The 115,343-nt window shown below is 49.3% G+C and carries 93 protein-coding genes and 1 tRNA gene (2 of these 94 only partly in view); 45 read left to right on the plus strand and 49 right to left on the minus strand.

Features of this window, described 5'->3' with window-relative positions; translation table 11 throughout:
* From M0L20_RS10100 to M0L20_RS10115, 4 genes are all read right to left on the minus strand, one after another.
* A protein-coding gene (locus M0L20_RS10100; RefSeq protein ID WP_248476815.1) for a GNAT family N-acetyltransferase crosses the window boundary here: on the minus strand, window positions 1–52 show its beginning. The gene continues 377 nt to the left of window position 1, outside the view; 52 of the gene's 429 nt are visible here — the first part of the coding sequence; the start codon lies at window positions 50–52; the stop codon falls past the left edge of the window.
* A gap of 39 nt (window positions 53–91) precedes the next feature.
* Window positions 92–592 (minus strand): DUF6265 family protein, encoded by a 501-nt coding sequence (locus M0L20_RS10105; protein ID WP_248476816.1) that lies wholly within the window; start codon window positions 590–592, stop codon window positions 92–94.
* 1,306 nt (window positions 593–1,898) lie between these two features.
* Window positions 1,899–2,477, minus strand: a complete 579-nt coding sequence (gene lpcA / locus M0L20_RS10110; RefSeq protein WP_232560781.1) for a D-sedoheptulose 7-phosphate isomerase — start codon at window positions 2,475–2,477, stop codon at window positions 1,899–1,901.
* Between the two features lie 115 nt (window positions 2,478–2,592).
* Complete coding sequence (locus tag M0L20_RS10115) at window positions 2,593–4,341, minus strand: hypothetical protein (RefSeq protein WP_354004170.1); 1,749 nt, start codon at window positions 4,339–4,341, stop codon at window positions 2,593–2,595.
* Between the two features lie 200 nt (window positions 4,342–4,541).
* On the opposite strand from M0L20_RS10115, the gene upp reads away from it, so the two are divergent.
* The gene (gene upp, locus M0L20_RS10120; RefSeq protein WP_232560783.1) at window positions 4,542–5,189 is read left to right on the plus strand and encodes a uracil phosphoribosyltransferase; all 648 of its coding nucleotides are present in this window, start codon (window positions 4,542–4,544) and stop codon (window positions 5,187–5,189) included.
* A gap of 74 nt (window positions 5,190–5,263) precedes the next feature.
* Here the strand turns inward: upp and lolA1 are convergent, their stop codons facing one another.
* The 4 genes from lolA1 to cysM all read right to left on the minus strand — a co-directional run bounded on the left by lolA1 (window position 5,264) and on the right by cysM (window position 10,783).
* On the minus strand, window positions 5,264–5,905 hold the full coding sequence (lolA1, locus tag M0L20_RS10125; protein ID WP_248476818.1) for an outer membrane lipoprotein periplasmic chaperone LolA1: 642 nt from the start codon (window positions 5,903–5,905) through the stop codon (window positions 5,264–5,266).
* Between the two features lie 127 nt (window positions 5,906–6,032).
* Entirely contained in the window at window positions 6,033–8,666 is a 2,634-nt protein-coding gene (locus M0L20_RS10130) for an FtsK/SpoIIIE family DNA translocase (RefSeq protein WP_248476819.1), read from the minus strand.
* Between the two features lie 119 nt (window positions 8,667–8,785).
* On the minus strand, window positions 8,786–9,859 hold the full coding sequence (locus M0L20_RS10135) for a quinone-dependent dihydroorotate dehydrogenase (protein ID WP_248476820.1): 1,074 nt from the start codon (window positions 9,857–9,859) through the stop codon (window positions 8,786–8,788).
* 51 nt (window positions 9,860–9,910) lie between these two features.
* Window positions 9,911–10,783, minus strand: a complete 873-nt coding sequence (gene cysM / locus M0L20_RS10140) for a cysteine synthase CysM (protein ID WP_248476821.1) — start codon at window positions 10,781–10,783, stop codon at window positions 9,911–9,913.
* Window positions 10,784–11,047: 264 nt separating this feature from the next.
* Here cysM and M0L20_RS10145 point away from each other — a divergent pair, with 264 nt between their 5' ends.
* A complete protein-coding gene (locus tag M0L20_RS10145) occupies window positions 11,048–11,488 on the plus strand; it encodes a LytR/AlgR family response regulator transcription factor (protein ID WP_232560788.1) in 441 nt (146 codons plus the stop codon).
* 94 nt (window positions 11,489–11,582) lie between these two features.
* Here M0L20_RS10145 and M0L20_RS10150 read toward each other — a convergent pair whose 3' ends face one another.
* Both M0L20_RS10150 and M0L20_RS10155 read right to left on the minus strand, forming a co-directional pair.
* Window positions 11,583–13,289: an AMP-binding protein gene (locus tag M0L20_RS10150; protein WP_248476823.1), complete on the minus strand. Its 1,707-nt coding sequence runs from the start codon at window positions 13,287–13,289 to the stop codon at window positions 11,583–11,585.
* 261 nt (window positions 13,290–13,550) lie between these two features.
* A complete protein-coding gene (locus M0L20_RS10155; protein WP_248476824.1) occupies window positions 13,551–14,336 on the minus strand; it encodes a hypothetical protein in 786 nt (261 codons plus the stop codon).
* A 622-nt stretch (window positions 14,337–14,958) separates the two neighbouring features.
* On the opposite strand from M0L20_RS10155, the gene M0L20_RS10160 reads away from it, so the two are divergent.
* Complete coding sequence (locus M0L20_RS10160) at window positions 14,959–15,957, plus strand: acyltransferase (RefSeq protein ID WP_248476825.1); 999 nt, start codon at window positions 14,959–14,961, stop codon at window positions 15,955–15,957.
* A gap of 137 nt (window positions 15,958–16,094) precedes the next feature.
* On the opposite strand, the gene M0L20_RS10165 is transcribed toward M0L20_RS10160, so the two are convergent.
* Together M0L20_RS10165 and M0L20_RS10170 are read right to left on the minus strand one after the other, a co-directional pair.
* A tRNA-Arg gene (locus M0L20_RS10165) sits at window positions 16,095–16,166 on the minus strand.
* A gap of 160 nt (window positions 16,167–16,326) precedes the next feature.
* Window positions 16,327–17,478, minus strand: coding sequence for an AI-2E family transporter (locus M0L20_RS10170; RefSeq protein ID WP_232560792.1), 1,152 nt, complete (start codon window positions 17,476–17,478; stop codon window positions 16,327–16,329).
* Between the two features lie 286 nt (window positions 17,479–17,764).
* Between M0L20_RS10170 and M0L20_RS10175 the strand changes: the two genes are divergently transcribed.
* On the plus strand, window positions 17,765–18,472 hold the full coding sequence (locus tag M0L20_RS10175) for a response regulator (protein ID WP_232560793.1): 708 nt from the start codon (window positions 17,765–17,767) through the stop codon (window positions 18,470–18,472).
* Between the two features lie 95 nt (window positions 18,473–18,567).
* Window positions 18,568–19,602 (plus strand): sensor histidine kinase, encoded by a 1,035-nt coding sequence (locus tag M0L20_RS10180; protein ID WP_232560794.1) that lies wholly within the window; start codon window positions 18,568–18,570, stop codon window positions 19,600–19,602.
* Window positions 19,603–19,634: 32 nt separating this feature from the next.
* On the opposite strand, the gene M0L20_RS10185 is transcribed toward M0L20_RS10180, so the two are convergent.
* Window positions 19,635–20,900: an aspartyl protease family protein gene (locus M0L20_RS10185; protein ID WP_232560795.1), complete on the minus strand. Its 1,266-nt coding sequence runs from the start codon at window positions 20,898–20,900 to the stop codon at window positions 19,635–19,637.
* Window positions 20,901–21,139: 239 nt separating this feature from the next.
* Here M0L20_RS10185 and tpiA point away from each other — a divergent pair, with 239 nt between their 5' ends.
* Together tpiA and M0L20_RS10195 are read left to right on the plus strand one after the other, a co-directional pair.
* Window positions 21,140–21,904, plus strand: a complete 765-nt coding sequence (tpiA, locus tag M0L20_RS10190; RefSeq protein WP_232560796.1) for a triose-phosphate isomerase — start codon at window positions 21,140–21,142, stop codon at window positions 21,902–21,904.
* A gap of 65 nt (window positions 21,905–21,969) precedes the next feature.
* Window positions 21,970–22,485 (plus strand): cupin domain-containing protein, encoded by a 516-nt coding sequence (locus tag M0L20_RS10195; RefSeq protein WP_248476826.1) that lies wholly within the window; start codon window positions 21,970–21,972, stop codon window positions 22,483–22,485.
* Here M0L20_RS10195 and M0L20_RS10200 read toward each other — a convergent pair.
* The 5 genes from M0L20_RS10200 to M0L20_RS10220 form a co-directional block, all read right to left on the minus strand.
* Window positions 22,456–23,514: a hypothetical protein gene (locus M0L20_RS10200; protein ID WP_232560798.1), complete on the minus strand. Its 1,059-nt coding sequence runs from the start codon at window positions 23,512–23,514 to the stop codon at window positions 22,456–22,458. The two genes, M0L20_RS10195 and M0L20_RS10200, sit on opposite strands and share 30 nt — an antisense overlap.
* Window positions 23,492–24,172 (minus strand): hypothetical protein, encoded by a 681-nt coding sequence (locus tag M0L20_RS10205; protein ID WP_232562782.1) that lies wholly within the window; start codon window positions 24,170–24,172, stop codon window positions 23,492–23,494. The genes M0L20_RS10200 and M0L20_RS10205 overlap by 23 nt, the downstream gene beginning before the upstream one ends.
* Window positions 24,173–24,187: 15 nt before the next feature.
* Complete coding sequence (locus tag M0L20_RS10210; protein WP_232560799.1) at window positions 24,188–24,748, minus strand: RNA polymerase sigma factor; 561 nt, start codon at window positions 24,746–24,748, stop codon at window positions 24,188–24,190.
* A 219-nt stretch (window positions 24,749–24,967) separates the two neighbouring features.
* The gene (locus M0L20_RS10215) at window positions 24,968–27,142 is read right to left on the minus strand and encodes a S46 family peptidase (RefSeq protein ID WP_248476827.1); all 2,175 of its coding nucleotides are present in this window, start codon (window positions 27,140–27,142) and stop codon (window positions 24,968–24,970) included.
* A gap of 277 nt (window positions 27,143–27,419) precedes the next feature.
* Complete coding sequence (locus M0L20_RS10220; RefSeq protein WP_232560801.1) at window positions 27,420–28,760, minus strand: NAD(P)/FAD-dependent oxidoreductase; 1,341 nt, start codon at window positions 28,758–28,760, stop codon at window positions 27,420–27,422.
* A 224-nt stretch (window positions 28,761–28,984) separates the two neighbouring features.
* Here M0L20_RS10220 and M0L20_RS10225 point away from each other — a divergent pair, with 224 nt between their 5' ends.
* On the plus strand, window positions 28,985–31,405 hold the full coding sequence (locus M0L20_RS10225; protein WP_248476828.1) for a TonB-dependent receptor: 2,421 nt from the start codon (window positions 28,985–28,987) through the stop codon (window positions 31,403–31,405).
* Window position 31,406: 1 nt separating this feature from the next.
* On the plus strand, window positions 31,407–32,363 hold the full coding sequence (locus tag M0L20_RS10230; protein WP_248476829.1) for a DUF4249 domain-containing protein: 957 nt from the start codon (window positions 31,407–31,409) through the stop codon (window positions 32,361–32,363).
* A gap of 68 nt (window positions 32,364–32,431) precedes the next feature.
* On the opposite strand, the gene M0L20_RS10235 is transcribed toward M0L20_RS10230, so the two are convergent.
* A complete protein-coding gene (locus M0L20_RS10235; protein WP_232560804.1) occupies window positions 32,432–33,535 on the minus strand; it encodes a chorismate mutase in 1,104 nt (367 codons plus the stop codon).
* A gap of 256 nt (window positions 33,536–33,791) precedes the next feature.
* Here M0L20_RS10235 and M0L20_RS10240 point away from each other — a divergent pair, with 256 nt between their 5' ends.
* Window positions 33,792–35,048: a proline dehydrogenase family protein gene (locus M0L20_RS10240; RefSeq protein WP_425276920.1), complete on the plus strand. Its 1,257-nt coding sequence runs from the start codon at window positions 33,792–33,794 to the stop codon at window positions 35,046–35,048.
* Window positions 35,049–35,127: 79 nt separating this feature from the next.
* Window positions 35,128–35,943 carry a lipoprotein signal peptidase gene (locus tag M0L20_RS10245; RefSeq protein ID WP_248476830.1) on the plus strand — a complete coding sequence of 272 codons (816 nt, stop codon included), beginning with the start codon at window positions 35,128–35,130 and terminating at the stop codon, window positions 35,941–35,943.
* Window positions 35,944–36,023: 80 nt separating this feature from the next.
* Here the strand turns inward: M0L20_RS10245 and M0L20_RS10250 are convergent, their stop codons facing one another.
* The 5 genes from M0L20_RS10250 to uppS all read right to left on the minus strand — a co-directional run bounded on the left by M0L20_RS10250 (window position 36,024) and on the right by uppS (window position 42,744).
* Window positions 36,024–37,595 carry a hypothetical protein gene (locus M0L20_RS10250; protein ID WP_232560806.1) on the minus strand — a complete coding sequence of 524 codons (1,572 nt, stop codon included), beginning with the start codon at window positions 37,593–37,595 and terminating at the stop codon, window positions 36,024–36,026.
* Between the two features lie 261 nt (window positions 37,596–37,856).
* A complete protein-coding gene (locus M0L20_RS10255) occupies window positions 37,857–38,513 on the minus strand; it encodes an OmpH/Skp family outer membrane protein (protein ID WP_232560807.1) in 657 nt (218 codons plus the stop codon).
* Window positions 38,514–38,532: 19 nt separating this feature from the next.
* Window positions 38,533–39,141, minus strand: coding sequence for an OmpH/Skp family outer membrane protein (locus M0L20_RS10260; protein WP_232560808.1), 609 nt, complete (start codon window positions 39,139–39,141; stop codon window positions 38,533–38,535).
* 171 nt (window positions 39,142–39,312) lie between these two features.
* Entirely contained in the window at window positions 39,313–41,904 is a 2,592-nt protein-coding gene (bamA, locus tag M0L20_RS10265; RefSeq protein ID WP_232560809.1) for an outer membrane protein assembly factor BamA, read from the minus strand.
* A gap of 102 nt (window positions 41,905–42,006) precedes the next feature.
* A complete protein-coding gene (gene uppS, locus M0L20_RS10270; protein WP_232560810.1) occupies window positions 42,007–42,744 on the minus strand; it encodes an undecaprenyl pyrophosphate synthase in 738 nt (245 codons plus the stop codon).
* A gap of 280 nt (window positions 42,745–43,024) precedes the next feature.
* Here uppS and M0L20_RS10275 point away from each other — a divergent pair, with 280 nt between their 5' ends.
* The 3 genes from M0L20_RS10275 (at window position 43,025) to M0L20_RS10285 (ending at window position 46,039) form a co-directional block, all read left to right on the plus strand.
* Window positions 43,025–43,987 carry a fasciclin domain-containing protein gene (locus M0L20_RS10275; protein WP_248476831.1) on the plus strand — a complete coding sequence of 321 codons (963 nt, stop codon included), beginning with the start codon at window positions 43,025–43,027 and terminating at the stop codon, window positions 43,985–43,987.
* Between the two features lie 27 nt (window positions 43,988–44,014).
* Window positions 44,015–45,076, plus strand: coding sequence for an MBL fold metallo-hydrolase (locus M0L20_RS10280; protein WP_248476832.1), 1,062 nt, complete (start codon window positions 44,015–44,017; stop codon window positions 45,074–45,076).
* A gap of 84 nt (window positions 45,077–45,160) precedes the next feature.
* Window positions 45,161–46,039 carry an FKBP-type peptidyl-prolyl cis-trans isomerase gene (locus tag M0L20_RS10285; RefSeq protein ID WP_232560813.1) on the plus strand — a complete coding sequence of 293 codons (879 nt, stop codon included), beginning with the start codon at window positions 45,161–45,163 and terminating at the stop codon, window positions 46,037–46,039.
* Window positions 46,040–46,132: 93 nt separating this feature from the next.
* Here the strand turns inward: M0L20_RS10285 and M0L20_RS10290 are convergent, their stop codons facing one another.
* From M0L20_RS10290 to M0L20_RS10310, 5 genes are all read right to left on the minus strand, one after another.
* The gene (locus M0L20_RS10290) at window positions 46,133–46,915 is read right to left on the minus strand and encodes a 3-hydroxyacyl-CoA dehydrogenase (protein ID WP_248476833.1); all 783 of its coding nucleotides are present in this window, start codon (window positions 46,913–46,915) and stop codon (window positions 46,133–46,135) included.
* Between the two features lie 15 nt (window positions 46,916–46,930).
* A complete protein-coding gene (locus M0L20_RS10295; RefSeq protein ID WP_248476834.1) occupies window positions 46,931–47,623 on the minus strand; it encodes a YjjG family noncanonical pyrimidine nucleotidase in 693 nt (230 codons plus the stop codon).
* Between the two features lie 78 nt (window positions 47,624–47,701).
* Entirely contained in the window at window positions 47,702–48,007 is a 306-nt protein-coding gene (locus M0L20_RS10300; RefSeq protein WP_248476835.1) for a (2Fe-2S) ferredoxin domain-containing protein, read from the minus strand.
* Window positions 48,008–48,064: 57 nt separating this feature from the next.
* Window positions 48,065–49,108, minus strand: a complete 1,044-nt coding sequence (locus M0L20_RS10305) for a class I SAM-dependent methyltransferase (RefSeq protein ID WP_248476836.1) — start codon at window positions 49,106–49,108, stop codon at window positions 48,065–48,067.
* A gap of 163 nt (window positions 49,109–49,271) precedes the next feature.
* The gene (locus M0L20_RS10310) at window positions 49,272–50,729 is read right to left on the minus strand and encodes a Gfo/Idh/MocA family protein (RefSeq protein WP_248476837.1); all 1,458 of its coding nucleotides are present in this window, start codon (window positions 50,727–50,729) and stop codon (window positions 49,272–49,274) included.
* Window positions 50,730–51,081: 352 nt separating this feature from the next.
* Here M0L20_RS10310 and M0L20_RS10315 point away from each other — a divergent pair, with 352 nt between their 5' ends.
* Entirely contained in the window at window positions 51,082–52,014 is a 933-nt protein-coding gene (locus M0L20_RS10315; protein WP_248476839.1) for a sugar phosphate isomerase/epimerase family protein, read from the plus strand.
* 7 nt (window positions 52,015–52,021) lie between these two features.
* Here the strand turns inward: M0L20_RS10315 and M0L20_RS10320 are convergent, their stop codons facing one another.
* Together M0L20_RS10320 and M0L20_RS10325 are read right to left on the minus strand one after the other, a co-directional pair.
* Window positions 52,022–52,549: an ABC transporter permease gene (locus M0L20_RS10320; protein WP_248476840.1), complete on the minus strand. Its 528-nt coding sequence runs from the start codon at window positions 52,547–52,549 to the stop codon at window positions 52,022–52,024.
* A gap of 188 nt (window positions 52,550–52,737) precedes the next feature.
* Entirely contained in the window at window positions 52,738–54,171 is a 1,434-nt protein-coding gene (locus tag M0L20_RS10325) for a glycoside hydrolase family 125 protein (RefSeq protein ID WP_248476842.1), read from the minus strand.
* A 253-nt stretch (window positions 54,172–54,424) separates the two neighbouring features.
* On the opposite strand from M0L20_RS10325, the gene M0L20_RS10330 reads away from it, so the two are divergent.
* The 6 genes from M0L20_RS10330 to M0L20_RS10355 all read left to right on the plus strand — a co-directional run bounded on the left by M0L20_RS10330 (window position 54,425) and on the right by M0L20_RS10355 (window position 62,207).
* On the plus strand, window positions 54,425–55,126 hold the full coding sequence (locus M0L20_RS10330) for an NUDIX hydrolase (protein ID WP_232560822.1): 702 nt from the start codon (window positions 54,425–54,427) through the stop codon (window positions 55,124–55,126).
* 196 nt (window positions 55,127–55,322) lie between these two features.
* The gene (locus M0L20_RS10335) at window positions 55,323–57,008 is read left to right on the plus strand and encodes a ribulokinase (protein WP_248476843.1); all 1,686 of its coding nucleotides are present in this window, start codon (window positions 55,323–55,325) and stop codon (window positions 57,006–57,008) included.
* Window positions 56,986–58,476 (plus strand): L-arabinose isomerase, encoded by a 1,491-nt coding sequence (gene araA, locus M0L20_RS10340; protein ID WP_248476844.1) that lies wholly within the window; start codon window positions 56,986–56,988, stop codon window positions 58,474–58,476. Before M0L20_RS10335 ends, araA begins: the two co-directional genes overlap by 23 nt.
* Window positions 58,477–58,540: 64 nt before the next feature.
* On the plus strand, window positions 58,541–60,082 hold the full coding sequence (locus M0L20_RS10345) for an alpha-N-arabinofuranosidase (protein WP_248476845.1): 1,542 nt from the start codon (window positions 58,541–58,543) through the stop codon (window positions 60,080–60,082).
* Between the two features lie 123 nt (window positions 60,083–60,205).
* A complete protein-coding gene (locus M0L20_RS10350) occupies window positions 60,206–60,904 on the plus strand; it encodes an L-ribulose-5-phosphate 4-epimerase (protein ID WP_232560826.1) in 699 nt (232 codons plus the stop codon).
* A 145-nt stretch (window positions 60,905–61,049) separates the two neighbouring features.
* Entirely contained in the window at window positions 61,050–62,207 is a 1,158-nt protein-coding gene (locus M0L20_RS10355) for an aldose epimerase family protein (RefSeq protein WP_248476846.1), read from the plus strand.
* 88 nt (window positions 62,208–62,295) lie between these two features.
* Here M0L20_RS10355 and M0L20_RS10360 read toward each other — a convergent pair whose 3' ends face one another.
* Entirely contained in the window at window positions 62,296–63,300 is a 1,005-nt protein-coding gene (locus M0L20_RS10360) for a ScyD/ScyE family protein (RefSeq protein ID WP_232560828.1), read from the minus strand.
* Between the two features lie 275 nt (window positions 63,301–63,575).
* Here M0L20_RS10360 and M0L20_RS10365 point away from each other — a divergent pair, with 275 nt between their 5' ends.
* A complete protein-coding gene (locus tag M0L20_RS10365; protein WP_248476847.1) occupies window positions 63,576–67,127 on the plus strand; it encodes a ThuA domain-containing protein in 3,552 nt (1,183 codons plus the stop codon).
* Between the two features lie 129 nt (window positions 67,128–67,256).
* Here M0L20_RS10365 and M0L20_RS10370 read toward each other — a convergent pair whose 3' ends face one another.
* The 3 genes from M0L20_RS10370 to M0L20_RS10380 form a co-directional block, all read right to left on the minus strand.
* The gene (locus M0L20_RS10370; RefSeq protein WP_248476848.1) at window positions 67,257–68,798 is read right to left on the minus strand and encodes a YifB family Mg chelatase-like AAA ATPase; all 1,542 of its coding nucleotides are present in this window, start codon (window positions 68,796–68,798) and stop codon (window positions 67,257–67,259) included.
* 282 nt (window positions 68,799–69,080) lie between these two features.
* Window positions 69,081–69,998: a 16S rRNA (cytosine(1402)-N(4))-methyltransferase RsmH gene (gene rsmH / locus M0L20_RS10375; RefSeq protein WP_232560831.1), complete on the minus strand. Its 918-nt coding sequence runs from the start codon at window positions 69,996–69,998 to the stop codon at window positions 69,081–69,083.
* A gap of 32 nt (window positions 69,999–70,030) precedes the next feature.
* Complete coding sequence (locus tag M0L20_RS10380) at window positions 70,031–71,131, minus strand: hypothetical protein (protein WP_248476849.1); 1,101 nt, start codon at window positions 71,129–71,131, stop codon at window positions 70,031–70,033.
* A gap of 113 nt (window positions 71,132–71,244) precedes the next feature.
* Here M0L20_RS10380 and M0L20_RS10385 point away from each other — a divergent pair, with 113 nt between their 5' ends.
* The 3 genes from M0L20_RS10385 (at window position 71,245) to M0L20_RS10395 (ending at window position 75,681) form a co-directional block, all read left to right on the plus strand.
* Window positions 71,245–72,498 carry a TlpA family protein disulfide reductase gene (locus M0L20_RS10385; RefSeq protein ID WP_248476851.1) on the plus strand — a complete coding sequence of 418 codons (1,254 nt, stop codon included), beginning with the start codon at window positions 71,245–71,247 and terminating at the stop codon, window positions 72,496–72,498.
* A 200-nt stretch (window positions 72,499–72,698) separates the two neighbouring features.
* Window positions 72,699–73,169 (plus strand): MarR family winged helix-turn-helix transcriptional regulator, encoded by a 471-nt coding sequence (locus tag M0L20_RS10390; RefSeq protein ID WP_232560834.1) that lies wholly within the window; start codon window positions 72,699–72,701, stop codon window positions 73,167–73,169.
* A 76-nt stretch (window positions 73,170–73,245) separates the two neighbouring features.
* Window positions 73,246–75,681 (plus strand): 3-hydroxyacyl-CoA dehydrogenase/enoyl-CoA hydratase family protein, encoded by a 2,436-nt coding sequence (locus tag M0L20_RS10395; RefSeq protein WP_248476853.1) that lies wholly within the window; start codon window positions 73,246–73,248, stop codon window positions 75,679–75,681.
* A 94-nt stretch (window positions 75,682–75,775) separates the two neighbouring features.
* On the opposite strand, the gene M0L20_RS10400 is transcribed toward M0L20_RS10395, so the two are convergent.
* Together M0L20_RS10400 and M0L20_RS10405 are read right to left on the minus strand one after the other, a co-directional pair.
* A complete protein-coding gene (locus tag M0L20_RS10400) occupies window positions 75,776–76,417 on the minus strand; it encodes a DedA family protein (protein WP_232560836.1) in 642 nt (213 codons plus the stop codon).
* A gap of 80 nt (window positions 76,418–76,497) precedes the next feature.
* Complete coding sequence (locus M0L20_RS10405) at window positions 76,498–78,393, minus strand: ABC-F family ATP-binding cassette domain-containing protein (RefSeq protein ID WP_248476855.1); 1,896 nt, start codon at window positions 78,391–78,393, stop codon at window positions 76,498–76,500.
* A 166-nt stretch (window positions 78,394–78,559) separates the two neighbouring features.
* Between M0L20_RS10405 and M0L20_RS10410 the strand changes: the two genes are divergently transcribed.
* Complete coding sequence (locus M0L20_RS10410) at window positions 78,560–79,573, plus strand: formylglycine-generating enzyme family protein (protein WP_248476857.1); 1,014 nt, start codon at window positions 78,560–78,562, stop codon at window positions 79,571–79,573.
* A gap of 15 nt (window positions 79,574–79,588) precedes the next feature.
* Here the strand turns inward: M0L20_RS10410 and M0L20_RS10415 are convergent, their stop codons facing one another.
* Window positions 79,589–79,753 (minus strand): hypothetical protein, encoded by a 165-nt coding sequence (locus M0L20_RS10415; RefSeq protein WP_248476859.1) that lies wholly within the window; start codon window positions 79,751–79,753, stop codon window positions 79,589–79,591.
* Between the two features lie 55 nt (window positions 79,754–79,808).
* On the opposite strand from M0L20_RS10415, the gene folK reads away from it, so the two are divergent.
* The 4 genes from folK to M0L20_RS10435 all read left to right on the plus strand — a co-directional run bounded on the left by folK (window position 79,809) and on the right by M0L20_RS10435 (window position 83,464).
* Window positions 79,809–80,291, plus strand: a complete 483-nt coding sequence (gene folK, locus M0L20_RS10420) for a 2-amino-4-hydroxy-6-hydroxymethyldihydropteridine diphosphokinase (RefSeq protein ID WP_248476860.1) — start codon at window positions 79,809–79,811, stop codon at window positions 80,289–80,291.
* A gap of 78 nt (window positions 80,292–80,369) precedes the next feature.
* Window positions 80,370–81,587 carry a pyridoxal phosphate-dependent aminotransferase gene (locus M0L20_RS10425; RefSeq protein WP_248476861.1) on the plus strand — a complete coding sequence of 406 codons (1,218 nt, stop codon included), beginning with the start codon at window positions 80,370–80,372 and terminating at the stop codon, window positions 81,585–81,587.
* Between the two features lie 405 nt (window positions 81,588–81,992).
* Window positions 81,993–82,169: a hypothetical protein gene (locus M0L20_RS10430; protein ID WP_232560841.1), complete on the plus strand. Its 177-nt coding sequence runs from the start codon at window positions 81,993–81,995 to the stop codon at window positions 82,167–82,169.
* 263 nt (window positions 82,170–82,432) lie between these two features.
* A complete protein-coding gene (locus tag M0L20_RS10435; protein ID WP_232560842.1) occupies window positions 82,433–83,464 on the plus strand; it encodes a fatty acid desaturase in 1,032 nt (343 codons plus the stop codon).
* A gap of 77 nt (window positions 83,465–83,541) precedes the next feature.
* On the opposite strand, the gene M0L20_RS10440 is transcribed toward M0L20_RS10435, so the two are convergent.
* Together M0L20_RS10440 and M0L20_RS10445 are read right to left on the minus strand one after the other, a co-directional pair.
* Entirely contained in the window at window positions 83,542–85,647 is a 2,106-nt protein-coding gene (locus M0L20_RS10440) for a protein-disulfide reductase DsbD family protein (RefSeq protein WP_248476862.1), read from the minus strand.
* A gap of 129 nt (window positions 85,648–85,776) precedes the next feature.
* Complete coding sequence (locus M0L20_RS10445; protein WP_248476863.1) at window positions 85,777–86,610, minus strand: phytanoyl-CoA dioxygenase family protein; 834 nt, start codon at window positions 86,608–86,610, stop codon at window positions 85,777–85,779.
* Between the two features lie 155 nt (window positions 86,611–86,765).
* Here M0L20_RS10445 and M0L20_RS10450 point away from each other — a divergent pair, with 155 nt between their 5' ends.
* The 4 genes from M0L20_RS10450 to M0L20_RS10465 all read left to right on the plus strand — a co-directional run bounded on the left by M0L20_RS10450 (window position 86,766) and on the right by M0L20_RS10465 (window position 90,387).
* On the plus strand, window positions 86,766–87,635 hold the full coding sequence (locus M0L20_RS10450) for a helix-turn-helix domain-containing protein (protein WP_232560845.1): 870 nt from the start codon (window positions 86,766–86,768) through the stop codon (window positions 87,633–87,635).
* A gap of 223 nt (window positions 87,636–87,858) precedes the next feature.
* Window positions 87,859–89,148: a serine hydroxymethyltransferase gene (glyA, locus tag M0L20_RS10455; protein WP_232560846.1), complete on the plus strand. Its 1,290-nt coding sequence runs from the start codon at window positions 87,859–87,861 to the stop codon at window positions 89,146–89,148.
* A gap of 90 nt (window positions 89,149–89,238) precedes the next feature.
* A complete protein-coding gene (gene tatC / locus M0L20_RS10460) occupies window positions 89,239–90,093 on the plus strand; it encodes a twin-arginine translocase subunit TatC (RefSeq protein WP_232560847.1) in 855 nt (284 codons plus the stop codon).
* Window positions 90,094–90,168: 75 nt separating this feature from the next.
* Complete coding sequence (locus M0L20_RS10465) at window positions 90,169–90,387, plus strand: hypothetical protein (protein WP_232560848.1); 219 nt, start codon at window positions 90,169–90,171, stop codon at window positions 90,385–90,387.
* Window positions 90,388–90,526: 139 nt separating this feature from the next.
* Here the strand turns inward: M0L20_RS10465 and M0L20_RS10470 are convergent, their stop codons facing one another.
* From M0L20_RS10470 to M0L20_RS10505, 8 genes are all read right to left on the minus strand, one after another.
* Window positions 90,527–91,888 (minus strand): DUF58 domain-containing protein, encoded by a 1,362-nt coding sequence (locus M0L20_RS10470; RefSeq protein ID WP_248476864.1) that lies wholly within the window; start codon window positions 91,886–91,888, stop codon window positions 90,527–90,529.
* 3 nt (window positions 91,889–91,891) lie between these two features.
* Complete coding sequence (locus tag M0L20_RS10475) at window positions 91,892–92,599, minus strand: tetratricopeptide repeat protein (protein WP_248476865.1); 708 nt, start codon at window positions 92,597–92,599, stop codon at window positions 91,892–91,894.
* 83 nt (window positions 92,600–92,682) lie between these two features.
* Complete coding sequence (locus M0L20_RS10480; RefSeq protein WP_248476866.1) at window positions 92,683–93,717, minus strand: hypothetical protein; 1,035 nt, start codon at window positions 93,715–93,717, stop codon at window positions 92,683–92,685.
* 101 nt (window positions 93,718–93,818) lie between these two features.
* Window positions 93,819–94,793: an AAA family ATPase gene (locus tag M0L20_RS10485; protein ID WP_248476868.1), complete on the minus strand. Its 975-nt coding sequence runs from the start codon at window positions 94,791–94,793 to the stop codon at window positions 93,819–93,821.
* A gap of 105 nt (window positions 94,794–94,898) precedes the next feature.
* The gene (locus M0L20_RS10490; protein ID WP_248476870.1) at window positions 94,899–96,083 is read right to left on the minus strand and encodes a DUF4350 domain-containing protein; all 1,185 of its coding nucleotides are present in this window, start codon (window positions 96,081–96,083) and stop codon (window positions 94,899–94,901) included.
* 26 nt (window positions 96,084–96,109) lie between these two features.
* Complete coding sequence (locus M0L20_RS10495) at window positions 96,110–96,889, minus strand: DUF4129 domain-containing protein (protein WP_248476872.1); 780 nt, start codon at window positions 96,887–96,889, stop codon at window positions 96,110–96,112.
* A gap of 25 nt (window positions 96,890–96,914) precedes the next feature.
* On the minus strand, window positions 96,915–97,805 hold the full coding sequence (locus M0L20_RS10500; protein WP_248476874.1) for a DUF7847 domain-containing protein: 891 nt from the start codon (window positions 97,803–97,805) through the stop codon (window positions 96,915–96,917).
* A complete protein-coding gene (locus M0L20_RS10505) occupies window positions 97,802–98,746 on the minus strand; it encodes a stage II sporulation protein M (RefSeq protein ID WP_248476876.1) in 945 nt (314 codons plus the stop codon). The genes M0L20_RS10500 and M0L20_RS10505 overlap by 4 nt, the downstream gene beginning before the upstream one ends.
* A gap of 148 nt (window positions 98,747–98,894) precedes the next feature.
* Between M0L20_RS10505 and M0L20_RS10510 the strand changes: the two genes are divergently transcribed.
* The 11 genes from M0L20_RS10510 to M0L20_RS10560 all read left to right on the plus strand — a co-directional run bounded on the left by M0L20_RS10510 (window position 98,895) and on the right by M0L20_RS10560 (window position 114,343).
* Window positions 98,895–99,590 carry an RDD family protein gene (locus M0L20_RS10510; RefSeq protein WP_248476878.1) on the plus strand — a complete coding sequence of 232 codons (696 nt, stop codon included), beginning with the start codon at window positions 98,895–98,897 and terminating at the stop codon, window positions 99,588–99,590.
* A gap of 67 nt (window positions 99,591–99,657) precedes the next feature.
* Window positions 99,658–100,860, plus strand: coding sequence for a M20 metallopeptidase family protein (locus M0L20_RS10515; protein ID WP_232560858.1), 1,203 nt, complete (start codon window positions 99,658–99,660; stop codon window positions 100,858–100,860).
* 153 nt (window positions 100,861–101,013) lie between these two features.
* On the plus strand, window positions 101,014–101,652 hold the full coding sequence (locus M0L20_RS10520; RefSeq protein WP_232560859.1) for a gluconate 2-dehydrogenase subunit 3 family protein: 639 nt from the start codon (window positions 101,014–101,016) through the stop codon (window positions 101,650–101,652).
* A 106-nt stretch (window positions 101,653–101,758) separates the two neighbouring features.
* On the plus strand, window positions 101,759–103,477 hold the full coding sequence (locus M0L20_RS10525; RefSeq protein WP_248476880.1) for a GMC oxidoreductase: 1,719 nt from the start codon (window positions 101,759–101,761) through the stop codon (window positions 103,475–103,477).
* A 278-nt stretch (window positions 103,478–103,755) separates the two neighbouring features.
* Window positions 103,756–104,322, plus strand: a complete 567-nt coding sequence (locus tag M0L20_RS10530) for a hypothetical protein (RefSeq protein ID WP_232560861.1) — start codon at window positions 103,756–103,758, stop codon at window positions 104,320–104,322.
* Between the two features lie 134 nt (window positions 104,323–104,456).
* Window positions 104,457–105,788, plus strand: coding sequence for an ATP-binding cassette domain-containing protein (locus M0L20_RS10535; RefSeq protein ID WP_248476881.1), 1,332 nt, complete (start codon window positions 104,457–104,459; stop codon window positions 105,786–105,788).
* Window positions 105,789–106,369: 581 nt separating this feature from the next.
* Window positions 106,370–108,196, plus strand: coding sequence for a gliding motility-associated C-terminal domain-containing protein (locus tag M0L20_RS30325; protein ID WP_248476882.1), 1,827 nt, complete (start codon window positions 106,370–106,372; stop codon window positions 108,194–108,196).
* 79 nt (window positions 108,197–108,275) lie between these two features.
* The gene (locus tag M0L20_RS10545; protein ID WP_248476883.1) at window positions 108,276–110,720 is read left to right on the plus strand and encodes an OmpA family protein; all 2,445 of its coding nucleotides are present in this window, start codon (window positions 108,276–108,278) and stop codon (window positions 110,718–110,720) included.
* Window positions 110,721–110,798: 78 nt separating this feature from the next.
* Window positions 110,799–111,605 (plus strand): 4-(cytidine 5'-diphospho)-2-C-methyl-D-erythritol kinase, encoded by an 807-nt coding sequence (ispE, locus tag M0L20_RS10550; protein ID WP_248476884.1) that lies wholly within the window; start codon window positions 110,799–110,801, stop codon window positions 111,603–111,605.
* A gap of 81 nt (window positions 111,606–111,686) precedes the next feature.
* Window positions 111,687–112,295: a cytochrome c oxidase subunit 3 gene (locus tag M0L20_RS10555; RefSeq protein WP_248476885.1), complete on the plus strand. Its 609-nt coding sequence runs from the start codon at window positions 111,687–111,689 to the stop codon at window positions 112,293–112,295.
* 77 nt (window positions 112,296–112,372) lie between these two features.
* On the plus strand, window positions 112,373–114,343 hold the full coding sequence (locus M0L20_RS10560; RefSeq protein ID WP_248476886.1) for a M1 family metallopeptidase: 1,971 nt from the start codon (window positions 112,373–112,375) through the stop codon (window positions 114,341–114,343).
* A 69-nt stretch (window positions 114,344–114,412) separates the two neighbouring features.
* Here M0L20_RS10560 and M0L20_RS10565 read toward each other — a convergent pair whose 3' ends face one another.
* Window positions 114,413–115,343: the 3' portion of a 3-oxoacyl-ACP synthase III family protein gene (locus M0L20_RS10565; protein WP_232560868.1), read on the minus strand. Its footprint extends 8 nt past the window's final position; only the last 931 of its 939 coding nucleotides appear in the window; the start codon falls outside the window, past its right edge; its stop codon occupies window positions 114,413–114,415.

Here is a 115,343-nt window from a genome sequence, read left to right on the forward strand (position 1 = left end):
GCCGTAAGCCGGGTAGGTAAGCCGGTTGCATCGTGACAATCTTCCAATCCATCGGAACGCCGTTTGCTGGCTATAAGCTGTTTCTCTGAATTTACTTCACCCGGCTAAATTCAAACAGGTTACTGAATACCCATTTGCCGTCTTTTTGCTGACCGCGCTGAATCACCAACTGATCGTTTGAGGGCTTTTCGTAGATAATACGAATAGAACCATCTTCTTTCTCGAATAGCGCGTTGTCTTTTTTTGCTTCGATAAAGGAGTAACGATCCTGCTTATCTTTTTCCTCCTGTCCGATCAGGCCCGGCTTGAAATGTTTGACCAGCGCTATGGGACCTTGTTCGGTCTGTTCGAAGATCAGCATTTCGTACATCGTCACTTTATCGTCCTTCATCATTCGAATAAAGCCGGTAAGGTTATCACCAGCCGGAGCTATCCATACCGCGTCAATCGGCCCGCCATTGAACGTTCCGCGCCAGTGGCCTTCCAGAAAACGCATATCGGACAAAGAGCCTTTGGCAGCTTTGCTAATTTGGGCGTACGAGGTAAAAGAGGTTGTAAAACAAAGAAGGAAAAGCCAGAAAAGCTTGTTCATACGAGTTAAGGAAGTTAGTGTAAAAATTGGGGTTGATAAAAAGGATTATTGTGGTTAAGCTACCGTATCATCAGTAAAACGATGGTTCAGCAATAGTTTCTAACATTTCGTGTTTAGAAGAAAGCTATCCGGCATGATTCGTGATAGAAAATCTGAATTTATCCTACACTGATCGATAATTGATTCGCCATGATCATGACATCAACTGACAGGCAAGAAATTGCTGACGAGATAAGAGCAAAAGTCGTTGAACTAGAAAATCTAATTGTTTTGGCAGAGTCGCTGGGGCTAACTATAAAGCTGACGGGGCGAACCGTTGCCAGCAGTATATTCCGTCCAGACACTACCCTATGCGTAGAAATTAACCATCACCATGTCCAGAAATACTAAAGTTTAATATTGAGGGTTTCCGACAGCGTAACGGCCATGTGCATACTGTCATCAACTACGCCCACAACTGTACCGCAAGCCGTACATTGAACAAAATACAGTTGATAGACGCTGTTCTTAACCGAAGCGGGCTGAAGCTCGAACGATGTATGCTGACAACGGGGACACCTTGATTTAGCCATGATTTGAGCACCAATTGAGAAGGGCAGAGGTTTGCATAAAGGATAAAAATCTTTGTGACTAAATAGGGAATTTAGTATGAAAACTATCTAGTTAGGATTAACCCTGTTCAAGTATAATCAAGGAAATGTTAAATGAAAATTTTAGCTATAACTATTATCTATAGTGTAATAGGATACTCCTTAACAAATAAGCACACTTGTATAAAAATACATTAGTTAGTTAAAAGTATATATATCAATAATAGTTTTTTATTACTACCAGTAATGCTGTAATTTATTGTCCGTCAACAGGTAAAGTTAACTTAACCAGCCAATAGCTATCCTCTTTACAAACGTATAAAAGTTACATAATATGTACCTTGAAACGTATCTTATAACTGTCTTATGCTTGGTTAAACGATAAATCGAATAGCTGAAATTCAGGTAATTAATTCTTCATGGTCCATATTCTATCAAAGGGCTATTTGTTCTAGAAGAAAATAATAGAGAATTATCTACGTAATAGAATGCAGCCAAATGTATGGTCTAACCAAAACGTATAAAAACAGGCTTGGTAAGATAAGTTACTTAGTATAAATAGAAATGTAAATTGAAAAAGTTGACTGTACCACTCAATAAAAAAGCAGGATAAAGACACGTTTTTGTGTCTTTTATCCAGATATAAAAAAGATTGCTTTATTCTAAAACAGAGGCTACTTATTGGTATATTTCATACCCTATGTGCATCGAGCTCGTTACTCACCAATTACTTGTTTCTCGATTAGAAGAATAAACAAGTGAATAATTTTGATGTGAATCTCCTGTATACGGTCGGCATAGCCAAAGTGAGGAACTCGTATCTCTACGTCTGCTTTTCCGGCAAGTTTACCGCCATCTTTTCCCGTCAGTAAGATAACGGACATTCCTTTTGAACGCGCGGCTTCGACTGCTCTGATAATGTTCGCTGAATTTCCGCTTGTACTAAGCCCTAACAGTACGTCTCCTTCGTTGCCAAGTCCTTCGATGAAGCGTGAAAACACAAACTCGTACCCATAATCGTTGCTGACACAAGAAATGTGGCTTACGTCCGAAATGGCGATTGCAGCCAACGACCGACGGTCATTCCGATAACGTCCGGAAAGCTCTTCAGCAAAATGCATTGCGTCGCAGTGAGAGCCGCCATTCCCGCAGGAGATTATTTTACCACCTTTTTTCAGGGATTCAGCCATCAGCCGGGCGGCTTGTTCGATAGCAGTAAGGTGATCAGGATTACTAAGAAATGTATCTAAGACGGACTGGGCTTCGGCCAGTTCGTGGCGAATTATGTCAAGCATTGAAAAGCAAGTTTGAATACTCGTCTGCTGCTATTTGTTGTTGATGGAAAGCAAACGATTGCCAAAGTTGGCTACTATCCGACGAAAACTCAAAAGTCGGTTCTAAAAACTAGCGTTAGAAAACCCAGTTTCGGTAAGGCAGATTCCAGCGCAACGCAAAACTAGCTAGTTTATCTGTGTACGCTTCGGCTTCGTTCTGACTGTCCTTAAAGCGGTACAACAAGCGCCCCTCCAGAAAGATGTTATGACGGATCATATAGGAAGCGCGTACGTCAGCGTAGGTAACGATGGTTTTACGACCCTGACCGATGTAGTTTCCTAAATCGCCATTTCGGGTATCGTAGTTGAGCAAAATGTTGCCGCCAAAGTTACGGCCTGGCTGGTCGGCTCCGTACATCATGACGCCGAAGATACCGTTGCCAGACCATTTGTTACGCTGATACCGAACGATACCCAGACCTTCCAGAAAGTTGGCACCGAGTGGGTGAGCCATCGGCTGGCTGTAATGCGCGTAGTTTCCTTGTCCGGCCGTCACATAAGGCGACGTTAGGTGAGAATACGTATAAGGACGAGCCAGGTTCATTTCCGCCTGGATATCCAAATTCGGCACGTTGAACGCGTCGATGTATTTACCACCCAACTGGAAAGCAAACTTATTGGTCCAGTTCCCTTTACCCGACAACATGTCACTTAGCCTGAACTCATCCAGCAGAAGTTGGCTGTACACCAGAAAGCGGGAAAGGAAATTAGCCTTAAGATCAATCCCAATCATCGCGTTATCGGCGCTGCCCCGGTATGATTCAACGAAGCGGTAGAAAATGATTGGATTAAGGTAGTTTAGATCCAGCCGGTCTCGGCTGAATACTTCGGCTTCAAATACACCTAGATTGATCTGAGGAGTGATATTTACGCTGAGGTGGTGCATGGCTGCAAACTTCTGCTTGAACAGCGTACTGGCCGCTACCGCATCCTGCGTATTTTGTAATTCGGTAAATAAGTTGGTATACTGAATCTTCTTGCCCAGTCGGGTCGTCAGCTTCAGGAAAAGATAAGGTGCACTGTTGTCCGAAAGAAGCAGTGAACGGAAGCCATTACCGAAGAAGTTACGGTCGTGGCCAAATTGCAAATTGATTATTTTTAGGACGTTGAGCGTAAAGTAACCCCGAGCCGAAATAAAGTCGGCTCCTCTCCGGATGAGATCAGGTCCGTTCTGGCTACGTACTTTTGTAAAACCTTCTCCAGGAGCAAATCCACCACCCGCTTCCGTCGCCTGGTAGAGCTGGCCATAATCGTTTATGTACTGCGGATAAATCGCCTGGTTGTCGGCAAAAAAGGTGTAAAAACCTACTTTCTTACCAATGGTACCCCGAATTTCAAGTCCACGTGTGTTGACAAACGGATTGCGTAGCGACTCGTCTGAGCTGGCAGCGTTGCCAGAAACCTGTTCGCCCCCGATACCAAAGTAAAAAACGGGGTTTACGTGCAAGTCAAAGTCAGGAGTTTGCAGACTATAGAAGTCGGCTTTTTTGTGGTAGAAAGGCTTGAGAAACGATACCGTTTGACCCAAGGATCTTTCGCTGTCACCGGGGGACGGGGGAGGGAGCAGATGCTTCGTGAATGGATCACGAACGAGTGAATCCGCCGTGGAGCGAACCCATTCCCAACTGTCGTCCTGTAAATAATTGAAGTTGAAGTAATCCGTATCCGAAAAACCCCGGCCTGGTTTGGCCAGTAAGCTATCCGTGAGTTGAATAACGCTTTGCCGGTTGTAGGGTTTCACAGAACTATGGAAGCCATCGGCCCAGTGGCCCTGTCTGATCTCCAATCGGTCGATTAAGTGGTAGTAGTCCGTATTTAAGGGCACAAATGGACTTTGTGACCAGCCAGAAAATGATATTACTAGAAATAAGAAAACGTAAAGAAAACGCTGCATACAAGTTACAAGATTGCTCACTCCACTCCGTTCATCCACTCAATTTGCCTTATCTGAGCGACAAATTAGGCATTTGGTTTGGATATACGCCAGTCATCGGGCTAATTTACGGGGAAAGATAACCGTAATCTATGTTTGTTTTTGCGCAACAGCCCTCGCTGGCTAATCAATTCGTAGCTGAACTTCGCGATGTATCGATTCAGAAAGACCGTTTACGTTTTCGACGGAATCTCGAACGAATTGGTGAGTTGATGGCTTATGAAATCTCAAAAACGTTACCTTATCACAATGTATCGGTACCAACACCACTCGGTATAGCCGATACACAACTGCTTAGGCAACAGCCAGTTCTGGCGACGATCTTACGTGCGGGGTTGCCTTTTCACCAGGGGTTCGCCAATTATTTCGATCAGGCTGAGAACGCTTTTGCCGGAGCGTACAGGGGGTACAGCGCCAGTGAAAGTGACGAGTTTGAGATTGCGATGGATTATATCGTCGGACCAGATTTAAGCGGGAAAACACTGATCCTTAGTGACCCGATGCTGGCCACGGGCCGTTCGCTAGAAAAAGTATATCACGCGATGCTTCGCTACGGAATTCCGGCGCAAACCCATATTGCCGCTGTTATCGCCAGTCCAGAAGGTATTCGGTATGTCCAACGGCAATTACCGCAATGCCATTTGTGGCTGGGAGCTATAGATGATCACCTGAATGAGCATTCGTACATTGTCCCCGGACTCGGCGACGCTGGCGATCTCTCGTACGGCGCGAAAGTTTAAAACAACGTGTACCAATACGGGGTGTGTCAACTCTCAAGTAGTCGATCACACCCCGTAGTCAAAAGTTTTATTAGTTACCGTAAATCAACAACTTCGACACCTGGGTATTTTGACTTATCAAAGACAAAATACGTGTCTGGTACGTTGACATTCGGGGTAAATTTGGTGATCGTGTACGAAGTACGCTTCCCATCTTTGTTAATAATCAGCCAGTTCCGAACAGATTTGTCGGCTTTATCTACCGAAATCTGGACGGTTGCTATAGGACTTTTCTGACGGTTTGGCGTCAATTCGATAACTTCGAGTGTTCTGCCGCCCTGTTTTTGCTCCTTCAAAAAACGATAATCGAACCCGCGCTTGTAGATCGTGTAAATCTGAGTCGGGTTTAGTTCACCGTTTGCTGCTGCTTCGTAGTCCTGAACGTTTACTTCGTTAGACTCTTTGACATAGGTAGACATTGTTTGCCCATCTGAGTAAACTTCCTGCCCTCCCAATTTTAAGCGAAACTTCGGACCCTTAACGGCTAGATCTCCTTTGAATGAGTCGTTGGCCCCCGCTCCAGCGCTGGCATAAGTAAAAGCGGCCTGGTATGATTTCAGTGCCTGATATTGTTTACTCATTGCGTCCAGAATAGTCTTTGCCCGCTTATCTTTCTGAGCTGCGGCAGGTAGTGACAGCACTAACGCCATGCTCAGTATCCATGCTACTTTTTTCATCTCTCTGTATTTACTCCAAAATTCGAATTGAAAAGGTGGTCTATTTATTGAATTTCTCCTTTCTGCTTAGACTATAGACAGAAAGAATAGTTTAACACAATTGTTTACTAGTGAGCTTATTAACGACTTATTCTCCTTTTAGTCGTTTCAGCGTTTCTTCGAGTAGCTGTAAGTCCTGAACCAACACGTCGCGGGCTTTACTTCCCTCAAAAGGCCCAACGATTCGAGCGGCCTCCAATTGGTCAATAAGCCGGCCTGCGCGATTATAACCAAGCTTAAGCTTCCGTTGAATAAGCGATGTACTTCCCTGCTGATGAATCACAATAAGCCGGGCCGCTTCGTCAAACATTGGATCACGATTGTCGAGGTCCACGTCTTTTTCTTCACCCTGACCACCCTCATCACCGACAAATTCGGGCAGCGCGTAAGCATCGTCGTAACCGCGCTGGTTGCCCACAAAGTCACACAGATCTTCAATTTCGTTCGTGTCCACGAATGGGCACTGTAAACGGATAAGGTCTGAGTTGGACGATAGCAGCATGTCGCCCATACCCACGAGCTGTTCGGCTCCACCCGTGTCCAGAATGGTTCGTGAGTCGATCTTCGACGTTACTTTAAATGACAGACGGGCGGGGAAATTGGCTTTTATCAATCCGGTAATAACGTTCACGGATGGCCGTTGCGTAGCGACAACCAGATGAATACCGATGGCCCGCGCTAGCTGAGCCAGCCGGGCAATAGGCTGTTCTACTTCTTTTCCAGCGGTCATCATCAAATCGGCCAGCTCGTCGATGATCAGCACAATATACGGTAGATACCGGTGCCCTTTTTCCGGGTTCAATCGACGCTTTGTGAACTTGGCGTTGTATTCTTTCAGGTTACGGCAACCCGCGTCTTTAAGCAGGTTGTACCGGTTGTCCATCTCGATGCAAAGCGAGTTGAGCGTGTTGACCACCTTTTTCGTATCCGTTATAATCGGCTCTTCCGAATCGGGTAGCTTGGCCAGAAAATGCCGTTCCAGCTTGTTGAACAAGGTCAACTCCACCTTTTTGGGGTCTACCAGCACCAGCTTTAGTTGCGACGGATGTTTCTTGTAGATCAGCGACGTAAGCAGGACGTTCAGACCTACCGATTTCCCCTGACCCGTAGCACCCGCCATTAGTAAGTGCGGCATTTTTGCCAGATCGGCTACGTAAATCTCGTTGGATATGGTCTTACCCAACACAACCGGCAAATCAAATTTGCTGCTGGCAAAAACGTCGCTCGTAATCACCGAGCGCATCGAGACCATCTCCCGGTTCTTGTTGGGCACCTCGATACCGATTGTTCCCATACCTGGCATCGGGGCAATGATGCGGATACCCAACGCCGACAGGCTAAGGGCAATATCGTCTTCGAGACTTTTGATTTTTGAAATACGAACGCCTTTGGCCGGTACAATCTCGTACAGCGTAACCGTTGGCCCGATAGACGCCTGAATCGAATCGATTTCGATCCCAAAATTGCGTAAAGTCGTTTCAATCCGCTCTTTATTCGCGGTCAGCTCGTCGTCAGAAACCTGTGCCTTTCGATTGTTTTGATAATCGGTGAGTAGCTCGTTGGTTGGATATTGGTACTGCGGCAAATCGAGGGTTGAGTCGTACAAGCCGTGAGTCGCTACCAAGTCATTTTCATCGAATGCATCAGGTTCGAAGGTAGGCGCAGGAGTTGCGCTCAGCTCCGAGGGCTCAGCATCCGCTGAATCGTCGGTAACGGATTCGCGGTTTTTGATCGTCAGCGTAACGCCAGTTGTTTTGGCAATGACTTCGGGCAGCGAAGCTGAAACGGTTTCCTGAACATTATTGTCGATTACCGGCTCAACCGGCTTAACGGGTACAACTTCGGGTTCCTTCTCAACGAAGAGATTAGGTGTTGCAACGGGAACTGTGTTGACAGGAACCGGCTCTTCTTCCTCCTCGTTGTCTTCCTCGATTTCACTTTCTTCGTAAGACTGCAAGGTGGCGTCAGGCCGTTTAGGGGATTTGGAACGTAGGCTTCCGGCCAGATCGGGCGCTGACAAACTAGGTAGTTTAATGTTTCTAACGTCGAAGAAGTAAACGACGAATAGAAACAGAGAAAAGGCGATGAAAGCTAAGTTTCCCCAGCCGAATAAGCTGTAAAGCGTTACGTTGAATTCGTAGCCAAGCCCTCCGCACCACACGCTGGCTGTTTCGGCAGAATCCGTAGCAAGAACAATATAACCGGCTAATAAACTAGCCCAAACCGCCAGGAAGAGCAGACCTGCGGTTGCACGGCTCAACGGAAACAGTTCACGGCCAAGCGTAAGTTTGTAGCCGGCTAAGAACATAATCATCGGCAACGCCAGTGCACCAACTCCAAACCAGCGAAACACGAAGACGTGGGCTACGAAAGCACCGACCAGCCCAACCCAGTTACGGGTTTCGGTGCCTGACTCGGCTAATGGTTCCGAAAAAGCCGATCCGACCACACTTTGATCTGCGTGCCCGGTCGTCATGTACGAAATGAAGGCAATGAACAGACCAATCGATAAGAGCATCAACAAAACGCCTAAGGTAAGCGCCGATCGTTGATCGCTGAACCAACGATCCAGTGAGGCTCCCCAGTTCAAGGATGGTCTTTTCTCCCGCAACGGACCCGCCGAAACGGCCTCGCGATTAGGGCGGGGCGTGTTCTGACGGTTACGGTCTGGCTGTGGTTGACGAACTGAATTTTGGCGAGATGATGTCGTTGGTTGTGCCATGCGTTGAGATAAAGCTGTAGCGGCAGTGGTAAATTTCCCATTTTTTGGCGAAAATCCGCGCACAAAAACATAGATTTCGGGTAAACTGTGGGAACGGGCCAAGGTCGTCTAGTATACGGCTAGACAGTCGGTAGGGGCGAGGTTACCACGTCTTTCAATAGGGCCCTGTTGATGCGCTTTGCCAGTCCTGGCCCTTCGTAGATGAAGCTGGTATAAACCTGAATCAAACTCGCTCCCGCTTGGAGTTTTTCCTGCGCATCTTCGGGGGAGAAGATACCACCAACCCCGATGATTGGAAACGCCCCGCCCGACTGCTGGTGCAGGTAACGAATCACCTCCGTCGAACGCTCGCGCAAGGGGCGTCCGCTCACACCACCAGCACCGATCTGGGAGACGGTGGCTGAGTCTGTTCGTAAACCGTCGCGGCTTATCGTCGTGTTGGTTGCAATGACGCCTGCGATGCCGGTATCGCTGACGATAGCGATGATATCGTCCAACTGCCCGTTGGTTAAATCGGGCGCTATTTTCAATAAAATCGGCTTAGGAGTGGCCCGTTGACGATTTTCGGTTTGTAAAGCGGTCAGCAAACGGGTTAGGGGTTCCCGTTCCTGAAGGTCGCGCAGCCCTGGTGTGTTGGGCGAGCTAACGTTGACCACGAAGTAATCGACCGCATCGAACAACTCACGGAAACTGACAAGGTAATCGTTCAGTGCACTTTCGTTCGGGGTATCTTTATTCTTCCCGATGTTGCCGCCAATAATCACGTTGCGTCCGCCCCGGTTTTTGGCGAAGTGACGCAATCGTCCACCCGCCGGGCCTGCTCCTTTATTGTTGAAACCCATTCGGTTAATCAAGCCACCATCGGCTTTTAACCGAAACAGACGGGGGCGGGGATTTCCCGGTTGCGGGCGTGGGGTTACGGTGCCAATCTCAACGAAACCAAAACCCAGGTCACTCAACTCGCTGACCAGTTCGGCGTTTTTGTCGAACCCGGCTGCCATTCCAACCGGATTTGGAAACGTAAGTCCGAAAACGGTACGGTTTAAACGTTGATCCTCAATGACGAATAATCTGCGGCAAACGGCGGATACACCGGGAAGGGCTAGGCCAAATTTAAGCACCGTTGTAACGGCATGATGAATCGTTTCCGCATCGAAACGGAACAGCAAGGGCAGAATAATGCGCTTATACATGGCAGCAAAGGTACGGTCTTGGCGCAAGAAGGCCGCTACGGTCCACTAAGTTTACCCAAATAAGTCGGAAGAAAGGTAGCGGTCGCCCCGGTCGCAGATAATGCAGACAATAACCCCCGAATCCAGCTCCTGGGCTAACTGCTGGGCAGCCCATACGGCACCACCGCTGCTCATACCCGCGAAAACACCTTCTACGCTCGCCAGCTTCCGCGTTTGCTGAGTAGCATCATCGGCTGATACGTCAATGACGCGGTCTACTCGTTGCGGTTCAAAAATCTTGGGCAGGTATTCGACGGGCCATTTCCGAATGCCCGGAATCGACGAGCCATCCGTTGGCTGGCAACCGACGATCTGTATAGCCGGATTTTGCTCTTTCAAATAACGGGAGGTTCCCATGATCGTACCTGTGGTTCCCATCGACGAAACAAAGTGAGTAATCTGCCCGTCTGTATCGCGCCAGATTTCCGGTCCGGTGGTTCGGTAGTGCGCTAAGTAATTATCGGGGTTAGCAAACTGATTAAGCATCAGATAACCTCCTTTTTTGACCTGGTCTTCGGCGTAATCGCGGGCTCCTTCAATGGTTTCGGTCAAGATCACTTTTGCACCGAATGCTTCCATGGTCAGTACCCGCTCCCGCGTAGAGTTTTCGGGCATGACCAACTCAATATCTATGTCGTAAAGTCGGGCAATCATGGCTAAAGCAATGCCGGTGTTACCACTGGTCGCTTCGATAAGCTTCATGCCCGGTTTTAATTCACCACGAGATAACGCGCCCTGAATCATGCTGGCAGCAGCTCTGTCTTTCACACTACCACCGGGGTTCGTGCCTTCGAGCTTACCATACAATCGAACGTTGGGATTAGGGTTCAGGCGATTCAATTCTATCAACGGCGTATTGCCGACTAAATCAAGCAGGGTTGCCATGCCAATACATCTGGAATAAACTATGTCGATTTAAGGTCAAATGGATTCAATAAGTTCGCATGGCGGTTTTTTCTCCCGGATGTGACGCAATTTTTTTAGAAATGGTATTATCCAAACTTTTCATATGATTCAAATTTTTTTGCGGGTTAATGAATTGATAATGAATTTTTTGTATAATTGAACACGCTTACTCTATGGAGCATATTTATGTATGTGGAAATAGGCAGGCAGTTTACTTATTCACACCATTAAAATAGATTAATTATGAAAGCCGCTTTGCTTCAAGAGCCGCTATCCAGCGCCTATGTCGAACAAATTGCTCTCCAGTTCGACATGCCCGATCTCGTTTTACCATTCTGGGGTTACCGCAAAAAGATGCCGATGCATCAAATTGTTCGGCTGGAAGGAGAAGGTAATTACACCCTCTTTCACTTCTCGGATGGTAGCCAGCTCATGGTTTCGCTGACGCTTAAAAAAATGGAGAGTCGGTTGTCATCAAAGGTCTTTGTCCGACCGCACAAAAAAAATATTATCAATCTGCTGTATCTGGAAGGTGTTTATCCGGAGACCGTTCAGCCGAAACGACCACAACTGAGTGTTGGTTTGGTCAATGGTCATCGGATAGAAGTATCGCGCCGGAAAGCCAGCCAGTTCATCAAACAAGTGAAAGGATTTCAGGAGGAAATTCAGTCCTTAAATAGTTAGACTCAGTCATAAAAGCGGCCCCTGGGTAATTCTCAGGGGCCGCTTTTTGTCGATTAGTACAGGACCTTTTGAATGGGTTTCTGCCTGGGGTTGGTTATTTACCTTTTATTTTTGCTAGCTCTTCATCCCGCAGCGGCCGGCGCAGAATCTTGCCCACGTTCGACTTAGGCAATTCGGTTCGAAACTCGATCAATTTTGGAATTTTATAAGGCGTCAGATTTTCGCGGCAGAAAGCTTTAATGGTCTCATCTGTCAAGGCGGGGTCCTTCTTCACCACAAAAACCTTAACAATCTCGGTCGACTTCTCGTTGGGAACGCCAATGCAGGCAACTTCAAGAACGCCGGGGCACTGCGAAACGACATCTTCGATTTCGTTCGGGTAGACATTGAAACCTGATACCAGAATCATGTCTTTTTTACGGTCAACGATTTTGAAATAACCGTCTTCATTCATTACGCCAATGTCTCCCGTTTTGAACCAGTTTCCTAACATAACCTGAGCCGTCTCTTCGGGACGGTTGTAATAGCCCGTAAATACTTGAGGGCCGAAAGCGGCAATTTCACCAGCTTCGCCCAGGGGTGCATCGGTACCGTCTTCACGAATGATTTTCATTTGGGTGCTGGGCCACGGAACACCAATCGTTCCAACGCGGATACCCTCACCTACAGGATTAGACGATAGCACAGGTGAGGTTTCGGTAAGTCCATAGCCCTCACAGGGGGTGTTACCCGTAAGCTTAGCCCACCGTTCGGCTACGGATGTCTGTAAAGCCATGCCACCTGCCGAGGTTACCCGCAAACCACTAAAATCGACTTCGCCGATTCGGGGGTGGTTCAAAAGTCCATTGTAAAGGGTGTTAACACCGGTGAAAGCCGATACCTTGTATTTTTTCAGATCGTCGATAAAGGCGTTGAGATCACGCGGGTTCGTGATCAGCAAGTTCATGCAACCGCTTCTCAGCGCCGATAGCGCATTCGTCGTCAGGGCGTAAACGTGATAGAGGGGTAAGGCGGCCACAAAAATGCCTTGGCCTTCTGGTATGCCCGCCGGTCGAATCCAGGCGTGCTGACCCTCGACATTGGCAATCATATTTCGCTGTGTGAGCATAGCCCCTTTCGAAACGCCCGTGGTTCCTCCCGTGTACTGAACAAAGGCGAGGTCGCTGCTTTTAATATCCACAGGCTGGAAGCTGTGACGACTGCCCCGGCTCAGCGCATCGTTGAACGAAATGGCATTGGGCAGTTTATACGGGGGAACCAGCTTCTTGACGTAGTTGACAACCGCATTGACAATTTGCTTTTTGGGAAAGCCCAGTAAATCGCCTAGTTGCGTTACAATGACGTGCTGAATGTCGGTTTTATCGAGAATCTTTTCCAGATTGGCCGCAAAGTTCGCCACAATCACAACGGCCTTTGCACCAGAATCCTTAAACTGGTGCTGCATTTCACGCGGAGTGTACAAAGGATTCGTATTAACCACCGCCAGCCCAGCGCGTAATGCCCCAAACATGGCAATTGGATATTGCAAAACGTTTGGCATCTGAATGGCCAGCCGATCTCCTTTTTTAAGACCCAGATCATGCTGCAAAAAGGACGCAAACTGTTTTGACAGACGGTCCAGCTCGCCATACGTGATCTGCTTACCCATGCAGGCGTAAGCGGGTCGATCACTGAATCGTTGACAACCTTCCTCGATCAAAGCTGCCAGAGACGGGTAAGCATCCGGATTTATTTCGTGGGGAACACCTTTGGGATAAAAGCGTAGCCAAGGATATGTCTGATTCGTTGTGGGCGTGTCCATAAGAAAGATTTGGAGCTTTTCTAGTAAAAGTAAAATAAAATGAGGAAAGGTTGTGTTGCGCGAAGCAATTTATACGACGCTAAGCGGTACAAAAACAAAAACCACAGAATGGATCAGTGGTTTGGCGGTCCTGCTTCTGTTACGGCAAGGAAGCCTCTAATAAAGCTACTCATTGATGGAATAGCTTTATTGCTGTATGTTGATTTACATGAACAAACGCTCTCCTGTGTAATACGCTCTGGTAAGGGCAACGAGTGCGCTTCAATGAAATAACTTACGCTTAAGCCGCTGCCAGCGAGAGGGTGTTTTAAGAATCGCGATGCCTCCACCCGTAATGGCTACTGAAATAGGCCGACCATACGAATAGAGCAGTATATCGTTTAGTTCAATGACCGGGCTTGATGGTGACCCCTGAAACGTAGTTTGTCCGCGCCAAAAAGTTAAGGCATGTACATCAACCTTAAAAGCCGTAGTATCGATACGGGTAGTAATCGGCAGGCTGAAAGCACCCGTATCATCCGATTGCGTAACCCATCGTTCTCCTGATCGAGAAACTGATACATAAGCTCCCGATACCGGTAAAAGAGTACCGCTCGAATCATTCCGCATTATCCGTCCCCGAACGACCCACTTTGTGCTTGGACCAAGTGTACTCCGGACGGGAATTGCCCTGATCGAAACAACCGGTTTTTCTGCCGCCTGGTATACGGTAGCGGGTTGCGAGAGAATTCTACGTTGATTGACCTGCGCTCGGGCCGCTTGCCACCCGAACAAACTCATTGTCAACAGGCTAAGCCAATGCCGCCAAACGGGTCTAGCGCCCTTAGTAGCTGGTACTAATGGGCGGTTTAACTGGTCATCTCGAAAACGGCCACAGTTTGTCGCTAAAGGCTTGCTCAGTAGCTTAATTAATTCCTGATCCGAAAAAGCCGTGTAGTCAATCACTAGTTTCTGGCAGCTTGCGCAAAATCGACCCCGCTCGTCTGGTTGCATCTCGGACCAACGTTCGTGACAAGGCTGTGGAATCTGGACGGAGAAGCTTGACATGGTGTGTACCTTCGACTAGGACTTACTTAACCGGGAAGCATGACTATACTGAATCATCTATCGTTTAACAGGACCACCAGTTGTACAAATAAGAAGCCTGATGGTGTGTCGCTGTTTTAGCAATTCTAAAAGCGGTTGATATGCCTTGTATACTTTAAAATAATGTGTACATCGGTAGGAGCCAGAACAGTGACCAAATAAACGAGGGCTCGAAATGTACTGTCTGAAAAGCCAGCTTTTACAGGCTTTCGCCATATACGATTTTGTAAGAACGCGTGAGCTTATCTGCCATACTATTTACGATAATATAAGCACAAATTAATAAGTGATAATTTTATATAAATACTTGTATAGTAAATAGAAAGTTGATTAATTAGTGCTATTATAACAAATAGGTAAGTAGTAATGGTTCTTATTGCAGTAGGGAGATACTACTTGCAAGAAGCGTTGTTATTTATAACAAACAGATTTAGATAATTGTAATTAAACAGAACTCTATGTCGATTTATATAGTCAAAAACGTAAACGTGTCAACAATTAGTGCACCGTTAGGTCCGAGATCTGTGTTCACTAGTCTGTAATCCTTTTCGATTACCCAATTATCCACATTGCATTGTAGGTCATGGAGCAGCGTAATGCAAGCATAGATGTCTTTCGCTTTTTTGCAGCCTGTTTGGTATTTATCAGTCACAGTGTTTATTCCAATCATCCGTCACTGCTGGCTTTATTAGGAATAGTAGGTCGATGGGCGTTGCCTTTCTTTTTTCTGGTGAGTGGCTATTATTTTGAGAAAAGTTATGCTCGTCGGTCCGTATCTGCCTTTTCCAAAACCATAACGGCTCTGTTATCCGCCACCTTGTTTATTAATTTGTTTTACCTGGTGTTTGTTGGGCTCACGGAAGGGACGCTTAAGCCACTTGCTACGCACTTTACCCTGCTAACCGGTACTTACTTTCATCTGTGGTTTCTGACATCACTTTTATTAAGTTATGTAGTCCTCTGGTTTTTTCTAACCTACAAGCTGACCAGGTTACTGCCTTATCTGGCAATAGCAACCATTGTTCTTGTTCTGCTGCTGACTCCTTATAATTATTTGTTTGGTATGAGCGCACACCCCATTTATGCCCGGTCGCTCTTATCAATCCCCTTCTTATGCATCGGGTTTTTTATTGCCCGATATTCAGTGGATGTTAACGTTTCCAGGCCAACGACCTATGTATTGATTGCCGTAGGTATCGGGATACAACTTATCGAAGGATGGTTTTTGTCGAATGGGGGGCAGGATTCGTCAAGGGTTAACTTCCTGGGCGGCACGTTTTTCGTATCGATTGGAATGTTCTTACTAGCCTTGCAACTGGTTGTGCGCAGCGACAGTGTGTTGGGTTATTATGGCCGTCGGTATTCGTTTCCTTTATACCTATACCATCCGTTCATCAACTACTTTCTTCACAAAACGCTGGAAGTTACGTCAATCGGGGAAGTGATGTATTGGCTTAGTCCAATAGTAGCCCTGGCTGCAACCTTACTCCTGTTTATTTACCTGGATAAATATGCTCCGACCGTATTTCGTGTTCTGAGTGGCAACCTAAGTAGGCCAAAACTTGCTGAAAAGCCAAACTAATCTCTTAACCAAGCTTACACTAAAAGCAACTGAAAATCAGTACGCTTTGCTTGATCTACTAAGGCTGGTTAATTCATATTTATAAATTTAGAAGGGCCAACAGATCGCGATCTGCTGGCCCTTCTAAATTTGTTAAGTGCTCCCGAAGGGATTCGAACCCCTATCGTCGGTACCGGAAACCGAAATTCTATCCATTGAACTACGGAAGCGTCTTTTCCCAATGGGAGTGCAAATATACTAGCTTTTGCTCTAAAAACGCAAGTATCTTGCAAAGATGATTTAAGCAAAAAGTCAAATGAGCAAGCACATTCTTTGAAAAACGAGCTTAATTGTGGGTTGAGTAGGCATTGTGACCTGATTTGTGCTTTCCTACGTTTTCTCGTCAATCTCGCCAATTTTCTTCGCTCGTTTGGGTAGATGATCAGCCAGTTGCTGAAAGTTTTTGATGGGTGGACGGGGCTTTTCGGCTTCGCCGATCAAAAAACCGTAAGGGTTAAGTGACTCGACAGCATCGAAAATCACTTTTATGATGGCCGTCATGGGTAGTGCTAGTACCAGGCCCGGAAATCCCCAGACGTTTTCCCACAAAATCAGGACTATAATAGCCGCCAGCGGATTAATACTTACCTTGGAGCCAACGATATAAGGTGTAATGAAATTACCTTCCAACGTTTGAACAAAGAGAAAAACGCCAATGACGCCGAGCGCTTTCAGCGGATTATCTTGCGTGACCAATGCGTAGGCTGCGGGTAGAAGCGAACCCATGGAAATTCCGAAGTAAGGGATCAAAACCAGACAAGCACCAAAGAATCCGAAGAAGATAGCATAGTCAATGCCGAGGATAAATAGCCCGATGGTCATTAGGGTACCGATGATCAAAATAACCAATACCAGTCCGGCCAAATAATCTTTTACGACGTTGTAGATACCGCTCAGCACAGCATCTATCTTGGAGCGCCGTGTACCATTGAACGCTCTGTAAAAAAAGGACCGGAAAAAGTCGCGGTAAAGCAAAAAGAAGAAGATAAACAGCAGCACCAGAAAAACATCCGTTAGGGTACTGGTCGTAGCCAGTAGCGTGCTGGTCAGAATGGTGCCACCTTCAGCCAAAGCTTGGTTCAGGTATTTACGGACTTCAGCGACCTGGCGTTGCCGGTCGATGTTCAAACGTTCGTCGGCGTACGTTTGAAGCTGCCCCAGATACTCGTTACCTCGCTTGATCAACTGCGGTATGACTTCGGCAAAGCTGCTGATCTGCATCGAAACAGCGTATAGAATGCCAACGATAACGGCCAGCGTCAGGATTAAACACAAGATAATGGCGAGTATTCGGGGAAGTCGCCAGTTTTCAAGTCGTTGCGCCAACGGAAAGAGCAGGACGGAAAATAGAATAGCAAAAACCAGCGGAATTAATAATCCATGGAGTGCATGTAATCCGTAAATAATAATAACCAATGACAGTAATACGCAGGAAATTTTAGCGTATAAGGGAAGCTTTATCTCCCGGGCGCGAGTATCCATAATGCAGCATAAACACGAATTCTAGTCTAATCGTTATTAAGTTTTTTTAAGCTGGAAAGGATACAACAGACTATACCGTCCCGTTGGCGGGCTAGTTGAAATCTTATAGCGTATAGAGTGAATTCAATGGGTTAGTAATCAACGGGTAACAAAAGCTTATGGAAGTTGTTTGCTTGTTAAATTTTTGTTAAGTATGTACTGTTTAGGCGTAACGTTGTGGATAAGCCACGTAACTTCGCAGTAGCCTAAGCTAACTAATAGGCTGTTCTCACCAATTCCGCTTCTCATGAGTGCTGCTAAAGCTGCTCAACCGCAACATCGCATTTTAGTCGTAGATGACGACGCCGACATTGTCGAAATGCTCGAATACAATTTGATTAAGGAAGGGTACGATGTGCGCACAGCGACCGATGGTCGTAAAGCCGTCGAAATTGCCCGTACTTATTTGCCTGAATTAGTAATGCTCGACATTATGATGCCGAAATTAGACGGTATCGAAGCAGGTCGGCAATTACGTGACATACCCGAATTACGTCAGACTTACATTCTGTACCTGACCGCCCGTTCGGAGGAATATTCAGAAGTCGCGGCTTTTGATGTCGGGGCTGATGATTACATCACGAAACCCATCAAGCCTCGTGCCTTGATGAGTCGGATTAATGCACTCTTCCGGCGCGAAGCCCAACGCGATGATCCAGGTGAGCAGATCAATATCGCCGAACTAACCATCAACCGGAAAAATTATTCGGTTACGCAGGGTGACAAGTCGGTCATTCTACCCAAAAAGGAATTTGAACTACTGTTTTTTCTGGCGCAACATCCCAATAAAGTGTTTAGCCGGGAAGAACTTCTGCAAAAAATCTGGGGGGCCGATATTTATGTCCTCGAACGCACTGTCGATGTTCATATCCGTAAACTCCGCGAGAAAATCGGGGATACGCATATTCGAACGCTTAAAGGAGTTGGCTACATGTTTACCGACCAGCCCGAATAAACGAATGAGTGAATTAGTGACTGAGCGAATTGGTTTATTGATAAGTGATTGTGTGCCTATGCTGGGACACAATCACTCATTCTCTTATTTAGTTGATGTCGCTTAGCCCCCGCTTTATTGCTTTGCTGCTGGCGTCGCTGATTTCGGCGCTGACGGTCGTTTTTTTAACCTTCGTGGAAGGCGTAACCAACAACATGTTGTTTGTTGTGGGAATCTCCTCGTTTGGCGTCTCGTTTTTCCTGGTCCTGTACGCCATTGAACTGCTCGTTTTTCGGGAAGTCAATAAAATGTACAAGACCATCCACAAACTCAAGATCCGTGATTTTGCTATTTCGCGCAAGACAATCGTCAAAAACGTCAATCCCTTCAAGAAGCTGAACGACGAGATCTTTGTTTATGTCGCCAAAAAGCAGAAAGAAATTGATGAACTGAAACGGCTGGAACAATTTCGGCGTGAATTTCTGGCCGATGTTTCGCACGAACTGAAAACCCCAATTTTTGCCGCGCAGGGATTTATCCATACCCTTATCGACGGGGCCGTCGATGATGAGTTCGTGCGGGATAAGTTTCTGGCAAAGGCGGCTAAAAGTCTGGATGGTCTGGATGCGTTGGTCAAAGATCTGGTAGCGCTTTCGCAACTGGAAACCGGCGAGGTAACGATGAGCTTTGAGCGCGTTGACATTGCCCAGGTGACGGAAGAAATATTCGAACAGCTAGAAACGATTGCCAGCGACAAACGTACGTTTCTAAAGTTACGAATCGATCAGCCCGGCCCGGTCTGGGTGAAAGCGGACCCACAGCGCATCATGCAGGTTATGACCAACCTGATCGAAAATGCGGTTAAATACGGGAATGAGAACGGCAAGGTTATCGTAAGTCTCGAAACCGACAAAAAACATGTGCTTATCGCCGTCAAAGACGATGGTCCCGGTATCCCGCCCGAACACTTGAGCCGAATTTTTGAGCGGTTCTACCGGGTCGAAAAAAGCCGCTCTAAGGATCGGGGTGGTACGGGGTTAGGGTTGGCCATTGTGAAGCATATCCTGAATGCTCACAAAGCAAAGATCACCGTCATGAGCAAATTGGAAAAAGGAACTACGTTTCGCTTCAAACTGGAACGAATGGAGTAACCAGGCCAATCGTGTTTTTTACGTCAGAAAAGTTAGATGAATCGTTTCAGGGCAAAATGCGCAATAACCATCTGCCCATTACGTCTGACCAGGATAGAGACTTCCTTGCCTTCGCCTTTTTGAAGGATCTTATAAATATCGCTGACTGTCAGGTTCTTGGCTGAGTAGTTATTGACAAATAAAACTTCGTCACCTTCTTTGAGGCCAGACAGATCAGCGGGGGAGCCTTCGATGATTTTGCCGACGTAATAGTTGCGCAGCTGTTCGCCTTTGGCGCGAAGCTCCAGACCGCTCATATCGTGCTCAAACGTTTCGCGCATCAGACGCTTGACCGGTTTCATCACAACGTAGCGCTCCGGGTAGTTGAACGTGACGTTGAACCGGCGCAGCAGCTCGCAACCGACATTGCCCTGTCGTTCGGGCATATCGACCAGCTTCATCCCAAAAGCGGTGCTATCCGGGAAGGACGCCAGGATATTATCCAGTTCATAACGGCCAAATTTTATTTTCTGAATCCGACCCATGCTGCCGTTGATCACACCGTTTAACCCACGCCCCAGTTGCGCCCGAACCACTTTGGCCGGCAAGGGCATTGCATTTGTGCTGCGCGAGGGGTCCAGCAGAAGGGCATGACCAGCCCCCGTGTCCAAAACCACCCGAAGCGGCATAGACTTTTCTCCGTCGTAAACAGACAGTGCATCGGTGTACGCTTTGGTGTCTTGAATCGTAATAGGATAACGGTCGCCTTTCCGCTTCCTATAGCGGTATTTTTTTGGCTGCATGATGACGAGTTCCCGCCGGGTAAAATCAACGTTTACGACAAAATTGGCAAAGAGTTCATAGCCAAAAATGCCATGAACCGGTGTTCCGACAAACTCCGAAAGCTTTAGAATGTCTTCGTCCAACAGCACAATGTTGTGGTGCGAAGCCCGTAGGTCGCCCATTCGCAGGTTGTTGTTGATCGCAATTGATGCGGTCAAGTTAGCCCCTTCACCTGCCCCCGCAATTTTCATTTTTCGGGCGAGTGTAAGCGGTTGTTTTTTGAAAATACTAGGATCGGTAATAATAGTATTGCTAACGCCCGTATCCAGAATAAAATGGAGCGTATCGGAATCATTGATGCGTACCGGGACGATAATCAGGTTTGAATGAAGTTGGAAAGGAATTCGCGTCCAGGAGCGATTCCCGGCTATATAAAAGCCGTAACGGTCGCGATCCGGGGTACCCTTGTTGCCATCCTTGGCCCAAGCGTCCAGACAGATGCATAGCATCCCGATTGCCAATAGTACCGCCTTCATGTAGATGTTGTTTATAGCATTGAAATTACGTATTTTTTACTAGAATAACACAAAAAAAGAGTGGTGAGTTTTGCTCGTGAACGAGCGGTGTACACCGGTGAACGATCGCTTTACAAAATTTACCACTGCTCCAAACAACGGGTTCGGATGAAAAGCCCTAATTTCGCCCAGAGTTGATAGACAATGCCCTGTTTAAGTAACTCATTGTAGTTGATTATTAGCACATTATTTTCTGTTCTATGCGTAAAAAGATAGTTGCCGGTAACTGGAAAATGAACAAAACCTTCGAGGAAGCGAAAGCCCTGCTATCGGAGGTGATCAATATGGTTAAAGATGAAGTTACGGGGGACGTTCAGGTGGTGCTTTGTCCGCCTTCGTTGTACTTGACTACATCACGCCAGTATATCGCACCAGGTGGTAAGATTTCACTAGGAGCACAGAACTGCCACGAGAAAGCTTCGGGTGCTTATACAGGTGAAATTTCGGCACCGATGCTCCAGTCTATCGGCGTCGAATACGTCATCCTGGGTCATAGCGAACGGCGTCAGTATTTCGAAGAAACCAATGCGCAATTGGCCGAAAAAGTCAATAGTGTACTTGAAAATGGCCTGACGCCAATTTTTTGCTGCGGTGAATCGCGCGATCTACGCGAAAACGGCGATTACATCGGTTTTGTAAAAGATCAGTTGACCGAAAGCCTTTTTCACCTGTCAGCTGAATCGTTCAGCAAAGTCGTTATTGCTTACGAACCCATCTGGGCTATCGGTACCGGCTTAACGGCTTCATCGGCGCAGGCGCAGGATATGCATTTCGAGCTTCGTCAGCACATTGCCGGCCAGTATGGCGATGAGGTAGCGCAGGAAACATCAATTTTATACGGCGGTAGCGCCAACGAGAAAAATGCGGCTGAGCTTTTCGCACAACCGGATGTTGACGGTGGTCTTATCGGTGGTGCTTCGCTCAAATCGCGCGAGTTTACCAACGTTATCAAGGCTCGCCAGTAACAACAATGGCCAGGCATTAACCTGGCCATTACTTTTTCTAACGCTTAAACGAACGTTGGTTCCGGATGACAGCTGCTTACTACGTCCAGAAATTACAGATGGAGCCCCATCCTGAGGGCGGTTATTTCGCCGAAACCTACCGGTCAGCTGAAACGATTTCCCATTCGGCCTTGCCTGATCGATTCAGCGGTAATCGTGCGTTTGGAACGGCGATTTATTTTTTGCTGGAAAGCCACCACGTTTCTGCGCTTCACCGAATACAGGCTGACGAAATCTGGCATTTCTACGCGGGAGGACCACTAGACGTTTTCGTAATCGATCCAACCGGCGAACTGACAGTTATTCGTTTAGGCAACAAGCTGGAACAGGGCGACGTATTTCAGGCGGTTGTTCCGGCGGGCTGCTGGTTTGGCTCGAAGCCCGCCGAGGGTAGCGCTTTTTCGCTCGTGGGCTGCACTGTTGCGCCGGGTTTCGACTTTGCCGATTTCGAAATGGCTGATCGCGCTACACTTCTTGAGGAATACCCTCAACACCGGGCGGTTATCGAGCAGCTAACGGAAGTTTACATTCCCAAACTTTGAGATAACCCGAACCTTAGGGCCTGAACCGCTACCGATTTTACCCGTGTATTGCTTCGTCAGACGAGGTCCCGAATTACTCTTCTCTTCGGGTTGTGTTCGAAAATGCAGCGACTGATCGGATGCGTAGTTGAAGTTGCCGTAGCTAACGGTCACGTCGAAATCGCAGTTATTTACATTTTCCATCGGCAAGGCAACGGATGAGTAATTCGCCTGAATATCAATGTTATCTACTTTATTAGATAACTGCTCGATCCGAAAACCACCCGAAAAGTCGAGTTTAATCTTTCCCGATTCGCGCAGGGTGCCAATCTTCGCTCCTGAGTAGTTGATATCCGCATCCAGTTTACCAACGTCCCCGATGCTCATTTTACCGAACTTGTTGCTCAGGACAAGCACGTTCACCCGATCCAGTTCCAGATTACCGTAGGCAATGTCCAGTTTCCCTTCGTCAAGCGTGTGAATATCAGCTTTGCCGTAAGCAACATCAATGTCGTTCTGGCGGCCCAGCAATTGATCGGCGCTAAAATTACCGTAGCGCGAATGAACTGACAGCGGGGCATGGAATGACGGAATACTGGTGTTGCCAAACTTATTACGAATGGTCAGCGCGTTTTTCTTGGGCATCGTCACTTCGTAATTGATCTTTACAAAGTTTCGGTCGCCGTTGTTTTTCCAGCTGTTCAGACTCCAGTTCGACAATTTATTCTGGCTGAAATTTGTGCGGATGAGAATCTGATCGCCACTCCGTTTTTCTTCAATCGAAACTGCATCCAGGTACCGTTGGACACGTTCGTCCGAATCTGAGTTGGCTACGATGGTGATTTGAACGCGAATTTCGCTTTTGTCCCACAATCCCACCGATACTTCGCCGAACTGATTGTCAACGACCAGGTTGTCTTTGGCATCGACATCGAATAGCTTGATAATGGTTTTCTTTCGTTCAGTCGCGCCCGCCACAATCGGGTCCTCGGCTCGCGTTAGCAGCGGGCAAAGGAAAAGCAATAGGCTATACAGGATTCTGATTTTCATTCGTTTGCTGTTTAATGCGTTGAATAACACGCAACTGTTCGTTAAGCAGGTTGATCTGTATTTGCAGGTTCTGAATCATGGCCTGAATCAGCATTTCCTGATTCGGATTTTTCGGCAGATCGGCTTTCAATGACTGGTACGATTTTTCGAGCCGGTTAAGGTCCGTCGCAAATTCTTCGTACAGAGCGGGATTATCTTCGGTCATGTGTTTCAGTTCGGCCCGCTTATCATCAATTAGTCGCGTATACTGAACGACTTCTTTGGCGTAGGTAGGGCCGACCGCCACCACTTCGGGTTGACGGGTAACACCGTACTGGTGATTCATGTACAGAAAGCTGCCCGCCAGCAATAACACGGCGATAGATGCGGCTACTCGCCAGTCCAGGCTCGACCATGACCAACCAGACCGGTCGTGCCTGGATTGACCTAGTCTTGCTTGACCAAGTTGGTTGTTATCCGATTCGGACCCGTTTTTATGAATTTGCCCGAATGGGAAGGTGCTGTCGAGCCGAGCCTGATCGGGCGTCGAATCTTTCTCATCCGGCGGTTGTGCTGGTAACCCGGCTTCTATCTTACGCCACAAGTCCAGGGACGGCTCTTTGTCGTCAAAATCCTCGCGATTGTCGCGTATGAAGCGTTCTAAATTATCTTTTCTCATCATTAGTTCTGTTGTTCATTGCAATAATTCTAACAACCGTTTTTTACCCCGCAGATATTGTGTTCGGGATGTTGTTTCACTAATATTCAACACATTGCCTATCTCTTCGTGATCATACCCCTCAAATAAATACAGCGACAAAACAACCCGGTACCCTTCTGGAAGCAACTGCATCGCTCGCCTAACCCGTTCTACTTCAAGCTGAGTCCCTTCTTCGTCGTAGGGTTCCGGATCGGCAAAGTCGGGACCATCGTCTTCACCAAACCGATTTGAATCCATATCGACGAGTTCCAGGCGACGACTACGCAGGTGATTAATGGCCCGGTTAACCACAATCTGCTTTAGCCAAGCCCCGAAAGTACTCTGCCCCCGGAACGAACTGATGTGATTGAACGCATCCATGAACGCTTCCTGCAATACGTCTTCGGCTTCAGCCTCGTGATTGAGAATACGGAGGCAGACGTTGTACATCGCTTTGACGTACTGCTGGTAAAGTTCATATTGAGCCCGTCGCTCACCCTGTTGGCAGCGCCTGACCAAGTCAGCATGGCGATCTGGGTATGGTTTAGGTTCCAACAGTTTCAGCCTAGTGTGTAGTTTAGATTGTAATCAATGAAAAGATGGAAGAAAAAAACAAATGTTGCACGGGTTCTTAAAAAAATAGGTAGCTACGCTAACTAGAAGGTCTACCCCAAGCAATAAAAAAAGGACAGACCCGTTTTGTCTGCCCTTAATTAGCTGGTTTCTTGCGCTATGTGGCTAGTCTGTTGAACAACTAACTCATAGGGCGCAATCTTACTTTTTCGTCGATACTTTACCCGTCGAATTCGCGGAAGTACCGCCGGTCAACTCGCTTACCAACCGATCTGCTTTGTAGATGTAGCGCATAGCGGCTATAATACCACCAGTATGAACCGAGATGGTTCGGTTTGCGTCGGGTACAAAAATGAACTCGCCCGGCAGGCTTTCCATGTTTCCGTCGAAAGCCAGACCGACTGCTTCCCGATTTTTGTTGATCATAGGACTTCCTGAATTGCCGCCAATAATATCGTTGGTTGAAATAAAACACATTGGCTCCTTCAACAAGGCCGCCGGTGGATTCTTCCAGCGGGCGGGTAGATTCCAGGGTGCTTTATCGGCAAATGAATAGTTACGGTCGTATAAGCCCGAAAACGTTGTCATGATCGGTGCTTTGGTGCCGTTGTAATTATAGCTCTGAACTACGCCGTCATTGATACGGAGCGAAAAAGTAGCGTCGGGTGGTACGGCAGCGCCGTATACGTCGTACAGCATCCGCCCTAATTGGCCGCGCAGTACCTCCTGCCGTTGCGAGATTTGTCGTGCCTGACGGGCTGCGGCCACATAGCGTGGGAAGCCAATGCGGGCAAGTACCAGCATCGGATCGTCGGAGGCCGCAATTGAGCCGGGCCGCGTAGCCAGTTCTTTTATAAAGGCTGGATTGTTCAGTTTAGTTGTTTTAAGCAAGTAAGCCGCTGCCTCTTTAGGCGTTCGGGGTTTGCCCGCAACCATTCCCAACGCCGTTTTTACGTAAGGGTCGTCATTACCCAGGCCCGTCTGGGCTTCGGTCAGGTGAGCGGTCAGGTACGCTTCTTCCAGAACAGCGCTTTTTACGTTTGGCGATACCAGAAGCGAACGGGCACTTTCCGCATCCTGCGGACGGGAAGTCAACAGCTCACCAAATTGGGTCAGCACATTCGCAAAGGTGAGGTATTCACCCATAATTCGCTCGCTGGGGGCCAGGTAGTTTGCATCCTTAAACAGACTACGCAACTGAGCCGTATTGGTGGCAATATCGTCCCACGTTTTTAGCTGATCGGCGGGTAGGTTTTTGGCTTTGGCCGCTGTCTGAAACTGATGCTCGAAGTTGGCCTTACGGGCCAGTAAACTTGCATCGCGCAAGCCCGCCAGTTGCCCACCGTAGGCCTTCAGGCTGTTTTCGTAGCTGAAGATCTCGTTTAAGATGCTGTCGTTTTTGGCCGTAGCATTATAAGCCTGTAGAGCAGCCGAGCGGTTGCGCAACAGCTGAATGGTTGCGGGTGTCTGCAAATCGCGGTCAAATTCTAGCTCGGCAACGGTCTTGAGCCGTTCGGTGTGACCGGGGTTACCAATCACAAAAATTGGTTCGCCGTCGCGGATACCGTTGGTATTGAATTTAAAAAAGTGCGTAGTCTGGAGTGGCTTGCCGTTGTCGTACACCCGAAAAAAGGAGCAGTCAAGCGCGTAGCGGGGGTAAGTAAAATTGTCGTAGTCGCCACCAAAGAAGCCAAGCTGCAATTCGGGCATAAATACGAGCCGAACGTCGTTGTAGCGTTTAAAGCCGTACAGCGCATACCGCCCGCCATTGTAAAACGTAATCGTCTGTAATTCCAGCCCCTGCCAGCCTGCTTTTGTGCTGTATTCCTGCTTAACCGTTGACAATGCTTGTTCGCGGGCCTGCAACTGTGCCTGCTCGTTGCCTACGCCGTTCATTGCGTCCTGAACACGTTTCGTAATATCCTCAATCTTGACGAGTTGATCGACGAACAAACCGTCTACCTTGCGCTCTTCGGTGAGGGTTTTCGCAAAAAAGCCGGTTGCGTTCAGATCTTCTCCTTTGCGCGTAACCCCCGTTCCTGACTCGCGGGCGCAGTGATGGTTTGTCATGACCAGCCCATTGGCGGAAACAAATGAAGCCGAACAGTAATCGGCAAAACGTAGCGATGCGAGCCGGGCCTCATCGAACCACTTATCGTCTGGTTTGAAGCCGTATGTCTTCGTGAAAAACTCCTTCGGTGGGGCATCGAAAGTCCACATTTTCCCCAAGTCTAGTGGACCGCCTTTGGTACTATCGACTTGATCCGCCGGGGCGGTTCCGGGATAAGGCTCGGTTGATTGTGCTAAAAGTGGACCTGTGAGGGTGGTGAATAGCGCACTTACAAGCAGTGTAGAGCGAAGGTTAATCCTGTGCATCAGAGAAAATAGCTAGTAGCCAATAAAACGTGAATTTGGCGCAAACGTTTTATGAAATCGTTTTTGCACTGCCAGCTCAAGGTCGTGGGTCGTCGTTAATCCCTGCGGAATTCATTCGTTCTAGTCAATACCACTTCTCTGTAGCTGCATATGAATTGTGTAGCCATTAAATACACCGCCAATAGTGGCTGTTCGTACCCTCGTCGGTAAGCTCAAACGCACAAACGGCAACTCCTTTGCCAAGAAGCTGCCGTTTGCGTGTTTGAGCTATGGTTACTTAACTCATTTCGTTTTTCAGAAGAATTTCTTGACCGACCTTATCATCTTTCCGGACAAAAGGTCGGATGATGATCCGGGTACCCCGTTCGTACGTGAACAATCGGTATATCCAGTTACTGAAAACAATCAGTTTGCTACGGAAGCCGACCAGGTACCAGATGTGCACAAAAAGCCAGGAGATCCAGGCAATAAAGCCACCGAGGTGAATATTTCCCGGTAGGTCAGCCACGGCACGGCTACGGCCTACAATCGCCAGCGATCCTTTGTCGAAGTACTCGAACGGTTCCGTTGGCTCGTTCTTCATCAGTCGGCGTAGGTTTTTCGCTAGGTGCACACCCTGTTGAATGGCGGGCTGAGCCACCCCTGGATGACCTCTTGGATACTTTTCCAGTTTCATGAACGCAATATCACCGATGGCAAATACATCGTTCAGACCTATGACGCGGTTGATGGGGTCTACCAGCACTCGGCCCTTTTCAATGGATTCAGCTGGAATACCGTCGATTAGGGCTCCGGTTACGCCCGCTCCCCAAACCAGGGTTTGCGTTCTGATTTGCTCACCGCCTTTAAACGTTACCGTATCGCCGTCGTACGATTCGACAAGCGTATTTAGCTTGATGATAACGCCCAGATCTTCGAGATACCGTTGCGATTTTTGCCCGGCTTCATCCGACATTGGTGGTAATACCTTGCCCAGCCCCTCCACGATGTAGATTTTCATCTGACTGAAATCCAGACCGGGATAATCGCTTGGTAGAACGTGTTTCCGCATCTCGGCTAGTGAGCCAGCCATCTCGACACCGGTCGGCCCCGCTCCGGCAATAACAAACGTCAGCAGACTCTGCCGTTCAACCGGATCGGTGGTGACGCTGGCCTGTTCGAAGCATTGCAGAAACTGGCTTCTCACATTGAGCGCTTCAGGAATAGTCTTTAACGGAAACGAATATTTCTTGATCTGTTCATTGCCGAAGAAGTTTGATTTTGTTCCCGTAGCAATGACCAGATAGTCGTAATGCAAGTCGCCGATGGTCGTGGTTACCGTTTTAGCGGCTGGATCAATTTTGTTGACCCGCACCATCCGGTAATGGAAATCCTCGAAGCCGTCAAACATTTTCCGGAAAGGTTCGGCAATAGCATCCGGTTCTAGCCCGGCGGTTGCTACCTGATACAGCAGGGGCCAGAAACCGTTGTAATTTTGTTTGTCGAGCAACACTACCTGAACATCTTTATTTTTCAGGCTTTTGGCTAAGTTCATACCGCCAAATCCTCCGCCGATAATGACGACGCGCGGTTTGGTAGTATCAGGTATATTCAGCGAAAGTTTATCAAATTGGAGCATCGTCGTGAAGTTTTCAGCCCAGCGGTTGTTTACGGTTGTACTACCTTGTAATCAGTTGTTTTGTTTGGCTCAGGGCCAAAAAGTAAGCAGCGTAAAAACTCTTTGCCCGGTTTGTGTATACGATTTGTCGATAAAAAAGGTTAATAGATTGATTAGCTTTATTGCGCTGGTAAGCGAGCTTACTGCCCTGCCTCAATCTACCCGTTTTCACCTCATTCTCTTTTATGCGTTTTGGTCTTTACGCTCTAGTGAGCTTTTTCTATCTGTATAACAATGTATGGGCTCAGAAAGTGACCAATCGGGCAACTATAAGCGGTTATGTGCGCGAAATAGGAAGTCAGGAAGCCCTAATTGGTGTGAACGTTTACATTCCCGGCACGACGACAGGTACCACAACGAATACGTACGGATTTTACTCGCTGACGCTGCCTGCGCAGGATAGCGTTCGATTGGCCTACTCATTCGTCGGTTACGAAACGGTTACGCGTGCCAGTCAACTACGCGCTAATCAAACAATCAGTGTAGCGCTTACGCCTGGACGCGCCTTGGCAGAGGTGAACGTGACCGCCGAATCGACGGGTGAAAAAGTTAGCGAGAGTGCTCAGATGAGTGCAATCGATATTCCAATTGCGCAGATCAAAAAAATACCGGCTTTTCTGGGAGAGAAAGACGTATTGAAAGTGCTTCAGCTGATGCCGGGTGTTCAGAAAGGTTCTGAGGGGCAGACCGGCATTTACGTGCGGGGTGGGGGACCGGACCAGAACCTAATTATTCTGGACGACGCCGTCGTGTACAATGCCAGCCATCTATTCGGCTTCTTTTCTGTATTCAACGGTGATGCGATCAAGAGCGTCGAGTTAATAAAAGGAGGCTTTCCGGCACGGTACGGTGGGCGGTTGTCGTCGGTAATCGAAATGAACCTGAAAGATGGTAACCGCGAAAAGCTCCACGGCGAAGGCGGTATCGGGCTAATCGCGTCGCGGCTGACGCTCGAAGGCCCCCTGACCAAAAACAAGAAAAGCTCCTTTCTTATATCGGGTCGTCGTACGTATCTGGATATTCTGGCGGCTCCGCTTATCAATGCCGAAACGCGTGGTCAGACAAAGATTGGGTATTTCTTCTACGACCTTAACGCCAAGGCAAATTACGACCTGAGCGATAAAGACAAATTGTATCTAAGCGGCTACTTTGGCCGGGATAAGTTTCATGCCCGTGACAGAACCCAGAACACGGATACCGACTTGAGTTGGGGTAATGCCACCAGTACACTTCGCTGGAATCACCTCTTCAGTCAAAAACTGTTCTCGAATCTGTCGCTGATTTACAGTGATTACAAGTTTCAAATTGCGTCTATCGAACGGGGAACGGTAGACAATCAGCTGTATTCGCTTCAATACAATTCGGGAATTCGGGATTTCTCGCTTAAATACGACTTCGATTATTATCCGTCGCCTGAACACTCGGTAAAAGTTGGCGTTCAGGGAACGTATCACCGCTTTACACCCAGCGCCGTTGTCTTGCAAAACAGTGCGATCAACCAGCTAAACAGCACCATAAATACTATCGACGTTACCGAATCCGGGGTTTATGCGGAGGATATCTGGCGACCTTCGAGCCGTTGGCGCATCAATGGTGGGTTACGCCTGAGCTATTTCCAACAAAAAGACGTTGGCTATTTCCGCCCGGAACCGCGCCTTTCTGGTGCTTATACACTCCGACCCGATTTGTCTGTCAAGGCGTCCTATGCGTTGATGAACCAGTATGTTCATTTGCTTTCAAATACCGGAATCGGCCTGCCAACCGATTTGTGGGTTCCTACTACCGACCGGGTAAAGCCGCAGCAATCGCAGCAAGTGGCGGTTGGCATTGCAAAAGATTTTACGACCGGGAGTTCGTTCACCAAAGGTTTGGCATTGACCATCGAAGGTTACTACAAGACGATGGACAACATTATTAACTATAAAGAAGGAGCCAGCTTTTTGTTAATCAATGACCCTACTTCGGCGAATAGCGTACGCTGGGAGGATAATGTGACCGCTGGCAGGGGCTGGTCCTACGGCGCTGAATTTCTGTTGCAGAAGAAAGTCGGACGATTTTCAGGTTGGGCGGGCTATACGCTCTCCTGGACGCAGTGGCAATTTGCCGAGTTGAACAATGGTCGGCCTTATTACCCACGCTACGACCGTCGTCATGATGTTTCGCTGGTTGGTATCTATGAACTAAACAAACGAATCACGTTGTCAGCAACTTGGGTGTACGGTACAGGAAACGCGCTTACCATGCCGATCTCCCGGTACGATGCCTACCGGGCGGGTGCTAGCTACCTGTATGACAACGACGGACGCGGTATTATACAGTCGCTTCTTCAAAATAGCCGCCCGGTCGATGATTACGGAACGCAGAGAAACCGGTTTCGGGCTGAGCCCTACCACCGCTTCGACGTAAGTATTCAGTTTCATAAGCAGAAAAAACACCACGAACGAACCTGGGAAATAAGCATGTACAACCTGTACAATCGTCGTAACCCTTATTTCTATCGGTTAGAAGCCGTCGATCCATTATCTACTGAGCCGTCGCGGATTGGGTTATTTCGTTACTCGGTTTTTCCAATCGTCCCGTCGGTGAGTTACAATTTCAAGTTTTAAAATGCGTACGAAGCTATTTTTTGTCTTTACTATCCTTAGTGGATTGACCGGTTTATTAACGGGTTGCGACAGCTTGCGCAACGAAGTTGATCCATCTGTGCTGGGAGCCGAATCGCCACGGTTGGTTGTGCATGGGTTTTTATCTCCGCAAAGTAGGGTGCTTGCCGTTCGGGTGACACGCTCGCAAACAGTAGTCGGCGACAGCGTTGGGGGAGCAGTAACGATTGATGATTCGTTGGCAGATGAAGCCGACGATGTGGTTGATGCTGTCGTTACGATCTCCGAAGGGGGACGGTCGGTGAACTTACGCTACAAAGCGAATGGGCTACCGTATTACAGTGCTCGGGCGGGAGAGCTACTAATTACAGTTGGTAAAACGTATACGCTTACGGTTCAAACGCCCAACGGCGAGCGGGCCACGAGTAGCTGTACGATACCCGGACCCGTTGGTCTTACGAGCATACGATTTGATTCATTACAGTCGGGTAGAACACAGCGCTATTTTGTCCGGGCTCGCTGGTACGATGTTGCCAATCAAACCAATTACTACCAGGTTACGGGAGCGTTCCGCTTTATTGCCGATTGCCCTGAATGCACTACTAAACCGGGTTATATAGAACGGGAAGAGTTTAGTAATTTGTCGTTTGACGATAATAGTCGGGGGCTACTTACCGATGCGGATGGGAATGACGAAATGATTTCCGGACGAGCTTACTTAAACGGGGCAAACGTAGATACACAACTGCCGTTCAGGAGGCAATACAAAACGGCAACTGTAACCATGAACTTGCTTAACATCGAACCAAGCTATTATCAATACTGGACAGCGGTGATTCGGCAGCGACGTACTCGCGGCAACCCCTTTGCTGAACCCGTTATGATTCCGAGCAATATTCAGGGAGGACTAGGCTGCTTTGCCGGCTACAGCAATTCGACGTTAACGCTACGAATAAAGTAACTATAAAATAAAAAACGGGGTACCTCGTGTCTAGAACGCGAGGTACCCCGTTTGGCAATAATAAAAATTTATACGCCCTGTACGGTACTGTTTATGATTTCGGTTTGTTTCCGAATCGACTCCATGTGGATGATTTTGTAAATCTCTTCCACCAATTCAGGATACAGACCTAATTTTTGACCCAGTTCGGTACGCGTTTTCAAGATTTCTTTCCAACGATCAGGCTGGAACAGCGTCACGTTGTTGTCGCGCTTGTACTCAGCCAGACGCTCAACCAATGCCATACGAGCAGCCAGCATTTCTACGATCTGACGGTCTACGTTATCGATGCTGCGACGTGATTGATCCATGAAGCCCTGGAACTCCAGATTCTGCGATTCAACCTGGCGGATTTGCAGATGGTCGAGCATTTCGCCAAACGCGGCTGGCGTCAACTGCTGAGCGGCATCACTCCACGCTTTATCAGGATCGATGTGCGATTCAACGATCAGACCGTCATAGTTGAGATCCATAGCCATCTGAGCCAGTTCGTTCAGATAAGCGCGCTTACCCGCCATGTGGCTTGGATCACCAATGATAGGCAACTGAGGGAAAATAGACTTAAGCTCAATCGCCATTTGCCACATTGGCACATTGCGGTATTTGCTGGCTTCGCCCGTAGCAAACCCACGGTGAATAGCGCCCAACTTTTTGATACCGGCTCCGGCCAGACGCTCGAACGCGCCTACCCACAACGCTAAATCAGGGTTAACCGGGTTTTTAACCAGAACAGGTACATCAACACCGCGCAGGGCATCGGCAATTTCCTGTACGTTAAATGGGTTAACGGTGGTACGTGCGCCAACCCACAGAATATCAACGCCGTATTTCAGCGCTAACTCGATATGTTCGGGAGTTGCTACTTCAACAGCAAACGGCAAGCCCGTTTCGGCTTTGGCGCGCTGAATCCAGGGTAGAGCGGCTTCGCCCATCCCTTCAAAGCTACCTGGCCGGGTGCGTGGCTTCCATACGCCTGCACGAATAACATGAACAGCCCCTAGTTCTTTCAACTGGCGGGCGGTTTCTACTAACTGATCTTCCGTCTCGGCGCTGCATGGGCCAGCGATGATCAGGGGCTTGCCGTTGGTCTCAATCCACGATCCAAGCGGCTCTACGGCTAATTCTACTTTCATACTAAACACTTAATATTCCAAGTAACACCTTTACTCTATAGGGAACTTTTCAATGCAAATTTATGGTATATTTGCAGAAGGAACCAGCTGTCTGTCAAGCTAGTTCCTCTATTTTTCTAAAACAGTTTTCACTTTGTCAAACAGGTCGTAATCGCGATTTTAACTTAATGACCGAAATTTCGTTATATATTTCGGTCGCGTTAGCCGAATACGAACCTAAGCTATAGATGTAGCGCCGTCAGAACGGAGCACTGATATGTCGAACCGAAGTAATGTAATGCCGGAGACCGTCGAACGGTTCAATGGCTCGTTTCAGGCTGGGTCGCATACGACCAACATGAAGCCTGTCTCTTTCGAGGACACTTCGATTGCTTTTTCTTCCCAGTCGGATTCAAAACTGAGAAAGACCTACTGGTTATTTGCGTTGATGAATAAAGGATGGCTGGTAAATTTAGGGACTTTTTTTATAAAGATTGCCCTCCGCCTGCATCTCCCTATTAAATTCCTCATAAAAAACACGATTTTCGAACAGTTTTGTGGGGGAGAAAGCATTCAGGATTCTGAAAAAACAATTCAGTATCTACATAACGTACACGTAGGAACCATCCTTGACTATTCCGTTGAAGGCGAGGATAATGAGAAAAGCTTTGATGAGACAACGCTCGAAATCCTGCGGACAATCGAGCGGGCCAGCCAATCCGACGATATTCCCTTTTCTGTTTTTAAAGTCACGGGCTTAGCGTCCACTGAACTTCTGGAAGCTGTTCAGATCGGCGATTCGCTTAACAAAGAGCAGAAAGCGCAGTTTGACCGGGTTCTCAAGCGGGTTGATACCCTTTGTCGCCGGGCTTACGAACGTAATGTGCGAATCTTTATCGATGCCGAAGAAAGCTGGATTCAGGATACGATTGATACATTGGCCTACGAAATGATGGATCGCTACAATCACGAGCGGCCCGTTGTTTTCAATACCTATCAAATGTATCGGTGGGAAAGCCTGGACCACCTGCGCCGGGATGTGAACGAAGCGCACGCAAAAGGGTATTTTCTGGGTGCCAAGCTGGTTCGGGGTGCTTATCTGGAGAAAGAACGGCTTCGTTCGCACGAAGAAGAATACCAGGATCCGATTCAGGCAACGAAAGAAGATACGGACCGTGATTTCAATGCTGCTATCGATTTCTGTCTGGAAAACCGGGATGTCGTGTCATTCTGCTTGGGCACGCACAATGAGTACAGTTGCCAGTACTGTGTTCAGCAAATGAAACGGTATGAAATTGAACCGGGCGATTCGCATATTTACTTTGCTCAACTGCTCGGCATGAGCGACAACATATCGTACAATCTGGCCAATGCGGGTTACAACGTGGCTAAATATGTGCCTTATGGACCTGTTGAAACGGTAATGCCTTATCTATTTCGGCGGGCGGAGGAAAACAAATCCATCGCTGGACAAAGCAGCCGGGAGTTTATGCTGGTCAGCGATGAGTTGAAGCGCCGTAAAGGTTGTAATTAATTTTTCGGAAAGGCACGGCATTTGTTGCTTTGCTTTTACTGTTTATAACGGCACAGCAGCGATGCTGTGCCTGTGCTTTATGATCAAGAAAAGTCCTCTAAAATTTTTTATCCTAACCCTGATTCTGATTCTCATTGACCAGGGCGTGAAGCTAGCCGTTCATTTTTACATGGCTCCTGGCTTTGCGGGTCAAATAAAACTGGTTGGTGATTGGCTTAAACTGCATTATGTGTTGAATCCAGGAATGGCGTTCGGAATGCAGCTAGGGTATGAGTACGGCAAATTGCTGCTGAGTGTGTTTCGGCTTTTTGCGATGGTAGGTATCGGCTATTACTTGGTTCATTTGGCGCATCGAGGGGCTCCCGATGGATTGCTCTGGGCAATGGCTATGATTCTGGCCGGAGCCGTTGGTAACGTAATTGATAGCACATTTTACGGCGTCTTCTTGAATAATGCACCGTACGGTTCGCCGACACCCTGGTTTCACGGTCAGGTAATCGACATGGTTTTCGTCGATGTATGGGAAGGGTTTATTCCGGACTGGGTACCGGTCTGGGGGGGACAATACTATTCAACGCCAATTTTTAACATTGCCGATTCGTGCATCTTTATCGGTGTCTGTATGATCCTGATCTTTCAGCGCCGTTTCTTTGGTGGTCATACCCTTGAAGATGGTTTGCTGCCTGTTTCTGGTCCTGATGCTACCCAAGCCGAAGTAGTACCAATGTCGGAGCTTACGGATGGAGAGTATGCCGAAAAACAGGTTGAAAAGACGAATGAAGAGCTGTCAAAGGAAACGAGTAACGACGAAAAAACGTCGTCTTCTTCGGAGCCAGTGACGTTAGAAGAACCAAAAGACGAAGACTCCCTTTCGTCTGATTTAAAGAAGTCCTGATTCAATTTTATACTCTAGCCATCAAAACGAAGGGCGTCTGAACAGTCAGACGCCCTTCGTTTTGATGGCTAGAAGAGGATTTATTGAGTCTCTTCTAAAGGAGTGAAATCCTTAAACGTTCGCTTGATCGCTTTGTCGGAGGCTTCTTTCTTACTTTGCCAGTTGGCGTCAAGTTCTAAGGCAACCAGTCCGCTTAAGCTCATCGCGCTCCGAAAATCGTCCAGTTTTTTAACAAACTCATTGCTTCGGCGGGATGATTTGAGCGAAAACTCCCGGGCAAAAACATCTCCTTTGTTCTGCAACTCTGATTTCTTTCCCAACACGTAATTATAGCGGTCGAGTAGGTCTTTCATCGATTTGCCAATAACTTCCGTTGCTTCCAGTGTTCCCATCGTCAGAACGGCGGTACCACCAATTGCTGAAATGAGACGCTGTTGATCTGGCCTGTCAGCCGTTATTGCTGGCGATACGCCCGTGACTGCGCCCAGGGATGCGTTGGCAACCGAGCGGTTCCGTTTGCCGCCTTTAGCCCGCTTATAATCTTTCTTGAGCTGTTCTTCTTTTTCGCCTAATTGTTCGACCAATCCCCAAGCCTGTACAAGTAGCTGACGATAGAGCGAGTAGTAGTACCGATCTTTCTCTAATTCGTTTACGGTATTGATTACGGTAAATGTGATGCGACGTTCCTCCCGGTTCTTCGCTTTGTCAAGGGCGTAGAACGTGATTTGCGTGTTTAGTGAATCATAGGGGTCCTTTACAAAGTCGTAGCCGGGCTGCCAGATGAATTCGTACTGGTTATCCGTGTTTTTTACTAAGCTCGTCTTGGGTATTTGCTGATTGTCCGACAAAAAACCGAATGTAGTCACGTCGTCTTCTCCGTTTGGATCCGAGAGGTAAAACTTAAGGTTTACCGTTGCGTTTTCCTTTAGCTTGTAGTGGGTCTCTTTTGGTATAATCTGGATAATAGGAGGAAGGTCCATCTCCGTTACCTGAACCTTGAGACGGCCTTTTGTGCGCGTTTTTGCGGGCTGGTCTTCTACCCAAAATTCGATGTACTGTGGATTTTGCTTTAATCGATTAAACTGATTCAAAGACAGCGTCCACGTCAGTTCACCCTGTGAAGAAAGCTTGCTACCTTCCGGCATCTGGTCCGCAATAGGAATAAAGGCAATCGGGTCGCCATCGTCATCGTGGACAATTTCGGGGTCGATTTTATAGGTGTTCTGCGTTCGGTAGCTCACGTAAAACGGCTGTAGGTCGCCAACGACCGGCGGGCGGTTAACGTGCATTACTTTAAAATCGACGGTCTGAGAAGCCATTTGCCCACGTCGATTTCGGGCCTCAAACGTCACGGGATAAGTCTTGGTCGTCTGAATACGGTCGGCCAGATCGAAACCAGGAGTCCAGCTGAAATGACCCAGCGAGTCCAGGCGCATGCCTTCCTGCTTGTTGTCTCCAAAGGAATAGATTATGGTGTCAGTAGGAACTGCATTCGTTTTCAAGTCAAACTGAATCGTGCTACCTTCTGGTACCGTATTCCAGTTAGCTTGCGTAGGTAGTAGTAATTGAAATGATTTGGCGTCCTGCGCGTAGCTGCCAACAACTGAGAGAAGTATTAGCAGCCACGCTATAGTACCGGCAGTTCGGCTCATAAGCAACAACAAAAGGTGGTCTGTCTTGAAAAACGTAAAAGTAAGGCGAAGATTTCGTCTGTTTAATTCAAAGGGACAGTTTTGATACTTTTCTTAGTTAAATCTAGGAAATGCCCTGTAATAATTATGTTTTTCGTTGAACAAATGCGCATGTTAATGAGGTGACAGAAAGCAAGACCTTTGGAGAAAATCCAATAAAAAATCGCTCCCTGCCAAGGCGGGGAGCGATTATAAGCATAAGCCGGATCGGCTATTTATTACTTAGTTTTTTTTTGGCGTTGCTGCTCCTGAACCCGCGCTAGCTGGTTTGCTTGCGTTGTTGGTGGCGGCTGGCGTTGCAATCTTGGTTGGGTCGATACCCAATTTTTTCAGCACTAGCTCTGTAATGTTATTTTCTTCTGGAGCTACTAACAGGATTGGAGTCGTGTTGGCACCAGCGTCCAGGTTGAAAACGTACGTATACGCGTTTTCTTTAGCTACCGCATCAATTGCTTTTTGAATCTTCTGCACAACAGGATTAACCAGCTGGCCATATTTGTTTTGCAGCGATTGCTCAGCGGTCCGGCCAAACTCCTGAATCCGACCTTGCAAACCCTGCAATTCCGTTTCGCGGTCTTTGCGGATAACATCCGTCATCTGCGCTGCGCCTTTTTCGTAAGCACCGTATTTATCTTCCAGTTCCTTCTGCATCCGCTTCAGTTCGTTTTCCGACTGCGTGCGCTGGATCGTCAGTTGGTTCTGGATGTCTTTTGCTTCAGGCGTTTGCGCGAGGATATAATCAATATTCGTATAGCCTAACTTCAGTGAAGCAGCTGCGGTTGTGGTCGGAGCTGCTGTTGTCGTTTGAGCTTGTGCCTGTGCATTCAGACCGCCTACCAAAAGAGCCGTTGCGAATGCCATGACGAGGTTTTTATTCATCTCAGTTTACTTGTTTGTACTACTTCGGTTTTATGGTTGTTTTATTGTCGGGGGTACCGTTGGCTGGTTGGGTTGGCGCATTAACGGCTGTTGGTTTGTTTGGCTTGTTGGCTGCATCCAAACCTAGTTCCTCCATAATGTAGTCCGTGTAATCGTGACGGGGATTCGTGTAAAGCATCGTAAAATCAGAAGCCTTGTCAAAGACAAATTCTAATTTCTTTTGTACAGCAACTTTCTCGATTGCCCGGTTCACCAACTCCATCGGCACCTTCATCAGTTCTTTCTTTTTCTCGAAAAGCAATCCCTGATAGCCAAAGACCTTGTTGTTGTACTCTCTGGCTTCGCGTTCTTTATCGCTTAGCACCCGTTGACGGTCGCGTTTCATGTCTTCAGTCAGCAGGATCTCCTCCGCCTGATACGATCTCTGCAATTTCTCGATCTCGGCGTATTTTTCCTGAATGTCCTTCGACCACTTATCCGCAAACTTATCGATTTCGCTCAATGCCTTCTGATACTCCGGCATCTTGCCCAAAATGAACTCTGAGTCTACGTACCCAAATTTTTGTGCTCGTGCCGGTAACGCAAGACAAACGGCGCACAAAAGTACGAAAAAAAGGCCCTTTTTCATTATCAGCCGATCAATTTTTTACGCGAACTAATTGATTGTCAATTATGGATGTCAGCCTTTTGCCTGTTAGATACACAACTAACACGAAGGTTTAATTGCGAGTTCATTGAACCGGCCATTAGGGCAACAACCCAATTTTTATCTACAACTAACGCTCAACAGTTCGAAATCTTATCTGAATTGCTGACCAATTGTAAAGTGGAACTGACCTGAGGCTTTGTCTTTGATACCCGGAATCTTGTCAAAACCATAGCCATAGTCAATACCAATCAGACCGAAAGCAGGCATGAAAATCCGAGCCCCAAAACCAACCGACCGTTTCAAATCAAAAGGATTGTACTGCTTGTAGCTTGCCCAGTTGTTACCCGCTTCCAGGAAGGTCAGCACGAAAATAGTGGCCGACGGGTTCAATGAAATAGGATATCGTAGCTCCGTAACAAACTTGTTGTACACAACTCCACCCTGGCTACGAGCATTGGTTGTAGGAACCCGGTCGTAATCGGCTGTGTAAACGCTCCGGTCATCGTAACCGCGTAGACCAATGATGTCCTGTGCCAGCGCAAACTGACCCTGACCAGCCAAACCTGATCCACCTAATACAAACCGCTCAAAAGGTCCGATTGCCGTGCGCTTGTTATAGCTACCCAGGAAACCCATGTGCGCCCGTGCGTTCAGTACCAGCTTGCCGAATACCGTCTGGAACCAGCTGGCGTCAAACATCCACTTGTGGTACTCTACAAACTTGTATCTGTCTTCCGGCTTTTCTGTTGTGGTCACTGTCCGGAAAGCGGAGTAAGGTGGAGTAAACGAACCACTCAACGTAAACGACGAACCAGAGCGCGGGAACTGCGGGTTATCGATGCTGTTCCGCGAAAGGGTTGTATTGAAGGTGAAGTTGTTCGAGATACCGTTGCTATACCCGATGTAGAACAAATCCAGGTTATTCAAATCGTACCGTTGATACGACAAGGAATTGCTCAAGGTAAAGAAGTCATCGGGGACTTTTAGCTGCCGGCCTAAGCCAACCGTAATAGCGGTGTTTGTGTAAGAACCCGTTGGTTTACGACCTTTAAGGCTTTGGTAGATACTAAGCGGATTTGTTGGATCGTAGAACGTGCGATAAACCGTGTGGCTGGCACTTACTGACAGCGCATTGGGTTTGCGGCCACCCAACCAAGGTTCCGTAAACGACAGCGAATACACCTGATACTGGCTACCGTTGGCCTGGAAGCGCAACTGTACACGCTGCCCATCGCCCGCTGGTAAGGGCCTCCAGGCGCTGAAATTCGGAATGTTGCGGGCTGAGAAGTTGTTGAACGTCAAACCGAGCGTTCCGACAAAACCGACGTAGCCACCCCAACCGCCTGACAATTCGATCTGATCCGATGGTTTCTCTTCAACCGTGTATTCAACGTCAACCGTGCCGTCATTCTGCGGAATGGGGTTGATACCGATTTTTTCCGGGTCGAAATAGCCAAGCGTGGCTAATTCGCGCTGGGTACGAATGAGGTTCGTTTTCGAGAACTTCTGGCCCGGCAGCGTCCGGATTGAGCGCATAACCACATGGTCACTGGTTTTGGTATTACCGTTCAGAATAATGCGGTTGATCGAAGCCTGTTTGCCTTCGAAAATGCGGATTTCCAGATCTATCGAATCGCCATCGATGCTTTTCTCAATAGGCTGTGCATTGTAATACAAATAGCCATCGTCCATGTATAGTGAACTCAGATCCTGTCCGGGGTTACCGTTCAGCTTTTTCTCTAGGTCCTCTGGGTTGTACACATCACCTTTCTGGATGCCAAGTACATCGCGCAGACGGGTTGCAGGATACAGGTAGTTGCCCGAGAAGTCAACATTACGATAGTAGTACTTATGCCCTTCGTTCAGCGTCATATTGATGCTGATGGTGTTGTTGCTGTTGTGGATGATTGTATCGTGTTCGATAGCCGCATCCCGATAGCCAAGCTTGTTGTAATATTCAATCAGCTTCTGTTTATCCTCTTCGTACTTTTTAGGGACAAACTTCGACGGTGAGAACAAGCGGCCAAAGCGTTTTTCTTTGGTGCTTTTAAGCTTCATCCGAACGGCGGATTCTTCGACCTCATCCCGGCCTTCGAACGAGATCTTGGCAATCTTAACCTTCTGCCCTTTATCGACCAGTACGCGCATAGTCGCGTTATTGCGGGCGCTATCCGGTATAGTTGTAATTTTTACTTTCGTATTCAGATAGCCTTTATCGACGAAGAATTTCCGAACGGCCATCTGCGTATTTTTGGTGATGGTGTTCGAAACGATCTTACCCAGATTCAGCTTCACTTTATCTTTCAGCTGATCCTGTTCGCCTTTTTTGACACCCAGGAAGGTAACCCGGTAAAGGCGGGGCCGCTCCTGAGCCCGGAACATCAGCGTAACCTTGCCTTCGCCTGCATGGTTGGCAAACAACTCAACGTTGTCGAGCAGACCCGACTCCATCAGTTTGCGAACCGCCGAGCCAACCGCTTCCCCCGGAATCCGGATTTTATCGCCGACTTTAAGGCCCGATAAAGATACCAGTGAGTTGGGGTCGAGATAACGGGTTCCCGTCATGGTCAGCCCGGTAATTTCGTAATCTTTAGGATTGGCGTAATTCAGCAATTCATCGTTGCTGAGCGGGGTTTCTGTACCTCGTCCGACGCCCACACGAACCTGCGCCCGAAGCGTGGCCGGATATAAACTAGTGAGCAACAAAAAAGCTCCCAGTACGAGTTTTATACGGTGTTTCAAGTGAATTGTACAGTTTTCGATTTTCTGTTTTTCAGTAGGTGAGTTTTCAGTTGCTTTGCTCGGCCAGATTTCCCGAAACTCATCTACCAACGACTGAAAACTTTATTTAACTAATTGCTCGCTGGTTTTCCCAAACCGGCGCTCACGTTTTTGATAGTTCAAAATGGCTTCGTACAAATGGTTTTTGCGGAAATCCGGCCAGAGTACATCTGGCATGTAAAGTTCCGAATACGCCAACTGCCAAAGCAGGAAGTTGCTGATACGCATCTCGCCACTGGTTCGGATCATCAACTCAGGATCGGGGATGCCATCCGTCGTCAGATAATGGCCAAAAAGCGTCTCATTGATGTCATCCGTTGTCATCCGTCCGTCGCGGACATCCGTGGCAATCTGCCGAACCGCTTCCAAAATTTCCCAGCGTCCGCTATAACTTAACGCCAGGATCAGCGTTAAACCCGTATTACCCGCTGTTTCCCGCATGGCTTCGGCCAGTTCGCGCTGGCAGTCGCCGGGAAGGCTCTCCGTGTTACCGATGGTGGTCAGCCGCACGTTGTTATTCATCAGGGTTTTTATTTCGCCCCGAATCGTATGAACCAACAGCGTCATGAGTGCATCAATTTCAAATTTTGGTCGGTTCCAGTTTTCCGTTGAAAATGCGTAAAGCGTCAAAAATTTAACGCCCAGCTCGGCACAACCCTCTGTTACCTCACGCACAGCCTTAATGGCATTCCGATGGCCAAACACCCGGGCAGCGCCCTGCCGTTTCGCCCAACGTCCGTTTCCGTCCATGATAACGGCTATGTGCTGAGGCAGATTGCTCGGGTCAATGAGTTCTTTCATCCCAATGGGGGAGTTTTAACTTTATTTAAGAATCAATCTTACAAAAGTACCTATAAATCCCGATAAAGAGTGAGCTTGCCCTGAAATCCAATTTCTTAAAATTTGTTATAAGTTAAATTTTTGGGCGGGCCAGAACAATTTTTTCTCACTGGATTGAACGTGCCGGTAAGCCTGGTCTGGTAGTTACTATTGGGTGCCCGTTTATCTTTGCACACGGGAAACATAAGCGGGGCCGTTACGTTTGACGTACAAAGACCTCTTATTTCATTGTTCACTTCGTATGACTAGATTTTTTTCATTGCTTCTGGGCCGAGGCCAGTTGGCTGTTTTGGGGCTACTGCTGACAGCCTTACTGAGTTGTACAAAAGATGATACGACTGTTGCCGAGCCCAAAACGATTACGGATCAGATTCTGGAAGATAAACAGTTTAGCCTGCTGAAAGAAGCAATGGCTTATGCCAATGCCGGTGATGCACTCAAAGCCGCTAACCTGACTTTCTTTGCGCCCAACGATGCGGCTTTCCAGGCATCGGGTATCTCGTCGGTGGCTACCATTATGACCATGTCGAAAGAGCAGGTCAAGACAATGCTGCTCTATCATGCGCTCAATGCGCCCGTTACCTCGTCAGCCATTCCGTCCGGGCAAAATGCGGTGCTGACGGCTAGCCAGGGGGTGGCTTACCTGAACAATGCCGGAGGAGGTACGATCTACGTTAACAGTGCCCGGGTTACCCAGCCGGATATTAAAGCCGCCAACGGTATCATTCACGTGATTGATCGCGTATTGACGCCATCCGCCGGGTCTATTCTGGCCACGATTCAAGCCAATCCGAGACTGACCTTTCTGGCGGCTGCCGTCAAACGCGTTGACAGTAGCAACCCATCTCTGATCGCGTCGCTCAGCAATACGTCCGCTTCGAATCCGCTTACGTTGTTTGCGCCGAATGACGATGCCTTTATAGCCGCTGGCTACAAAACGATAAGCGCTATCGAAACCGCTTCAACGCAAACGCTTTTGTCACTGCTTTCGTACCACATCGTGTCTGGCCTAAACCTGTCGTATCAGATTCAGACAAGTTCGGTCAATACCCTGCTGAGTGGTAACCGGTTGAACTTAACCGCCAGTAATGGTGTGCTGGGGGTAAAAGGTAATAAGAATACAACGCCAGCTATCGTCCGAACCGCCGATCTGGTTGCTACCAATGGCGTCGTTCATATTATTGATCAGGTGTTGCAACCGTAAATCGGACCAATCGACCGAATTCTGCTGATGGCTATGTGGTCTAAAGTGCTGCTTGGATTGGGTGTGCTGATTCTGGTGGTTGTTATTGTGGCGTTGATTATCGGCTACGCTGTTTCGGGACCTCGCTATTCCGGACCGATCAGTGATCATTTCGACGGGAATGAATTTCAAAATCTGGATGGGGTAAAAGCTAAAGGCTTTCGGGAAGTGCTGGCCTGGTCGCTCAACCGCCACCGTGACCCCTGGCCAGCCTACCATAATGATCCACCCGGTCCGCCACCGCCCACGCGCGTTGAAGGCCGGACGGTACGAGTGACATTCATTAACCACTCGACAGTATTGCTTCAGTTCGATGGCTTGAACGTACTGACCGATCCGGTGTATTACGAACGTGTAAGTCCGGTGCAGTTTGCGGGTCCCAAACGAAACAACCCGCCGGGCATTCGTTTTGATGAACTGCCTAAAATTGACGTACTTTTGCTGAGCCATAACCACTGGGATCACCTGGATATTGGAACGGTGCAAAAGCTCTGTGATCGCGACAAACCGACGGTGTTCTGTCCACTGGGTCTGAAAGCATTTCTGGAAGAAAAAAATTGTCGGAATGTTCAGGAGATGGATTGGCGTCAGTCCGTTGCCTTCAATGACAGCACGGCGATTCACTGTGTTCCCGCGCAGCACTTCTCGGGTCGGGGCCTGTTCGACCGAAATGCTACTCTATGGGCGGGTTACGTAATCGATAGTAAAGTAGCCGGTAAGTTATACTTTGTGGGAGACAGCGGGTACGGCACGTTTTTCAAGGATATTGGCAAGCAGTTCGGTCCGTTACGGCTGGCGCTGATTCCAATTGGCGCGTATAAGCCACCCTGGTTTATGGCCCCTATTCACTGTTCACCGTTCGAAGCGGTGCAGATCCATACCGATGTTCAGTCGCAGCAAAGCGTGGCCATTCATTTTGGTACCTTTCCGCTAGCCGATGATGGAGCCGCCGAACCAGTGCGTGATCTGGCAAAGGCATTAGCCGAAAAAAATGTACCTTCTGAGCGGTTTCAAGCGTTAAAAGCAGGGGCAAGTCTGGTTCTGGATTGAAAAAATTGACTTCCGTCCCAACGCTACGCCACACTACGGGGTCATTATGCGTACTAGTTAGTATCTATTTGTCTATTTAATTCCATGCGTAAGCTTCAATTACTTATTTGCGGTGCATTGCTGATTGGGGGAGTAGCCGCTTGCTCCCAACAGGATATCGACGCGTCGAACACACGATTTGCTGAGAACGATCAGCAGATCAAAACCTACGCCACAGCTAAAAACCTGAATGGCAAAACAACCAATTCGGGTTTGTATTACGTCATCACCTCACCCACAACCGGTAAACTACCGTCGCTTGGGGAAGAAGTAGAGTTTATGTACAAGTCGTATAATTTACAGGATGTGTTGATTGACAGTACAGTAAGTGGTAAACCTGTTTATTATCCGCTGGGTATTCAATCCATTCTGGCCGGTCTGGAGGAGGGTGTAGGGTTGATGCACGAAGGCGAGAAAGCAACGTTCCTGATTCCGTCGTATCTGGGTTACGGAAACAATGCCGTTAACGCAAACCTGCCTGCTTACTCGGTTGTACGGTTCGACGTGCAGCTAAACCGGTCCCGTACCGAAGATCAGCAAATCCGGCAGTACATCGCCGATAGAAAGTTGGTGGTTAGTGATTCGTCGTCGACAGGAGTGCGGGTTATCAAAACCAAAGCGAACCCAACTGGAGCGGCCCTTGGCGCTAATCAGACGGTTACGATAAAATACGTAGGCCGACAACTGCGGGCTGCCGCTCCGTTTGATAGTACCGGACAGAATTTCGACGCGGTGCTGGGCGGCAACCGGTACGTAAAAGGCTTTGAAGAAGGGCTGTCGAAATTGCGCGTTGGTGAAACGGCAACGATATTGTTCCCCTCAACCGTTGGCTACGGAACGACCGGTGTGATTAGTGGAAATTCATACAAAATCACTCCCTACGCGCCACTCCGTTTCGATATACAAGTGATTTCGGTAAAATAACCAGATCGTTAGCTGATATTAATTCGCAAAACGTACTCATGACAAAGGCCGGTCACTTGATCGGCCTTTGTCGTAGATAGTAAGTGGTAGCATTTATTTCGGAGCCATTCGGATAGCACCATCCAGCCGGATCACTTCACCGTTCAGCATTGGATTTTCGATGATGCTTTTCGCGAGCAACGCGTATTCGTCGGGTCGGCCAAGCCGCGACGGAAACGGTACCTGCTGACCTAGTGATAAGCGCGCTTCTTCGGGTAAACTTGCCAGTAAGGGCGTCTCGAACAAACCGGGTGCAATGGTCATCACCCGGATGCCGGAACGAGCCAGATCACGCGCGATGGGTAACGTCATCCCCACGATACCACCTTTTGACGCCGAATAAGCCGCCTGACCGATCTGGCCGTCGTAAGCCGCTACCGATGCGGTGTTGATAATAATCCCCCGCTCGCCGTCGCTGCCGCTTGGTTCGTTGTGTTCCATCGCCAGAGCCGCCAGCCGGATGACGTTGAAGGTGCCGATCAGGTTGATGGAAATTACTTTTTGAAAAGCCGCCAGTGAGTGCGCTCCGTAAACACCATCCACTTTACCTACGGTTTTACGAGCTTCGGCGACCCCCGCACAGTTCACATTGATGTGTAAACCCCCAAACGCTTCTACTGCCAGATTGACAGCCGCTTGTACATCCGCTTCGTCGGTAACGTTAGCCTTAATAAAGCGGGCGGTTGCTCCTAGTTCTTCAGCCAAGGCATTGCCACGTTCTTCGTTAAGATCGACGATGACGACGTTAGCCCCGTTCGAGGCCAGCAGTCGGGCGGTTGCTTCCCCAAGGCCGGAAGCGCCACCGGTTATCAGTGCCGTTGATGAGTTTAGTTGCATAACGTGCTAAACGTTTTACAGAATCGCAATTAGTTCTTTCCAGTGGCGAATGTCGTAGGTCGGTTGATCATCGACAAGTAATCCCTGCGGATTGTAAAATACCGTATCCAGATTAACGCCTTTTGCGCCCATGATATCGGCCTCGTAGTTATCGCCGATCATCAGGCTCTCCTGCGCATTAGTTCCGCTGATTTCCATCGCGTACTGAAACACCAGCGGATTCGGCTTCTTCGCGTTAGCATTTTCGCTCGTGACGACATGGGTAAAATAATGCGCTATTTCGGCACTATCCATCTTAATCGCCTGAATTTCGGCGAAACCGTTGGTGATGATGTGCATGATGTAGCCTTTCTCTTTCAGGTAATCCAGTACTTCACGCGCCGACTCCAGCAAATGCGGCTTGCGGGGTAAAATTCGCAGGTATTCCGTGTTGAGGTCCGCGTGGACTGCTGACTCATCGACCCCCAAAGCCTGAAAAACCAGCGGAAAGCGGTGCTGCCGGATGTAGCTATGCTCAATAAGGTTCTTGTCGTAATCGGCCCACAACTGTCGATTGATCGTAACAAAGTGCCGACTGAACTCTTCGGCAGAAGGAATACCTAAATCGACTAGCCGAAACGTTTCGAACAATTCAGTAATCGACTCGGCTGAATTACGGTCAAAATCCCACAGCGTGTGGTCAAGGTCGAAGAACAGGTGCTTGTACATGAAACAGGTTTTTCGTTTCCAGCGATAATGGCTTGTTTAACAAGTAAGTTGTCGGACGGAAAGCAGGAGGACGAGAAGCTAGTAATTTAACTTAAGCCGCTCGACGGGCTGGTTATTTATCAGATCGCTCTCTACGATTTCTTCAACGTCGGACAGTTGAACGTTGCCGTAATACGTACCTTCCGGATAGACAACCAGGGCTGGACCAAAGGCGCAGGCGTCGAGACAGCCAGTCCGCTGCGCGCGCATTTCTTTCAACAAACCACGTTGGGCCAGAGCCGCTTTAAACGCATCAACGAGTTCGTTACCGTGAGTTTCACCACAGGACTTTTTTGGGGCGGCCTTCTGATTGGCACAAATAAAAACGTGCTTTTTGTATTTCATGGGATTGAATCAAATCTATGCGGCAAAGGTACGGAACGAACCGGACTACCGGCCAACTTACTTTTTGGCGGCTACCATCACCCGACCGGGCATGGTGCGGTACGAGATAACTTTGTGCGCTTTCAAACCGGCGGTTTGCTGCCACTGCTGAATTTCGGTGACGGAGTAATTTCCCGCTGTGCTGCTCAGACCGTAGAATAAATCGGTACTGCTGCCGATCAAGTCCGGTTTGGCTCCCAGCTCGGGACGGATAAATTCATTAACGATAAATACCCCGCCGGGCCGTAGCGCACGCGCCACTTTGTCCGTGACGAGTTGATTTTGTTCAGGAGTAAAATGATGCGCCAGACTTGACAGAAGCACAATGTCAAACGCACTTTCGCCGAAATCGTCGGTAAGCGCGTTACCCGGTCGGTACGTTATCCGATTGCCCATGCCTTGCCGGGCGAGCAGTGGAGCCGCTTGTTCAATAGCCGGCGGTAAATCCAGAATGATTGACGTCAAAGCCGGAAGTTTACGGCAAAGGGCTGCCGAATGCTGACCGTGCGAACCACCAATGTCTAGCATCGACGTGGCTCCTTTCGGAACGGGTGCCCGTCGGCCAAACTCCCGCGCTTCGGTGCTTGACGCTGCGACCATTGCCTCCTGGTAATACTGCCACTGCTCGGTTGACAGCGAGTCGTGGTACTGAATGCCTTCGCCCGTTTGCAGGTAGTTGCCCAACTGATTCATCCAATCCCAGACGACGCGGTTGTTGAAGATCATCATGCCGTAGACCGAGAACGGGTCATCTTTGAGCGTAAACCGTCGGGCCATTCGGGTCAGCGAAAACTGGTTATTTTTATAGGTAAAGTAACCCATTGCCGTCAGCAGACCCATCAACTCGCCCAGTGCCTTCCGGTTCAGATGCAATGTTGTCGTAAGTTCGTCCAGCGTTTTGCGGCCTTCTTTGACGGCTTCAAAGATACCTTTATCGGCGGCTTCGAGTACCGCCTTTGCCAAAACGGGCATAATCTGAACGTGGAGGAGCGGAATAGGGGCAAGGTTAGCGCGAAGGGCCAGCCATTCAAGTGGATTTTCAGGCGAGATGGTAAGTTGCATAAACGTATTACTTCTAACCGTACAACTCGCAAAAGCCAGAACTGGCTTCTAGACGGGAAAGTATTTATCGAACTGCTCCGTGCCGGGCTCAATCAAAAACAAGTCGTCCCGACAGATCTGACAAAACAGATTCTGTCGGGACGACTTGTTCACGTCGAGTAGCTTAGGATCGTTTGCCCGACGATTTAGAGGAAGCAATTGGCTTTTTGGGCGTTACTTTGGTCGTCGTTGGATTTTTCTGGGTCATCGTGACAGGGTCCCAATGAATCACTTTCTGTTCGAAATAGCTTTCGTTGCAGGCCAGTACCGGCGCGGCTGCCCGGAAACCAAACACGGGATCTTCAACCGTTCCCTGACTTCCCTGCCGTACATTCTCGAAAAAGTTAGCGAAGTGTTTAGCGTGCGGGTCGTCGTCTTTCGGGGCTTCGAATCGTACTTCTTTCACGGGTTCTGCCTTTCGGGTTTCGGGCGGGTACTGGGCATCGTACTGCTTGACAAACTCCTGCTGCACGGGTTCGGTAAACGTAAAGAAGCTATCGTAACCGCCGTAGCCGGGAGCCGTCGGTAGTTTCTTCTTGCTCATGATAAGGTTGTTTTCCGAAAACTCAATCTGGCCTTCGTTACCGATAATCCGGGTTACGTCGTTGATCTTACCGGCGTTGGCAAAGTTTACGCGCAAAACCATCTGAAACGCTTCGTGCTGGTCGGTTTTCGGATAATCCATAATGCACGACATCACATCTGGTACATCACGGCCATCTTTCCAGTACGCTAAATTTCCCGATGAGAAGATCCGTGTTGGACCGAGGGTATTCGTAACGAAGTGAACGCCGGTGATGAGGTGGACAAACAAGTCACCCGCAACGCCGGTGCCGTAGTCCCGGTAGTTCCGCCAGCGGAAAAAGCGTTTTGGGTCAAACGCTTTCTTCGGCGCGTCGCCCAGAAAACGGTCCCAGTCGAGGGTTTGTGTAGACGCATCGGGTGGAATGGAATACTGCCAGGCCCCCATAGCGTTGAACCGGTCGTTGTTCGACTCGATATAATTGATCTGTCCGATTTCACCCGCTTCGACGAGTCGTTTCGCTTCCTGAAAGGCCGCGCTGCTGATGCGCTGACTGCCTACCTGCATGGTTTTGCCTGATTTCTTCCAAGCATCAATCACTGCTTTGCCTTCGCTGAGGTGCTGTACCATCGGTTTTTCGCAGTAAACATTTTTACCTGCTTTGAGCGCTGCGATGGTGATATGATCGTGCCAGTGATCGGGCGTAACAACCAGAACGGCGTCAATATCGGGCCGGGTCAGAATTTCGCGGTAGTCGCGGGTTGTGAACAGCTCCTTATCTTTCCCGTAGGCCGTTTTCGCGTGCTCCAGCCGACCGTCGTACAAATCAGCTACCGCCACCAGTTCTACGTCAGGACTACGAAGGGCCGCGCGGGTATCAAAATTGCCCTGTATTCCCATGCCGATGGTGGCAAAGCGAATCTTGTCGTTCGGGCTGATTTTCTTAAGATTCTTGATGTAGGCAGGAGCCACGCCAAACGGTTTCGCCAGCCCTTGCGTGGCTATGAGCGCCGAAGCCGCCGACAGGCTTTTTATGAATGTGCGTCTGTTGGATTGCATAGGAAAGATTCGTTTCGAGTATGCTAACTAAAGCGTAAACATTGAAAAAAATACCCCTATTTTCTGGCGTTAATGCGTGTTCTTTTGCGGTGGTGTCGGTTTCTTAAAACCGACACCACCATAGAAGGGTATCAGATTGGGACAAATCCAACATTCCGGACAATACTGTTTTTAGAACCGCGCGAGCATCCCCGCCGACACCACCGCTAGGCATTCGCCATACCGTATTCTTTGAATCCGATTGCGTTATAGATGAAGCAGGTTTCAACAAGGTTAACGCTAGGCATGGAGTAGGGGAACCGTCCAAGAACGCTTTTAGTCCTGTTTCGTCCAACTTTCTACAGGATCTCCAATGACTCCCGTTTCACGTCGTTCTTTTTTGCTATCATCGGCTGTTGTATCCGGTAGCCTGCTCACCGCGTCAATTCCTGCGTTCAGCAAGGCACAAAAAGCGCTGCGGCTGGGTGGCCCCATTTTTCTCAAAAGTGATGATCCTGAAATCCTGGCTCGTGAGCATCGGCGGTTACGGTACAGTTCGGCCTATGTTCCCCCGGTCGAGTTGAAAGACTCGGACAAAATCAAGGCGATTCAAAAAGCATTTACCGAGCAGAATGTTCTTATTGCGGAGGTTGGTGCCTGGGTAAATATGCTGGATCAGGATGCCGAAAAACGTCGGAAGAATCTGACGTACGTGACCGAGCGGCTGGCCCTGGCCGAAGCGGTTGGTGCGCTGACCTGCGTAAATATTGCTGGTTCGTACAATCCTAAGCATTGGGACGGACCCGACGCCCGTAACCTGACGAAAGAATATTTTGACGCGACGGTTGAAAATTGTCGAAAGGTGATTGATGCCGTAAAGCCTAAACGGGCCAAATTCGCGCTCGAAATGATGGGCTGGAGCTTACCCGATGGACCCGAATCCTACCTCAAATTCATCAAGGCAATCGACCGGCCAGCGTTCGGAGCGCACATCGATATTGCCAACATCATCAACAGTCCCACGCGCTACTATACCAACACGGCCCTGATCAACGAGACGTTCCGGATTCTGGGCCGCTGGATTGTCTCGTCACACGCGAAAGATGTCTATGGAAAAGACGGTCATTTTATGGAAACCATGCCCGGTCGGGGAGAAATGGATTACGTAACGTACCTGCGCAACGTGACTGCATTGCCGCAGGAAGTGCCGTTGCTGCTTGAACACCTGCGGACAGCCGACGAGTACGACGAAGCGCGGCAATACGTTATCGGTCAGGCTGAGAAGGCGCAGATTTCGTTAGCCTGAAAAAAGCCTATAGCTCAGTAATCTCCCGAATACGCACTTTCACCGCCGGACGCTCCCCATCGGGTACTATCGCGACAAACATGTTGGTTACCGACTCGCCATTGTGCAGAATGTACCCCGCCTGGATGTTGGTTGTGGTCGTTACTTCTTTGCCTTCCGCGTTTTTAACTTTTTGCTGATAAGGAACAGTAAAGGGTTTAGCCAGAATCTTGCTGCCCTTCGCCGTCAGGCGCTTTCCGTTCGCGTTCAGACAGTCGAAGGCGGCTAGTTCGTTGAAGTTTTCCTGACCGAAAACGGTCTGCCGGGGAAGAAACAGTTTCGTGCAGTTGCTTTTGTTGGTGACGTAGACCGTCAGCTCATACCGCATGAACGGTTCGCCACTGATTTTTATGTGGCGTTCGTTCTTGATCTCAAACCCATAGTCGATCCCGTTGAATTGGGCGGGTTTGCCCGCTTCCAGATCATACGCCTGTTGGGCAAAAACGGGACAACAGATAGCTAATACAAACAGACAAGCGTTCAAAAAGCGGATCATAAGAATTAAGTTACGTTACGGGCTATAAAAATACGTAGAGAGCCACGTATCACGCAAGCCAAATTCAAACCGGGATTTAAACGGGCAGTACATGACGAACCACTGCCCTATTGAACCGACTAAGAGCAGTGGGGCAGTGGTCGTATTTTAATGCATTGTATGGCTATGAGCGGCCTGCAATAGCGTGATTACAGCGGCTTGCTCAACAGATGAGGCCGTTCGGCTGCTACTTTTAACACAAACTCGCCGAAGAGCGTGTTGGCCCAGGCAAACCACTTCCGGGTAAATTTAGCCGGGTCGTCCTGATTGAACGATTCGTGCATGAAACCTGTGCCCGCGTGGTTTTTCTTGAGCTGACGAAGCTGCGCCAGTATTTCCGCATCGTCGGTAGATGTTAGCCCGCGCATGATCAGACTCATTGGCCAGATGTTTTGTACCAGCGTATGCGGGCTACCGATCCCTTCGGCGGCTTTACCTTTGAAGAAATACGGGTTGTCGGCGCTGAGCACAAACCGGCGGGTGTTTTTGTAAATCGGATCGCTGGCAGGAAATGCACCCAGGTACGGTAAGCCCAGCAGGTTCGGTACGTTGGCATCGTCCTGAAGCAGGTAGTTGCCGTAGCCGTCCACTTCCAGCGCGTAGATTTTGCCGTATTTCGGGTGATTGTAAATGGCATGCTGTTTCAGCGCGCCTTCGACTTCGTTGGACAGCGCCCGACAATCGTTGGCAAACGCAGCTTCGTTTTTGTGCATCTGGTCGATCATAGTCGCCAATTGCCGGAAGGAAACCACCGCAAACCAGTTTGATGGCACGTAGAACGGGAAAACCGTCGCGTCATCCGATGGGCGGAAAATGCTGTGGATCAAACCAATTGGGCGGGATGCATTGCCATAACCATCGCCCGGAACCGTATCCGTTGACCAGGACGTCGTGCGACTAAATCGATAAGGTCCCCGGTTTGTTTTGCGCTGTTGCTCCCGGCAAGTTTGCAAGGCCAGCTTCATAGCTTGTAGCCAGCTGGCATCGAAGGGACTCGTATCGCCCGTCAATTTCCAGTACTGATGAGCCAGCCGGATCGGGTAACAGAGCGAATCCAGTTCCCATTTGCGCTCATGGAGGCCGGGTTTCATGGCCGTAACGTCTTTTTTCCATTCGCCTTCTTTGGTCGCATCAGCGTAGAAAGCATTGGCATACGGATCGCGACGGATGCACTCGGCCTGTCGGCGAATAACCCCCTCAATGAGTTGCTGTAAAGGCTTATCCTGCTTGATGAGCGGTAAATAAGGCCAGACCTGCGCCGTACTGTCGCGCAACCACATAGCGTCAATATCACCGGTAATCACAAACGTATCGGGCTTGCCGTCGCGGCTACTGAACTGAACCGTAGTATCGAGCGTGTTGGGAAAGCAGTTTTCGAACAGCCAGGCTAGTTCAGGATCACGGATGGTTTTGTGCATCCGCTCAATTGTTTGGTCAACGGCAGCACTCTTGAAATTCCGCTGACCGGTAGCCGTTCGAACAACGGGAAAATCGGGCGCTGAGGTTGCCCAGACGGCAGGCTGATTGACGAGTAATCCGGCACTGACTAAGCTGGACTGTTGGATAAAATGACGGCGATTCATGTAAACGAAAAGTAACGATAAGATGCAAAAAATGCCGGGTACAGCGCATAACGCTTCACTGTACGGTAATCAGGAGCAAAGAAAATGCAGCCAGCGCCCAGAATCGCATCCAAGGACAATATTATTTCGTGTTAAGGCCGTATTTGGCCTTCAAAGAAGGTATTCTTTGTTTACGCACTTTTTAGTGGATCAGCATATCTTTTTCTATACTTATGGCTTGAACCCCGATTACGTATCAGCACGATAAACGCTCATGATTCATTATACGCATCCAAACCGGATTTTGGTAGCACTGGACTGCATTATCTTCGGCTTCGATGGCGAAGAGATCAAGCTTCTGTTGATCAAACGAAATTTTGAACCGGAGAAGGGTAAGTGGTCGCTCATGGGCGGATTTTTGAATGAGACCGAGGACCTGGAAGCCGCTTCTCAGCGCATTCTGTACGAACTCACCGGATTGACCAACAACTATCTGGAGCAGTTGCAGACCTTCGGTGCCGTAAACCGAGATCCCGTAGAACGAACGATCTCCGTAATCTACTACGCGCTGGTCAACATCGAACAGCAGGATGTTAATGCCATTAAAGCACATAACGCCTATTGGATCAGCCTGACGAACAAACCAGAGCTGATCTTTGACCACGATGCTATGGTTGAACAGGCGCTGCAACGGTTACGCTACAAAGCCGCTTTGCACGCTATTGGCTTTGAGCTGTTACCAGAAAAATTCACGATTCCACAGCTTCAAAAACTCTACGAAGCGATCTACAAAACCCAACTCGACCGTCGCAATTTTAGTCGGAAAATCATGTCGACGGGTTTGTTGGAGAGTACGGGTGAAAAGGATACCAACTCGGCTACCAAAAAAGGCCAGCTCTACCGGTTGAATAGCGAGAAATACCAGCGGTATCTAACCGATTACGTTAGCTTCTTTCCCGAACTGACTTTATCTTAAAACCGACTCATTCTTCCAGAATAATATACTATGTTTCGATAGCTGGTGAGTAAAAAATAATTTCTATTCTTTATTGATACAACACAACAAGTTTGTAGTATTGTGTCAGATAAACACTATTCGGAAATCGCTTCTGAATGAAACCCTTACTTAATGATCCGGCGCCCAAATCGGGACGCGGTAACAAATCACCATTATGAGCAATTCCTACGTTATCGGGGTTGATTTTGGCACCGACTCGGTCAGGGCGCTGATCGTCGATACGCAGACCGGGCAGGCCGTTGGAACGCATGTCCATAACTATGTCCGGTGGAAAAAAGGACTTTACTGCAATCCCGCTACTTCGCAGTTTCGCCAGCATCCGCTCGATTATCTGGAAGGGCTGGAAGCAAGTATCCGGGGCGCACTGGCTAACGCATCCGATGACGTACGACAGCACGTAGTCGGTATCTCGATTGATACGACAGGTTCGACACCCGGACCGGTGGATGAAACAGGGTTGCCGCTAGCGCTTCGGCCCGATTTTGCCGAGAACCCAAACGGGATGTTTATTCTCTGGAAAGACCATACCGCCAATGCCGAAGCGGAAGAAATCAACAACCTCGCTCACCACTGGGATATTGACTACACGAAATATGTCGGGGGCATCTACTCGTCGGAGTGGTTCTGGGCAAAAATGCTGCGAACGATCCGGGTGGACGAAGCGGTTCGTCAGCACGCGTTTTCGTGGGTCGAGCATTGCGACTGGATTTCGGCAGTGCTGACCGGCAATACGAATCCACTCACGCTTCGTCGGTCGCGTTGTGCGGCTGGTCACAAAGCGCTTTGGCACAGTGAGTTTGATGGACTACCTTCCGAAGAGTTTCTTACCCAGCTCGATCCTTTGCTGGCTGGACAGCGCGACCGGCTTTACCACGATACCTACACATCCGACCAGTCTATGGGAAACCTGTCGGCTGAATGGGCTCAAAAGTTAGGGCTCTCTACCGACGTTGTTGTTGGGGTTGGTGCTTTCGATGCGCACATGGGCGCTATCGGTGCGGAGATCGAGCCTTACGCTTTTGTTCGGATCATTGGTACGTCAACCTGCGATATTCTGATGGCTCCCAACGAAGAAATCGGTCATCGGCTTATTCGCGGCATCTGCGGTCAGGTCGATGGGTCGGTTGCGCCGGGAATGCTCGGTCTGGAAGCGGGTCAATCGGCTTTTGGCGACGTGTACGCGTGGTTTGCCCGGCTGATTACCGGCCCGGTGCGCGAACTGCTGGGCGACGAAGCCGCTGATACCATGAGCAGTCAGCTCATCCCACATCTTTCGGCACAGGCCGAGCAGTTGCCCGTTACGGCGAACGATCTGATTGCGCTGGACTGGATCAACGGACGCCGGACGCCCGATGCCAATCATACGCTGAAAGCGGCCATTACTGGCCTGAACCTTGGAACGGATGCACCTAAGATCTTCAAAGCACTGGTCGAAGCGACGGCCTTCGGTTCTCGCAGCATTGTCGATCGTTTCCTACAGGAAGGCGTTCCGATCAGCAAGGTAATTGCAATTGGGGGGGTGGCCAAAAAATCACCCTTTGTCATGCAAACCCTAGCCAATGTGCTTAATAAACCCATTCAGGTGGCTAGTTCCGATCAGGCCTGTGCGCTGGGAGCCGCCATGTGTGCCGCTGTAGCCGCTGGTATTCACCCGACGATGGAAGCCGCTCAGCAAGCAATGGGTTCAGGCTTCGATGCTGAGTACCAGCCCCGTCCAGAACAGGTAGCGACCTACGAAACTTTATACCAGAAGTACCTTCAACTAGGCGCTTTTGTCGAAAATAAACCAGTAAGCAGTTCCCAATCAATCGCGCAGTATGCTCAATCTGAATCACTATGAAGTCTGGTTCGTCACCGGAAGTCAACACTTGTACGGTGAAGAAACGCTTCGACAAGTAGATACTCATTCCCAAATTATTGCCAAGTTTTTAGATGAAGCTTCGGCTGTTCCGGTGCGGGTCGTTTTCAAGCCAGTCGTTAAAACACCGGACGAAATTTACGCGATCTGTCAGGAGGCCAATGTCGCACCCAATTGTGTAGGGATCATAACCTGGATGCACACGTTTTCGCCCGCTAAAATGTGGATTCGGGGACTGACGGTGCTTAAAAAACCATTGCTTCACCTGCATACCCAGTTCAACCGGGATATTCCCTGGGGCGACATCGACATGGATTTTATGAACCTCAACCAGTCGGCGCACGGCGACCGCGAGTTTGGGTTCATGGTATCGCGGATGCGCCTGAACCGGAAGGTAATCGTTGGTTTCTGGCAGGATGAAAGCGTTGTACAAACGATTGGTGCCTGGACACGGGTGGCCGTAGCCGCTTACGAGTTAAAGACCATGAAGGTAGCCCGTTTTGGGGATAACATGCGTCAGGTAGCCGTAACCGAAGGCGATAAAGTAGCGGCCGAAATGACCTTCGGAATGTCGGTTAATACCTACGGAATCGGGGATCTGGTCGCGGTGATCAATCAGGTAACGGACGGGGACATAGATCGGCTGGTGGAAGAGTATGCCGATAGCTACACGCTGATGGATTCGCTGCTGAAAGGCGGTGCGCAATACAGTTCGTTGCGCGATGCGGCTAAGATCGAATTAGGCTTGCGGGCTTTCCTGAAAGACGGAAACTTTAGCGCCTACACCGATACGTTCGAGGATTTGCACGGTATGGCGCAGTTACCTGGTATCGCGTCGCAGCGGTTGATGGCTGACGGCTACGGTTTCGGGGGCGAGGGCGACTGGAAAACCTCGGCGATGGTGCGTACGCTAAAAGTGATGGCGGCTGGTCTACCGGGCGGTAACTCGTTTATGGAAGATTACACCTACCATTTCGATTCGGTAAATCCGTTGGTACTGGGCTCCCACATGCTTGAAATCTGCCCGTCCATTGCCGACGGTAAACCGTCCTGCGAAATTCATCCGTTGGGTATTGGCGGCAAAGCCGATCCGGTGCGGCTGGTGTTCAACGCTCCGGCGGGTCCCGCAATCAACGTATCGCTGATCGACATGGGCAATCGGTTCCGTTTGCTGGTCAACGAAGTCGAAGCGGTTGCCGTAACCGAAGCGTTGCCCAAATTGCCGGTAGCCCGCGCCTTGTGGAAACCCATGCCCGACATGCAAACCGGCTGTGCGGCCTGGATATTAGCGGGAGGGGCGCACCACACGGTCTACAGCCAAAACCTGACGACCGAACATATCGAGGATTTTGCCGAAATCTTTGGTGTCGAGCTAGTTGTCATTGACAAGGACACAACCCTACGGCAGCTAAAGAACGAATTACGCTGGAACGAAGCGTCTTATCGATAACCCTTTCCTGTCCTCTGCTCACGCTTTTACGGAAACGAAGGAGCAGAGGACAACCCTGATTTTTATGAAAAAACCATTTCTTACACTGGCGTTGGCGTCGCTGAGTCTTGTGGGCTTAGCACAGAACAAAGTGACGATCAATGGGGATGAAGGCAAGCATACCATCAACCGGCATATCTACGGCCATTTTGCCGAACACCTGGGCCGCTGCATCTACGGCGGTTTTTACGTCGGCGACAACAACAAGACCATCCCGAACAAAAACGGGGTGCGGCTCGACGTGGTCGACGCATTAAAGAAGATGAAAATTCCGAATCTGCGGTGGCCGGGCGGCTGCTTTGCCGATACGTATCACTGGAAAGACGGCATTGGTCCGAAAGCCAAACGCCCGAAGATCGTGAACACCTGGTGGGGGGGCGTTACGGAAGATAACAGCTTTGGTACGCACGACTTTCTAAACATGTGCGAACTGCTGGGCACCGAGCCGTATCTGGCAGGTAACGTCGGCAGTGGCACCGTGCAGGACCTCAGCGAATGGGTGCAGTACGTCAACTTCCCGAGTAATAGCCCTATGTCGGCCCTGCGGCAGCAAAACGGGCGATCAACACCCTGGAACGTTAAATATTGGGGCGTTGGCAATGAAGCGTGGGGTTGCGGAGGAAACATGAAACCCGACTACTACGCCAACATCTACCGCCAGTACAGCACATTTATGAACGGGCAGGTCGGTAAGGAAAAGATCTTCCGCATTGCATCCGGAGCCAGTTCGGATGATTACAACTGGACCGAAACGTTGATGAAAAACATTCCTGGCAACATGCTCGAAGGCGTGGCGATGCACCATTACTCGGTGTTCGGCTGGGGTGAAAATGCGAAAGGTTCGGCCACGGAGTTCACCGAAACCGACTACGCCCACACCATGAACGAAGCCCTGAAAATGGATGAGTTCGTGCAGAAGCACTCGGAGATCATGGACAAGTACGACCCGAAGAAAAAGGTCGCGCTGGTCGTCGACGAGTGGGGTGCGTGGTACAACGTTGAGCCGGGTACGAATCCGGGGTTCCTTTTCCAGCAGAACACCATGCGCGACGCCGTACTGGCGGGAGCTACGCTCAATATTTTCCACAAGCATGCTGAACGGGTTCGGATGGCTAACCTGGCGCAGGCGATCAACGTACTACAGGCGGTTATCCTGACCGACGGTCCAAAGATGCTGCTGACGCCGACCTACCACGTGCTGGAAATGTACAATGTTCACCAGGACGCAACCATGCTACCGGTCGACGTGAAGGCTGACGACTACAAAGTGGGTGAGTACAAAATGCCTGCCGTGTCGGTTTCTGCCTCGCGCGACAAAGCCGGAAAAACGCACATTTCGCTGGTTAACATCGACGCGGGTAAGCCCCAGACCTTCACAGTAAACCTGAAAGGCATTAACGCGAAAAGCGTGTCGGGTCGTATTCTGACATCGGCTAAAGTGCAGGACTACAACACCTTCGCTCAGCCGAATAAAGTGAAACCGGCGCCTTTCTCCGGTGCCAAACTCACTGGTGATGAACTAACCGTAACCCTGCCCCCGGTGTCGGTGGTGGTGTTAGAAATGTAGAATTAATGAATGCGTGCCGCAACGGAGGTTGAATTAATGAGCGAGTGTTTGGTTTTGCGCCAGCAATTATTCGCTTATTCAACCTCCGTTGCGGCACGCATTCACACAATCACGCATTGAATCATGTACAAAAATCTTCAAGACGAATGCTACGAGGCTAATATGCAGCTTCCGGAGCTGGGACTGGTGCTGTTTACGTTCGGTAACGTCAGTGCTGTCGATCGCGACAAAGCGGTATTTGCGATCAAGCCCAGCGGGGTACCGTACGCGCTGCTCAAACCCGAAGACATCGTTATCTGCGATTACGACGCGAAGATTGTCGCCGGAACCATGCGCCCCTCGTCCGATACGAAAACGCACGCGCTGCTGTACAAAACCTGGGACGACATTGGCGGAATCACGCACACCCACAGTACCTACGCGGTGGCCTGGGCGCAGGCGGGTATGGACATTCCCATCTTCGGCACGACCCACGCCGACCACACGCATCAGGATATCCCCTGCGCCCCGGTACTAACCGACGAGATGATTCAGGGCGACTACGAACACGAAACGGGGAACCAGATTTTCGACGTATTCCGGGAAAAGGGGCTGTCGCACAAGGAAGTCGAAATGGTGTTGCTGCAAAATCACGGTCCGTTCACTTGGGGGAAAACGGCCGAAAAATCAGTGTACAATGCTGCCGTGCTGGAAGAAGTGGCCCGTATGGCGTACATGACACTGGTGATCAACCCCGATACGCCACGCATCAAAGACACGCTTCGGCTCAAGCATTATGAACGCAAGCACGGCAAGAATGCCTACTACGGGCAAGGGTGCTGACATGTAGCTCCAAAAGAAAATTGTAAGCTGGAACCGCGATCAATCTGATTATCGATCAGCTACATTATTTTCTGATGCGTATTCGCTTTTACGTAGCGGGGAGCGGGATCGAACTCCGCATCTTATCATCACCTTGCCTTTTCCCATGAAAATAGTCTTTCAATTTACAGCTGTTGCCCTGCTGATGGGCTGCTTAGCCATGACATCTTCTTCCCCAGAATCAATTGACCCGAATCAAAAAGCCGGAATTGAAAAGTCAGTGTTTGGTCAGTTACCCAGTGGGCAAACGGCTGATTTATACACGCTTCGCAACGCAGCCGGTATGACCGCCAAGATAACCAATTATGGAGGAATTCTGGTGTCGCTGGTAACACCGGATAAAAATGGCAAATTCGAAGAAGTTACACTGGGTTACGATTCACTGGACCCCTATGTACAAAGCAACCCGTTTTTCGGTGCTTTGGTGGGGCGCTACGGAAATCGAATTGCGAAAGGCCAGTTTACGCTCGATGGAAAAACGTATTCGCTCGTAACGAACAACATGGGTAACCATCTGCACGGTGGTAAAGTCGGTTTCGACAAGGTACTCTGGACTGCTACGCCAGTCGATGGCAAAGAGCCCGCTCTGAAATTGGCGTATACCGCAAAAGATGGCGAAGAAGGTTATCCGGGCAATCTGGCGGTTGCCGTTACCTACACGCTCACCAACGACAATACGTTGCGGATCGACTACCAGGCTACGACCGATAAACCAACCGTGGTGAACCTGACCAATCATACGTATTTCAATCTGACCGGCGGAGTCAAACGCGACGTTCTCGACCACGTGGTGACGCTCAATGCCGACCGGTTTCTACCTGTTGACAAGACCTTGATTCCAACGGGCGAACTAAAGCCTGTTGCGGGTACGGTTTTCGATTTTACGAAGCCAACGCCGATCGGTGCGCGGATCAACGATGCAAACGATGATCAGATCAAATACGGGTCGGGCTATGACCATTGCTGGCTGATCAACGGTCCTGAAACGGCGTCGAAGCGAGTTGCTACGGTCTATGAACCAACCAGCGGACGGGTGATGGAAGTGCGTACCACTGAACCCGCCGTTCAGTTTTACACGAGCAATATGTTGGTCAGCAAAGCGCCGGGCCACGGTGGAGTTTCCTACAAAAAGCGGGATGCGCTGTGCCTTGAAACGCAACACTATCCCGACTCGCCTAACCAGCCTTCTTTTCCGACAACCGAACTACGACCCGGCCAGACGTACAAAACGACAACCGAGTATACGTTCTCTACCCGGAAATAATTGCTGAACGCGTTTGACACAGTACTAACGTGAAGAGGGCCGTATAATCGTATACGGCCCTCTTCACGTTAGTCGGCTAATTGGTCGATTAGTACGTTATTTTCTTAACCGTACCGTCAATCAGGCTGCTGACGTAATAGGTGTTAGCGGCAGTACCTGCAATGATCGATGTTGGGTAATTAAGACCCGTTAGTAATGTTGTCGTTTGTCCATTGACGGTTTGCTTTATGTTTCCTGAATTTTGGGCGAAACCTTGCGGACCGAACTCTCCAACACTAAGCGTGATAATGCGCTTGTCAGGTGCTAGCAGTAAATCTACCATTGTCGTATAGCCTTCCTGGAACGTATCCACGCTACCGTCCTGACTGATTTTATAGATTCGAGCCTTGCCCACAGGGAAAGGAAAACCAATCAACGTAGTTACCAGAAACTTATCGCCATCAAACGTAATGCTGGTTGGTACAACGTTGATTTTAGGCGGGCCCACCGTGGTTGGATTGTCAATGTTTGCCAGTTCTGTGAACACACTCAACGCTCCATTGGGGGTCCGCCGAATGATGGCGTTGGCTGCTGCGTCAGTGATGTACAAATCGCCGTTGGGCGCGAACGTAAGGTTATACAGGTTTGAATCGTCGGTATCTTCCTTAAACTTATAATTCAGGACAAACTGACCTATTGGCTCGCTGCTGAGTTGGCTAACCGTCATAGCCGGATCGCCCGGCTTAAAATTAGAAACATCGGCTTTGTACAGCTTGTCATCGACGCCGTGCAGAATGTACAGCATACCGTCTTTATAAGCCAGATGGTTAAGACCGTCGGGCGTGTTTTCGGGGCTAACGGTCACCGAAAAACCGGTGATGACCGGGTACTTATTGCCGTCCGGTGTGATGACCGATACGCGACCCGCTCCGGCTTCGGTAACCCAGATCTGTCCTTTAGCGTCACGCGCCAGACCGATGGGCGCGCCCAGGCCACTAGCCAACGTGGTAGGAGTTGGTAACTGACCCGAAGCAGGTGGCTCCCGGTGATCCTGACAACTGGTTGCTGCCAGAAGAGCGCACAGAGAAAAAACGCTAAGCAGTTTAGTTTTCATGAACGAGTAATGAGGAATTGAAACGTAGATAGATGACTAGCAATCAGTATGATTACGGGGCCAAAATAAAAGAGCTTGAAAGGATATCGTTGTTTTTTATAGCAAACGGTAGCTTTAGAAGAGGCCCTATTATTTTACGGTAGTCTACGCAGGCGATTTATTCCACAAGCTGCACTGTAATGCCTGTTCGGTTAGGTAGTTTATTTCGGTTTTGGCCTTATTGAAATAACCTAACTGTCAATCTATTTCCTAAGCGCTGCTTAACTGTAATCGTTATGTCTTTTTTATCGACATCTGGTAAACGCTGGCTTCATCTGCTCGGAGCGGCCGGGGTTTCCATAAGTTTGTACGCGTGCCTGAGTACGCAAAAAGTTACCAATCAAACGGGAGCCAACTCGGTTTCGGCCACCGACGCTTCGGTAACACCTACGTCTGCCGTTCCTGAACCGGGCCGGGCCACACCTGGCCGGGTGTTGGTTTTTTCTAAAACAAAAGGCTGGAAACACACGTCCATTCCGTTTGGCATTGCGGCTATTCAGAAGCTGGGTCGGGAAAACAACTTTCTGGTCGATACGACCAAAAACGCGAATTACTTCAACGACGATAGCCTGAAAAAGTATCAGGCCGTTGTCTTTCTGAGTACTACGGGCAACATATTAAATCAAACCCAACAAGCGGCTTTTGAGCGGTACATTCAGGCCGGGGGGGGCTACATGGGTATTCATGCCGCTGCCGATACCGAATACGATTGGCCGTGGTACAACAAACTGGTGGGTGGGTATTTCGCGAGCCATCCGAGTAATTCAAACGTTCGGAAAGCGACGGTTGACGTGACCGACAAAAACCATCCGTCAACGGCGCACCTGCCCGACCATTGGGAACGCACGGATGAGTGGTACAACTACCGCTCGTTCTACACCGATCTGACCGTACTGGCTAATCTGGACGAGAACACCTACGACGGAGGAACAAACGGTAGCAATCACCCGATTGCCTGGTATCATGAGTTTGACGGTGGACGCGCTTTTTACACGGGCGGTGGCCACGAAGATGCCAGCTTTAGCGAACCGTTGTTTGTGCAGCACGTACTCGGTGGCCTGAAATGGGCCATGGGCGACGGCAAGGCCCTGAACTACAGCAAATCGTATGCAGTGGTAATGCCTGAAGAAAACCGCTTTGTAAAAACGGTCCTGGTCAATGACCTCAACGAGCCGATGGAGTTAGCCATGGCCAACGACGGTCGTGTTTTCTTTACCGAACGCAGCGGTAACCTGTCGGTTTACAACAGCCGCACCAACGAGCATAAAATCATGCACAAGTTTGCGGTAACGACAAAGCAGGGCTTCGGTGTACAGGGCGTTACGGTTGACCCAAATTTCGCGACGAACCATTACCTGTACGTGTATTATTCGCCTGATACTGATAAAGATCCGACCTATCATTTGTCGCGTTTCGTAGTCAATGCCAACAATACGCTTGATCTGGCTTCGGAGAAAGTAATCTTGAAAGTGCCCGGTGAGTTTGAAGCTAGTGCCCACCACGGCGGCTCACTGGCCTGGGATAAAGACGGCAACCTGTTTCTCTCAACGGGCGATAACACCAACCCGTTTCCATCGAACGGCTACGCGCCCATCGATGAACGTCCCGATCATCTAACACTCGATGCCCAGCGGTCAGCCGCCAACACCAACGATTTACGCGGTAAAGTCCTTCGTATTCATCCTCAGGCCGATGGTACCTACACGATTCCTGACGGTAACCTGTTCCCGAAAGGTACTGATCAAACGCTGCCTGAGATCTACACGATGGGGCTGCGGAATCCGTACCGCATTGCCGTCAACCCGAAAACGTCGGTCCTATACTGGGGCGAAATTGGTCCTGATGCCGGAAAAGACAGTACCATCGGACCACGGGGTTATGACGAATTCAACCAGGCGAAAAAGCCCGGTAACTACGGCTGGCCCCTGTTCATCGGTAACAGCCAGCCCTATCCCGATCTGAATTTTGCGACCAACGAGGCCGGTCCGAAATTTGATCCGAAGGCACCGGTTAACAGTTCCCCGAACAATACGGGCATGAAAAATCTGCCGCCGACCAATTCGGCCATGATCTGGTATCCGTATGCCGCTTCAAAAGAGTTTCCCGAACTAGGCTTGGGCGGACGCAGTGCAATGGCGGGCGAGTTTTATACCTACGACAAGAACTCGTCGTCAAAAACGAAATTCCCGGAATACTACGACGGAGCCTTGTTTATCTTCGACTGGATGCGCAACTGGGTTGTAGCCGCGCGGTTTGATAAAGACGAAAACTACGTGCGCAACGAGCCGTTCATGGCCGCTGGTGGCGACTTCCGGCGACCTATCGACCTCGCGTTCGGTAAAGACGGAGTCATGTACATGCTGGAATACGGTTCCGTTTACGGCGCTGACAACGACGACGCGCGTTTGGTGAAAATCGAGTACAACACGGGCAACCGGCCACCTATTGCTAAAGCAGGTATCGTTGACTCGGTAGCCGTAGCGCAGCGGAATGCCCGTTCGTACCTGACGTCTGACGGACGCAACGCCCCCGCCATCCGGGAGGCCATCGGTCAGGCTCCGTTGCGGGTAAAATTCAGCGGTCGCGGTACCGATCTGGACGATGAAGACCAACTGACGTATCAATGGCTCTTTGACGGAAAAACGGTTGGTGCAACGCAACCCAACGCGACGTATACCTACAGTCAGCCCGGTGTTTATAAGGCTATTTTCAAAGTAAGTGACCAGACCGGACAGGTTGGCATGGACACCATTGTTGTCAAAGTCGGCAATGCTAGCCCTGAAGTTGCTATTACAACACCCGGCAACAAATCTTTCTACTGGGAAAATAAGCCGTTTGCATACGCCGTAAAAGTGACGGATAAGGAGGACAAAAAGATTGATCCCAAAAAGATAAAAGTAGTCTACGCCTACAGCGCACAACCGGGGGGAGCCCCAACGGCGGGTCCTCAGCAGGGCCATCAGGACTTAGCCGCTATCGGTAATGGGTCACTGGGTAAAACGCTGGTTGCCAATAGCGACTGTAAAGCGTGTCATACCATCGATAAGCCATCGGTGGGTCCAACCTTCCTGGCGGTTGCTACCCGTTACAAAGGGCAGGCCGGATCGGTCGAGCGACTGGCGAGGAAGATTATCGAAGGGGGGGGCGGTAACTGGAGTAAAGACCATCTGATGAGTGCTCACCCGCAGATTCCGGTGCAGGATGCTCAGGAAATGGTGAAATACATCTTCTCGCTGACCGACGAGCGCAAACAGAAAACGGTTCCGCTGCAAGGAACGCTGGCGTTGAATGAGCATAAGCCGGAGGAAGCGCGAGGGCAATACACGTTGGTGGCTTCGTACACCGATAACGGCGGGAAAGTGGTTGGACCGCTTACGGGTACCGACATCGTCACGTTGCGCAATGCGAAAGTAAAAACGCTCAATGCCGATGCTTACGTTGGGTTTCCGCGCTGGGGCAGTCGGCTGGGTGCCGGAAGTCACAAAGCCTATATTTTGATGAAAGACATTGATTTGACGAATATCAAGTCGCTCACGTACGATTACTCATCGGTCAGTAAAGATGGCGAAATCGAAGTACGGCTCGATTCTTACGCTGCGCCCATCGTCAGCCGAACAGCCTACAAAGCGACCGGCGATTGGAAAAAGAACAGCGAAGTAACGGCTATTTTTGATAAGCCCGTGACCGGTAAGCACGATGTTTACATTGTTGTGGTTAAGCGAGATAAGCCAAACAACGACATTATTCAACTGAACAGCGTCCAATTCAACGAGCAGAATAATCAATAATTATTCTGTATGGTATTACTCGTGTGGTGTCGGTTTCTCAAAATAGTATTGTCCGAAATGTCGGATTTGCTGTAATCTGATGTCCTTCTGCGGTGGTGTCGGTTTTGAGAAACCGACACCACTGTTGTTTTATCCCGCCCAACTCTCCCGGTCCAGGCTCCGGTACTGAATCGCTTCGGCGAGGTGCTCGATGCGGATTTCTTCGCTGGCGGCCAGGTCGGCAATTGTGCGCGACACTTTCAGGATGCGGTCATATGCACGGGCCGACAAGCCGAGCCGTTCCATCGCCGTTCGAAGCAAAGCCCGCCCAGCATCGCTGATGACGCAGATTTCCTTCACCATTTGCGAAGGCATCATGGCATTGGAATAAATGCCCGGCTGATCATTGAACCGCTCCGTTTGTATATCGCGGGCTTTGATTACCCGCTCCCGAATCACTTCACTGGATTCAGCGGGACGGTTCGCCGTCATTTGATCGAACGAAACGGGTGTTACTTCAACGTGCAAATCGATCCGGTCGAGGAGAGGACCACTGATTTTAGCCAGGTATTTCTGCACCACACCCGGTCCGCATACACATTCTTTGTCAGGGTGATTGTAGTAGCCGCAAGGGCAGGGGTTCATACTGGCAATAAGCATGAAACTAGCCGGAAACTCTACCGCCCACTTGGCCCGTGAGATGCTTACTTTTCGATCTTCCAGCGGCTGCCGCATGACTTCCAGCGCCGAGCGTTTGAACTCTGGCAACTCATCCAGAAACAAAACGCCGTTGTGGGCCAGCGAGATTTCACCCGGCTGTGGAAAGCTGCCACCACCGACCAGGGCCGCGTCGGAAATCGAGTGGTGTGGGGCGCGGTAGGGGCGGGTCGCAATGAGCGTGGCGCGGCTACCGAGCTTACCCGCTACGGAGTGAATTTTGGTTGTTTCGAGCGCTTCCTGCAACGTAAGTGGGGGTAGGATGGTAGGCAAGCGCTTTGCCAGCATCGTTTTGCCCGCACCCGGCGGACCAATCATGATGGCGTTGTGCCCACCGGCCGCAGCGATCTCCAACGCCCGTTTAATGTTTTCCTGGCCCTGTACGTGCGAGAAATCAACTTCATACGCGTTGATCTGACTCATAAACAAATCGCGCGTGTCGCTGACCAACGGCTCAATCTCTTTCTTGCCTTCGAAGTAATCAACCGCTTCCTGTATGGTTGTCACACCAATAACGTCCAGATTGTTGACGATAGCCGCTTCCTGGGCGTTTTCGACGGGAAGAATAAATCCTTTGTAACCCTGTTTTCGGGCTTCAATCGCAATGGGCAATACGCCTTTGATGGGCCTGAGTTTCCCGTCGAGCGCCAGTTCGCCCATAATCACGTAGTCTTCCAGATTGCGTTTGACAGTAATCTGTTCGGATGCCTGGAGGATACAAAGCGCAATCGGCAGATCGTACGCGGAACCTTCCTTGCGGATATCGGCGGGGGCCAAGTTAACCACGACTTTCTGCCGGGGCATTCGGTAACCGAAAAATTTCAGAGACGCTTCCACCCGGTGTTCACTTTCCTTAACGGCACTATCGGGCAAACCGACGAGATGAAAATGCAAACCCTGCGCGACGACCACTTCGATCGTAATCAAACTGGCATTGACGCCATACACAGCCGCGCCGAAGGTTTTAGCTAGCATAGAAGAAAGAAGTAAACAAATTAAATAAATAGGTTTCAAATCTACATTGCTGTCGGTCAATAACAAAGTAGATTTCGGTGTCAGTATGCTCGTGGTGCCAGATTCTCAAATCATTATTGCCCGAAATGTTAGCTTTGCCTCAATCCGATGTCCTTCTAGGGTGGTATCGGTTTTGAGAAACCGACACGAATTGCTGACGCCAAGGGTCGGTTTTGAGAACCGCGCGGGCGGCCCCGCCGACTCCACCCGCCCGACACCACCAATCATACTGACACTCAGAAGTTAATCAACCAATGGTTTCTCGGCAATACGAAGCTTGGCACTACGGGCGCGGGGATTCCGGGCAATTTCGTCGGGTGTCGCTTCGATGGGTTTGCGGGTCACGGATTGGAGCGGTTTCAGGTCATTGCCAAACAAATCTTTCTCGACCTCGCCCTGAAATTTACCCTTGTTGATAAAGTTCTTGACCAGTCGGTCTTCCAGCGAATGATACGACATCACCACAAGACGCCCGCCCGGCTTTAGTACCTCCGGCACCTGCTCCAGAAATTCTTCCAGGGCCTGTAATTCTTCGTTCACTTCGATGCGAAGCGCCTGAAAAACCTGGGCAAAATATTTATTTTCTTTACCGCGTGGCGCGTATCGTTGCAAGGCGGCTTTCAGATCGTTGACCGTTTTAAGCGGCCGGTTTGAGCGAGCCGACACGATGGCGCTGGCAGCGGTTCGGGCGTTAGTGATTTCGCCGTACATACCCAAAATTCGGTGCAAATCCGCTTCCGAATAGTCATTAATCACCTGCCGGGCTGTGCGGTCGGCCTGTTGGTTCATGCGCATGTCGAGGTCAGCGTCAAAGCGGGTCGAGAAGCCGCGCTCTGGTGTATCGATCTGGTGCGATGAGATACCTAGATCGGCCAGAATACCGTCTACCTGATTCGCTTTGTACAAACGCAGGTAGCGTTTCATGTTGCGGAAATTAGCGGCAACGAATGTCAATCGCGGGTCATTGATGGCCTGGGCATTGGCGCGGGCATCGGCATCCTGATCAAAACCGAACAAGCGTCCGCCTTCCAGTTGATGAAGGATTTCGCGGCTGTGCCCGCCCCCGCCAAACGTAATATCGACGTAGGTGCCGCCGGGTTGTAAATTCAAACCGTCGATGCAGGCTTGTAATAAAACAGGTTCGTGGTATGTAGTTGGCATAATTGTTTGATGAACTATATTCATTCCGATCATCATTGAGGTACTCGTTTTCTGGTTAATGACGAGAGCGGCAATGTAGCTCGAAGCATAAGAGCTGGACGAATATGACTATTGGAGCCATCTTCTTTAAAACCAAAAAGTAAACCCGAAAAGATGGGGTATCGTGTCTCAATAGATATCATTTTTCGATAGCTCAAACCAATACTGGTATCTAAGAAACCAAAACCAGTCGAAAACCCAGTATATAACTTACCTTGAATAGCATGTTGGCCAAAGTACTTCCCGGCATAGAACCCAAGCTGAAGTGTCGTTTCGACTCCTACTGAGGAATTCCGGCTAGACCGCCCAAGATCAAGACATAGGAATGTATTATTGAGTCTCCTGGGAAGCAGAACCTGACACATTAATCCATAACCTATTACAGTTCTCTGATCGGTAGGCCACAACGAAGCAAATGTGCCAAGTAAGAAAGTTGCCGTTCCTAATTTTTTCTGCTCTGAGTATATCTTAGAATCTATCTTACAAAACGAAAGGTATTCCTTAAAAAGTTGAAGTATACTTTTCTCTGAGTAAGTAGTATTGTCTATTTTCAGGGTAGGACATTCCTGAAGTAAGGTTCGTAATTGCCTTCTGTATTCATGATCCGCTATATCAAACCTACCCTCTCGCCGATACACCTGGACATGAATATCATTCAATAAGGTCAGCGTGTCGTTTTTACTAATAACAAAACGTACTGATGCATCCTGATCGAAAAATCGATAAAGTTTTACGGATTCACTATCGAGTAATAATTCAGCTAGGTAATAAGTTGAATCTACATGATCGATGATATTTCCTCCAATCGATACAGGAGATGTTGCGTAATAAGGAACTTTTAAATACAAGCTCTCGTACGTGGGACCGCCTTGGATAAAGAGTTTTCGCATACTTCTTAATGAAAAGGAGGTCATCGATCCCACCGTGTCTTCTCCAAATTCTATATTTTTAGGACTTCTGTCCCAATCGTAGAATTTAACAAATCCAGTAATTGTTTTCTCGTTGTCATCCATCAGCGTGGCTGACCGGACTTGATATTGTGCTAATAAAGAAATTGGTAGTAATAGTATGAGGAAAGTAAAAAGTGACCGCATGAACAATAGTGAAGGTGGGTGGAGTTAATTTGTTTATTTACTTACGCATTACAAACTTCAAATTACTGGCGTCTATTCGTAAGCTATTTACAGTACATTAACGAGTGATTTTTATGAAAAGAGTGATTATTTATAGCATCTATTTATTAGCGACCACAGCCTGCTCCGGCCAGTCTACTTCGTCAACGGTAAAGCCCGGAACGTACCGCGCTGTTCTGAAAACCAAAGGTGGCGACTTACCGTTCGGATTGGACATTCAGCCAACAGCAGGTTCTTCTAAAACGTACACAGTCTTTGCGCTCAACGGTAACGAACGGCTGCCAATGGACCCCGCTACCGTTCAGGGTGACTCCATTCGTATACCGATGGCGTTGTTTGAGTCGGAATTGATTGCAAAGATAGAGGATAATACGCTCCGTGGCGTCTGGCGTCGGCGTCGGACTGCGCAACAGTATCAGACATTACCGTTTGAAGCGCAGCACGGCCAGAATTACCGGTTTGTCAAAGAAGCCAAAGGAACAGCTGCGAATCTGGCTGGTAAATGGGCGACCGACTTTGGCAGCAAAACTGGAAAGGTGGATACCGTAAACGCCGTGGGGGTGTTTAATCAGAAAGGTAATCAGGTAACGGGAACCTTTCTGACACCGACGGGAGACTATCGCTACCTCGATGGCAACGTTGTGGGTGATAGTCTGTTTTTATCCTGCTTCGATGGATCACATTTGTTTCTGTTCAAAGCTAAACATGATCCGGCCACGAAAATGCTCACGGGTGGTTTCTGGGAGGGGGTTTCTGGGTACGAGTCGTGGGTAGCTCGGTTTGATCCCAAAGCCGAATTGCCTGATCCCGCCAAGCTGACTTTTCTGAAACCCGGTTCAAAAACACTAAATGTATCGTTTCCAGAACCAAACGGCAAGGTCGTTTCGCTGGCTGATCCGCGCTTTAAAAACAAAGTGACGATTGTGCAGATTCTAGGATCCTGGTGCCCAAACTGCATGGACGAAACCAATTTCCTGAGTCCCTGGTACAAGCGCAACAAGCAGCGGGGTGTGGAGGTGCTAGGTCTGGCGTTTGAACGGTCGCCTGAAATGGCCGAATCGGGTCCGAAGATCGAACGGATGAAGCAGCGGTTCAAAATCGATTATCCGGTTGTATTGGCAGGCACCAACGATAAGGCGCAGGCCTCGAAAGCATTGCCTGATCTGAATGCCGTAGTTGCTTTTCCAACGACCATTATTATCGATAAAAAAGGGCAGGTGCGCTCTATTCATACCGGCTTCTCCGGCCCCGGAACTGGTAACTACTACGATCAATACGTAGACGAGTTTAACCGGCTAATTGACAAGTTGCTGGCAGAGAAGATCTAAATCGTCTGGTAGTTCGGTCTGGGTTGTAAGATTTGACCGACTAGGCTTTCGTTTAGCTCTTCCATTTCTTACAGCGCTAATCTCGAATAAGAGTGTTCGATCAAATCATATAAATCCTGATTGAAACTATTATGCATGCATACTGTTTTCAGAAAAAATAGTAGATTTACATCCATAAATTGGACAGTACGACACCTGCTATGAAAAAAGAGAAAACAGTAGATTTCCACATAAAGTGGGCCTGGCATGCCATTTCGCGGATGTACAACGCCCACGCAGGCCGCTTCGACATCACGATGGCGATTGGCTACGTGCTGCTCAACATCGACCTCGATAACGGTACGCCCGCTACCAAAATTGGTCCGTTGCTGGGAATGGAGCCGCGCTCGCTGGTGCGGATGCTGAAAAGTCTCGAAGAGCGAGGACTAATTCGCCGGGAGGTAGACGGAAACGACAAACGGTTTGTGCGCATCTACCTGACCGAAGAAGGTAAAGAGAAACGGGAGATGGCTCGTGAAGGCGTTATTCAGTTCAATAACATGATTCGCGAACGAATTCCGCTCGACAAACTGGTCGTTTTCTTCGATGTGATCAAAGAAATCAATCGGATGGTCGAAGATGAAAATGCGAAAATCAAAACCGGCGAACCCGAAGAATTACCCTTAGATTAACCATAAAGCCAGGAACACCGATAAAGTCTACGAATCAACGGGTAGCTTTATCGGTGTCTCTTTTACCACAAACCCCATGGAAGCAACCCTGGAGAAACCCAAACCACAAGTAAAAAATCGGACCATCCGGCGCGTAGCCGTATTAGGTTCGGGGATTATGGGATCGCGGATTGCAGCTCATTTCGCCAATATCGGTGTAGATGTACTGCTGTTGGACATTGTCCCGAAAGAGCCGAACGATGCCGAAAAAGCAAAAGGGCTAACCGTCGATAGTCCAGCCGTCCGTAACCGGATCGTCAACGACGCGTTCCAGACGATGCTAAAAGCAAGTCCCGCTTCGTTGTACGCACCAAAATTTGCCGACCGAATCAAGCTGGGTAATTTCGATGATAATCTAAAGGATATAGCCACCTACGATTGGGTGATCGAGGTAGTCGTTGAACGGCTCGATGTCAAGCGTTCGGTATACGAGCGCGTCGAGCAGTTCCGCAAACCTGGAACGCTGATCACGTCAAACACGTCGGGTATTCCGATGCACCTGTTGACGGAAGGTCGCAGCGAGGATTTCCGGCGTAACTTCTGCGGAACGCACTTCTTTAATCCGCCCCGCTACCTGCGGTTGCTCGAAATCATTCCCGGTCCCGACACCGACCCGGCGGTTATCGATTTTCTGATGAACTACGGGGATTTGTACCTCGGTAAAACGACCGTTCTGTGTAAAGATACGCCCGGCTTCATTGCCAATCGACTCGGTATTCAATCGTTGATTCAAACCATTCGCGTAGCCGAAGAACTGGGTCTGACGGTCGAGGAAGTCGATAAACTAACCGGCCCCGTCGTGGGTCGTCCTAAGTCGGGAACGTTCCGGTTGTCGGATGTGGTCGGTCTGGACACGACGGTCAACGTAGCCAGCAACCTAGTCAAGATGGAGCACGACGAGTCGCGGTCGTCGTTCGAGTTGCCAACATCGGTGCAGAAACTGATGGAGAACAAGTGGCTGGGCGACAAGACCGGTCAGGGCTATTACAAGAAAACAAAAGATGAGAAAGGGCAGACGCTGATTTTGGCGCTGGACCTGAAAGCGTTTGAGTATAAGCCGTCACAAAAAGTAAAATTCGGAACGCTGGAGAGTACCAAAGCGATTGACAACCTGAAAAAACGGTTTCCGGTGCTGATCGCTGGTAAAGACAAGGCAGGTGAGTTTTACCGTCGGACGTTTGCCGATGGGTTCCGCTACGCAACGTATCGCATTCCCGAAATCTCCGATGAACTGTACCGGATCGACGCGGCTATCACGGCTGGCTTTGGCTGGCAGCTGGGATTATTTGAAACCTGGGATGCGATTGGCGTCCGCAAAGGTGTCGAGCTGATCGAATCATCTGGTCAGAAGCCCGCGCCGTGGGTATACGATATGCTCGACGCTGGTTTTGACAGTTTTTATAAGCTGGAAAACGGCAAGCGGAAATACTATGATATTCCAACGAAGAGCTACAAAGTAATTCCAGGTACGGAGGCATTTACCATTCTGGAAAACTTGAGTAATAACATTGTCTGGAAAAATTCCGGTGCTAACGTTGTCGATCTGGGCGACGGTATCCTGAACGTAGAGTTCCGAAGCAAAATGAACACCTTCGGTCAGGAAGTATCGGAAGCGTTATTAAAAGGAATTTCGCTGGCCGAGAAAGATTTTCGGGGGCTGGTTGTCGGGAATGATTCGACCGACGCGTTTTCTGCCGGGGCCAACCTCGGAACGCTGTTTATGTATGCCGTTGAGCAGGAGTTCGACGAAGTAAACCTGATGATTGCGCAGTTCCAGAAGCTGATCACGCGGTTACGCTATTCATCGATACCCGTTATTGTGGCTCCGCATACGCTTACGCTGGGGGGCGGCTGCGAAGCGGTGCTACATGCTGACCGAGCCGTTGCTCATGCCGAAAGCTACATTGGGCTGGTCGAAGTGGGTGTCGGGTTGATTCCTGCGGGCGGTGGTACGAAAGAAATGGCGGCTCGCGCGTCGGATCTTTACCAAACCGGCGATCCCGAATTGAACATTCTGCAAAATGTGTTCATGAACATCGCCACGGCGAAAGTGTCAACCTCGGCGCAGGAAGCCCGCGACATGAACTATCTCCGCTCGACGGATCAGATCGTACTAAACCGCAGTCGGCTGCTGGCCGAAGCCAAGCAGGCGGCTATCGAACTGGCAGAGAACGGATACACCCAGCCAAAACCGCGTATGGACATCAAAGTACAGGGAAAAACCGGTATTGCCTTGTTTAAAGCGGGTATCACGGCTATGCACATGGGCCGCTACATTTCGGACCACGACCGTAAGATCGTTGACAAGCTGGCGTATGTAATCTGTGGTGGTGATTTAAGCGTTCCGCAAAACGTGTCGGAGCAGTATCTACTCGATCTGGAGCGGGAAGCCTTCCTGTCGCTATCGGGCGAAAAGAAAACGCTGGAACGTATTCAAAGCCTGCTAACGGGCGGTAAGCCGCTGCGGAATTAGAAAATCTGATTAGTAAAACGGTTGATTGAATAAGGGCATACGCCATATCTTGGAGATATGGCGTATGCCCTTATTCAATCAACCGTTTTGGCTGTTACACCTTCTCCGTTCGTCGTTCTTTGCGGGCGTTCAGATAGCCTTTAACCACCGTAAATGTTGTGACTGCCAGGAAGAAAATAATAATCCAGTGCACATAGTTAATGATCCATGGAAAGCGCTCTCCGAAGTAAAACCCACCCCCGACGAGCGTTAAGACCCAAATCGCTCCGCCGACGATATTATACAGCATAAAGAAGCGGCTCGGCATGTGAATCAGTCCGGCCAAGATAGGAGCGAAGGTCCGTACGACCGGCAGAAAACGGGAAATAATCAGGGCGCCGTTTCCGTAACGAACAAACGCATCCCGTGTGTCGTCAATGTATTTCTGCTTGAAAAACAGGGAGTCAGGGCGGTTCTTAATGCGGGCACCGAAGTAATAACCCGTCAAATAACCCGTCAGCGAACCTAACACGGCTGCTCCGAAAATGCAGCTCAATAGCAGCCAGAGCGGTACGTTCAAAATCTTTGTCCCTGCAAACACGCCTGACAAAAACAGCAGGTAATCGCCCGGCAGGAAAAACCCGAAGATGATTCCGTTCTCGACGAAAATAATAAGCGTGATCAGGACTAAACCACCCGTTCGGATAATCTCTTCCGAATTTAACAGGTACTGAAAAAAGTCGACAATCTGGTGCATACGTAAAGAGTGAAAGAGTCAATGAGTGAAAGAGTGAAGTACTGGCGGTTGCTTCGTTCACCCATTCGCTCATTCACGCTCTAAATATATTCCGCCAGCTCCAGCCAACGGTCTGATTTTGTAGCAATACTTTGATCAATCTCTTCGATTTCTCGCGACCACGCCGTTAACTGTTCGTGGTGGCCGCCCGTATTCAGTAGACCAATTACCTCGGTTTTCCGTTGCTCCAGCGACTCGATTTCTTTTTCGAGCGTTTCGTACTCACGAATTTCCTTGAACGACAATTTCTTTTTGGCCGTCGTAGTGCTAACCGCCGTCGCCGGTGAAACTACCGCGCTGGCGGTTTGGTTCTTAGCCGTGGGCTGCACTAATTTATCGACTTGCGGTGCGTTCTTGGGCTGCGAGTCGCGCCATTCGCGGTAATCCGTGTAATTACCCGGATAGTCGCGAACTTTACCGGCACCCTCCAATACAAAAACGTGCTCAACGAGCCGGTCCATAAAGTAGCGGTCGTGGGTAACGATCAGAACACAACCGGAGAAACTGAGCAAAAAGTCTTCCAGTACGTTGAGCGTCGTGATATCCAGGTCGTTCGTTGGCTCATCGAGAATTAAGAAGTTCGGATTCTGCACTAACACCAGCAGCAACTGCAATCGCCGTTTTTCGCCACCGCTTAGCTTCGCCACGTAATCGTACTGCTTCGCGCGGTCGAACAGGAACCGGCTTAGCAACTGACTAGCCGAAACGGTGTCGCCATTGGCTAGTTTCATCACCTCGGCAACATCCTGTACAACATCGATAACGCGTTGATTTTCGGGAATGTCCAGTTCACTCTGCGTGTAATACCCAAACTTAACCGTGCCGCCCGTTGTGATCTTTCCCGAATCGGGCCGCAGCTGACCCGTCAGCATATTCATCAGCGTGGTTTTACCCATGCCGTTTTTGCCGATCAGCCCGACGCGGTCGAACCGTTTGAACGTGTACGTAAAATGATCGAGCAGGACTTTTTCGTCGAATCGTTTGCTTAGATTTTCGACTTCCAGAATCTTGGTGCCAAGCCGGGCGGTACGCAGGTTTAAATCCAGATCACCATCGCTGCGACGACCGCTTGTTTTTTCTTTCAGGTCCTCAAACGCGTCGATCCGGTACTGAGCTTTGGTGCCCCGCGCTTTGGGCTGCCGACGCATCCACTCCAGTTCGCGCCGGAAGGTGTTTCGATCTTTCGCCAGTTCCGACGCTGCGGCTTGTTCGCGCTCGTCTTTCTTTTCCAGAAAATACGCGTAGTTGCCTTTGTAGATGTATAGCTGGCCATTGTCGAGTTCCGCGATCTGATTGCAGACCCGATCCAGGAAATAACGGTCGTGGGAGACCATCAGCAACGTACCGTTGTTCGTGTTGAGGAAGTTTTCGAGGTATTCAATCGCTTCCAGGTCGAGGTGGTTGGTTGGCTCGTCCAGAATAAGCAAATCAGGGTTCTGGATCAGCACCCGCGCCAGCGCGACCCGCTTACGTTGCCCACCCGACAGCGACCCTACCGGCTGTTCGACATTCTGAATGCCTAACTCCCCGAGGATTTGCCGAATCTGGGACTCGTAATCCCAGGCTTCTAGCTTTTCCATGTCCGACATGGCCCGTTCGAGCGCTGCGTGATCGTCGTTGGCAAGCGCATGTTCGTAGGCACGTACCGCATCGAGTTGGGCGCTATCGCCCGCCAGTACGACCTCCATCACGGTCAGGGCGTCGTTGAGGTCGGGTTGTTGATCAAGGTAGCCGATACTAATATCTTTCCGGTGGCTAACAATACCGGCGTCGGGGGGCGCTGCTCCGGCTAGGATGGAAAGCAGTGTTGTTTTGCCCGAGCCGTTGGCCCCGACGATAGCCACCTTATCGCCCCGATTGACGCCAAACGTCAGGTTTTGGAACAGCATCCGGTCGCCGTATGACTTCGTTAAATTTTCCGCTGAAAGGTAATTCATTAGCTAATTTTGAATCAATTTGATGGTCCAGGGGAATCGTTCTGCTTTGTTGCTTGCGGGTACATTCGGTCAACTGGACTTCTCTCTGGTTACAAAGGTACAATAAAGAAAATCGTTCGTATTTTTACGGACCAACATGATCCTTGCCTTTTCCTTATAACCAACAATGTTTCTGAAATATCTCAGTGTAGCGAGTATAGTTGCCCTAAGTTCAGTCGTGAGCGTGAATGCCCAAACGACGACTAGTTTTACTTCCTACACGCAGGTTATTCCCGGTAGTAACCAGACGTATGCAATGGCTGCTATCCCAGGCGGTAAGTACCTGATGGGTAGCACACCCTCTGAAAAAGGACACAAACCCGACGAAAGTCCGCAGCATGGTGTGACAATCGAGCCATTCTACATGGGGAAATACGAGGTGACGTGGGATCTTTATGACCTGTTCGCCTTTACCAATATGGAAAAGGAAATGGCCGCGAAATATACCGACACCGACGCCAAGCTGTCTAAAACGGACGCTACCACCCGGCCTAGTCCGCCGTATGTCGATATGTCGTTCGGTATGGGTCGGGCAGGTTATCCAGCAATCAACATGACCCAGTACGCGGCCATCAAATTCTGCGCCTGGCTGTACGCTAAAACGGGGGTGTTTTACCGGTTGCCGACCGAAGCTGAATGGGAATACGCTTGCCGGGGCAACGACAAAAATGCGACGCTGGCTTATTCTTTCGGTAACGATGTGAAAAAACTGGGCGAATACGCGGTGTTCAAGGGAAACAGCGATGGTGGTTATAAAAAGGTCGGGACGAAGAAACCAAATTCGTTCGGTCTCTACGATATACACGGTAACGTCATGGAGTGGACCAAGGATCAGTACATCGAGGATTATTACAAACAGGTAGCCAGTGGAAAGGTCAAGGAGCCATATGCACCAACGACTACACTGTATCCGAACTCGGTACGGGGTGGTTCCTGGGATGATGATCCGACGGTCCTACGCTCAGCGGCTCGTACGCCTTCGGCTCCAGCCTGGAAAGTACTCGATCCGCAAAGTCCTAAGTCAGACTGGTGGCTTACGTCGGCTTCGTTCGTTGGCTTTCGGATCGTACGGCCCGCCAAAACCCCTAGTCAGGAAGAGATTGACGCCTACTACGGCATCAAACCAATCAAAGATTATTGATTAACGAACGATTAGTCAAAACACGTGATGTATCGCTGGGTGAGTGGTATTGGCGGGCCCGCCCGCGTGGTGTCGGTTTCTCAAAACCGACACGAATTGCTGACGCCAAATGTCGGGTTTGCGAACCGCGCGGGCGGCTCCGCCGACACCACGGGCCCAGACCCCATCACGCGTTTTCATGAATTTTGGACAATACTAGTTCTCTAACCTGACAGTAAACCAGCAACTTCACGCCTTGGAAACATTCCTTCTTTTAGGGGCCAATCTTGGCGACCGGGTCACAACCATGGGCCGGGCTGTCGAACTGATTGCCCAACAGGTTGGGAAGATTATTCGACAGTCGAGTTTGTACGAAACGGCTCCCTGGGGCGTTACTGAACAACCGTCGTATCTGAATCAGGTATTGCTTGTCAAGACAGCCCTGGCTCCGCAGCCGCTACTTGAACACACCCAGGCTATTGAGTACGAGTTGGGGCGTGTTCGGCTTGATAAGTGGGGGGCTCGCCTGATCGACATTGATATTCTGTACTACGAGCAGCAAGCGATAAGGACAGAAACACTTAGTATTCCACACCCTTATCTGCATCTCCGCCGGTTCACGCTGATGCCATTGATGGAGATCGCGCCCCACTACAGACATCCTGTTTTGCAGAAAACAACCCAAGAATTGCTTAATGAATGCCCGGATACCAGCGATGTTGCGATTTTTAATTTCTGAAAAATATCGTCGCTACGCTGAAAAGATAGTACCTTTGTAGTCAGTTTGTTATAATTTTCTCAAAAAGAAACACCGATTATGTCTGCCACGCTTGACACCGTGAGTTTGTTAGCCGACCGCATCAACGCGCTGGAGGAGTCGTCCACGCTGGCGATGACCAAGAAAGCTCGTGAATTGGCCGCTCAGGGCCACAAAGTAATCAGCCTGAGCGTCGGAGAGCCGGATTTTAAAACTCCTCAACACATCTGTGAGGCCGCCAAAAAAGCCATCGACGACGGCTTTCATGGCTACTCGCCAGTTGCGGGGTATCCAGATCTTCGCAAAGCGATTGCTGATAAGTTCAAGCGCGATAACAACATCGACTGGAAACCCGAGAATATCGTTGTTTCGACCGGGGCTAAACACTCGCTGGCTAACGTTATTCAGGTTCTGATCAATCCGGGTGATGAAGTGGTCATTTTCTCACCTTACTGGGTTAGCTATTCCGAGATGGTGAAGCTAGCCGAGGGGAAAGCGGTTGTCGTTGACGGATCGTTCGAGAATAATTTCAAAGTAACGCCCGAGCAATTTGAAGCGGCTATCACCGACCGTACGAAGATTGTGATGTACGCGTCGCCGAACAATCCAACCGGTTCTATCTACTCCGAAGCGGAGCTTCGTGCCATTGCCGACGTGGTTGCCCGTCACGAAAATGTGTACGTGCTGGCGGATGAAATTTACGAATACATCAACTTTACGCCGGAAGGACATTTCAGCATCGGGTCTATTCCCGAAATTGCAGAGCGCGTGATCACCGTGAACGGCGTTGCTAAAGGATATGCGATGACTGGCTGGCGGATTGGCTACATCGGTGCGGCAAAATGGATCGCTGAAGGTGTAGAAAAATTGCAGGGTCAGGTAACGTCGGGTACTAACTCGATTGCGCAAAAAGCGACCGTTGCGGCCTTAACGGGACCTTTGGAACCTTCGATGGAAATGACCAAAGCATACCACCGTCGCCGTGATCTGGTCGTTAAGTTACTGAAAGAAGTGCCTGGCTTCCGTACGAATGTTCCAGAAGGAGCTTTTTACGCCTTCCCGGATATCAGCTCGTACTACGGCAAATCAGACGGTACGACGACAATTGAAAATTCGGACGATTTTGCCGCTTGGTTATTAAATACAGCGTACGTAGCAACGGTTGCCGGATCAGGGTTCGGTGCTCCCAATTGCCTGCGGATTTCGACAGCTGCCGCTGATGAATCGCTTGTTGAAGCTGTTGAGCGCATCAAAGAAGCTGTATCAAAATTGAAGTAGTCAGACTAAACTCTGGATATAGTACAATAGCACAGACCTAGTTTGTGCTATTTTTCTTGTAGTTAAGTAATTAGATCATCCTTGTATGTAAACAAATTAGTAATTTTTAACGTTTTTTTAATAAAAAAGTAGTTTTATACTTTTGAATCAGGTAACTACTATTGCTATTTAATTTTAGTCTTTATATCTTGTCAATCAATTAGTTATACGTATTCTAACACTAGGCCTGTTCTGCTCGTTTCCTTACTATTTACCCTTTCAACGAACCTTTTTAAATAGGGCTTGTTTTTGCATTTATAATAGTTTAACTTTGATTATGCTTGGAATGGGATTAAGATAACGATCAACTTCTTTTTACTTTAGAGAAAAGGTGTTAACTTAATCTTATAAATTACTAACCGACCGATGAGAAATTTCCGCTTGTATATGCTCTTTCAATGGGTCTTTTTCCTGCCCATTATTTTACCGCTTTGCATCATTTTTGGTGCGTTACGGGGCGCAGCACAAATGGCTGAGCGCGTAATCGAACAGATAAAGGCGGATATCTTACCACAAAACGAAACACAACCATCGATGGATTGATGGAATATATCTACGTTTGATACGCCCATTAGACTAGCAGACATAATTTAAAGACTTGCTACATCGACAATGATCTGTTCGGAACCTAACTGCGAAGTGCTAGTTTACAACCATCATGCAGCGGTTAGTTGTACGCGTTACGATTCAGAAAAAATCTACTATAAAGACTATATAAATACAAGGGCATAGGTAGCCAATACAATCGGAAAAGTTATTAAATTTACCGTTCGTTTTTCACCGAATTGTACCGGCAACACTTACTTATGGCAACGTTCACCAATTTTGTCAACTCGAATACCACCGAACCCCACCGCATTCGCACTCGGCAGATCTTAAAATCTCATCCAGAAGTTAAGAAGCTTATCGGCCAAAAGAATCCAACAACGTTTTGGATCATTCTGGGTTGCGTTACCCTGATGACAGGTATCGCTTATCTGGTTCGTGACCAATCGTGGTGGGTCGTTGTCGCGGCTGCCTGGTTTATCGGCGCTTTCCCGGCGCATACGCTGTTTGTCTGCATTCACGAAGCTGCGCACAACCTGATTTTTCGTAAGCCTGCTGCCAATATGTGGGCGGCCATTTTTGCCAATCTGCCAACGGTATTCCCAACAGCGCTATCCTTTAAAAACTTTCACATCAAACACCATGCATTCCAAGGCGTGCACGAGCTAGATGCTGACTTACCCGACTGGTATGAAGCCAAGCTTATCAACAACTACGCAATTGGTAAGGCGCTTTGGCTGCTTTTCTTCCCTATCTTTCAGGGTATCCGGACGATTCGTTGCCGCGAACTGGCTGTGATTGACAAATGGGTAGCCACGAATATGATTGTTCAGGTTGCGTTCGATGTGCTGATCGTTGCCTTGTTTGGCTGGAAAGCTTTAATCTTCTTGGTGTTGTGCTTGTTCTTCTCGGTTGGGCTTCATCCGCTGGGCGCTCGCTGGATTCAGGAACATTACCTAACCCTCGACCCGGAGCAAGAGACTTATAGTTACTACGGTCAGTTGAACGGCGTAAACCTGAATGTAGGTTTTCACAACGAACACCACGATTTTCCATCAATTCCTTGGAACAAGCTGCCTGATCTCAAGAAATCGGCACCTGAGTATTACGATACATTGAAATACCATACGTCGTACGTTCGGTTGTTTTTCCGCTTCTTATTCGATCAGGAGATTTCGCTGTACTCGCGCATTGTTCGCAAAGAACGTGGTCGGGTAACCATCGCTGATCAATCAAAACCGGATATCGAGTTTATCCAGGCTAACGAGGCTCCTGCCAAGGTTACGGCCTAAGCAAAAGTCGCCATATTCTACAAACGAAAGCCCCGCCAGTTTTGGCGGGGCTTTCGTTTGTAGTTCAAAGTCAGTTCTTAAAACTTATTCTTACCTGATTCAAGGAAAGCAACGAAGTTCTCAACGCTTCGATCGTAGTTTTTGGGAGCTACCAGCAGCTCGCCGTTGCTGTTGACAAGGCAATAGTGCGGCTGAGCATTATTGTTGTATTTCGTGATTTGTAAATCGGCGTTCTGGGCACCAATCGTTTTCTTAACCTTCTGGTCATACGTAGAGGTATACCATTCCGATTCGGGTAGTTCGGTCTTATCGTCGACGTAGAGGGCAATTAACACAAAATCATTTTGCAACCGTGACTTTACGGCGGGGTCCGACCAAACGCGGGCTTCCATCTCGCGGCAGTTCACGCAACCGTGACCAGTAAAGTCAATAAAGACGGGCTTGTTTACTTTTTTCGCGTATGCCAGTCCCTGCTTGTAGTCGAAGAAACCTTGCAGGCCACGGGGCAGATCGAAAAGATTAGCGTATTTGATTGGTTCCGCTATAGAGCTGCCTGCTGGTTGCTGACTACCTATAGCCGCTGACTGGTTCATGTTGAAATCCTGTGACGTTTCAGGCGGTAAATAGCCTGACAGAGCTTTCAATGGCGCTCCCCATAAGCCGGGAATCATGTAGGTCACGAATGAGAACGTAGCTATGGCCAATAACAGCTTCTGAACGCTCACATACTTGGTTTCGCTATCGTGCGGCAACCGAATTTTTCCTAGAAAGTAAAAGCCGAGCAGGGCGAAAATAACAATCCACAGCGAGAGAAATACTTCGCGGTCCAGCAGATGCCAGTGGTATACCTGATCAGCAACGCTCAAGAATTTCAGGGCCAACGCCAGTTCCAGAAAGCCGAGGACAACTTTTACCGAGTTGAGCCATCCGCCGGAACGGGGTAGATTTTTGAGCCATTGCGGAAAAGCCGCGAACAAAGTAAACGGTACGGCAAAAGCAGACGAGAAAGCGGCCATGCCCAGAATTGGTTTCACGACTTCACCACCCGCCGAGGCTACCAGCAAGCTACCAACGATAGGGCCTGTGCAGGAGAAGGAAACAAGAACCAGCGTGAAGGCCATGAAAAAAATACCGAGGATACCGCCTTTTTCAGAACGGGAATCTGCCTGGTTGATCAGCGAGTTCGGCAGTACGATCTCGAACAAGCCCAGAAACGATAAACCAAAAACAAAAAATATGGCGAAGAACAGGATATTGGGTATCCAGTGCGTACTGACAAAATTTGCGAAAGCTGGGCCGTTGATTCGCGAAACGACCGTGCCTACCAGCACATAAATACCAATGATAAAGGCTCCGTATAATAAGGCTTTCCACTGCCCACCCTGCTGATTCGTGAAAAAGCTAACCGTTGCGGGAATGATTGGGAAAACGCAGGGCGTAAGCAGCGCAACCAATCCGGATAAGAAAGCGGCCAGCATAAAGCCCCATAACGATCCCCCCGACGTTGTGGCTGATTCGTTCATGGCCTGAACGGGCTGTTTCAATACCTCTTTGACGATGGGTGTCGTTGATGCCGTTGCATCAGCCGTGTCTGGCAAAACGGGTGCAGTAGCCGCTACCGCCGTATCAGACGCCGAGGACGTAACCGCCGTGGTCGCTTTCGAAGTAGATGCTACAGCTGTTGTGGTAGCCGCTAACGCGGTCGCTTGTTCCGAAGCTTTAATTGCTGCCGAAAATTCAATTTCGGTGGGGGGGAGGCATACACCATCTTTGTCCGAACAAACCTGGTATTCGGCCGTTCCCGAGAAAGTGGCCGTAGGCTTCAGAACTTTAACTTTCTGAATAAAGACTGCCTTATTCTTGAACTGACGAACTTTGGCTCCCCACACTTCTTCGAAAATTTCTTCGACGCCGACAGGGGTCGTTTTGCCGACGAGCGCGAACGCGTCCGAATTGGCAAATTTGAACGATGTTGGAACGGGGCCAACATTCGGGTCAAGATCGTTTGAGTACATATGCCAGCCGTCGCCAATGCTGACCTGAATCTTGATGTTGACTACATCGCCCACTTTAGCCGGCTGCTTATCGACCTGGGTCGACCAATTGGTAGGGTCTTTACGAATCTGCGCTGTTGTTGCAAGACTAATAAGTAGCCCCACAAAAAGTGCGAAAAATGATTTCATACCGCCTTGGGTAAGTAATGGTTTGCAGGTGTAACAGAAATACTGCAAAAATACTTCCATAAAACGGCAATAGTCGTTAGTTAATAGCGGTAAATCATCACAGATAACTTCCTAACCGCTATGGATTAGCTAATAACTGAACAATACGGGATTCAAATCCGACTGGGGGTGGCTACCAATGGGCGCGTTATTTAGCCATTTCTCAAGATCAGCAACCTGAAACTCGTTGCGAGGTTGACTAATGATCTGCTCCTTGTCCATGTAGATCATGGTCATAACCTTACGCGGTTGAGTTGACGTATTGGGGCCAGCGCGGTGAAATGTCCAACCCGCATGGTAGCTGACTTCACCCAGATCAAACGGCGTGTCATGAACGGTAAACTTCTGTTTTTGTAGTTCATCCGCCAGAATATTCTCGCTTTCGTCGCTAATTTCCAGATCGCGGCCAATCTCAACGTGTTGACTACCTTCGGCAAAAGCCAACGGTCCCATTTGCATGGGCGTTTCCTGGAGCGGAATCCAGACCGTAACTGTGTTTGGTGACGCCAGCGGCCAGTAAAACTGGTCGGCATGCCAGGGTGTAATTCCTCCCGACGGTTCCTTATAAAGCGCCTGATCGTGGTAAAGCCGAACACCCTGAACGCCTATCAGATCAGCCGCAATTTTGGCTAGTCGTTTAGAAAAAACAAACGCTTTGGCCTGTTCGTCCTCCCGCCAGAGATTCATAATTTGGAGAAATGCCCGTTCGTAGGTGCTCCGTTCCTCCATCGGTTTACTAAGTGTATTGAGCCGAAAGACTAACTCCGTAATAATGTTGTCGTAGTAGTCGAGAAGGGTGGGACTCAGTACGTGTTTTAGTTTGACATACCCGCGCTGTCGGTAAAAATCGATAGCTGCTGGGTCAAGCGTGTAAGGCGCATCTAACTCGTCGAGTCGCGATTCTTTAGAGCGGGTAGCCTCCATACAGTTCTATGATTTAATGGGTTTAGGAACAGCCGAATGCTTAACAAAGTTAATTTGCTACTTCATTGCAAGTAAAGCCAGTATTTTCAGATTTATGTCTAATTTTGATCATTGATGTAAAGTGATTTGCATAATTAGGTTAAGATAGCGTATAGATGAAGGCATTGTTTGAGAAGGTACCTTTTGCTGGTCAAAGCTCGCTGCTGGTCCGTCGATTTAAGATGCCTTACTTCGATGCTCCCTGGCATTATCACCCGGAATACGAACTGACGTACATCGTAGAAGGATACGGGCGCCGTTTTGTGGGCGATCATATTGAGCCATTTACTGCCGGAGACCTGGTATTGATTGGTCCTGACTTACCTCATTTCTGGCGCAGTGACGAAGATTTTTACCAGCCTGGATCAACGCAAGAGGTGGAATCAATTGTTATCCAGTTTCCAAGTGAGTTTTCGCAACAGGGTTTAACAACTTTACCAGAAGCCAGCGCAATACAGCGATTGCTGGAGCGTTCCCGTTACGGGCTACGCTTTAGTCCAGCCGCTGGCCTGGCGGTTCGAACGCAGCTAAATCAACTGCCCGAACGAACAGGGTTTCTGCAACTGCTCGGTTTGCTGGAAATTTTGGATGAACTAGCCGCTGATTCGGAGGCCGCACTTCTGGCCAGCGATGGCTACCAACTCGCTCCCGGTGCTGCTGAAACCGAGCGGATGAAGCGTGTACTCGATTTCATGCTGACAAATTTTCGGGAAGAGATACGGGTTGAGCAAATTGCCTCCGTAGCGGGCATGGCACCAGCCGCTTTCTGTCGTTACTTTAAAAAACGGACCCGAAAATCGTTTGTCGAGTACTTAAACGAGTTACGGATCGGTCACGCTCGTAAACTACTCACTCAGGTCGATATCAGTATTGGGCAAGTGGGCCTTGAATGTGGATTTAACAACAGTTCACATTTTCATCGGCAGTTTAAGCTACATACCGGTATGACTCCACTACACTACCAAACGGTGCAAAAAGCAAAATAATCTGGTGAATTCGGACGCTTGTCGCATATGCCGTGCATTGGATTGAATAAAGATTGCTTTCGGTCTGTAATTCCGCTAAATTCGAAGGACTGATCTTGAAGAGATCCTGCTTATTCTACCGTTTTCCGCTGTACCTTTGTGTCTAATTGCTTGTTTGGTTGTTTACTAGTATCTTTTTTTTCAACCAGACGTTGACTAATCGAATGCACAAAACGCTCGAAGCATGACTACCGTCACCACCACCCGCGATACGCAGGTATTTGACCTGATTGCCAAAGAACAACACCGGCAGGAGTCGGGTATTGAACTGATTGCATCTGAAAATTTTGTTTCACCCGCCGTTATGGAAGCGGCTGGAAGCGTACTGACTAACAAGTATGCGGAAGGACTGCCCGGCAAGCGGTATTATGGTGGCTGTGAGGTAGTCGACCAGATTGAGCAGATTGCCATTGATCGTGCCAAAGAACTTTTCGGGGCTACGTGGGTCAATGTACAGCCGCATTCCGGAGCGCAGGCTAACACAGCTGTCTTCCTGGCTGCGCTGAAACCCGGCGATACCATCCTGGGCTTTGATTTGTCGCACGGTGGTCACCTGACGCACGGTTCGCCGGTCAACATTTCGGGTAAATATTTCCGGCCTACATTCTATGGCGTGGAAAAAGAAACGGGTGTTATCAACTACGACATCGTAGAAGAAACGGCCAAGCGCGAAATGCCGAAAATGCTGATCTGTGGCGCGTCAGCCTACAGCCGCGACTGGGATTATGCTCGGTTACGGGCCATTGCCGATGAAGTCGGAGCGTTACTGCTGGCCGACGTATCGCACCCGGCGGGTCTGATCGCCAAAGGATTACTGAATGACCCCCTAGCGCATGCACACATCGTCACGACCACCACGCACAAAACACTGCGCGGTACACGGGGCGGTATGATCATGATGCGGAACGACTTCGAAAATCCGTTTGGTATCAAAACCCCGAAAGGTGAATTGCGACTGATGTCGTCGCTGCTCGATTCGGGTGTGTTTCCCGGAACGCAGGGCGGACCGCTTGAGCACATCATCGCGGCTAAAGCGATTGCCTTCGGCGAAGCGCTGACCGACGATTTCTACGATTACGCCGTACAGGTAAAAGCCAATGCGCAAGCTATGGCCAACGCTTTCCTGAGCCGGGGTTACGAGATCATTTCGGGTGGAACGGACAACCATCTGATGCTGATCGACCTGCGCTCGAAAGGCTTGACCGGTAAACTGGCCGAGAACACGTTGATCAAAGCCGACATCACGATCAATAAAAACATGGTTCCGTTCGATGATAAGTCGCCAATGATCACGTCTGGTATCCGCGTGGGTACAGCGGCCATGACAACCCGTGGTTTAAAGGAATCGGACATGGAGCAAATTGTCGTATATATCGATAAGGTGTTGATGAACCACGACGACGAAGCAACTTTAGCGACCGTTAAAGAAGAAATCAACGAGTGGATGAAAGCATTTCCACTCTATAAAAGTTAATCGTGAGTGAGCGAATGAGTGGGTTGGGCCGTAAGTCTCGCTGGTTTTTACCAACTCATTCGCTTATTTACTCATTCGCTAATTAATACAATGCCACTAGATCAACTGACCGACGAAGAGATCGACGCTGAAGGTAAAGAGATGTCCTTTCTGGACCATCTGGAGGAGCTTCGCTGGCACATTATCCGGGCCGTTGGGTCCATCTTTGTGTTCGCCCTAATTGCCTTTATTTTCATTGAGGATATATTCAGGGTCGTTATTATGGGGCCTAAAAACCCTGATTTCTGGACTTACCGGATGATGTGTAAGCTGTCAGATATGACGGGTTATGCCGACTTGTGCGTCAAGAAGTTGAACTTTGAGTTGCAGGCGTTGGGAGTATCTGACCAGTTTACAATGGCGCTTACGTCGTCGTTAATTATTGGTCTGTGCTTTGCGTTTCCGTATGCTTTCTGGGAATTATGGCGGTTTATCAAGCCCGGCTTGCGCTCGTCGGAGAAAAATGCCGCTCGGGGAGCCGTGTTTTACGTATCGATGCTGTTCCTGTTAGGACTGATGTTTGGTTACTTTATTGTATCACCACTGGCTATCAATTTCTTAGCGAATTATCAAATCACCCCTGAGATTAAAAACCAGTTTGATATCACATCGTATATCGGTATTCTGGTGACGCTTTCGCTGGGTTGTGCGTTAATGTTCCAAATGCCGATTGTCGCGTTTGTGCTCTCGAAAGTAGGTGTGCTGACACCTTCGTTTATGAAAGAGTACCGCAAACACGCCTGGATTGTGATTCTGGTGGTGGCGGGTATCATAACCCCTTCGCCCGATATTTACAGTCAGGTGCTGGTTGCGCTACCGTTGGCCGCTTTGTATGAGGTCAGCATTATCGTCTCCGGTTCTGTGGAGCGGGCTCGTTTGAAAGAGCTACGGGAGTTAACTAAGTAATTCTTCATGCAATCCATAACTGGACGTTAGGTACTGGACTTATTCCGTATTTAACGTCCAGTCTTTTTATAGACTATGCAGTACGATTTCAAAAAATACCATTACCGCTCGATCAATGCCACTGATGATGCCGAACGAGCCGCAATCAACCAAGAGTTGAAGGACCTCTATACATCGCTACCCGACGATGAAAAAGAAGATTTCAATCGTCAGTTACAAACGTTTCTTGCGCAGGAAATGGGACGTTTGAAATCGAATTACGAATCGGTAAAGGGCAATCTAGGCGACAACTAACGAGTAACAAGCCTTATCTTCTCATGGTGTCGGTTTTGAGAACCGCGCGGGCGGCCCCGCCGACACCACAATCATTTTTACGTGTTTTGGGCAATAACGCTTCGAAAACCTGACACCACAAAGAGCCAAGATCTACTTGTCAAATCATTCCTCTGGCTTTTAATTCAAGGTATTTGTTGACCGTATTAGCCGTCAGGTTTTGCGGGGCGGTCAATATGGTCTGAATACCGTATTGGCTTAACTCTTTTACAATCTGCTTTTTTTCAGAAGCAAACTTCTCCGCGATCGTTTTCAGGTAAATCTGTTCGGTGTCGCTCGCTGGTTGATCTAATAGGCTCCTGAGTTCGGTGTTCTCGAAAAAAATGATCAATAACAGGTGATCTTTAGCTAGCCGACGCAGGTACGGCAATTGTCTGTGCATGGCGCTAACCGTTTCGAAGTTAGTGAACAGCAGAAGTAGACTGCGTTGACGGATGTGGTTGCGAACGCTGGCGTACAGACTTTCGTAATCCGTTTCGAGAAAGCGCGTTTTCTGTCGGTAGAGCAACTCCAGAATCTTGAGCATGTGCCCTGTTCGACGGTCGGCGGGAAGAAGCTGGCCGACATGGTCGGAGAAGGTTAGGATACCCGCACGGTCTTGTTTCAATAAGGCAATGTTGCTCAGCACCAGACTGGCATTGATGGCATAGTCGAGCAACGTAAGCCCCTCAAACGGTGATTGCATCACGCGTCCCTTGTCAATCAGGCAGTAAACCGGCTGAGAGCGTTCATCCTGATAAGCGTTGATCATCAGTGAAGTTCCTTGTGCATCGGTGCGTCGGGCGGTGGCTTTCCAGTTAACTGTTCGCACATCGTCACCAGTAGCGTAGGGGCGTACCTGCTCGAATTCCATGCTATGACCAATGCGCCGAATCCGTTTTATACCAACTTCGTTCAGGCGATTGGTTGCGGCCAGCAGTTCGTACTGACGCATTTGTAGAAACGATGGGTAAACGGCTACCATCTTGCCTTGTTCAAACTGGTAGCGTCGTTTCAGCAAGCCGAGGGGAGTTTTGACAAATACGTTAACCGCTCCGAAGCTATACTCGCCCCGACGAGTTGGTCGAAGTTCATAGCGGATCGCCTGCGTTTCGCGCGGGTTCAGTCGTGCCCGAAACAGCACATCGCGTCGCTGGAATTGGAATGGGATCTCATCAATTACGTCGACATCGGCTCGGAATGAATACCGGTTTTCCAAATAGATCGTTAACGGATTTTCGTCGCCGTTGGACAGTCGGTCAGGCACCTCGCGACGCGCAAAAAAGGCCGATCCTACAGACTGGTTTTTCGTTCGAAACAGCAACCAGCCATCTAGTCCGATCAGAATAACGAAAATGACAAAAGCGATCTGTACCAGCGGAAACAGCAGCAGGAACGCGTAGGCCGCCACAAACAGCACGACAAAGACAATCAGGACAAACCACAGGCGAGTAGCGACGAAAAGAGGGCGGATAGCTTTCAAAACTTACGGTTTAAGGTTGGCAAGCGCTTGGTCAATTTCAGGCTCGTAGAGTGGATTTGATTCGTCTTCCTGATAATCAGCCGTTCGTTCAACGCGTAAAGCTTTGAAGAGGAATGATGCATCCTGAAAAGCGGTTCGGGCTTCCTCCTTCCGGCCCAGTTGTTTCAGGGCCTGTCCTCGATGGTACTGAGCCAGTGCGCTACGGCTGTAATTTTGGGAGGCTTTTTCTAAATCGTCCAGTGCTTTTTGTGGCTGGTTGATCGCTAGATAGCTCACGGCTCTACTGACAAAATGCCGGTAATTAACCCATTTTGATCCATGTTTGATAGCCAGCGAATCGATTCCTCTCGAAAACTGGCTGATCGCTTCCGCATGATTTCCCAAACTCCGGTACGTGAGGCCAAGCAGATAACTCACCGGATTGTTACCGATCATATCGTCGAAGGTCGGCGTTGAAGCGTCGTAAGCCGTTAGGTGACACAGCGCTCGGTCGTAATCGTGTAATTGAGTCAGATACATTTCACCCGCAAATCCCTGTCCTTTCGGCAACAAAGCGACGTTTTCCAGCGCGACAACCGCCTGTTCGTAGTTTCCTTCCCACAAATAGTTCATCGCCTGAAAACGGTAGTTTTGCGGGTTAGCAGACGTAGACTGGCCGCGCCTTGGAGAACCGAGAAACGTTGGCTGGGTGGTACGATTAATGGCTAGCATATGCTGATACGAAGTTAGTATCGTCTTACTCGTTTGGGCAGAAGCTAGAATCGGCCAGAATAGTAGTAAGAGATGAAAGGGCTTCATGGTAGAATATCGGTGATCTTACCGTCTTTAAGGCGGATCGTAAACGATACCGGAACGTCCATTGAAGAACGTTCATCCGCTGATAACAAGCGGTCGGCGGTTAAGTAGTTCCGGCAAATATCGAGTAACTGACTGGTTACCTGAGTAGAGAAGGTTTTAGGGCAGTAATCCGCATCGAAGCCGTTCACGTGGTACATGCCTTGGGCACCTTCGCAATTGATTACGAACTGTAAGCGAATTATTCCCGATTGGCCTTGTCTGATAATGGGTTTGTAATACGTTGCTAAAAGCTGATTCAGTTCGTAACGCTTGTGTGATTGACCAAGTCCTGAACCTGCCATCATCCGACTAAGACAATTCGCGCAGGGCTGAAAACCCGACGGACGGCATGAATCACCGGGTGACAAACGGCGCACGAGCCGAAACGGTTGTGTTACGGAAGAACGACCATTTGAGCCAATGGCTTGAATAAGCGTAGGCGACAAGCTACCAAGTTGCCAAATAAATTTATAGTTGCCCTCGCGAAAACGGTACTGATTACCGCCAATGATCAGGAACAAAGAGGTTCCAAACCGCGCCAGTTGCCAAAAATGAGCGGTGCGTTGGCTGGACTTCCGATCCTCGACCATCAGCTGACCGTTGGCGTGAATGAACAAAGACAGGCTATCGGACTGCCAGACCCGACCGCTCAACTGCCGATGGGCAGTAGCGGAGTCGAGCGGAATGGCTGTGAAGCGCCGAAAAATCAGTGGGTAGTTCGTCCCGATTCGTAACAAATCGTTTTCCCGCATAACCAACTTCGGCGCAAAATGAACGGTGTCTAAACGCACCAGGCTATCAACTGCCCATGTCGAAGAAACAGTCTCGACTGAACCGTCTATCGTGCCAAGCCGGTATGTACCGTCAGCTTCTAGCTGAATGTAGACTGGTAGCGGGCAAAAAGAATTTGAGTCCCATTCTGTACGGACGCCGATCCAGGTTCCTGCGAGTTGTTCTTTTGTTGGGTTCTGTCCGTACGAATAGCTAGCCATGAAGCATGTACAAAGCAAATACGACCACTTTACCCAGAATAGACCGGATAAAAAGCGAGCGGATTGGCAACGTACAGTAGTCATGCGGCATCGGTGGGTGATTAGCGGGGGACTTCGATCTTCTGTACCAGCTGCGCAATGACTTCGTCGGGTGTACCTCCTTCCATCTCACGTTCGGGCGTGAGTAGTACTCGGTGGCGTAGGACCGCAGCGGCTAGCTCCTGAACGTCTTCGGGTGTAATAAAGTCGCGGCCTCGTAGTGTAGCCAGGGCTTTGGCACTGTTGAGCAAGGCAACCGATGCCCGAGGGGATGCTCCAAGATACAGCGACTTGTTTGCGCGAGTCGCCTGAACGATCTGCGCGATATAATCGAACAGGTTGTCTTCAACGTGAACCTGGTGAACCTGACCACGCAGCGTTGCCAATAGCTCAGCGGTAATTACAGGCTCAACTGCATCAAGCGTATCGTTGAGGTTTCGTCGCTGATGGTGACCACGCAGAATGTCAACTTCGGCGGCTGCATCGGGATAACCCACGACGATTTTAAACAAAAAACGATCCAGCTGGGCTTCGGGAAGTCGATACGTACCTTCCTGTTCGATGGGGTTTTGCGTAGCCAGGACCATAAACGGCTCTTCGAGATGATACGTCGTGCCGTCGTTCGTTACCTGACGCTCTTCCATCACTTCAAAAAGTGCCGCCTGCGTTTTTGCGGGTGCGCGGTTGATTTCGTCAATCAGTACGAGATTGGAAAAGATAGGGCCTTTCTTAAACTCGAAATCACCTGTTTTCGGCATAAAAACCGAAGTGCCCAATACATCCGACGGCATCAGATCGGGCGTAAATTGAATGCGACTGAACCCCACCGACATGGTTTTTGCCAGTAATTTGGCGGTCAGCGTTTTAGCGACACCCGGAACGCCTTCAATCAGAACGTGGCCGTCGGCTAGTAGGGCCGTCAATAACAAATCGACAGTCTGATGCTGACCCACGATAATTTTACCGACTTCCGACCGAATTGCATCAATCGTGCTTCTAAGAGAGGTTAGGTCTATGCGCGTTTGTCTATTTTCCATAAAAGGTGTCAGAACCAGCGTTTGTGAGATTCATTCAATGACTACGATTTTTCTTGCAGGCAAGCAATAAGCATAGTCAAATGGTGTAATCACATAAATCGTGGTTCAGACGGTTTGGTGTTTAAATCGTTCGATGGCGGCATTGAGCGTCAGCAAGTCATACTCTGACAAGGAAATACTTTTTTGCGCATCACGCAGTAATCGAACCAACTCTTCTGTTTCTGTCAACGAGGTTCCGCTTTTTTGAGCCAGTGTTTCCGTAAACTCTTTGTCGAGAACAGTTGTGTTCAGGCTGTATTGTTCACGCAGGTCGCTTAGAAAATACTGAATGCGCTTACGGGCCAGATTGTCGTGGTCGCCTTGCTGAAAATACAACCGTCCTACGGTTTTTACAAAATCCAGCGAAGTATTTCGGGGCGGTTCAACTACCGGAATGATGCGTTGGGTGCGCTTGCCCGCAAAAATAGCGTAGAAGAGCAAACCGAAGACTACCAGATAATACGCCCAGTTCAAAGCAGGCTGGCTCCAGATGTAGCGGAAAATGGATTGTTGTTCCTCGTCGAAGCGGCCCTGCTTCTGGTACTCATCCCAATAAGTGGGTAAGGCTGGCAAGTAAGAGAGCGCTTTAAACGTATAATCCGACGTTCTGGGCGAAAGCACGTAATAGTTCGTGAAAGCCAGGGGCAGATTGTGAATGAAAAAGTATCCTTTTCCGTATTGAACCCGAATGAAAACCGGCTCTTTTCGCGCATTACGACCTAGGACGGTTGTTCGCTGGCTGTTCGTGATCGTCAAGAAATTCCGGCCATCATCGTGGAAGAAATTATAACCGCCCGATTTGGCTACTTTCGGATTGACGAGGTTCTGGCGAAGGGTTGTGTCCGCTTTGTTCGGTTCTTTCACGTCTGCTTTAAAACCGAGTACCGATCCTAATGAGTCCGGAAAGCTATACGCCGAGATAAAGACGTTATTACCGCGATTAGCGTACGCCCGTAGCTGCTTCAGGTCATTACCATCGGCGTTGAAATCCCGGCAGATAAAGACGTAGTTACTGCGAACCGCCGGTTTGGTTTCGGTCAAGAAATTGTAGACAGGCAGCCGCACAGTGCTGACGTTTGCCTGCTGCATGACATCAGGTAAGAGTTCATACAGCACCTTTGTACCGAAGGGAATCTTATCGTCGTTTTCGTAGGTAGGTGTCCAGTCCAGCGGCTTCGGACGGTAATACTCAACGAGTACGTATGCCGTAATAGTGGCCAGTAAAATAAGAACGTATTTATTGGGCTTCAAATGCTTGATTACCAGTTAGTGCCGGATCACCGGACGGTTTGCAGTTGAGTCGTTGAAAAGTCCCCAAACGCTTTACGCAATAGGGTAAATTGATGCTCATCAATCGGAAAATCGCCGTACCAGATAAATTCGAACTGGCGGGTCAAACGTTCGAAATCGGTCTGTAAAGGTGTTTTTGCGAGCTCGTTAATGTAGTGCTGGTTGGTTTTGTCCGGCTTATAATGGATGAGTCCCGGATCGGTTAGTCGTTTAAGCGTTTGTAGATACAGCAGTCGAACCGCCTGCCGAAAATTACGCTGACCGACTGCTTCGTCAATAGCCGCATCAAAATTTATGGCATGAATATTCTCCGACAGGTTCTCGTAGTCCAAAGTGCTCGTCTGTGCTTTCTTGGGGAAAAGAAAACCAAGTACTTCAGCCTTCATCAACAAGTAGACAACGAAGCCCGCAACACCCGCCAGGATAACATACTGCCAGACGTTTTGATAAGCGTCGCTTCGTAGAAAACGCATTATTTTCGTGTATAGCCAATAAAAAAAGCGCGCGACCGGATTTTCGGGGGGTGGGGCTTCATGGTCATATTGGTAATCACGATCTGTCTGAAAATCACTTAGCTTTTCGGGCATTGGATACCGTACCCGGATTGCCGACCGGTCATCGGACGCAACTACCGACTGGGTTTGAGGCTTAGTCGTTTGGGCCAACACAGGCGCATGAACGCTTATAACCAGGATAAGCATTGCCCAAACGCCTTGGCGGCTACTCACCAAAATCTTGACAAAAGAACAGTCTATCAAGCTACTCATACGTTGTTTACCCCGCTTCATTGCGTTAAAAACTACCTTCATCGGTTGAGCGGGGTTGGCTAGGGCTTGTCCCGATAGAATCGATTGCCGACAGTAAACCCCGTCCTTCCTGACGTTCTACCAGGTTGGTATACTGAAACCCGATGGCGGTGTAAAGCACCGTATTCAGGAGGGTTTTGCCTACTAAATTGATAACGCTCGCCAGCATTAGCCAGGCCGATGACACGTCGGGCAACAGCTTTCCACCGATCATAAAACCAATAACCGCGCTTGGAATCTGAAAGATAAGCCCAACAAGCCCAACGATGATTCCCATGACGACAATCAACCCGAAGGTAGACCACCACTTGTCCCGAATCAGTTTAAAACAGCGCTCCCAGGTCGCGCCGAAGTCGGTGTCTTCAAACGAGGTAACCGCTAACGAGAGCGATAGAACAACCGCTACGTAAACGCCCGGAATAAAGAAAAACATAAACCCGACGAACGTAACAATCGATCCAAGAACCGAAATGATGACGGCCCGGCCAATGGTTGGCTGCACTTCCTCCCAAATATCGGCAACGCTGATAGGACCACCATTGGTGCGGTTATACACCTTCATATGACCGTAGGTCACCATAATGACCGCCACGTTCGCTAGAATGCTCAGTAATACCGTCAGCCAAAAGGTAGGTGAGGCAAATTGGGTCATCATCTGAAACATAGCTGTCTGGCGTGAGTCGGCCCCTCCGTCAATTGTCGACGCAATTCGTATCACTTTGGATTGGAGTAGTCCACTTAAAACGCCCACTACCAAAGCGATCGGCCCGACGATGTAGAGTAAAGCCGTGCCCAGGCTCCGGAAGTTTTCGCCGATGTACTGAAACGTGGCGTTGATTTTATTGCCAAAATCGCGTTGTTGAAACAGTTGAATCATGGTTGAACTGTGCGGTTAAGTGAGATAGGGTATAGGATGAAATACCAAACGATAAACGTAGCTGATACCAGGATGATGGCTCCGCTCGCGACCGGCGGTAAGGTCAACCGGGTGACGAAACTTTCGAGAAAGCCCGCCATGATAAATATAGGAACCAGCCCGATGGCAATTTTAAGCCCTTGCTTCACTCCTCGTTTAAACGATTCCAGCCGCGAGTAAGTACCCGGAAAGAGCAGGCTGTTGCCTACCGTCAGGCCCGCGCAGCCCGCAATGACGATAGCCGAAATTTCGAGCGTGCCGTGAATCCAGATTTTCAGAACCGAGTCGAGTAGCAAGCCGCGCTCGTAGAAGAAGTACTGGAAAGAGCCAAGCATCACTCCGTTGTAGAACAGCATCGCCATCGTACCGAATGAGGCAAACAAACCAAAAATAAAGGTTCGGAAGGCTACGTAGATATTGTTTAGCGTAATCTGTACAAACATACTACCCTGATCTCTGCTGTTGTATACGCCTAGCGGATCGCCTTTCTTGATGTTTTCGAGCGTCATGTTTACGTACTGATCACCCAGGATCAACCGCACAAACGTGTTGTCGTGAGCCGCCGATAACCAGCCCAGGATACCGGCCGCCAAAAAGACTGCTGCCGACACAGCCAGCAACCGGTGTGATTGCCGAAACAACAACGGCAACTCGTACTTCCAGAAGGTGATGAACCGGCTTCGGTCGTCGCGCCGATTTTGCATCAGCCCCCGGTGCATCTGGGCCGCCAGCCCGTTAAGGTAACGCGTTACATTTGAGTCTGGGTAAAACGTACGGGCGTACGATAAATCATCCGTCAGCTCTACGTAGCGCTCGGTCAGTTCGTCCGGGTTGCGGGTCGTGGCTTGCTCAATGGTACGCCACTTATCGGTGTTTCGTTTAACGAATAAGGCTTCACGCATGGGGTAAGAATTTGGGCTGCTGACGCTGATAGTGAAAATTGGTTATTTGTTTATTAAGAACAAAAGAAAGGTTGTTAATTTTGATGACTGGCTATGCCTGACGGAAACTACCGTCAACAACTTATTTATTGCTGACAACTCACCGACAATGTCTGTTGCGATTCGCACCTCCCAGAATGTGTTATTGGAATACGAACCCGCCAGCGTTGGTGAACGCATCCTGGCGGCAATCATCGACTATCTGGTTATATTCGGGTGGGTATTGCTGGTCGTAGCCTTGCCGTCCCGGTTTGGTATTCGCACGAGCAGCTTCTACACGGTTCTCGTTATGTTTCCGGTGGTGGCTTACGATTTGCTGTCGGAGTGGTTTCTCAATGGTCGAAGTCCTGGCAAAATAGCGATGGACATCCGCGTGGTCATGCTCGATGGTTCGTCGCCGGGTTTAGGCGCTTACCTGATCCGGTGGGTATTGCGGATTGTGGAGTCAGCAGCGTTTCTGGGCGGTATTGTTCCGATTATCACCGTGGCAATGAATGGAAAAGGACAGCGTCTGGGCGATATTGCCGCCGGTACGACAGTTGTTAAGCTTAAGCCCGCTGTTTCGTTAGACCACATTCTTATTCAACCGGTCGATGAAAATTATACCGTACAGTTTCCCGATGTTCGTTTATTAAATGACCGCGATATCAGTATTGTCCGAGAGGCTCTGTACAGAAGTGACAACGAACTGCTGACACGCACCGCCAATAAAGTTAAAGACGTAACCGGTATTCAGAGCACGATGCCTGATCGCGACTTTCTGCAAACGGTTATCAGTGATTATCAATTCATAACGTCGCAGTAAACGTTGGTTTGGCTGGCGGCTTACCTGTGATTTATTTAACGACCATCGTTCTGTTGGTCAGACTACTATGCTTGAATCAATCAAATCGCTCGCCCGGCAGTATGCGGCTGATATCGTTCAGACCCGTAGACATCTGCACGCGCATCCCGAACTTTCGTTTCGTGAGCATAACACGGCTCAATTCGTTGCCGATCAACTGAAAGCGATTGGCATTACTCCGCAGGAAGGAGTTGCTGATACAGGTCTGGTGGCGCTTATTGACGGTACTAAAAGCAACGGCTCCAATATGTCTTCCCGAGTGGTTGGGTTGCGGGCCGACATGGACGCGTTACCCATTCATGAAGCGAACGACGTTTCGTATAAATCCACCGTCGATGGGGTCATGCACGCCTGTGGGCATGATGCGCATACGGCTAGCCTGCTCGGTGTCGCGCGTATTCTGCACGTCTTACGCGATCAGTTCGATGGAACGGTAAAGTTGGTGTTCCAGCCTGGTGAGGAGAAAGCGCCGGGTGGCGCGTCGCTGATGATCAAAGAAGGTGTTCTGGAAAATCCGACCCCGATGAGCATGATTGGTCAGCACGTTGCGCCGAACATTCCGGTAGGTAAGATTGGCTTCCGCGAAGGCATGTACATGGCCAGTACCGACGAGATTTATATAACGGTGCGCGGTAAAGGCGGCCACGCGGCTATGCCCGACAATCTGGTCGATCCGGTATTGATTGCATCGCATATCATCGTGGCTTTGCAGCAGATCATTAGCCGCAACCGTCCGCCCGCCAGTCCGTCGGTGTTGTCGTTCGGGCGGTTTATTGCCGATGGCGTTACGAACGTAATTCCGAATGAAGTCAAGATTGAAGGGACCTTCCGCTGCATGAATGAAGAATGGCGGGCCGAAGGAAAGCGCCGGATGGTAAAATTAGCTGAAGGTATTGCCGAAGCGATGGGCGGCTCATGCGAGTTTACCATTGTTAACGGGTATCCTTACCTGAAGAATAATCCTGAGCTGACCCGGCGCGTGCGGTCGCAGGCGGTAGCCTACATGGGTGCGGACAATGTGGTCGATCTCGACCTGTGGATGGCGGGTGAAGATTTTGCTTTTTACTCGCAAGTGGTTGATTCCTGCTTCTACCGGCTTGGAACGCGCAACGAAGCACGCGGCATCATTTCAGGAGTGCACACGCCCACGTTTGACATCGATGAATCGTCGCTGGAAATCGGTGCCGGACTGATGAGCTGGCTGGCCGTACAGGAGCTGACAGCGCTCTAGATTTTTGTGTATTGCAGGGTATCAGATAGTTGATATAGGGTTGATATGATCCTTTAAAACTGCATCTCTAAATTGCACAATCAAATCCTTGATTTTTATACATTTGTAATTCCTTACATCGTTCTATTTGAAAGTTTAACTCGCTCTAAGCACATGAACAGAAGAGACGCCCTTATGCGGGTGGCTGCATTGGCTGGTGTAACCATGTCTTTGCCCGCTTTAGCCGATACGCTTGAAGCTTCGGCCACCCGACGCGCCTTGACGGGCAAGCCGCTCTTTTTTACAGCTGATCAGGACGCTACCGTCGCTGAACTGGCTGATACAATAATACCAACGACTAGTACTCCCGGTGCCAAAGCCGCTAAAGTGAACGAGGTCATTGATATTCTGCTAAAAGACTGCTACAAGGCAGACGATCAGCAACGGTTCCTGGATGGCCTTACGCAAACAAACAAATTAAGTCAGGATGCGTATGGCAAAGCGTTTGTCCAACTCGACCCAACGCAACGGATTGAGATTGTGAAAAAGCTGGAAGCCGATGCCAAGCAACAGCTGGCGCAGATGAGCAATGCAAAAGCTGCCGCCAAAGTGGAAAACTCGCAGGCCGATTTGCAGATGCCCGACGCTAAGAAACGGTATACGCCGTTCTACACGATCCTGAAAGATTTAACGCTGACTGGCTATTTTACGTCGGAAATCGGCTGTACACAGGCGCTCGAGTACGTGGCTGTACCGGGCCGTTACGATGGTTGTGTTCCACTCAAAAAAGGCCAGAAGGCTTGGGCTATCTAAACGCTTGCCGTAACAAGGTATAAAGGGTCAATAGATAAATCTGATTGCTTGCAGAAGTAATCAAAACCGTTGAACTGAAAACTTTATACCGAAAATTTCTTCAAAGATGAATCTCAATATTGACGCAAAAAAAGATATGACCTACGACGCTATCGTTGTAGGATCAGGAATATCGGGCGGCTGGGCTGCTAAAGAATTGACCCAAAAAGGTCTGAAAGTATTAATGCTGGAGCGGGGCCGCGACGTGAAACACATCGAAGGCTACCCAACTGCTACCAACAACCCGTGGGATTTTCCGCACCGGGGACGCATCACAACGATGGCTGCCGAGGAGTACTGGGCAAACATGCGCACCGGTTACACGGCTAACGAAGAGTGGCGCCACTTTTTCGAGAATGATAAAGAAAACCCGTACCTCGAAAAACGCAAGGTAGACTGGATTCGGGGTTATCACGTGGGCGGTCGGTCGCTGATGTGGGGACGCCAAAGTTACCGCTGGAACAAAGAAGACTTCATGGCCAACGGCAAAGAAGGAATCGGCGTTGACTGGCCAATCCGCTACGAAGATCTGGCTCCCTGGTATACGTACGCCGAAACGTTTGTCGGCGTTTCGGGTAGCAAAGACGGACTGGACGTACTGCCCGACGGTAACTTTCTGCCCGCGATGCAGATGAACTGTCTGGAGAAGGAAGCGAAAAAGAAAATCGAAAAAGCGTTCCCGGCGCGTATGGTTACGATGGGACGCACAGCGCACCTGACGGCACCTAAGCAGCTTCACTACGATCTGGGTCGGGCGGCTTGTCAGTTCCGGAATCAGTGTATGCGGGGATGCCCTTACGGTGCTTATTTCAGTACGCAATCGGCTACGTTGCCAGCGGCCATGAAAACTGGTCGGTTAACGCTTCGTCCTGATTCAATCGTGTCGGAAGTTCTTTACGACGAGAAAAAAGGAAAAGCAACCGGTGTTCGGGTTGTTGACCAGAATACGAAAGAAGTTCGGGAGTACTACGCTAAAGTTATCTTCCTGAACGCGTCGGCTTTTGCGAGTACGTCGATCCTGATGAACTCGAAGTCGCACCGGTTCCCGAACGGAATGGGTAACGATTCTGACCAGCTTGGCCGGAACATTATGGACCATCACCTGGCTGCGGGTGCTGCTGGTTCGTTTGAAGGCATGGAAGACCAATACTATTACGGCCGTCGTGCCAATGGTGTGTACATTCCACGCTACCGCAACTGGGCGGGTGACAAACGTGATTATGTACGTGGCTTTGGCTATCAGGGTGGCGCTGGCCGGGGCGGTTGGAACCGGGGCAATGGTATGGAAGGTTTCGGAGCCGAGTTCAAAGATAGCCTGACAACACCGGGTCCGTGGACAATGAGCCTGGGCGGCTTCGGCGAGATGATTGCTGACCCGAACAACCGCATGACGCTGTCGCCTGATCAGAAAGATAAGTGGGGCCTGCCATTGATCGTATTTGACGCGGCCTATGGTGAGAACGAGAAGAAGATGCGCATTGACATGATGAACGATGCCGCTGAAATGCTCGAAGCCGCTGGTCTGAAGAACGTAACGCCTTATAACGACGAGTCGAAACACCCCGGTATCGGTATTCACGAAATGGGTACCGCACGCATGGGCCGTGATCCGAAAACGTCGGTTCTGAACGCGCACAACCAGGTTCACGCGGTTAAGAACGTATTTAATACGGATGGAGCCTGCATGACGTCGGCATCCTGCGTAAACCCTTCGCTGACCTACATGGCTTTAACGGCACGCGCTGCTGATTTTGCCGTGAAAGAAATGAAAAAGGGTAATTTGTAATCAGCAAAGTGCACAAAAAGGGGTAGTGAGCCAATCTGGATTCACTACCCCTTTTTGTGCTTTTATGACACCTTCGTAATTCATGCATTGCCGCAAGATCAAAACTGAAATTTATTAGTTGCTAAGAATGAATCATTTATAAACGGTGAGAGCATACGAGGCTGCGGAAGAATTTTTTTAGAATTCTGCTGAAAAGTTAAAGTTTGATTAAACAAACTAATATTAGTTGAGTTATACTATAGAATATCGGGTAAAAACGATATAACCATTACTCAACTATGAAAAAAATACTGATAATGGGTTTCATGCTGGCAGCCGGCCTGACCCTCAATACGCAAGCACAGACAACGAACTCAGGTTCGACCGGAACCACGGGTACGGGAACGACTGGTGTAGGAACAACAGGAACTACCGGTACCGGAACGATGGGAACTAATACAGGCACGATGAATAACGGCCAGAATACGGGAACGAATTCGGGTACGTATCAGACGCAGCCACCGACGAATACGGGTACTGGCACGATGAACGGCGGTACGATGGGAACGACAGGCACCAACACAGGTACCTACCAAACCCAACCACCAACGGGCACTAATACCGGTACGATGAACAATGGTACCACAGGAACGGGTACTACCGGCACAACCGGCACGGGTACTTATTCGACTGGCACGGGCACCATGAATAACGGAACAACGACCGGAACAGGAACTACTGGTACCGGAACGATGGGTACTTCTGACCGTATGAACAACGGTTCGACGGGCAACCCTCCAACCCGCAGAAACAGCCGTCGTTCTTCATCATCAACGACGACAAGCCCTTCTTCAACCACGTATTAATCGAGCGCAATACGAGAAGAAGTAAGCTGGATGGATAACTTTGCGAAGTTGTCCATCCAGCTTTTTTTATGTCCAGTCATACTGATATAATAGCATTACATAATTTTTCCATACGTCGCGGTAATCAGCTCGTCTTGTCTGATCTAACGTGGACTGTTCATTCGGGTGAGAGCTGGGCCGTAGTAGGACCGACTGGCAGTGGTAAAACTACACTCTTACAGGCATTAGCCGGGCAGTTACCGGCAAAACCCGGTACGCTTCTACGAAAGAAGTCAGCTGCGTTTGTTTCCTTCAAGGAAGAATCGCACCAGTTCTCGTACACGGGTCATTTTTATCAGCAACGTTATCACGCTACGCTTAGTGATTCTCATGACGGCAAGCCCGCTTTGACAGTACGCGATTACCTGCGTTTTTCCGGGTCAGCGGAAGATATGGCTCTTGTACAACGCCTTGGCCTTGAACCCCTTCTTGATTCGGCCTTTCTCAAGTTGTCGAATGGTCAAACCCGGAAAGCTCGTATCGGCAAGGCATTACTACAACATCCTGAGCTGCTTCTTCTCGACAATCCGTTTGTTGGATTAGACGCTATATTTCGTCAGGAACTAAATCAGTGGTTAGGCGATCTTATTCACCACGGACTTACGCTGATCATTGTCGTTGAACCTGAAAATATACCCGACTTTATTACCCATGTCCTCGTATTGGAGCGCGGGCGTATTGTCCAGCTAGGCCCTAAAGAAGGGGTTCGTTGGCAAAGTGGTTTACTAGCGAGTTCCGAACTGCCCACTCTGGAAACGCCCCCTAAGGCGGCTGATTTCTCAGAGGCATTCCGTCTTACGGATGTCAGTGTAAAATATGGCGACCGAATTATTTTGGATGCCATCAACTGGACTGTCGCCGTCAACGAACGCTGGGCGCTGATGGGCCGGAACGGAGCTGGGAAATCTGTTTTATTGAGCCTACTTTACGGCGATCATCCGCAGGCCTATGCCAATGATGTACGCGTGTTTGACCACAAACGAGGTAAAGGCGGAAGCATCTGGGATGTCAAACGTCGGATCGGTTTCGTTTCGCCGGAGTTGCATCTGTACTTTCCGCAGCTTCTAACGGCGGCACAGGTGGCGTTTACGGGTTTGACGGATACGCTCACTGTCCCCGCCCGCGTTCCGGCCAGCGCTGAAGCCGATTTGCAGTCCCTTCTGGCATACTTTGGTTTGACACACCTTAAAGACCGTCCGTTTGGTACGTTGTCCATTGGTGAGCAGCGGCTTACGTTGCTGGTAAGAGCTTTACTCAAAAACGCGCCAGTGCTAATCCTTGACGAACCCTTTCAGGCTATCGATGCCCGTCATGTTCAGCTAGCGCAGCAATTGCTGAACTCCTTGTCGGATAAGACAATTCTGTTCGTGACCCACGATCGGCGCGAATTACCCAGTAGCATTAATCGCCTTTTCGAGTTAGGCTAAGCAACGAATAATTGGTCGAGCGTGTTAGCGTACCCTACCGCTCGGTAACTATTATCACTTTTACTTAACTGGTAACTTAACGACTTACAAGGCTGGCATGGTTTGTGATAATTTTAAGCATGTACCAGCTGAACATAGTATGCCTGATTCCAGCCTACTGCCCAATTTGTAACTAAATCGGATGGTTGTGCGCTTGTACTGCATGCTACTTCCGCAGCGCTTGGCATGATATTCGTCTAGTGTAGTAATAGACCATACACCATTCGATAGGCATGTTACTAACTAATTTACTGAGGAATTTTTCGTGTTTTTTTGTACTAGTATTAGTAACAAGCAACGTGACAGCGAGCGTATTTTCAGTGGCCGATTCATGCCGAAATCCGGAACCTCCCATTATCAGAGGTTCCGCGAAAGCAATATGTCGCAATGAAAGCGTTACATTGACCGCTACTGGCTGCACAGGCACTGTCGTATGGTCAAACGGAGAGACGGGCAACCAGCTAACTGTTCAGCCGCAACGAACAACAAAATATACGGCCATCTGCCGCGCTCGGCAAGGTTGTATTAGCTGCTTCGCGGACGTGTGGAAAGTAACCGTAAACACGCCTGAGCCGCCTATTCTGACGACTTCTGCCACCACCATCTGTCCTGGAAATAGCGTTACGTTGACGGCCACAAATTGCGTGGGAATTGTTCGCTGGCCTGATCAGACAACCGGCTCAACCTGGACGGGCCAACTCGTACAGACAACAACGTTCAGCGCAACCTGCGAAGGAGAAAATTGCGTTAGTGGACCGTCGGTGGGGATTAACGTGTCGGTTGCTGAACCAACAACACCTATTATTTCGGCAAGCGTAAGCGACATTTGTGCCGGGCAAACTAGTCAGTTGACTGCCTCGGGCTGCGTTGGCCGCGTGCGTTGGTCAGATGGAGGAGAAGGGTTAGTACGATCTGTAAGTCCGTATAGCACGACTACGTTTCGCGCTGTTTGCCAGATTGGTTCGTGTCAAAGCGACAGTTCGGCTGGTCAGTTGATAACGGTACGGGGGGGCGGCAAACAGATAGCTTCCAGCGCTACAGTGACAAATAGCTGTCCGTTCCAAACCGCCGATTTGTCTAACGCTATCGGGACGACAAACCAAAATTCAGCGGTTCATTATGAGTTTAGAACCGCTCCATCGTTGAATGCACCGTTGGTTCAATCGCCGGGCGCTGCCTTGTCAGGGACATATTACGTGTTTGGGAGAGACGTCAATGGATGCTATACTGAGCCAATGGCCGTGACGGTTCGTATTGCAGACTGTCCAAATGCCATACCCCCGTGTATAAGTAATCCCGCTACGGTAGCGGTTCGAGTAGACACGTTGGATTGGGCGAAAGGGGTTGTGTGTCTGCAAGGAAAACTCGGTGGATCAGCAACTGGCGTAACCTGGGAAAGCAGCGGTAAAGGGTTATTCACAAATACAGGTTTGAACGCACGTTATTTATTGTCCGAAACGGACCAACGACTGGGCAGGACGACATTCACGCTGACAACAGCCGATCCTGATGGAAAGGGTCCGTGCGTTGGCGCATTGACGCAAGTAGTTGTTGGGGCTCCATCCGTAGCGCGCGAACTGCTGGGTATCAGCAAAAAAGTAAGCGAACCGGTCTGGGTCGTGGAAGGAGCCGCGCGGTTGGTTGCGTTAACCTATCAGCTAACGGCTACTAATTTGGGAGAACACACACTAACGCAGCTTCAGGTTTCGGATAATCTCGATGCGGTGTTTACCAAAAAAGGAGCCAGGGTTCACTCGGTGGCTGTCCGGGCCGATAACGGATTGATTGCCAATGCTGCGTACACAGGACAGGGCGCTGACACAACGTTGTTGCTGGCGGGTAGTCAACTGCCTACAAATCGACAGGCGCATATCTGGCTGACAGTTCGGGTAGATGTTAACCAGGCTACGGATTTAACATTTACAAACACCGCGCTTGGGCAAGCTGTTGATGCTGCCAATAACGTCTGTCGTGATTGGTCAGTCAATGGTACCAGCGCTGATCCTGATCAGAACGGTGATCCAACGGATAACAATGAACCAACAAGCGTAACGGTACACGCAGTACTGCCCGAAGGAGCGCAAACGGTATTCATTCCAGAAGGTTTCTCGCCGAACGATGATGGAATCAACGACCGTTTTGTCATTCAGGGAGTGCCGTCAGGTATCACTATACAGTTGGCAATCTATAACCGTTGGGGAAGTCTGGTTTACCAGAATAACGATTACAAAAATGACTGGGACGGTACCGCAAATCAAGGTGTTAGAGCCGCTGATAAAAGCCAGGGACTACCCGATGGTGCGTATTATTACCAGATTAAATTAAGCGACGGTCGTGAGTTCGTACGATTCTTGACGTTGGCACGTTGATTATCGCGTAGCGGTTAATAGCCGAACTTGTGACCTGTCGAACGAAAAGTCACGGATTTATTGGGCGTAAACTATGCCAATGAGGATAGGTTGGATAAAGCATTTTTTAAGCGTATGGCTGTGGATAAGCTGTTCTATAACGGCTTGGTCACAGACAGACTCGCTGTTGCGGCAGGCCGAACGTCTGCTTAGTTACAAAGCGTATGGGCGTGCAATTGACGCCTACGCGCAGTTATTGGCGAACGATCAGCTGACAACGACCCAGAAAGCACTGACTCAGGGAAAATTAGCTTACGCATACCAGCAGGTAGGTGATGGCACAAAGGCCGAACGTTTTTATCGGGATGCCCTGAGCAACGGTGCGGATGAAGATCCTCAGCAAGTGTTGCAGTTTGCTAAGGCGTTAGCGGCCAACGGCAAGTTTCAGGAATCGCAGAAGCAATACGAACGGTACCTGCAATTGAAAGAGAAAATGCCCGCTCGTCGGTCTGTCGCGATACCAGAAAATGCGGCTTCACCCGGTGGCAGTAAAAAAGAAACAATACGCTACCGGCTGGAATATTTAGACTTGAATACAGCGGGTGAGGAGTTTAGTCCATCGTTTTATCAAGATGGGTTGGTGTATGTATCGGGGAAAAAAGGCGGAGCAACGATCGAGACAACTGGGAAGGGTGGGGGAGCCGGTTACCTTGACTTGTTTTATGCGCCCAACCGCAATAGCCTGAAAGTTGCCAGCATTATCAATGCGGATGGAAGCGTCAGTAAGGCTGTTAACCAGCGGACCAAAACGGAGCGTCAGGTCGGTAGCGATCAATATACTCGTGCAACGGCTAACGATTCACGCACGGTACCAAATTTCAGCGGAAGCATCAACATTACGGAAGGACTTGGCTATGACGCCCGCTCCTCAGGTGCTCCAAAGCGATTCAGCAAAACGTTGAATACTAAGTACCACGAGGGACCTGCCACTTTTTCGCGGGATGGTTCGCGGATTATCTTCACGCGGAATAACTATAACGAAGGACGTTCTGCAAAAAGCAGTGAAGGCGTCAACAAACTAAAACTGTATTCGGCTCGCCAGGAGAACGGTATGTGGGTTGATGTGGAAGAACTGCCCTTCAACAGCGATGAATATTCCGTCGGCCATCCAACCTTGAGCCGTGACGAACAACTGCTGTATTTCGCGTCGGATATGCCGGGCGGTTTTGGCGGAACGGATCTCTACGTAAGCCGCTTCCAAAACGGAAAATGGGGACGACCGGTCAACCTTGGTCAGACAGTCAATACGAAAGGCAATGAATTGTTTCCCTTTGTTGATGACGCTGGAAATCTTTACTTCTCATCCGATGGTCGGGGTGGACTGGGCGCACTGGACATTTTCTTTGCTGCGTTGTCCAACGCGACAACCGTACAATCCGTTGAACACCTGAACGCGCCAATCAACTCGGCCGAAGACGATTTTGGGTTGATCACCGATGCTAGCCGACGGGGTGGCTATTTTAGTAGCAATCGACGTGAAGGCAGTGACGATATCTACCGATTTGTTCGTGAGAGTTCGTTGTACGGATGCCGTGATCTGACCATTCGGCTCTATGATATGGATACGGATGCCGCGTTGGATAGCGTCAGCGTGCTGGTCAAAACCAAAGGCGAAGGCCGTCCTGATCAAACGCTTACCACCGACCGCAACGGACTAGTGCAACTCTGTCTGGAAGGCAACAACGACTTTATGTTTCAGGCCAGCCGGGATGGATACATCAACAGCACCATTGGATTTACAACACGCTTACTGACGGATGACCAGCCAACCCGGCTTGAAATGTCGATGATGAAGCCCACGGTCATTATGGATACCATTGCGGAGGCTCCGGTAAGGCCAACCTCCTTGTCACGTTCCCGGATTCGGGGTGTAATCATGAGCGAACGGGATCGTCGGCCGATTGCTGGCGTTACGGTGCGACTCCGAAAAGAGTGCGACCGGTCACTGCGTGAATACGTAACAGGACCAGATGGGCGCTACAGCTTCGAACTTGATCCAGGTTGTGATTACACGCTTATTGCTTCTAAGCCCAAGTTTGGAACCAACACGAGCCGTATCAAGCGACTGGCCAAAAAGGAAAAGCCAAAAGAGCTATCAGCGGACTTACGTATGCTGGGTGTCGGCGATATTGTCGCTATTGACAACATTTATTACGATCTGGATCAGTTTAGCCTCCGTCCGAACGCTGCGCGTGAATTGGATCGGCTGGTTGCTACCATGCAAAAATATCCCTCGCTGGTCATCGAAATTCGTTCGCATACCGACAGTCGTGGCGACGCGGGCCACAACAAAGCTTTATCAACGGAGCGGGCAAAAGCAGTCACCAACTACCTCAGCTCAAAAGGAATCAGTCGCAAACGGATGGTGGCAATCGGCATGGGCGAGTCGGAGCTAGTGAATAACTGTACCGATGGGGTCATCTGCACCGATGCCGAACACCAGCGCAACCGCCGAACGGAATTCAAAGTAATTGCGATCAAATAAGCAGCGAATGTATTGCGGCAGGATTAACTTCTTTAGGAGTTTCTGCGCTTACATTTGTGCTACTATTCGTCGGTTTCAATGATTTCTTTTCCAAACGCAAAAATTAACCTCGGCTTGTTTATCACAGAAAAACGAGCCGACGGCTTTCATAATCTGCAATCCTGCTTTTATCCGATTGGATGGAGTGACGCACTTGAACTGATTCCTGCAGAACCGTTTGCGTTTAGTAGTAGTGGATTACCTATTCCGGGAGAGACCGCAACCAACCTTTGCGTACGGGCGTATGAGTTACTAAAGAAGGACTTTGCGCTACCTTCGATTCAGATGCATCTGCACAAAATAGTGCCTATCGGTGCCGGGCTAGGGGGCGGCTCTGCTGATGCGGCTTTCGCGTTAAAGCTCATCAACGAACAGTTTGCGCTTGGCTTGAGCGTTGCGCAGTTGCAGGACTACGCCCGTCGCCTAGGTAGCGACTGTGCTTTTTTTATCCAGAACAAGCCGGTCTACTGCGTTGAGAAAGGAGACGTCTTTGAAGAAATCGGGGTTGATTTAAGTGGCTATTCCATCCTGCTGATTTATCCAAACCTGGCGATCTCGACTGCCGAGGCTTACGCAAATATTCGACCAACAAAACCCCAGCGACCGCTACGGGACTACCTGCAACAACCGATTAAAACCTGGCGACAAACTGTCCGTAACGATTTCGAAGACAGCCTGTTTCCTAACTATCCTGTTTTACCCAAAATCAAGCAGCAGCTGTACGAATTAGGGGCGGTCTACGCTAGTATGAGTGGTTCAGGCTCAACGGTGTACGGGATTTTTGATGCGCCACCGGTTATCTCAAACCAATTTGAGGATTACAACGTTTGGCAAGGAAAGCTTTAACCTGGTTTTTAAAATAAGTTTGTGGTTCAGGATCGTCTGGCTATAGCGTAATTAGAAGCCACAAGCTACGAATCCTTACGAATGAGTAACTTCATCACGAAACGGCGGGAGCCGTTCCGCTTCATGGTCTGGCTTGGAATCGCTAGCAGCGTCATGCTGTTTACCATTCTGCTGGCCGCCTATGTAATCCGCCGAACGGGGCCGGGATGGACCAGCGTTAAGCTACCGAATGTCTTTTTAATCAGTACCGTAGTCATCGTTCTAAGCAGCCTCACGCTGAACAATGCCAATCAGGCTTTCCGGCATGAACGGTTTGGAAGTTACCGCAGCAACATGGCGACAACGCTGGTGCTAGGAACCCTTTTTATTCTTTTACAGGGTTGGGGTTGGCGGCAAATGATTCAGGCTGGTATCAAACTAGAAGGTAATCCGGCGGGTGGGTTCGTCTATATTATCTCCGGAGTCCACTTACTTCACATTTTGATCGGATTAATTTTTATCATCATTGCTTTGGTCGAAGCTCTACGCCGTCGGCCCTACGTCGATTCGTTTGTTTATAGTGTTAATCCGCCCAATCAACTTAAAATTCGCCTGATAACGCTCTACTGGCATTTTGTTGATGTTTTGTGGATCGCTCTATTTATCTTCCTGCTGGTTCATCACGGCCTTGATTTACGCTTGCCCTTTTAACTATTCGTTCAGGCCAACACCTAGTTTTAGGGCTTTATCGCGTTATTTGTATATCAATCTTGTTTTATTATTGCTTCATGAAAAAAATTGCTCTCGGAGCGTGTCTATGGGCGTTAAGTATCCTCTCGTTCGCCCAAAACGCACCGTCATCAACGACGGGATCGAAATACGATCCGCTTGCCTTGTTTCATCCTCTTTTTAACATGCAGCCGGGTAACGACTACCGAACGGGTAGTGGGGCCCCCGGACCGCGCTACTGGCAAAACCGCTCGGACTACCAGATTAACGTTGCCCTTGACGATCAGCAAAACACGATCACGGGTGAGGTAACGATTACGTACAAAAACAATTCGCCCGAATCGTTGGCTTACTTATGGCTTCAGTTGGACCAAAATGCGTTCAGCGATACCTCGCGGGCTTCGAAAACGACACCCGTAACCGGTGGACGGTTCGGTAACCTGGGTTTTGCGGGTGGGCTATCGATCACGAGTGTGACGGTTGATCATGGCAAGAGCAAATTTGCGAACGCCCCTTACGAAGTTACGGATACCCGGATGCAGATACGTCTGGCAGAGCCTGTAAAACCGAATGGGGATGTGATAAAAGTGAAAATAGCCTATTCGTTTAAAATTCCTGAGTACGGCTCCGACCGCATGGGGCAGTTGAAGCGTAAGGATGGTGTCATTTACGAACTGGCTCAATGGTATCCACGGATGTGTGTCTACGACGACATCGAAGGGTGGAACGTATTGCCTTATCTGGGCGCGGGCGAGTTTTACCTCGATTACGGCGACTTTGAGTATAATGTTACCGTACCCTGGGATCATATCGTTGTCGGATCGGGCGAACTGCTGAATCCAAACGACGTTCTGACCGCTGAACAGATCAAACGGCTGGCACAGGCCCGCCAAAGTGACAAAACGGTTATCATTCGCAGCAAGGACGAAGTAAACAATCCGGATTCCCGTCCGAAGAGAACGGGTACGCTGACCTGGAAATTCCGTTGCCAAAACACCCGTGATGTCGCCTGGGCTTCGTCAAAGGCGTTTGTGTGGGATGCTGCTAAAATGAATCTGCCAAGCGGTAAACCGTCTTTGGCTCAGTCTGTTTATCCGGTTGAAAGCGCGACCAATGATGCCTGGAACCGATCAACGGAGTACGTAAAGGGATGTATTGAATTTTACTCAAAATACCTGTACGAGTTTTCGTACCCCGTGGCTACCAACGTAGCGGGTATTGTAGGCGGTATGGAATACCCCGGTATTGTGTTCTGCGATCATAAAAGCCGTAAAGATGGATTGTGGGGAGTGACGGACCACGAATTTGGCCACAACTGGTTCCCTATGATCGTTGGCAACAACGAGCGTAAGTTTCCGTGGATGGATGAAGGATTTAACACCTTTATCAACACGCTTTCTACGGCTAACTTCAACAAGGGGGAATATGATCGCGAGCGCGGTACCATGCACGACCTTGCGCCCGCGTTGTTCTACCCAACCGAGCCAGTCATGACGATTCCTGATGTGCAACAGCCACGCGACTTAGGCATCCTGGCTTATTACAAACCGGGCATGGGATTGAAAATGCTGCGTGAATCGGTGTTAGGTCCTGAGCGCTTCGATTTTGCCTTTAAAAATTACGTGAATCGCTGGGCATTTAAACACCCGACACCATACGATTTCTTCCGAAGCATGGAAGACGGTGCTGGCGAGGATTTAGGCTGGTTCTGGCGCGGCTTCTTCTACGAAACCTGGAAACTCGATCAGGCCGTTAAAGAAGTAAAATATGTAGATGGCTCCGCTGAGAAAGGATCACTGATTTCCATCGAAAACCTCGAAAAATTTGCCATGCCGGTGACTATCGAAGTTACTGAAAGCAATGGTAAAAAAGGACGGGTGAATTTGCCTATAGAAGTTTGGCAGCGGGGCGGCTCTTGGACGTTTAAGTACAATTCGACTTCACCGTTGAAGACGGTTGTTGTGGACCCGGACGAAAAACTGCCGGATATCAACGAAAAAAACAATACCTGGCGGGCCGATGCTCAATAAGGTAACGTAGCAAGTAAATAGCCTGTACTTAGTCGCCAAAGCGGCAATTAAGTACAGGCTATTTCTTTTTTATGCTTCGATCAACATGGCACCATACGAGTAGCCACCCCCGAAGACGGTTATGACGATGTGCTGACCTTTCTGGAAGGTATCCCACTGCTCGGAAAGCGCTATAGCGCAACCTGCACAGCCGGTATTGCCGTACATCTGAATATTTGAAATCAATTTTTCCTCGGGCAGGCCAAGCGTATTCATCACATTGCGCGAGATACGCAGATTAGCCTGGTGTGGAAGCACGTAGTCTACATCGGCAAGTGTCAGGCCACACCGTTCGAGCACCTGTAGCGATGCTTTGGGCATGTACTGGCAAGCGTTAATAAACACATCACGACCGAAGGGCATACTGACGCCACCGTCGACAGGTTTCAGCATAACACCCGTGGTTGCTTTTGGCGTATGGGCCGCCCCACCCGTCAGCAGTGCTTTGATGGAAAAATCGCTTTCCTGCTGACGCTCTTTTGTGATCAGGAGCGCAGCAGCACCGTCGCCCCACAAATGACCCGAAACGGTGTCTTTGTCGTTATTATACGCCGTATTGTGCTCCGAAACGATGACAAGTGCACGGCTGGCTTTGTTAAGCGCAAAGTAACCTTCTACAACCTCGATGGCATTCAGCAACGAAGAGCAGGCCGTTGAAATAGAAACCACGGGTATGTCAGCGATACCAAGAAAATGCTGAGCCTCGTGGGCAAGTGAGACAATTGTATCGTAGGGCGTATACGTTGCGCCAACAATCAGGTCAACCGTTGATAGGTCTGCCTTGGGCATAAGCCGACGAACCACCTCAACGGTCATCGTATTTGTATTCTCGCCGGGAGAGGCTTTGCGTCGCTCCCGGATGCCGGTACGCTCAATTATCCAATCACTGGATAGGCCGTTTAGCCTCGTAAAGTGTTCATTGCCGACTATCTCTGTAGGGAGATAATGACTTACTGCATGA

The sequence above is a fragment of the Spirosoma liriopis genome (genome assembly GCF_023196085.1).
Lineage (GTDB): Bacteria > Bacteroidota > Bacteroidia > Cytophagales > Spirosomataceae > Spirosoma > Spirosoma oryzicola.

Bases quoted from the DNA above. Each gene is read 5' to 3' on its own strand.
- M0L20_RS10135 (WP_248476820.1), bottom strand. From the start codon at position 9,859: ATGTATAAGCGCATTATTCTGCCCTTGCTGTTCCGTTTCGATGCGGAA.
- M0L20_RS10295 (WP_248476834.1), bottom strand. From the start codon at position 47,623: ATGTACAAGCACCTGTTCTTCGACCTTGACCACACGCTGTGGGATTTT.
- M0L20_RS10260 (WP_232560808.1), bottom strand. From the start codon at position 39,141: ATGAAAAAGGGCCTTTTTTTCGTACTTTTGTGCGCCGTTTGTCTTGCG.
- M0L20_RS10150 (WP_248476823.1), bottom strand. From the start codon at position 13,289: ATGGACACGCCCACAACGAATCAGACATATCCTTGGCTACGCTTTTAT.
- M0L20_RS10250 (WP_232560806.1), bottom strand. From the start codon at position 37,595: ATGAGCCGAACTGCCGGTACTATAGCGTGGCTGCTAATACTTCTCTCA.
- araA (WP_248476844.1), top strand. From the start codon at position 56,986: ATGCTCAATCTGAATCACTATGAAGTCTGGTTCGTCACCGGAAGTCAA.
- M0L20_RS10280 (WP_248476832.1), top strand. From the start codon at position 44,015: ATGGCTATGTGGTCTAAAGTGCTGCTTGGATTGGGTGTGCTGATTCTG.
- M0L20_RS10145 (WP_232560788.1), top strand. From the start codon at position 11,048: ATGAAAGCCGCTTTGCTTCAAGAGCCGCTATCCAGCGCCTATGTCGAA.
- M0L20_RS10380 (WP_248476849.1), bottom strand. From the start codon at position 71,131: ATGCGGTCACTTTTTACTTTCCTCATACTATTACTACCAATTTCTTTA.
- M0L20_RS10555 (WP_248476885.1), top strand. From the start codon at position 111,687: ATGAGTAACTTCATCACGAAACGGCGGGAGCCGTTCCGCTTCATGGTC.
- M0L20_RS10415 (WP_248476859.1), bottom strand. From the start codon at position 79,753: ATGAAAACGCGTGATGGGGTCTGGGCCCGTGGTGTCGGCGGAGCCGCC.
- M0L20_RS10440 (WP_248476862.1), bottom strand. From the start codon at position 85,647: ATGAAATCATTTTTCGCACTTTTTGTGGGGCTACTTATTAGTCTTGCA.
- M0L20_RS10520 (WP_232560859.1), top strand. From the start codon at position 101,014: ATGAACAGAAGAGACGCCCTTATGCGGGTGGCTGCATTGGCTGGTGTA.
- M0L20_RS10130 (WP_248476819.1), bottom strand. From the start codon at position 8,666: ATGGCACAACCAACGACATCATCTCGCCAAAATTCAGTTCGTCAACCA.
- M0L20_RS10345 (WP_248476845.1), top strand. From the start codon at position 58,541: ATGAAAAAACCATTTCTTACACTGGCGTTGGCGTCGCTGAGTCTTGTG.
- M0L20_RS10390 (WP_232560834.1), top strand. From the start codon at position 72,699: ATGAAAAAAGAGAAAACAGTAGATTTCCACATAAAGTGGGCCTGGCAT.
- M0L20_RS10215 (WP_248476827.1), bottom strand. From the start codon at position 27,142: ATGCACAGGATTAACCTTCGCTCTACACTGCTTGTAAGTGCGCTATTC.
- M0L20_RS10175 (WP_232560793.1), top strand. From the start codon at position 17,765: ATGAGTGCTGCTAAAGCTGCTCAACCGCAACATCGCATTTTAGTCGTA.
- M0L20_RS10475 (WP_248476865.1), bottom strand. From the start codon at position 92,599: ATGCTAGCCATTAATCGTACCACCCAGCCAACGTTTCTCGGTTCTCCA.
- M0L20_RS10305 (WP_248476836.1), bottom strand. From the start codon at position 49,108: ATGCAACTTACCATCTCGCCTGAAAATCCACTTGAATGGCTGGCCCTT.
- M0L20_RS10445 (WP_248476863.1), bottom strand. From the start codon at position 86,610: ATGGAGGCTACCCGCTCTAAAGAATCGCGACTCGACGAGTTAGATGCG.
- M0L20_RS10335 (WP_248476843.1), top strand. From the start codon at position 55,323: ATGAGCAATTCCTACGTTATCGGGGTTGATTTTGGCACCGACTCGGTC.
- M0L20_RS10200 (WP_232560798.1), bottom strand. From the start codon at position 23,514: ATGAAAATCAGAATCCTGTATAGCCTATTGCTTTTCCTTTGCCCGCTG.
- M0L20_RS10500 (WP_248476874.1), bottom strand. From the start codon at position 97,805: ATGATTCAACTGTTTCAACAACGCGATTTTGGCAATAAAATCAACGCC.
- tpiA (WP_232560796.1), top strand. From the start codon at position 21,140: ATGCGTAAAAAGATAGTTGCCGGTAACTGGAAAATGAACAAAACCTTC.
- rsmH (WP_232560831.1), bottom strand. From the start codon at position 69,998: ATGCCAACTACATACCACGAACCTGTTTTATTACAAGCCTGCATCGAC.
- uppS (WP_232560810.1), bottom strand. From the start codon at position 42,744: ATGAAAGAACTCATTGACCCGAGCAATCTGCCTCAGCACATAGCCGTT.
- M0L20_RS10285 (WP_232560813.1), top strand. From the start codon at position 45,161: ATGCGTAAGCTTCAATTACTTATTTGCGGTGCATTGCTGATTGGGGGA.
- M0L20_RS10105 (WP_248476816.1), bottom strand. From the start codon at position 592: ATGAACAAGCTTTTCTGGCTTTTCCTTCTTTGTTTTACAACCTCTTTT.
- M0L20_RS10370 (WP_248476848.1), bottom strand. From the start codon at position 68,798: ATGCTAGCTAAAACCTTCGGCGCGGCTGTGTATGGCGTCAATGCCAGT.
- M0L20_RS10185 (WP_232560795.1), bottom strand. From the start codon at position 20,900: ATGAAGGCGGTACTATTGGCAATCGGGATGCTATGCATCTGTCTGGAC.
- M0L20_RS10405 (WP_248476855.1), bottom strand. From the start codon at position 78,393: ATGAATTACCTTTCAGCGGAAAATTTAACGAAGTCATACGGCGACCGG.
- M0L20_RS10160 (WP_248476825.1), top strand. From the start codon at position 14,959: ATGGAGCAGCGTAATGCAAGCATAGATGTCTTTCGCTTTTTTGCAGCC.
- M0L20_RS10365 (WP_248476847.1), top strand. From the start codon at position 63,576: ATGTCTTTTTTATCGACATCTGGTAAACGCTGGCTTCATCTGCTCGGA.
- M0L20_RS10525 (WP_248476880.1), top strand. From the start codon at position 101,759: ATGAATCTCAATATTGACGCAAAAAAAGATATGACCTACGACGCTATC.
- M0L20_RS10545 (WP_248476883.1), top strand. From the start codon at position 108,276: ATGAGGATAGGTTGGATAAAGCATTTTTTAAGCGTATGGCTGTGGATA.
- M0L20_RS10495 (WP_248476872.1), bottom strand. From the start codon at position 96,889: ATGAGTAGCTTGATAGACTGTTCTTTTGTCAAGATTTTGGTGAGTAGC.
- M0L20_RS10290 (WP_248476833.1), bottom strand. From the start codon at position 46,915: ATGCAACTAAACTCATCAACGGCACTGATAACCGGTGGCGCTTCCGGC.
- M0L20_RS10480 (WP_248476866.1), bottom strand. From the start codon at position 93,717: ATGGCTAGCTATTCGTACGGACAGAACCCAACAAAAGAACAACTCGCA.
- M0L20_RS10240 (WP_425276920.1), top strand. From the start codon at position 33,792: ATGTCGAACCGAAGTAATGTAATGCCGGAGACCGTCGAACGGTTCAAT.
- M0L20_RS10170 (WP_232560792.1), bottom strand. From the start codon at position 17,478: ATGGATACTCGCGCCCGGGAGATAAAGCTTCCCTTATACGCTAAAATT.
- M0L20_RS10235 (WP_232560804.1), bottom strand. From the start codon at position 33,535: ATGAAAGTAGAATTAGCCGTAGAGCCGCTTGGATCGTGGATTGAGACC.
- ispE (WP_248476884.1), top strand. From the start codon at position 110,799: ATGATTTCTTTTCCAAACGCAAAAATTAACCTCGGCTTGTTTATCACA.
- M0L20_RS10435 (WP_232560842.1), top strand. From the start codon at position 82,433: ATGGCAACGTTCACCAATTTTGTCAACTCGAATACCACCGAACCCCAC.
- lpcA (WP_232560781.1), bottom strand. From the start codon at position 2,477: ATGCTTGACATAATTCGCCACGAACTGGCCGAAGCCCAGTCCGTCTTA.
- M0L20_RS10515 (WP_232560858.1), top strand. From the start codon at position 99,658: ATGCTTGAATCAATCAAATCGCTCGCCCGGCAGTATGCGGCTGATATC.
- lolA1 (WP_248476818.1), bottom strand. From the start codon at position 5,905: ATGAAAAAAGTAGCATGGATACTGAGCATGGCGTTAGTGCTGTCACTA.
- cysM (WP_248476821.1), bottom strand. From the start codon at position 10,783: ATGGCAACCCTGCTTGATTTAGTCGGCAATACGCCGTTGATAGAATTG.
- M0L20_RS10245 (WP_248476830.1), top strand. From the start codon at position 35,128: ATGATCAAGAAAAGTCCTCTAAAATTTTTTATCCTAACCCTGATTCTG.
- M0L20_RS10310 (WP_248476837.1), bottom strand. From the start codon at position 50,729: ATGCAATCCAACAGACGCACATTCATAAAAAGCCTGTCGGCGGCTTCG.
- M0L20_RS10560 (WP_248476886.1), top strand. From the start codon at position 112,373: ATGAAAAAAATTGCTCTCGGAGCGTGTCTATGGGCGTTAAGTATCCTC.
- M0L20_RS10155 (WP_248476824.1), bottom strand. From the start codon at position 14,336: ATGTCAAGCTTCTCCGTCCAGATTCCACAGCCTTGTCACGAACGTTGG.
- M0L20_RS10355 (WP_248476846.1), top strand. From the start codon at position 61,050: ATGAAAATAGTCTTTCAATTTACAGCTGTTGCCCTGCTGATGGGCTGC.
- M0L20_RS10180 (WP_232560794.1), top strand. From the start codon at position 18,568: ATGTCGCTTAGCCCCCGCTTTATTGCTTTGCTGCTGGCGTCGCTGATT.
- M0L20_RS10220 (WP_232560801.1), bottom strand. From the start codon at position 28,760: ATGCTCCAATTTGATAAACTTTCGCTGAATATACCTGATACTACCAAA.
- M0L20_RS10530 (WP_232560861.1), top strand. From the start codon at position 103,756: ATGAAAAAAATACTGATAATGGGTTTCATGCTGGCAGCCGGCCTGACC.
- M0L20_RS10425 (WP_248476861.1), top strand. From the start codon at position 80,370: ATGTCTGCCACGCTTGACACCGTGAGTTTGTTAGCCGACCGCATCAAC.
- tatC (WP_232560847.1), top strand. From the start codon at position 89,239: ATGCCACTAGATCAACTGACCGACGAAGAGATCGACGCTGAAGGTAAA.
- M0L20_RS10255 (WP_232560807.1), bottom strand. From the start codon at position 38,513: ATGAATAAAAACCTCGTCATGGCATTCGCAACGGCTCTTTTGGTAGGC.
- M0L20_RS10510 (WP_248476878.1), top strand. From the start codon at position 98,895: ATGTCTGTTGCGATTCGCACCTCCCAGAATGTGTTATTGGAATACGAA.
- M0L20_RS10320 (WP_248476840.1), bottom strand. From the start codon at position 52,549: ATGATCCGCTTTTTGAACGCTTGTCTGTTTGTATTAGCTATCTGTTGT.
- glyA (WP_232560846.1), top strand. From the start codon at position 87,859: ATGACTACCGTCACCACCACCCGCGATACGCAGGTATTTGACCTGATT.
- M0L20_RS10195 (WP_248476826.1), top strand. From the start codon at position 21,970: ATGACAGCTGCTTACTACGTCCAGAAATTACAGATGGAGCCCCATCCT.
- M0L20_RS10410 (WP_248476857.1), top strand. From the start codon at position 78,560: ATGTTTCTGAAATATCTCAGTGTAGCGAGTATAGTTGCCCTAAGTTCA.
- M0L20_RS10315 (WP_248476839.1), top strand. From the start codon at position 51,082: ATGACTCCCGTTTCACGTCGTTCTTTTTTGCTATCATCGGCTGTTGTA.
- M0L20_RS10300 (WP_248476835.1), bottom strand. From the start codon at position 48,007: ATGAAATACAAAAAGCACGTTTTTATTTGTGCCAATCAGAAGGCCGCC.
- M0L20_RS10395 (WP_248476853.1), top strand. From the start codon at position 73,246: ATGGAAGCAACCCTGGAGAAACCCAAACCACAAGTAAAAAATCGGACC.
- M0L20_RS10430 (WP_232560841.1), top strand. From the start codon at position 81,993: ATGAGAAATTTCCGCTTGTATATGCTCTTTCAATGGGTCTTTTTCCTG.
- M0L20_RS10400 (WP_232560836.1), bottom strand. From the start codon at position 76,417: ATGCACCAGATTGTCGACTTTTTTCAGTACCTGTTAAATTCGGAAGAG.
- M0L20_RS10275 (WP_248476831.1), top strand. From the start codon at position 43,025: ATGACTAGATTTTTTTCATTGCTTCTGGGCCGAGGCCAGTTGGCTGTT.
- M0L20_RS10230 (WP_248476829.1), top strand. From the start codon at position 31,407: ATGCGTACGAAGCTATTTTTTGTCTTTACTATCCTTAGTGGATTGACC.
- M0L20_RS10465 (WP_232560848.1), top strand. From the start codon at position 90,169: ATGCAGTACGATTTCAAAAAATACCATTACCGCTCGATCAATGCCACT.
- M0L20_RS10205 (WP_232562782.1), bottom strand. From the start codon at position 24,172: ATGAGAAAAGATAATTTAGAACGCTTCATACGCGACAATCGCGAGGAT.
- M0L20_RS10225 (WP_248476828.1), top strand. From the start codon at position 28,985: ATGCGTTTTGGTCTTTACGCTCTAGTGAGCTTTTTCTATCTGTATAAC.
- M0L20_RS10385 (WP_248476851.1), top strand. From the start codon at position 71,245: ATGAAAAGAGTGATTATTTATAGCATCTATTTATTAGCGACCACAGCC.
- M0L20_RS10505 (WP_248476876.1), bottom strand. From the start codon at position 98,746: ATGCGTGAAGCCTTATTCGTTAAACGAAACACCGATAAGTGGCGTACC.
- M0L20_RS10325 (WP_248476842.1), bottom strand. From the start codon at position 54,171: ATGAATCGCCGTCATTTTATCCAACAGTCCAGCTTAGTCAGTGCCGGA.
- M0L20_RS10350 (WP_232560826.1), top strand. From the start codon at position 60,206: ATGTACAAAAATCTTCAAGACGAATGCTACGAGGCTAATATGCAGCTT.
- upp (WP_232560783.1), top strand. From the start codon at position 4,542: ATGTTTGTTTTTGCGCAACAGCCCTCGCTGGCTAATCAATTCGTAGCT.
- M0L20_RS10450 (WP_232560845.1), top strand. From the start codon at position 86,766: ATGAAGGCATTGTTTGAGAAGGTACCTTTTGCTGGTCAAAGCTCGCTG.
- M0L20_RS10485 (WP_248476868.1), bottom strand. From the start codon at position 94,793: ATGGAAAATAGACAAACGCGCATAGACCTAACCTCTCTTAGAAGCACG.
- M0L20_RS10360 (WP_232560828.1), bottom strand. From the start codon at position 63,300: ATGAAAACTAAACTGCTTAGCGTTTTTTCTCTGTGCGCTCTTCTGGCA.
- M0L20_RS10330 (WP_232560822.1), top strand. From the start codon at position 54,425: ATGATTCATTATACGCATCCAAACCGGATTTTGGTAGCACTGGACTGC.